We start from the raw sequence: 115,343 nt of genomic DNA, 5'->3' as shown, positions 1-115,343 counted from the left end.
CTGATCGGCATAAGCAGGAATCACATTTTCTCCTAAATCTTTATTCAAGGCCTGCCATGGATGCTCTGAATCCACATTCGCAGCAAGTGCCGCGAATGAAAAAGCATCCTTTTTATCAAAAAGCATAGGATCAAATCCCAATATTCTGGGTTTCTGCACCTGATTTAAATTCAAACAACTGGCATCATCACCTTCCAAGGCTCTGAACTGTACAAATTGTGCGGTGGAATCGATATCACCTTTCCAAAATCCGGCTTTCTCAAGTCCTTCTGCAGTATTCAGATCAAATAAAACAGGCATCGTGCTTTCTATCCAATATTCATAACCACCTGTACCCGATTTGTCCGCATTTTCGGTATTGAAGAATGTTTTGCGGTTGGCTCCTGTAATCAGAACAGAGAATGTACCCAGAGCCAATAATGCTACACTTGCCAAACTTCTCCTGCGGTTGCGTGCACTGTTCTTTATTGCCAGCTGCAATAAGGAAGGGGTTTTACTACTTCTGGTTGAACTCAATTTTTGCAGATACATGTGAACAAAAGCACAGGCTCCAATCATAAAGAGACCTCCTGCAGACAGCAATAATTCGGCATTTTGATCCAAAGAGGATGCAAATGCATACGTAATTATAGCTGCAGCACCAAGAATAGAGATCAATGCGATCAATTTTGAAATACGACTGCCTTTAGCAAAGATATTTTCATCGGTTGTATTCTGAATTAAATTGCTTGCTGTTTTCTTTAGCTTTTTACGTGTAAGCCACCAAATACAAAGCATAGCCACCACCAAGCCAATTGCAAAACCTGTAAACAATGTCGTTCCGCGCAGATGAACATTCAGCATGTTGGTACGAACCACATCAGTCCACACCGAATTTAAAGCTTTTAATAGCAGCTGATTGTATAAAACACCGCCTAAAACACCAACCAATCCTCCAACAACTACGGTCACTAATGATTCGTAGACTCTAATTGGCAGTATTTGAGATTTAGGGAAGCCCAAACTCAGGAGAATCCCATTTTCCTGACTTCTGCTATCGAGATTTAAAGAATAAATTAGGATGGTTAAAAGGACTCCTGCAAATATGATGAAAAAGCTAAGACTTAGGAATAACTCTCCAAAATCGACCATATTATTTGCTGCCAAAACACCAGCATCACGAACAGATACAAAACTCAAATTAAGCAAGTTAGGATTCATTACCGAAAGCATGAGTTTCTCTAAGTCATTCTGACTCAATTCCTTTTCATTAAATCGGAAAGCAGTATATTTTCCATATTTATTGCTCCACAATTCAACTGCTTTTGTCGGTGAAATAAGTGCTTTGGGAGTTCCCTTGTACTGCTTCCAGTAGTCTTCATCTTTCGGACGGATTTTTGAAAAATCAACAGGAACCCCAGCTTCCCATTCGTTGCAGCTACCTGCATCTGATAGTCCCGGAAAGGATGGCATCATGTCTTGATCCAGCAAATCACTATCCAAAGGCAAAATTTCCTTAACAACAAATGTCTGCGTTTGCTTTTCAAGGGCTCTCAAGGCTCCTATCACGAAATAATCCAGAGATATTGAATCTCCTACTTTGACACCCAAGTCTTCAGCCAACCACTGATTGATAATCATTTCCCCATCAGACAGATCAGACAGACGTGAATCACCATTGATGGCTGACACAAACGAGTAAGGTGTTTCTTTATCCTTACAGCTGATTCGGTTCACAAAATAAGTGAGAAGAGTTTGCTGATTAACAGCGATTTTCTCTATTTCATCTGAAATTGGAGTATCGATAAACACACGATCAGAAATCAATTCCAACTGATCTTTTCCTTTAACAGAGCGGATTTCAAGACCAGCATCTTTCACATTCCAGTTCTTCTTTAAACTGCCTTCTACATCAGGTAAGGAAAGAACAGATTCGCCCGCAGAACTTGCCAGTAATAGATTTGCCCGTCCTTCCAATTCCATTTCTTTGGCCAGATAATCTCTGGAAAGAAAAACATTGTAGGGCGCAAGCTGATTGTTTTTTAAGCTAAAGCGACCCAGTTCGTGATCTCCGGCAATGGCTTTTACCTTTACACGCAAAGCGATTGTCTGATCTTCATCAGAAACAAAAGGAGCATTGGCGGGAATCAAACTCCCCTTTTCAATCCGTAACAGAAATTCATCACCAATTTTCAGGCTCATTTTATCTGCCAGATTCGAACTAACAGCTGCTTCCCCATCTTTCAGGTCAATTTGCTGAGCAAAAGAGAATTTCCAAAATTCCTGATCAACCCCATAAGCCTGAATATTGTTTGTGCGAGTCTGATTTTCGGGTTGAATTGCAATTGCTTTCACCTGCAAAAGAGCAGCTGCATTCCCATTTAAATCTGCCTGAATCTCTTTTGCCAATTCGGCACGAACATACCGATCGCCTGCAGGCATGGCATATTCCACCTGGCCCAAACGAAGGTTGACCAGATCGTGCAAGCTGTATTTTACCGAATCACCAATAATTAATGCTCCTGTAAGTACTGCTGTACTCACAATTGTGCCCAGAAAGACTGCGAAATGCTGCTTTCTGAAGTACCAGAGGCTTTTGGTGATGTATTTAAAGATATTCATGTAATATCAATTAGTAATTAAGAATGAATAATTGTTGTCTTTAATGAACTTCATCTTGTATTATTCATTGCCAATTTTTAATTGTTTTAATTTTCCATCTTCCAACTGGTAAATCTTCTTCATCTTTTTGGCCAAATCCATTGAGTGAGTGACAATAACTACAGAAACCCCTTGCTTTTCGTTAATGCTAACCAATAAATCGCCCAATTGTTCTGCCGCTTTTTTATCCAGCGAACCGGTTGGTTCATCGGCAAGAAGCAGATTTGGCTGATGAATTAAGGCACGAACCACTGCTGTGCGCTGACACTCTCCGCCCGACATTTGTCCCGGACGCTGGTAAATCAATTCTGATAATCCAACAAAATTCAAGAGCTCCAAGGCCCTTTTTTCAGCTTCCTGCTTCTGCTTTTTATCCTTTACAGGGATAAATGGAAGCAATACATTTTCAATCAGATTCAACTGAGGCAGCAAGTGATGCGACTGAAAAACAAAACCCAGATTCTGATTGCGAAAGTTGGCCAATTCCTTCTCATTTTTCTTCGATAAATCTTCCCCGTCGAAAATCACATTGCCAGAATTGGCTGTATCCAAAGAACTAATCACATTCAGCAATGTACTTTTACCCGAGCCGGATGGACCAACAATGGCGATGGATTCTCCCTTTTCGATAGCCAGAGAAAGATCATCCAATATGATTCTTTTCTCAGTACTGCCAACGTTTTGGTAATATTTGGTGATGTTCTTTAGTTCTACAATCATAATCTATTTCTTTCTATTGTAATCAGATCTTAAAATATCAATCTTTGCTCTACTATTCAGCATTTTTTCGTTCTATGCAGTTCCTGCTTCGTTGAAATCAACTTGTCCTTCGATGTATTTTACTTCCCATCAGTATAAAATCGTTTTCCTTCAAATAAAGTAAGGCTCCCTTCGCATAAAATGGTCGCCCTTCGCATAAGTGCCCTCTCTTCTCAGGGCTTTCAGCGCTTTTTTATTTTTCACCAAAAGCATAAATGCTTCCATCCATGCAGGCAACAACAATCATCCCTTCCACCACAGCAGGCGTTCCAACAATGGCTCTGCCGATTTCGTAGGACCAGATTTGCTGACCGGTTCTCCGATTCAATACATATATTCTTCCATCTCCCGAACCAATAACTACCGAATTACCAGCAATTACAGGCGATGCTTCAATTTTATTTTTGGTTTTGAACTGCCACTGAATGTTCCCGTTTTCTTTATCGAAACAGTAAACCTGTCTGTTTTCAGCGCCAATAATTACCTGATTGGCAGATACCGATGGAGAAGCCAAATAGGAAACCGCTCCTTCTTTCTTCCATTTCACCTGATTTTTAGCGTAATCCACACAGAAAAATTCTCCATCGGTATCTCCGAAATACGCCTGATTTCCATCCAAAGCTACAGATGAAGCAATATAAGTGGCAATATCCAATTTATTTTTTGCCTTCCCTGTTTTCACATCCACTTGATGAAGAAAACCATCGCAACCGCCAAACACGGCAATTTCACCATTGCAGGAAGCGGCTCCGTTGATGTAATTATCAGATTCATACTTCCATTGCAGTTTGCCTGATTTTGCATCAACACAATGCAGGTTAAAGTCGTAGCTTCCGAATAAAATCTTCTTCTGTTTTCTCGATTTATCGTAGAACCAAGCAGCAGATCCTGATATTTGACCATCGGTCGCATATTTCCATTTCAACTCACCGGTTGTTGCATTCAAACAATAGAAAATTCCTTCCAGAGAGCCAAAATACACGTTTCCATCCAGATACAATGGCGATGCTTCCACGGATGTTTTGGCATCGAACTTCCATTTCAGTTGGCCGGTTTTTGAAATTGCGTACAATTTCCCATCATTAGAACCTACAAATATATTTCCATTACTGATAATGGGTGATGATTTAACAGCATCTCCTGTTTTGAAGCTCCATAATAATTTGGGAGCTTTGGGCACATTGGCTTCTGTTATCCCGCAAAGGCTTGAATTGCCACGAAATGACAGCCAATTGTGTTTGTTTTGACTATAAGATGAAATTGATACACAAATAATCAAAACCAGCAGGAATAATATCCTTTTGGCTTGTCGATTGACAAGATGTGAGATATAAGATATGAGATGTGAAAATTTCTTCATTTTTAATTTCTTCTCCTATTTGTAATACTCTGACAGGTTCGCTGTCAGGTCTTTCCTTTAATTAAAACAAGATCTCCGGACTTCATGTCGAAATACCCTGCTTACTTTTTAATTCCTAATTCATTATTGTTTCTGACCTCATCCCCCGGCCCCTTCTCCTCGAGGATAGGGATTAAGGGTGAGGTTTTAACTATTAATTCCTAATTAGAGCGAAGCGATATAGCTCCCGTAGGACAAGCCTCTGCACACTCTTTTGCTGCAACAGTCAATGCTTTATTAATATCTTGATTAAAAGGTACCGATACTTTAACGGTAAAACCCCGTCCGATATTGGTCAACCCTGTTTCTTCCTTATGTTTGCCCGCAATTTCGATGCAAAGTCCGCACTTAATGCACTTTTCGGGCTCGTAAATAATACTCTCATGATTGCAATATTTCACCACATTGTTTCGCTCGCCGAATGAAAATCTTCTGCGATCGGCATCGTGTATGTCTGCACAAACACGAAGCTTACAATTGTCCAATTTGCGGCAATCGCAATGCAAACATCTGGCAGCTTCCTGCATGGCTTCCTCTTTTGTAAATCCCTTTTCGGATTTTGCCTCTACACGATCACCCGAAACGGACTCTTTCAAATACTCACTCAACTCTTCTTTTCGCAACGTTCCAAGTCGTGAATTGAATGCCCGCTTTGTTGCTTTTCCTTCTCCATTTCGCAAAAACTCATCCACCGACCATGCTGTTTCTTTTCCCATTGCCACCGCTTTCACTGCCATTTTTTGAGTACGGATTGCACTGCCTGTGGCAAAAATTCCCGGCTGATCGGTAGCGAACGCGTTGCTGTCTGCCCACAAGCCAGCCTTCGCTAATTTTAAGCCTAATTCCTCCCCATTTTCAAGACCACTTCCTGTTGCCAGAATTACAGCGTCAAAACCGGATTTGATCTGTTCCCAGTTCTCTTTTTCAATTTTTTTGCCGATGTGAAAAACCACGCCAAATTGTTTCAGTATTTCTATTTCCCTTGTCAGGATATCTTCAGACAAGTCCCCTTTTTCGATCGCTTCAAGCAAACTTCCTCCCAAGCGGTTTTCTTTCTCGAATAGCTCGCAGGTATGTCCATCTTTTACCAAATGATAGGCTGCCGATAATCCGGCCGGACCGGAACCAATAACTGCTGCCTTTTTACCACTTGCTTCTTTATTATCCGGAAAATAGAAAGACTCCTCTTCATCTGCCGAAATTCGCTTCAACAGGCAAATGGAAACTGCCTGATCGACATCCTTACGCCGGCAGACTTTCTCGCAAGGCGCAGAACAAATGTGTCCTAAAATCCCCGGAAGGGCAATTTCCTCTTTTACAATCTTTAAAGCCTCATCAAATTTACCCGCAGCAATGAATCTGTTCATTTTCGGAATGTCCATATAGGCCGGACAAGCCACACGGCAAGGTGCCTCGCAATCGCCAACATGATCGCTCAACAACAATTCAATTGCCTCCTTGCGTGCTTCAAATACTTCAGCATCATCGCTGGCCAAATCCATTCCTTCGGTTGCAATGGCAGCACAGGAAGGCAGCATTTGCTGATTCTTGTTGTTTCGCACCATACAAACCATGCAGGTAGGATGATTGCTGCATCCCTCCAAATAGCACATACTGGGAATCTCAATTCCTACTGATTGCGCTGCTTGCAGAACAGTTGTTCCTTCGGGAACATTGATGGCTATATTGTCTATCGTTAGTTTTGGCATTATATTTAGATTTGAGATAAGAGATGAGAGAATTCATTTGTCATGCACTCAATCCTTATTCACTCATTAACTATATTTAATTTTCTCATTCATCAATAAGACGCTGACAGGATCTTCGAACGCTGTCAGGTCTTTATTTTGAGATTAGAGATGTGAGATATAAGATTCTAAAAAAAACTGTAGTTCTTAACTGTACACCTCATTTACTCATTATTTAATTTCAACGGCATCTACCGGACAAATTTGTTTACAGATATCGCATTTAATGCACAATTCATTGTCCACCTCGTGCAATTCGTAAGGTTTTGCTTTGATTGCATCTACGGGACAACGCTGCGCACATTTTGTGCAACCTGTGCAATTGTCGTTTATTTCGTAGCGAATTAGCTCTTCGCATTTGCCAGACGGGCATTTGCCGTTAATGTGTGCTTCATATTCATGCCGGAAATACTTTAAGGTCGATAATACCGGATTTGGAGCTGTTCTTCCCAATCCACAAATACTTCCTTTTTGAGTATTTATTGCCAGCTGTTCGAGCAAATCCAAATCGCTCATTTTTCCTTTTCCTGTCTTTATCTTTTGCAGGATTTCCAACATCCGCTGTGTGCCAATTCTACAGAATGTGCATCGCCCGCAAGATTCCTCCTGAGTAAAGGATAGGAAATAGTGAGCAATATCAACCATGCAATCCGATTCATCCAAAACGATTAATCCTCCGGAACCCATCATGGCACCCACTTCTTTCAAAGAATCAAAGTCGATTGCCGTATCAGACATGGAAGCAGGAATACAGCCACCCGATGGACCTCCAATCTGAACCGCCTTAAATTGCTTTCCGTTGGCAATGCCTCCGCCAATTTCTTCTACAATCTGCCTGATCGTAATACCCATAGGAACTTCAATCAATCCTCCTCGATTTATTTTACCAGCTAAGGCAAACACTTTAGTCCCCTTACTTTTTTCTGTTCCAATTTTACTGAATGCTTCCGCACCATTTCGAATGATGTATGGAATCAAAGAGAAAGTCTCCGTATTGTTGATCAAAGTAGGTTGATCCCATAATCCTTTTTCTGCCGGATAAGGTGGCCGTAACTGCGGAATTCCCCTTTTGCCTTCAATCGATGCAATTAAAGCAGTTTCTTCACCACAAACAAAAGCTCCTGCTCCCTCAAACACTTTCAATTCAAAAGAAAAATCAGAACCTAAAATATTTTCCCCCAACAATCCTCTGCTTTTGCAGATTTTCAAGCCTTCCTTAATCCGCTTTACTGCAAGCGGATATTCTGCCCGTATGTAAAGTCTGCCTTCGGTTGCTCCAACAGCGTAAGCACCAATTAATATTCCTTCAATAATTCGGAACGGATAAGATTCCAGCAGCATTCGATCCATAAATGCACCCGGATCTCCCTCATCACCATTACAGATGATGTATTTTTGATCAGACTTTGCGTTCTGAACCATTTTCCATTTGATAGCAGAAGGAAAACCAGCTCCTCCGCGACCTTTTAGTCCGCTTTTTTCAATTTCCGAAATAATCTCATCAGCAGAAAGCTCATTCAGGCATTTCTTAAAGGCTTCGAAACCATGTTTGGTCAAGTATTCTTCGAAATCTGAAGGTTTTATTTCTCCCCGGAATTCGGTTGCAATGTTTACCTGTCCTTTCAGGAACTCTGCAATTGGCGTATGCTCTTCATTCGAATTGTATCGGTTCGAACTTTTAGGGATATCTGAAAAAGTAAAGTTCTCAGCGTAATTGTAAAAGCGGTTTTTGAAACGACTCATCCAATTCTCCGAGCGAAAGTGCTTCTCTATGATTTCGCCGACTTCATTTGCATTGATTTTTGTATAGTAGGTTGCTGCTTCCCCATTTTTATGAATTTCCATCATGGGAACCTGATTGCAAACACCAACACAACCAACTTGTTTCACATCTACTTTAATCTTATTCTCAGCCAATGTCTTTTCCAGTTCCTCTTTCACTCCGGAACTACCACTTGCAATACAGCATGATCCCAGTCCAATTCGAATTTCACCCTGAGAGATCCCGTCTTCAGTCACTTCTCTCACAATTTTTTCTTCGCTTGGTCCCAGATTTTTAAAATCCTCTATAATTTCAGCTACTTTACCCGTTTCAACATGACCGTAAGTAACCGCATCAATCTGAACCACCGGTGCGAGTGTACAACAACCCAAGCAGGCAACTTCCTCTACCGTAAAAAGTTTCTGAGCATCGGTATCTATGCCTTTTTCCAATCCCAATTCACGGCGAAAACCATCGTATACCTGCTTTGCCCCTTTTACATGGCAGGCTGTACCAACACAAACCCGAATAATGTGTTTCCCCACCGGCTGATGACGAAACTGCGAGTAGAAAGTTGAAATCCCGGTGATTTGAGCTTCTGTAATGGTTGTAATTTCACAAACTCTTTTCAAAGCAGATTCGGGTAAATAGTTAAATTTCCCCTGAATTGCCTGCAAAATGGGAATTACCTTATCCGGCTCTTTCCCAATATCAGCAACAACTCCATCTACAAAATCGATCATCTTCTCCATATCTATTTCCCTATGCAATAAAGATTTTTCTCTCCACGAATGTACACTCTGCCATCTGCGAAAGCTGGCGATGCATCAGATTTTTCTCCCAAGGATGATGTTGCAAGCTCCACATATTCCTTCTCTGCCTTAAAAATGTGCATTACTCCTTTTCGATCCATCAGATATATTTTGCCATCGGCCAAAATTGGTGATGCATAAAATCCTGCGTCAAACTCCTTTTCCCAAAGTATTTCTCCCGCTTTTGCATTGTAACATGCAACCGCACCGTAACTAGTCACCACAAACAATAAATCGTTGTAAGCAACCGGACTCGGAACATCGGAAAGATAATCATATGCCTCCCAAAGTATTTCAGGCTTTTCTCCCGGTTTTATTGCCACCAAACTTGCGTATTCGTTTAAGGCAAAAACAATTCCGTTTGCATAAGCAACCGAAGGGCCAACCTCACCGGTAATACAGTCTATTTTCCACAATTCCTTTCCTGTATACGCATCGTAAGAAGCAATGCAAGGATCAGCCGCAAGTATTACCTCAACTTGTCCTCCGTTATTTACAATCACAGGAGATGACCACGAAACTCTTACCTTACGCACTGTTTTCCAGACTTCTTCTCCATTTGAGGTTGACAAAGCCATTACTTTCGAGTTTTTTTTCTGATCGTACTGAACAATCAGCTTGTCCTCAAAAACAATCAAAGAAGATGAATGTCCGTAATGATTATCAGGGACACCTAAATTCTTAGCCCACTGCCTTTTCCCACTCATATCTACTGCAATCAGATCACCATTTGAGAATACGGCAAAAACCGAATTTCCATCTGTAGTTACCGTCGATGCCGCATGACCCGTATCCGGAGTAACTTCCGGTGGATTTGCCGGGGATCCTGGAATTTGATCCGCTTTAGCTGTCCAAAGTAATTTACCGTTGTTTCTATCGTAGCAATAAACTTCACGACTTGTTGCATTTGCTCCGGAAAGGAACAATTTGTTTCCCCAAATTACAGGTGAATTATAAGCATGAATAGGAACAGGCTGTTTCCACAAGATATTTTTCCCACTAGCTCCATCCCACTCATTTGGGATATTCTTTTGATAAGCAATTGCATTTCCTCCGGGTCCGCGAAAAGATGGAAAGTTTGCCATCATCTCTTTCGTTGGATATGTTCCTTTGTATGAATTGGTTTTCGCTTTTTCAACGGCGACTTCTTCCTTCTTAGCAACCGAAACCAGAGTTTCCTCTTTTGGAGTCTCTTCCTTAAACTCTTCTGCAACTTTTTCTTCAACCACAGGCTCAGCGATCTCTTCTTTTCCAACAACCTCAACAACCGGAACATCTGATTGTGTATTTTCCGTTTTTTCAGCTTTGGCAATTTTAGCGGCTTCAGTAAATTGATTTCCTAACTCTTTATGTGTTAAAAACGCAAATATCATAGTGATTCCGACCATTCCAAAACCACCAACCACAATCCATTTCCTTGCTTTTTCTCGAAATAGAATGATATTCTCTTCTTCCTCTTCAGATATCTGAGGTAACTGTCGCTTGCCTGCATAAAATAACTGCAAAGCAATGGCTGTAACAATAATGCCAAACAGAAATAAATATCCTCCGGCTTTTACCTGCCACTGATTTGTGAAATAGGCTTTACGAACCAACAAATCCATTTCACGGATTTGCTCCCGCAGTTGATCATCATTAGGATTATCATTCAGGCGATCAACCAAGCTGTTAATCACTTCGGTATTTACCGGATCAATTCTATTAATCTGAATGTAATTTACCAAAACCAACATGCAAATTATGAAGGAGAATGTTCCTGCCACCATTGCAATACCTTTCCACAGGGATAGGTTAGTACGATTTATTTTAAATTTGTTAGTCATATCTTTTACCACAAAAAAAGTTTTACCACAAAGAACTCCAAGTACTTCATAAAGGGACGCAAAGTATTTTTGAACTTCTTATTCGCATTTTATTATTCAATCTTTAAATTCTTCTTTTTCCTTTGTGCTACTTAGTGCTATCCTTTGTTTTACTTTGGGTTAATCCTTTTCCACAGGACAATATTTCAAACAGCGTGCACAACTCACACAGTCACCTTTGTCAGGCGTATAATCTTCTCTATATCGGTAAGTTGACAATCCGGATAAGGCCAAACCAATAACCAAACCGATAAAAGCACCGAGAATCCAACCGCCGTAATAAAACTGTTTTACAATATTCGAAGCTTCCAAATACAATTGCTCAACTGGTTTTCCTGAAGTTCTGAATCCTTCAATTTCCAGACTTTCTTTCATGGTTTTAGAATCGAAATGAAGCATTTCGTCTGCCAAACGAACTTTCGAGTTCACTTTTGCCAGATTTTCATGAAAATTTGCACCTGTCCATCCGCCAACAATCATTAATGCAGGAATAATTAAACTTAATAGAATAAATCTTCGCGTAGCAGATCTCTTGTCTTCCATTTGTTTCACCTCAACAGGTTTGTTGATGGCATCCAAAGGACATGAACTCTCACAAAGTCTGCACTGAATGCAATTGGAAGGTGTTATGGTCAAATGATTTTTGGAAACTCTGCTTACTAAATTCAAAATAACACCATATGGACAGAAAAACCGACAATAAGGTCTTGCTATAAAAATGCTGATTAGTAGAAAAGCTGCTCCGATGGCAAACATGAAAAATGTTGCATTGAATCTGAAGATTCCTACAAAAGGATCGTACCTGCAAATGATAAAATCGGTTGCTGTAGCTGCATATAAAACAGATAATCCCAAATAGATGAATGGAATCAAACCCAATACTTTCTGCAACCACTTTTTTAAAGTCACAGGACGCATCAAAAAGACATCTTGCACTGCTCCGAGCGGACAAACACCGGCACAAAATGTTCTGCCGAAAAACAATGTATAAATTAAAGGAATCACAAAAAATGCCAAAGCAGATAAAGGAATGTGATAACCAGGATTGAATAAGGCCAGAACAACATTCTGAACGGAACCCACAGAACAGACACATCCTTCCCTGAAAAAACCAAAATATAAAATGGAAAAAATGGATATTGCAACGACTCCGGTTCTTGATCTTTTCTTTAAGATAAACCAGGTAATCAGGCTAAGAGCTGCAATTAACACCAATACATCCAATAAAGCGAACATTCCATCACGTGGTACCGGCATTGATGTAACCGGCTGTGTGTAACCTGATTCAAATTCGGGTTTGGGGAAACGCTGCTGTTGTGAAAAGGCTGCAAATTCCATTCCTACAAAAAATATCAGTAAAGAGATAAAGGCTAAGCTTTTCTTCATTGTGATCGATTATATTTTTTTATTTGTTTTAAAACCGGCAAACTTATAGGCTTGCTCAATTGGCACTCTTGAAAATGCATCAGAAGGACAATCTCTGGCAATGGCGCACTGATTGCAATTCACACAAAGATCGTGACTAACCTGAAGCTGCAATGAACCGTTTCCAAATGCACCACAGCCCTTCACACATTTTCCACAACCAATACACAGCTCATCAATAATTTCATATTTGAAAAACGGATCTTCCACATAAGATCGTTTGATTGCTCCGGTAGGACAAAGCTGATTTTCGGCGCCGGTTGATAAATTCTTTACATTTGGACGAAAATATCCTCCACACAAATCACAATAGCCACACATATCGTAAACATGAATGCATTTCACTGCCGAAGGTGTCACCACACAACTAGTAGCACAACGTCCGCATTGCGTGCATTTTGCAGGATCTAACTGCCAAAGAAAATCTCCTTTTTGGCTTTTTGCCGCCAAAACTCCTGCAACACCCACAATACTAGCTCCCGCTGCAAAACGAAAACAGGTATTGAGAAAGTCTCTTCGATTCTTCTTATTTTCCATCATTGTTCAATCAAATTATTTTGAAAGCTTCGTTCTAAACTTTACCCCCTCCGGAAGTCGGCAAGCACTTAGTTTATTGCAGCCTTTGCATAGAAAATCAAAATCGCATGAAGCTTCTTCACCTCCGTAATTTCGAAGAATCAGAGTTCCGCTCATCACAGCCAAACCTCCTAAAAGCAAACCTCTAAATCCATTTCTTAAAAATTCTCTTCTGTTGATCATCGTTTATTTTGCTTCAAATATTCGTATCATTTTCTGTACAGGATCCAAAACCAGAATCCTATCCTTAGAATCAACTGCAAGGTCAATACCGACTGTTCCTTCTTCAAATAATTCAGGAGCCGCAACAACCGATTTAAAATCACCGGAAGGCAAATGAATTTTAACTCTTTCCAGCCCTTTCTCTGCCGTTACAAATGAACCGTCAGAAAGCATTGCAGCATTAGAAGGATTGCAACAACCGCTAAAACCTTCCAAACTCATAGAAGTTCGTTCCCATGAGGAAATTTGCTCTCCGCTGGAATTGTAGGCTTCGAAAGCATGTCTGCCCGGATTTACAACCCAAAGTTCGCCTTGTCTGCCCATCAATAAATCAAAATACGGACTTGGAATCACAAAGCCTTTGATTCCTGCCTCTGGATTTTTTCCACCAATTTCGTTTATTTTCTCTCCTTCAATATTGTAATGATGTACAATTTTTTGTCCTGCATCAGCTACGTAAACATTGTCTCCATCAATAGCAATTGAAGTAATAAATGCCTTTCCACCCCCAACTACAAAGCTGTTTCGCAAACTTCCATCCGGTTTTCTGATATCGACACGATTGCCCAGACCAACCAAAATATTTCCATTTTCCGCTACCGTTAGGCATCGGGCATTACCTTTCACTTTTAATGAATTGATTTGTTTTCCATCTGAATCTAAAACCAATATATTTTCATCGGTACTCACATAAATCTGATCTTTGCCATCAACTGCAATCCCATGAAGCCCGTTGGCCTGAATCTTAATTTGTTTTACTTCTTTATGACTAATTTTTGATGAATCAACCTTTCGTAATTCTTTTAAATCATATTCATAAACATTTTCCTGTGGCTTATTTTCACTTATAAAAAGATCTTTTGCCATTAAAGCAACAACAACAAGTAGTAAAACTACCAAAAGCCATAATATCAATTTATTTTTCATTGTCGATCTATTTAATTTGCTCTAACATCAATACACAAAAGATGCTTGGAATCCCGCATCAACAATCTTCCATCCGTTACAACCAAAGGTCCCCAGGCATCGTGTCCATCCAAAACTTTTGTTTTATCCAATAGTTCAAACTTTTCAGTGCTTGCTTTGGTTATAGTCAAAGTACCATCATCTTTCAGAATAAAGAACTTACCATCAGCAATAATATAAGGCCCCAAGCCAAAACGATCATTCGTTCCACTTGTCCATAAAATTTTAGTGCAATCATTTGGATCACAACAAACAAACCGATTTCTCATTCCTCCGGCATCCTTAGGTAAGATCGCGAACATACGATCTTTGTAAACAATAGGTGTTTGCTGCTCAGATGCAACACCGTCTTTCGGCTTGAATTTTTGAAGCGTAGCCACTTCATATGAATTTCCACTCTTTTTAACCTGAAATAGAATGGATCCTGCACCATAACCAGCAGTCATGAATATTTTGCCGTTTTTCAGTACAACAGGCGATGGAGCAACTACGGACGGAGAAAAATCTTTTGTTTTCCACAGAATTTGTCCAATATTATCCCCTTCACCAGATACACCAACAATTCCTCCAACAGCCGCATAAACCCACATTTTTTTTCCATCTAAAGTCATCGGCATAACCGATGAATGAGACATTTGCCAGTTATCTGGATTTGGAGTTTCCCAAAGCACCTTTCCTGTGGCACAATCAACTGCAATTAGCAATGATTTTCCACCAGGAGCGAGAATAACAACATTGTTATCAAGAATAGGACACTGTCCTGTATACCAAAATGGTATCTCTGCCATATATTCTTTTACCAGATCGAGTCCCCAAAGAAATTCGCCCGAATTAGGATCGGTGCACATAACATGACAACGCGGCCCCATTGTAACAATATATTTATCGTTAATTGCCGGAACCGTTCTCGACATTCCGTGATTTCGTTTGATATGAACCCTGTACCATCTGCGCCAAAGCTCCGCTCCCGTTTCCAGAGAAAAACAACGCAAGGCATCCGCTTTTTTCACTTCGTCGTAATCGAGAACATAAACCTTTCCATTATACACAACGGGCGCAGCATGTCCTTCCCCCAACTCAACCTGCCAGTCTATTTTGGGCCCGGTTCCCCAATTACTAATTAGCTTCGTATTATCAGTTGAAATATTATCAGAATTTGCTCCTCGAAATTGAGTCCATTTCCCAGTTAAATCTGAAGAATATTCAGAATAAAGATCAAATCCTTCTCCTATCAAAATTCTTTCAGAAGATTCACTTTGTTCCGGACGATTATCCATTCCCGGGATACTTGCATGAATATCCTTTACAGGATTGTAAGCCAACCAATACACAAACAATATGCCTGCTATAACAACAGACAAGAGAATTAATCCTTTTTCGCTCCTTTTCGACAGCATATTCAATTATAATATCAATTTGTTTTTTTTGCAGATTCCATCAACATCTGTCAAAGTAAATTACGCCTTTAGGTATCAGGTATTCGCTATTGAATACACATACATTCCATTGGCATATCTAATATACATCTTCCCATCTTTAATAACAGGATGAGCAATATGATCCCTCTTCATCCCCGGAACATGGAAACGACTCACTACCTCAAAACCATTCGCCATAGGTTGAATTAAAGCCAATTCACCAGAATAAGCGTAACAATAAATCATACCATCGGCAGCAATCACGGTACCAGGAGCCAGATCTTTCACCGTTTTCTTCACCTCACCGGTTTTCATATCAACACAAGAAAAACTCTTCGTCGTATAATCTGTTCCAAATAAATTCTCATCAATCAAAACAGCACCGCCATGCTCTAAATCGAATAAGCCACTTGTCCAAACCTCTTCTACCGCTTGTCCGTCATCTTTTATCTTTAGCATTACGCTTCCAAATCCCCAACCATTCATAGTAAATACATAGCCATCCTTATAAATCGGCGTATTACCATGAATACCATGAGGATACTTTAATTCATAACTCCACATTAATTTGCCATTATCCGGATCGATGGATATCAATGACTTCGCAGTATTGGTAATCAAGTATTTTTTTTCTTTATACGTGATTATCAAAGGAGAACAATAAGCACTTTTCTCACCCACTCCTGCACTCTTCCAGATAAGATCACCGGTATCTTTGTGCAATGCAATTACATTTGCGTCAACACCACCTGGCGTACAAATTAACTTGTCGCCATCAATTAACAAATTCTCAGTAATTCCATAAAAAACGTTTTGCCCGTCGAAATCACGAAATAAGTTCTTGCACCAAATAAAATCACCCTTTTCTGCATCAAAGCAGATGAGTTTTCCTAATCCGGTCAGTAAATATCCTTTTCCATCATAAATCTGAGGTGTTGAACGTCCACCGGGGAAATTCTCTGACCATTCTTTACCATATTCCTTTTTCCAGATTAAATTACCACTTAAATCGAAAGAGAAAATATAGCTCATACTATCGATGGTTCCTGTAGTATATACTTTTTCATCTGTAACAGCCGCGGAAGAATAACCTAATCCTAAATCCTCAAACTTCCACAAAATATCAGGTCCATTTTCCGGCCAAACTTTAAGCAGATTGGTTTCTGAATAAATTCCATTTCTATGCGGACCGCGCCATTCGCTTTGCTGAGCTGCATTCTTACACTGAACTAGCAATAAAGAACTAAACGCGACAAAAAAAATATTTATTAGTTTCATGGGATTTGGGTTAGGTTTCACAACATCTTAGTTTGCTTTAATCGAATAGGCCATTATCGCTGTGGCGTGACGAACATATAATACGCCATTATTAATTACCATATGAGCCCAATAAGGACCTTTTCCATATGGTACTTTAAACGAACTTATTACTTTAAATTCTTTCGGGTCTGCCTTTACCAAGGCTACATTACCATCTTTCTCATCATAGCAATAAAGCATTCCTTCTGCCGAAATGATTGAACCTTTATTTTCCCACTCAGTCTCATACATTTTCTTACCTGTTTCCCATTCCATGCAAACCCAATATCCGTTTCTATTATTGATCCAATTTGCACCGTATATATAACCATCCAGCAGAACAGCTCCTCCATGATGAACATCCAATAATGAATCTACATACGAAAGTTCAACCTCAGAGGCTTCTTCATTTAAATCCAGCATTACTGAATGATGATCGTAACCATTGGTTATAAATATTTTTCCGTTTTTGTACAATGGAGTATTGGTATTGATATTGGCTTTCCATTCTCCGGCGGCATAACTGCCGTAATCGAATTGCCAATCAATATTTCCATTTTCGGGATTAACGCCTATTGCATTGTTTTCGGTTACAGTTACGATTTGTTTCTTGCCATTTCTATCAATTAAAAGAGGAGAAACATAGGCGGATTTATCATCTAAACTTTTCGATTCCCAAACGGTTTCTCCGGTCATTTTATTCAACGCAATCATCATTGTTTTCTTTCCGCAGGGAGTATAAAAAACCAAATCCTTGTATAGGAGCAATGATTCAGAAATTCCCCATTCCCCGCACTCTCCTTCAAATATTTCATTGGCCTTTTTCTGCCAAATCAGCTCTCCGGAAAGAGCATTTACACAGGCTAAATCCCCTCTTCCGCTCGACAGATAAATTCTTTCATCCTCAATAGTTGGAGTACAACGGGAATCAACAAATGATGCATCCCATCCACGGCCATAAGGAATTTGCCATTTTAATTTTCCTTCCATATTAATGGCCACCAAGTAATCCATAGAGTCCTTTAATCCGGTAAGGTAAACAGTATTGTGAGCGATTGCAGCTGAAGAATAACCTGTAGGAATACTATCCAGATGCCAAAGCATTTTAGGACCTTCCTCCGGCCATTCCTTTAGCAATCCAGTTTCTGCATAAACACCAGATCTATTTGGGCCGCGCCATTCGCTTTTTTGTATTTCTGTTTTGCACTGAGTCAGAACACTTAATAATGCAATACTGACAAGTAGTAGTCGATTCATAAGTTTGATAGGTTTTGTATTGTTCTTAGTTTGCTTTAATTGAATAGACCATCAAGGAACTTCCATGACGAACATATAGTCTTTTATTATTAATCACTAAATGAGCCCAATGTTGTTTTTCACCAAAAGGAACCCGAAACGAACTCACTTTTTCAAAATTTCCATTGCTAACATCAACAAGAGCAACTTCTCCGCTATCGCCGTAACAATACAATTTGCCATCAGCATAAACTACGTTCCCGTTACTTAACATTTTAGCTGAATGCAATACTTCACCAGTTTTCCAATCCAAACAAAACCATTCACGATTAGTATGACCAGAACCATATATCTTACCATCAATCAGAACAGCTCCTCCCATCTGATTATCCATCAACGCATTTCGCCAAACCTCTTTTACACTCCCTCCATCTTCACCGAGTTCAAGCATTACTCCTCCTTTACCATATCCACTATAACAAAACAGATAGCCATCTTTATACAAAGGAGTATTTGGATGAATTGAATATTTATTAGGATGATCGAACGACCAAAGTAAAGTACCGGTTTCAGCATCAACTCCAATTATTGAATTGCTTGTATGAGTCACCAATAAATTTCGGTTTGCCAGCTTTATTAGCGCAGGAGAACAATAAGCTGATTTCTCACCATTTCCTTTCGCTTTCCAAATCAGCTGGCCCGATTTTCGATCTAAAGCAACCATACTAACTTCTGAACCTCCCGGAGTACAATATAATTTATCTCCATCTGCAACAAGATTCTCTGTTATTCCCCAACGGGTATTTTCAGAACCAAAATCCGTTAGTATATTTTTCGACCATAGAATGTTTCCATCAGCAACACTCATGGCTGTAATTTTTCCCAAACCACTCATCACATAAACGATACCATCATAAACCATTGGACTTGTGCGCACACCGTTATAAGAATCCATCCATTCTTTACCATAAACCTGCTTCCAAAGCTCTTTGCCAGAATGATCCAATGCAATTACAAAACCATTTTCAAGTTCAGTACCCCCTATATAAACAGCATCTTTAGTTACTGCTGCTGAAGAGTGTCCTTCACCTAAACCTTCAATATGCCATATTAATTCGGGTCCATCAACCGGCCATTCCTGCATCAATCCGGCTTCCTGATAGATTCCATCACGGTTCGCGCCTCTCCATTGAGCATTTTCCTGAGCAAAAGAAGTACTGACAACAATTAACAATACGAGTAGTACAAAATAGTTTTTCATTATAAACGTTTATTCAATATTAAATTACATTCTAACTTTCTAAAGATACAGGCTATTCTATTGTTTTAGAAATTAACATAGCACTTCAACTTAAATCTATTTCAGGTCTAAATAAAAACAAGACATAATATGCAACACTTTTCATGCCAGAAGAACCAAATCGCTTAACATCAAAAAAGTGTTAAATCCATAGTTATTTAGATTTATAAAAAAACGTACGCTTACGAACAATCACTGTTCAAATGCGAACTTTAAAGACTCACAGGTCTCTTTTAATTTACAGTACGTTTACTGTAAAATAAACTAAATCAAATAAATAAATTCGGATGGAATAACGCAATTAAATTATTCAAACAACCAAAAACAAGGGACGTTTAACAACTTTTTAACGCCTCTTTAAAATCAAAATAAATAGACAACTGTATAATTCCTTATTTTTCTATTTGATTTCTATTATCTTTAAAACATACACTAATACAAAAGCTACATGAAAAGATCAATATTACTGATGATTTTAGGACTTGCAATTTTTTCATTTGCATGTCAATCTAAAAAAACTGAAAATCAAGAAGCTACTCTCCCTCTTGGAGTTAGTAAAGTTTTGGTAAAAGAAACATTTAATGCTGGTGGTTATACCTATATAAACGGGAATAATGATTTATGGCTGGCCGTTGGTCAACGACCAATAGAAGTTGGCAAAGCATATTATTATAAAGGCGCATTGGAAATGAAAAATTTTCACAGCAAAGAATTAAACCGCGACTTTCCTGTTATTTATTTCTTAAACACCATTTCTGACACACCTATTGAAAACAATATGCCGATGCAAGCCTCTTCGATGAAGAAACAAAAGGCTAAAAGAATTGAAGTTTCAATAGAAAAGACGAAAGGAATAACAAGTATTTCTGAGCTCTTCTCAAAAAAGGATGAATTTTCGGGTAAGCAGATATCTGTGAAAGGAAAGGTTACCAAATTCAATCAAAACATTATGGGTAAGAACTGGATACACATTCAGGACGGTTCCGATTTTGAGGGCAATTTTGATCTTACCATTACCTGTAAGGATGTTGTTTCTATAGGGCAAATTATTGAAATGTCAGGAACAATTGCATTGGACAAAGATTTTGGAGCTGGCTATACTTATGATGTAATTATGGAAGAAGCTAAAATTCAGAACACAGAAAGAAAATAAATAACAATACGAATGAAATAAATATGTTTATATATTGTTTTACATTTATTTTCTACATAAATTTATGTTGAACACTTTTTTTTAACTACATACAACTATTTACCACAACAAAAAAGCGACTTTGGTCGCTTTTTTAATGACACAATTATTTGACTTAATTGTTGCTTTCAAGACTCATTCAGATCCCAATATTCATACATTGCAATTTTTGAACGATTTACATTCTTATCAACAACTTGTACAATATTATTTCTTAATATCTGTTATTAGTTTTCCATAATTTGTTACTTTTAAAAGCATATCAAAAACACCACAAATGAAAAAATGGTTTTTCATTCCGTCCCTGATTTTTATTACAATTCTACTCTCGATTGTAATTTTAAATCGATGTAATCCTGAAGATTACATTTTGTATCAATCTTCAGACTTTACAGTATTCCCTAATCGGATAGAGCAAGGAGAATATACTGCTATAGCACACAACAATTCGCACATCAGCTCTAATTACCCGGGATTGAATAGTAAAGAATGGCAACTTAATACCAACTTAAGCAAATACCCCAAATACGAATCGAATCATGTTTTACTCAATGCAATTTATCAGCTTTCGCTTGAGGAGATAGAAAAGAATATTGCTCCCGACACAACTTTTAATACAGGTGAAAAATGGAATGGTGTTTGGACCCGCGACATCAGCTACAGCGTGATTTTAGCCCTTGCCATTACGAATCCTGAAATTTCTAAAAAAAGTTTGCTAAAAAAAGTTAAGCATGGAAAAATTGTACAGGACACAGGCACAGGAGGTTCCTGGCCGGTAAGTTCTGATCGAATGATCTGGTCAACGGCAGCCTGGGAATTGTACAAGTCTACCGGAGACATGGATTGGTTGAGGAAGGTTTATTTCATCATTAAGAATTCTACTGAAGATGATCTTAATGTGGTTTGGGATTATCAGAAATATCTATTTAAAGGAGAATCCTCTTTTTTAGACTGGCGGGAACAATCTTATCCAAAATGGATGGAACCAATTGATATTTACAACTCCTATAATTTGGGAACTCAGGCCGTACACTTCCAAAGTCTGCAGGTATTGATAAAAATGGGAAAAATACTTGGAAAAGATGTGCAAAAATATCAGGATATTTCGGAGGCCTTAAAAAACAGCCTGAATGAAAAACTATGGCTGCCCGAAAAAAAATATTTTGGACAATATCTTTACGGAAGAAAGAATCAATTGCTTTCGGATAAATCGGAAACTTTGGGTGAGGCACTAATGGTTCTATGGGATATCACCAATGAAGAAAGACAAAAAGAGATTATATCAAATACTCCGGTTACCAAGTTTGGAACCCCATGTTTCTATCCTCAGATTCCAAACATACCAGCCTATCACAATCAGGCAATTTGGCCTTTTGTGCAGGCTTATTGGAATTGGGCTTCAAGCAGGACAAATAATGTTGAAAGCGTTCAATGGGGAATTGCCAACATGCTGCGGTCAAGTGCGCTCTTTCTCACCAATAAAGAAAATCTTTTAATTAAAAATGGTGATTTTAACGGAACAGAAATCAATTCTGACCGCCAGCTTTGGAGTGTCGCCGGTTCCTTATCTACCTTTTACCGAATTCTAATGGGAATGAATTACACAGCCGATTATTTAGAATTCAAACCATTTATTCCCAGAGAATACAAGGGTAAACAAAGCATCAAAGGGCTTCGCTATCAGAATGCAATTTTAGACATCGAAATTTACGGCTTTGGCAATAAAATTAACTACTACTCCTTAGATGGAAAATATTACCAACGCCCCATCGTGCCAAAAGAAATGGAAGGGAAACACAAAATTGAGATCAGAATGAACAATCAGCTGCCTACCAAATCAGAACTAAATATGGTCGATAATATGGTGTCGCCCGAAACTACTTCTCTCCGCTTTGCTAAAAATCAATTGTTATGGGATAAAAAAGAAAATGCTGATCATTACCGTGTATACCGTAACGGAGAACTTCTTCTGCAAACCGAAGACAATTATATGTCAGAAGTACACATTAGCAAACCTAGCGAATTTCAAATTCAGATAGACGATGGTTTGGGAAATTTATCGTTCTATAGTAAGCCTCTGTATGTATACGATTCCAACTATGAAAGACATATTGAAGCTGAACAATTTGACTCCAATGCCAAAACCTCCTATGTTGAATTGAGCAAGAAAAAAAATCGGGAATTCTATTTTAACATTCGAATTCCTAATGAAGGAAAGTACTATATCGATTTTTTATACGCAAACGGAAATGGCCCTGTAAATACCAACAACAAATGTGCAAATCGGAGTTTATGGGTGAATAACAGCTATACAGGAAGTCTCGTATTTCCACAACGTGGCGAAGCTGATTGGAATAATTACGGCTACTCCAACTCCTTTCTCATTGATCTGACAAACAGAAATAATTTCTTTAAAATTAGTTTTGAAGAATTCAATAAAAATATGAATCAGGAGGTTAACACGGTTCGAATAGATAAGATTCGAATAATTAGAATAAGATAAATATTTAAGGTTTATTACTACTTAAGTCTTTACAATTTAGTGCTCTCAATCAATAATGACTTTTCATAATGAACAATAAAAATATATGACTACATAAAGGAGAATTCGACAAACAGTTAGTTGGAAAAAACTAAATGATGAAAATGTTGCTGAAATACTTAATCTGGAAAAATGCCTTTTGAACTATTACTTTTTAAGAGATTTCAGTATGTATTCAAATTCCGCTTTTAAATCTTCATAATTTTCACTTGAACAATCAAGAATTAACTCCATTCCAACTTCATCTTGAAGAGAGTGTAGAACAATTGTTGTTCGTTCATTATCTTCTGAATCAGTATGGTTTCCTAAATAAGCTATACTTTGAGGAAGAAAAAACAGTTGTTTCTCTTTAGGGATAACTCTCTTTACATCAACAGAAAGACGTCTTCTTCTGTGCGAAGAGTAATCAATCAAACCAATATCTGATGGTACAGCCTCTAAGGAAATCAGACAGGATGCTAAATCTTCCGTATTCTCATCTTCATTCATTCCTAATCTGTAAAAAAGAAAACTTAATCTGTCGTCAACCTTGTACTTCTCCGATAAATACCACACTCCTTCCGGGAAACTAATATTTACCTTAGCTCCATCAATAAAATAAGTGTTTTGATATAACTCCTCGGCAACAGGCTTGCCATCTTCCGAAAGGTATGTCCAAACTCCAAACTTAATTCCCTTTTTAAACTTTCCCATATGGGATATCCCTCCATTCGGATAATAATAAATAGCCGGTCCGTTTAAAGTATCATTCAAAAATTTCACACTTAAACTAGGCTCTCCATTCTCGTAAAACTCTGAGTAAGTGCCATTCGCGATATTATTGACAGCAAAAAATTCCTTTTCTTTTTTCCCATTTTCCCGCCAAAAAGTCACCATCCCTTTTTGGTGACCATCCACAAATTCGAACTCCTTTTTTTTACTTCCGGAAGGATAATAATCGCAGCTTGGTCCATTTTCAATTGCATATTCATTAAAACCCACTTCGTAGAGTCTGGTCCAATCAATAGCAGACTGCAAACCTTTATAATAATATTCCGACAAAAGCACGTTATCAATTGTAAAGTCTTTTACCAAAAATTGATTCTCTTTAATTTTATTTATTATTGAAAAAAACTGAGCGTTCTCTTTCTCAGCTACCAGCCAATCCTGATTAAAATATACAGTATCCTGAGCTATACTTTTAAGCGGAAGCAATAGGATAAAAACAAAAAAGCAACGGGTTAATTTCATAAGAATTCAATTTTGAAATAATTATGTACAAAATAGATAACTTTTTGATATTATGCGAAGTATTTACCTACAATTTCTGCTTCGTTCGTGAAACTTTAAATGCGACAAACCATTTAACATTCCTTCGTCGCTGTAATAATTCCAATAGGTATCAAAACCATGTTCAACACCATGCAATATATCAAAAGAGTGATCTATCTCATTTTCTTTCAAGAACTGATGCATTTCAAAACTAGCTCTGCGATTCTTAGTCCGGACAAAACTATCTTCAGTACCAATTTCAAGTCTAAGCGGTGTTGATTCACCTTTTAAAATCTCTAAATTGTTTTGTCCAAGCAAGAAGTTGTTCTCCAAGGTATAATCACTTACATAACCCATCCCGACAATTGACGAAAACAAACCCGGATATTTCAAATAGTAATGAATCGCTCCGGCAGCTCCGCGTGAATGCCCTTCAATTGAAATCTGTTTCCCATGACCTCCTGCATTAAAAGAATTCTGACAAAACTGAATGAATTCACCACCCTGCTCTTTTACTAATAGACATTCATTTTGCTCTGAAAACCACTGAACGTTGTCGCGATCATTATCTCCACGAATTCCTGCAATTACAACCGGCTCAAGATCCCCATTGCTAATCCAGTCATTCAATTGTTCTGCCCTAACGTATTTCTTAAATGTACCTTCGTCGCCACCTTGCCCATGCAAAAACAAAACCAATGGATAAGTTTCCTCCACACTCCAATTTGGAGGTAAATAAACAAAATACGGTACACAGGATCTTTCTTCAGTCTCAAATATCGATATATTTATTTCTCCTGCACAATCCTTAAAATCAGTAAGTTCTATTATATTATCAAATACCCGCATTTCTTTCTTATTTATTAATCGGAGCTTTTCCCGAAACAGTTTAAATTTAAAAATATCCTCTTCAATACTGACAAGACAGTAAGATACTTTTATCCAAACTAAACCTGATAACTTCTACAAAACTAAAAATTATCATTCAAATAAAAACTTTATGAGCCTTTATCCTATACCTTACATTGGATTTGTCTGAAAGACTGAATGGTTAAAGAATCTATTAGTAATGATATTAATTCTCTCGATGCAGGTATAAAGATTATTGATTAATATAATTTGTGCCTTAGTCAAATCAATTCTACATTTGTAATCATTACAAAAAGCAAGATTAATAATCATTAAAACACAAAATAAAATGCAAACTTTAATTGGTAAAAAAGCACCATCATTCTCTGCCGGTGCTGTTGTTAACGGAAATCAGATTGTTGAAAATTTTTCATTGGATCAATTTGTTGGTAAGCAGGAAGTAGTATTCTTCTTCTATCCTTTAGATTTCACCTTTGTTTGTCCAACCGAATTGATTGCCTTTCAGGAAAAACTTGCAGAATTCGAAGCTAGGAACGTAGCTGTTGTTGGTTGTTCTGTAGATTCAGAATACTCTCACTTTGCATGGTTGAATACTGATAAAAATAAAGGTGGTATTAAAGGTGTTACTTATCCTTTAGTGGCCGATTTATCGAAAACTATTTCTGAAAACTATGGCGTATTAGCTTCAGAATACGATTACAATGAAGAAGGAAATGCAGTATCTACAGGGGCACCTGTTGCTTACCGCGGATTATTCCTTATCGATAAAAAAGGCACTGTTCGTCACTCGGTAATTAACGATTTGCCATTGGGAAGAAGTGTTGATGAAGCAATTCGTATGGTTGATGCATTGCAGCATTTCGAAGAAAATGGCGAAGTTTGTCCTGCAAACTGGAACAAAGGAAAAGAAGCTATGCAAGCTACTGCCGATGGTGTTGCAGAATACCTAAGCAAAAACTAATAAAAAAAAACAATCCTCTCATCCCTAATTTTACAGGGAATAAAATCAAAAAAACAAAACATGAAAATTAACAGGTACCAAGACATTAACACCATTGATGGTGAAGCTAAGAAAGATTATATCGACAGACATTCTGCATTTATTCACTGCGATGACTCAGCTAAAAAAGGTGAGAAATTTAAAGTGAAAGTGAAAATTGGTGATGCCTATTCTCATCCGGATGATTTCGATCACTATGTTGCTTGGATTCAACTTTGGGATGGAGAAAAAATGTTAACACAAGCTACTTTTACAACAGGAATTTTAGGTGGTGAAGCCAATCAGGCTGAAGTTGATTTTTACATCGTACCATCCCGTAAAATGAAACTAACCGCTGCAGCTTTCTGTACAAAACATGGCTTATGGCACTCAGATGAAAAATTGGTGGAAGTTGCAGAATAACTACTAATTCAAAATAATAAAACAGGGAAATCAATTGTGATTTCCCTGTTTTTTTTATACCACCCTACCTTAATTAAACCATTTAATTCCGGGGTCTCTTGCTCTTATTTTTTTAAACAAATTTAATTTTAGTTCCATCAAACTACGTTAAAATTCGCTTACGATCTAATATTCAGCCCTTCTACGCAAACGTTTGTTGCGTTTTTTCATCAATTACATCATTAAATAGAACCTGCAAACTTTTATTTAATCATAAATTATAACATTCTTCTTTTATAAACATAGAAGAGACATATCATGACTATAAACAACTATTTAAAATCAAACATTTAATTAATTACTAACTACTAAATTTTTATTACTTATGAAAAGGAGAGACCTGTTTTACCTAAGTTTAACTCTCATACTTAGTTTGGGATTAATGTTTTCCTCTTGTTCCAAAGATGAAATGACTGAACTTCAGCCAGAGGTTCAAATCACTAAAACGACAAGTTTAACCACCAAAACCACTAATAATGCCAGTGTTCTAATGCAAGCCTTTTATTGGGATGTTCCTGCAGGCGGTAATTGGTGGAACACACTTGATACTAAGGTTTCCGATTGGAGCAATGCCGGCTTTAATGCCATTTGGTTACCACCTGCTTCCAAAGCACAAAATGGAACTTATTCTATGGGCTACGATCCTTTCGACTATTATGATTTTGGACAATACAATCAAATGGGATCAATCGAAACTCGTTTTGGATCAACAGCAGAGTTACAAAATCTGATCAGTTCTGCTCATAACGAAGGATTGCTTGTGTATGCTGATATTGTTATCAATCACAATAGCGGAGGAGCATCAGAACAAAATCCATACACAGGAACAGATACCTGGACAGACTTTAATCCATTATCGGGTTTGTTCTATCGAAATTACAATGATTTTCATCCTAATGATATTGAAACAAATGATTTAGGTGCTTTTGGCGGATATCCTGACTTATGCCACAGCAAGACTTATGTGCAGGATTGGTTGTGGAACAACTCCAACTCTGTGGCCAAATACTACAAAAATGTAATGGGCTTTGATGGTTGGCGTTTTGATTATGTGAAAGGATTTGAACCATGGGTTGTAAGAGAATGGAATGCTTCTGTAGGAGGATTCTCGGTTGGGGAATTATGGGACAGCAATGTAGATTATCTTAATTGGTGGGCCAATGAAGCTAATTCTTCCGTATTCGATTTTGCCTGTTACTATGCAATGAACGATGCTTTTGATGGAAATGACCTGACCAAATTAAACAATAACATGATGTGGAAGCAGAATGCAACCAGAGCAGTTACATTCGTAACCAATCACGATACTGATGAAATTTGGAATAAAATGCTAGCATATTCATATATTTTAACTCACGAAGGATACCCATGTGTTTTCTATCGTGATTATGAAGAATGGCTGGACAAGGATAAAATGAATAATTTAATATGGATTCACAATAATCTGGCTAGTGGCACCACATCAATATTATATGATGATAATGATGAATATGTAGCACGTAGAAATGGATGGAATGGTCCGGGACTAGTTGTTTATATCAACAATTCAGATAGTTGGCAGGAAAGATGGGTTGAAACCAACTGGTCAAGCACAACAATTAAAGATTACACAGGAAATTCAAGTTGGGAACCTGTAACTCAGAGTGGCAAGTGGGTTAAAATTCAGGCTCCTCCTCACGGATATACCGTTTGGTCTTCAAAATAAACTACTATTTAAGCCATGGCTTTTTAACAGAAGTCATGGCTTCCACTTGATCTCTAAAAACTGCACAGCTATGCTAATTCGACTGTTATCAATTCTTTTTTTTATCCATCTTACAGCATCATGTTCCAATCAAGATAAATTAGCATTACCTGACAAACTGGAAAAACAATATCCTCTTAAATTTGAAACCCCAAGTATAATAAACTCAAACGGAATTTTTGTTAATTCCGGGCTATGTGCTAATGCAAGCGGAGATACTTTATTATTCTACGGACAAATCCGAAATAATAGAAAATCGTCAATTGTAATTTCCCCCTACTTACTTCAAATTCAAACACTGGAAAATCACCGAAGCAATCCTATTTCGGTTAGACCCAAAACTGTACTACTTCCCGATAGCTCACAATCATTCATCTATAGATTTACACCCATAAATAATAAATATTTATACTCACGAACAGAAAAAAGAGGCGATTTAGATAGTTGTTATTTTATTGATTTCAATTTCATTAGAGGTACAAATGGTCATTCAATAACAGATCAGGTTATTCGATTCAATGCAAACAAAAAATTATTTTCGAATTATCTCAATCGTTTTGCCAATGAACATTCAATTACACTATACGAACTAACAAAAGAAAATTCGCACATCGAAGCAATCCAACTCAATTATCTTAAAAAACTACACAAAAATTCATTAACAAACCATGCTGTTGTTAAAGAGAATTTACAATCAAGTCTTCAATTTTCTGAAACAGAAATTGTGATGAATGGAATTGTACTAACAACCAAATTTTACCATAATAACGACAGCCTTTTCTTGAATCTAAAATTAATTAATCACAGCAGCGAATATTTAAATTTTTCACCCGATTCAATACAAATAATCAGCATTGATCCTGAGATCGGAAAAGAAGTAAGGCATCAGGTGGTAAGTGCTGTTACAAAATCCGAAGGACATAAATCTATCCTTAAAAAAGGTGACAGACTGCAAACACAACTTAACTTTGGATACTTTAAACATCCTCCTTTGGAAATAAAAGTAGATTTTTCCACACTAAAAATTCATCCGCAAAAAATAAAAGTGTTTTCATTTAACCCAACATTTAAAATGATCAAAAAGGTATCTTAATACAAATTAAAAAGGGTGCCCAATTTTTTTGAACACCCTCATTTATTTCTATTCACGGTTCCGCTTATTCAGCCACCGGAACTTCTTCTTTCTTTAAATATTTATCCAGGAAAACAACAACCTGTCCATACCCTTTAATTTCATTTTCCTTTTTACGGAAACCATGTCCTTCATCATCAAACACGATGTATTCTACCGGAACGCCATTCTTTTTAACAGCCTCAACAATCTCATCCGATTCTGCTTTCAGAACACGAACATCATTTGCTCCCTGCAGCACCATTAACGGTTTCGTTACTTTATCAGCAAAAAACAAGGGAGATTTATTGTATAAAGCAACCGAATCAATAGTTGTAGGGTCGCCAATTTCAGCATACAAAGCATTACGGAATGATTCCCAGTACGGAGGTATTGATTTTAAGGTACGCAACCAATTGGTCACTCCAAAAATATTAACTCCAACCTCAAATTCTTCAGGAGCAAAAGTCAAAGCAGCCATGGTCATGTAACCACCATACGAACCACCAATAATTCCAATTTTTGATTCATCAACAACACCTGTCGAAGCCAAAAATTTCTTTCCCCAGATACAATCCTTTAAATCCTCATCACCATGTTTCTTATCATCCATTGCGTAAAACTTCTTACCATAACCGCTGCTGCCACGATTATTCACTGCCAAAACAGCATAACCATGATTCACCATAAACTGAATTAAAGAAAAGTAACTCACTCTTGATTGTCCTCCCGGACCACCATGCACCCAAACCACAGCAGGTACTTTGCGATCTGTTGCTGCAATTTTAGGTTGGTAGTAAATGGCCGGAATCTGAACACCGTCAAACGATTCGTAACGAATCACTTTCGCTTCCACTAAATTTGCAGGATCGATCTCCGGATTTAAAGTTTCAGTCAATTTTTTCGCTTCAGTATCTCCCAGTTCAAAAACATAAATGTTATTTGGAGAAACCGACGTACCTACAACCAAACGAACACGGTTTTCGTCTTTTGTTAAACCAACCGATTTTATATCACCACCTTTAATCTCAGGCAACTTAACTTCCTCATTCGTTGCCAAATCAATCATCTTAACATTGGTTTTTCCATCTTCATTAATCCCAATAATCCGATATTTTTCATTGTACGAATCGTAGGCATACCAAACATCCCAATTGGCCTTAAAAACCATTTCCTTTTCTCCCGATTCAATGTCGTATTTATTCAGATAAACAAAATCAGAATCTTCATTACTTAAATAGTACAAATACTTACCATCCAAACTAAAAAACTGTGGATTGTAAGTTGCATCACCGGAATGCTCCGAAATGTGCATTTTCTTGCCCGATTTTCTATCGTACAAATACATTTCGTTGTTGTTTGTAGTAATACTTTGGGTTAAGGCAAGATATCGATTGTCCTTACTTTTGGCAGCAACATCCAATCCGTCGTTATTTTCATACAATAACTTCGCAGTAAAATCACCTTTTTCAATGGATTCCAGACTAAGCTGATACAAATCCATAAACTTTGGATTGCGCTTGTTACTTTGGTAGTAAAACGATTTTTCATCACGGTCCCAGCCCCAGAATCCAGCTCTTGCACCTTCAAAAGGGGTTAAATCGGTTATCGTACCATCCACATCTCTCATATAAATATGATTGTTCTCGTTTCCCCCCTGATCATACGACAAAAGCACCTTATCGCTGTTCGGGAAATAAGCCAACCCAAAAAATGATTCCTTTTCCGAATTGGTTAATTGTTTGGCAGGAGAACCATCAACAGGAATCTCAAACAGATTGTAGATACCTGTTTCGTTACTACTCACCAACAATTTACTGCCATCGCTTGAGAACGATCCGCCACTCACATTGGTGTTTTTATAAAACTGTTCGATACTATAAGAAGGAATCTCAACAACTTTTTTTTCGGGCTGACAAGCTGCCAACACGAGTAAAAGGGCAAATAAAATCAAATAATTACGTTTCATAATTGTGATTTAATAAGGTTAGAAAATCTATTTAAGTACTTAAAAGAGTGGTGTCTATGTAAAAATAAGACAAAGTGACCGGCTTACAAAATATTATTTCACAGCAACTTACCATTCTACAATAAATTTTTGGGCGTTCCCCTATCCTGCGCACAAAGCATCGCGCTGGGCAGGCTTTTCGCTGCAACTCCTCACCTTCCTTTCTCACCGCTGCAGGAAGGTTCCGGGGTTTCCACTGCAATCCTTAACGCAGCAATTCAAATCACATTAGCACCTTACTCAACACAAAAAAAGTAAGTATAGTTCTCCAAATTCCTCTATCTTTGCCGGATCTTTAAAATAAAACATCCATTTATCCAATGAAAGAATCTGTTGTAATTCTGTGTGGTGGTGGTCCGGCTCCGGGCATAAACACCGTGATTAGTAGTGTAGGAAAAGTATTTTTAAAAAACGGTTATCGGGTAATTGGTTTGCACGAAGGCTACAAAGGTCTTTTCTCTAAGGATCGTAAAATGGTCGATCTCGACTTCGAAACTCTTGATGGAATCTTTACAAGAGGTGGTTCACATCTAAAAATGAGTCGCTTCAAACCAAAAAAATCAGATTTCTCAACCGATTTTTTCGTTGAAAACAATGTAAAACTATTGGTTACCATTGGTGGCGACGATACAGCATCTACTGCAAACCGAATTTCAAAATATCTGGAAGAAAATAAGATAAACATCTCTAACATTCACGTACCAAAAACCATCGACAACGATCTTCCTTTGCCGGAAGGGTCTCCAACATTTGGCTTTCACTCAGCAAAAGACGAAGGAGTTAAGATTGCAACCACAGTTTACGAAGATGCCCGGACTTCACAAAATTGGTTCGTATTGGCCGCCATGGGACGAGAAGCCGGTCATCTGGCTTTCGGAATTGGTACTGCCTGTCATTTTCCGATGATTATTATTCCTGAAATGTTCAACAAAACCAGCATTTCAGCTGAAAAAATTGCTCAGTTGGTCATCTCCTCTATCATAAAGAGAAGAATAATGGGCTTAAACTACGGAGCAGCTATAATCAGTGAAGGAGTTTTCCATTTTATGAGTGATGAAGAAATCAAAAGCACAGGTGTAAACTTTACCTACGATGCTCACGGACATCCGGAATTGTTCAACGTAAGCAAAGCGCATGTTTTCAATATGGTGATTCAGCGCAAAATGAAAACCTACAATCTGAACATTGGAACCCGTCCGGTTGAACTGGGGTTTGAGATCCGTTGCTGCCGGCCAATCGGTTTTGATCTTAGCTTGTGTACCTTGTTAGGAAATGGTGTTTACACCTTGTTCAAGCAAGGTCATTCGAAATGCATGGTAACTGTCGATCCTATAGGCGATGCTTCTCCTCTATTCCTAAAAGATGTAGAAGACGAAAACGGAAAGGTGAAACCTCGTTTGGTTGATGTAAACAGTCAGCGTGTACAATCTGTATTGAACTACAACCTGCATTATCTTACTGCCGAAGATGTTGAAGCGGCAAAAGCATATCTTTCTGATGCGGAAAACTATGTTTTCACCAGAATTTTGAATTGGGAGTAGAAAAGAAGTTCCAAGTAGAAAGATCCAAGTGTAAAGGATAAAAATCCTAGAGACTCTAACAATATATAACCCGGGGAATGCTCTAAAGCAACTGCAGCCCCGGGTTCATTGTATCATATTATGAAATAATACAGATCTAAAATGGTTTATTTTGTTTTATACAATTATTAATTCAGAAATCTTAATTAATAATTCTCCAAATTTTCTACTTTTACATCACACACTACTTACCTAACGGACAAATCGTTCAATATTGAAGCAAATTAGCAACTTGAACTTTAATTCACGGAATTTATTATTCCGATATCAATGAAATAACTATGTCTGAAAATAATGTAAACGCATTTTTACTCTTCACTTGTCCCGATAAAAACGGAATTGTAGCCAAAATCACTCAATTTATCTACGAAATAGGTGGAAACATCATCGATTTGGATGAGCATGTAAACCAAAACCAGCAGTTTTTCTCTTTGCGAATCGCCTGGAACATGTCCAACTCAACAATTCCTGCTTCCAAACTTCACGAAACGTTCGAACCATTAGCCAAAGAGTTTGATGCACATTGGAGAATCGAATTTTCGAATCAGAAGCAACGCGTAGCCATTTTCGTTTCGAAATACGACCATTGTCTGCAGGAAATTCTGTGGCGCTACAACATGAGCGAATACCACATCGAAATTCCTTTAATCGTATCGAATCATCCGGATTTGAAACCTATTGCCGATGCTGCCGGAATTCCATACCATGTTTTTCCGATAACAAAAGAAACCAAACCGGAGCAGGAAGCCAAAGAGATTGCCTTACTGAGAGAACACAATATCGACTTGGTTGTTTTGGCTCGTTACATGCAGGTACTATCACCTACTTTTATCAATGCATTTAAAAATAAAATAATTAACATACACCACTCCTTTTTACCCGGCTTTGTAGGTGGAAATCCATACAAACAAGCATACGAGCGCGGTGTAAAAATGATTGGAGCAACAAGTCACTTCGTAACCGAAGATCTAGACGAAGGACCAATTATCGAGCAGGATATTATGCGAATTACGCACAAAGACACGATTAAAGATTTAATCCGAAAAGGAAGAGATTTGGAACGTATTGTATTGGCTCGTGCCCTTGCCTACAAAGCAGAACACCGAATTATTGTAGATGGTACGCGTACGATTGTTTTTTAATATACCATAGCTTGGTGTTCTCACTTCAAGTGAGGATACCAATAAGGTCTTTTTATTGGGAATCCCACTTAAGTGGGAGCCCCAAAACAATTTCTACATAAATTGTAGATGGTACCCGTGCGGATTGTTTTTGATTAGATCATTGAAAGTTCTTATTATTGCATAAGAATTCACCCTTTTGAGGATCTCACTTCAAGTCAGGCTCTCAGTTCGATTAGAAAAGTTGAAAAACATTAGATTGATACATTCACCTATTTTATAGAGTCTCAATAGTATTATTTAAAATCTCAATTAATATTTTAGGCCATTTTCGAACATAGTATTCGTAGTAAAATTTGTTATTCTTTTCAATATGAATACAGTAATACCCCCATTTCCTACCTCCATCTATTATTCGTCCATCTTCAATTATATCAAATATTCCTCCAGCAGGTGTTGCATATGGCTCACCGGTATGGGTAAATGAATTTCTAACTTGATATAAAAAATCAATTTTTTTACTATCTGGAGGTGTATATTTTAATTGAATTCCAGATACGTTGTCAAATTTACGTATCATAATGTTATCTAGTAATAATTTTCTATTTTCATCTGAAAGAATTTCTGCAATAAACCGTTTAAATCCTTTAGTAACTCCATAAATCTTATTATAGCCTAGATATATATCATTAACACTTTCTGAAGTAATCTCATTCTTATTCATTTGAGCAAAAATTTCTGCCCTTTCATTTTTAGTATTGGAAGAAGTTAACCAATTTGAAAAGGGTAAATACTCCTTATTGGATCCTAAAATATCAAAACATGTTAAAATCAAATAGAATCTCAGGCCGTCAAAATGAATATATGGATGGTTAAAATCCCCATTTTCGCTCTTCTTTACTAATTCCGTTCCTCTAAAAGCTTCTTTGACAGAAGTGAGTTTATTAACAAATTCTATACGAGCTCTTACATTTTCAATTTTTCTATGCATTTGAAATAATAAATCTTAATTATTACTTTTTAACCGTTAGATTTTAAGTTCGCTACTGCTAACATATTAAATCTAAAACTCGTCACAATCTCCCCTCTTTTTTTTCAACAACACTCTCATTTAAAACTAAAATGCCAACCTAAAGATCTTTCAAAATAAATGTCTGACTGCACATGATCTTGTCATCATAGATAATCTCAAAAATCCATTCCCCCAGCTGCATTTCCCAGTCCAATTCAAACGTGTAGAAGTCATAGCCTAACTCATCAGTATAGCTGTCTTTTTCCTCTGTTGTTTCCATAAATTGTTCCTTACTAATTGGATTCACCAACTTAGGATGTCTTATCCTGCACACAAAATCAACAAGTTCCGCTTCCTCTGAATCAATTTCGAATTGATAACTTATTCCAAAACTCAAACCTACCGTAGGATGAATAACATCGGTTTTTTCCACAAACTCCATATCGTCAGAATGCAAAAAGTATCCTGTTGTACTACCCGGAACAATGTCTTTCTTCGTCTCTCCTACCGCTTTACAAATTCCGTAATCAACTATTTTTATATTCATTATTGTTGTTTTAAACTGATTGATGGCCTCACTTTGAATGAAAACAGCAAAACTACAGTTTTTTTTGTCACAACTCCTAATCAGAGTGGGCTTCAAGAAAAAGTATTCAGAGTTGTTATTCGTCTATTTTAAAACAATAGGATACAAAACAAGCAACTTTAAAATTTGAAGTTGCTTGTTTATAGTTAGCGCGAATACACGTCCCTACTAGTGAGTTGAACTATACAATCTAAAATAGCTGCAATGATTGATAATCATTTCATGAAATTTTGTATCTGAATAATCCTCCTTCAGAGTTTTAAAACTTTTGTAGTTCGGTAATTCCAATTCATTATACTTACTAAAATTAACTTTAAAAGTATCATCGCTTCCCTCATTGTAATAAGTATTCAATTCACATTTTGCCATTAAATAAAGACATCGGGCATTTAATTCCTTATCTGTTGATAATTCAATTACACGCTGATAAAACTCGAGGGACATTTCACTTAGCCCAAAATAAGTTTTGTTGTAGGATGTAATATCCGAAAGGTTGAACCCTTTTCTGTTTGCAATAATATCAGCGCCGTTTTCACTGGACTGATAATGATCACTCGAATAATGAATGTAATTATAATCACAACAGTTGGAATCACCAATTAAAGCCCCTCTGTAATATCCTGTATTTGAGATATTATAGTAATAATTAGCTAATAAATAGTTCGCCAATTTGGCTTTCCACTGTTTTTCGTTAGCGGTTAGCTTTTCTAATTCAATCAAATAAACCGCCAGATCAGAAATAGAAAAGTCTGGTTTAATAAAAGAGAACAAATCTGCTTTATAAACTTCATCATCCATCACTTCCTTTTCATCGCAGGAAAAACATTCTATAATATTATTACTAAATATTTTATTTGATAAAGATATTGTGCCACTCAAATTGGTACTCTTACCAAAATACTCCAATGCCGATTCTGCATTTTTCTGATACAAATAATAAATACCTTTCTGATAATTCAGATAATCAATAAACTTGTAGTTACTCCTCCTATTCTCCAAAAGTTCCTTTTCGTAAGCGCTTTTATCAGGCTTATTATAAAAGGCCTCCAAAGCATCTAACAGCTCCAAAGAACTAATACCTCCACCCGATTCCAATTGGTTATGAACAAGAAATGCTTTTGCTATTTGATTGTTTGCATAGTAAAGATTGGCGATTTTAGCTTTAATAAAACTCTTTAGATCTGAATTAAAATCAACTGGCCAAGTTCCCTTGTCAGGATATTTTGAAAGCACCTGAGAAATAAAGTTCTCATTTTCAATGGAAATATTCTCCCAGGAAAAAACTTCATAAACTATTGACAGAATCTTTTTCTGATCTGCAAATGATTTTACTGCCTCCAGTTTTCTTTTTGCTTCACCTATGTCATTCCTGATAAAAGACAAATACGAACCGGCCATTCTCCAGAAATCAGTATTTTTCACCTTCTGATTAGAAAGCTGTAGTTCGGCAATATTTAATAATTCGTTGTAATCCTCTCCTTCTTCCAAATTAGGTAATCTGCTCTCTCCTACACCAATATTTTTAGGCCATACATCGCGTTCAACATTATTTAATGCACGCATAAATAAAAGCTCAACTCTTCGATCATTAGCATCGAACCCAATAAACTTATTAATATTATCAGTCTCATTTGAGAAATTACGCAAACTTGTTATCAGGAGTAAATCTTTTTCATCTTCAATTCCATTTACAAAAGACCGCCCTTCAGCCTCAAAAGAGGTGCAAAAATTGAAACTTACAAATGCAGATTTTTTTCTATCGATACTATTACTCACTATTTTTGTGAACAGGTAAGCTGCCTTCTCATAATTTTCGGTGGAATAATAACAACCGGCAACTTGATCTAAAATATAATAGTAAATCTCATTTTTTTGTATTTTATTTTCAACTTTTGCTTCATAAAAGCCTATGGCTTCACCCCATGCTTTCGAATAATGCATAATGCGAATGATCTGATAGTAGTAACGCGCTTGTAATTGCGGGTCAGTCTCACTACTCAACAATAAATTTGCCTTTTCAAGTAAAGCTTCCGTGTCCACATCCTTCTCCTCTAAAATCTCATCGTAATCCCACGAGTTCCTTCTTGTTCTATAACTAAATGCTTCACTGCACTCTTGGGCAAAATCTACATAGAGTTTCGCTCTCTTTTCTGTTTCAGAATCCTTATTGATCCAATTAAAATCTTCAGGCTTGTAAATTGCCATTTCAATTTCTTCGGTACTCCACCCCGTAAGAATCTCTTTCCACAATTTTACATTCCCTTCAGGATATTCAGGTTCCTTGGATTCTGAATAAGAATTTTCTCCATAAAAAGCATTGTAATCATCCCTTAAAAAAGGATAGAACTCTTTGGCTGAAATATTTGTTTGTGCAAACAAGTTATAAAACCACATTCCTTCCCAATCACCTCCACCACATGCAAATACTGCAGATGATATAAATACTAATAACCCAGTTAAAATATTCTTCATAATTTTCCGACTAATTCGCTAAGATTGATATTCGAAAGAGATTTTTCATCCATATGATAAAATATAATCCCGTTCGTAATTAGTTTGCTTTCTTTTATTGTTTGGTACGAGTTCACAATTTCAGCAACAGATAATTCTTCCAATTTGATTTCATAACCTTCACTCAAATAAAACCCCTTGCAGAGCGTATCCTTTACCACTTGGAAATTTTTCACATCAACTTGTTTAAAATGCGGATCGTTTTTAAATATTGTTCTCTCGGCATTTTTAATAATTTTAATTTCATTATCCTTATTCTTAACCACTGTTTGCGAGAAAAGAGGCAAAGCAATATTCAAAGGCAAAGGATATTTGGTTTCAGAATCGATGTACTGTTTCACAATGCTGTTTTGCAGAATGGAATTCTGATTCATGTTTTTTAAGTCTCCAACATTATACAACATCAATGTACCTTTCTTCACGGGAGGAATTCCAGTTCTTTCTTTAAATTTAATTTGATGCAAACGAATGGTCACATCCAAATCAAATTCTTTACCTAAGTTTTCCAACAATTCAAAATAAGCGTATTTGGTACTTTCTGTCCAATCACAATCAATTTGAATTTGGGAAATTTGCTTGTTAAAATGTTTCAAACTGATCTGATTCACCAAATCTCTTATCCTATTGGATAATTTCTGTATTTCCAGATCTGATACCTGAAAAACTCTATTGGTAATGTATACAACCGGAACAATTTCAAACTCCTTGTACTCCTTTGCAACACTTTTCAATACATAAGTTGGAACAATACCATCATCATACCAATTGGGTTCGTGCTCCGATATTATATCAAAATAATGCAGATAGATTTTATTAGCATTTGCACTCTTTAAAGATTCCTGATATTGACTATTAAATTCAGCTTTCGATTTCCAATGATAAAAAGAGATTTCCTTCTTTGCGGTATCTTTTTGAGAACAGGAGGTTGTTATAAGAAGCAATAACATGCCTGACAACAAATGAGTTTTCACTTTCAAAATTTTCAGATTTATATTTTTATAGAAATTGAACAAAAATAGTAATTTTACTTAATTATGAATCATCATAATACCAAACTTTATCCCTTTATTGCTCAAACAATAGCTAAACTATTTAACTTCAAAGCCTATTTCGATCCAGTTCTTCTGCTAATGCCATCGCCTCCTTAATTACCAGCTCCGGAAAATCATTTATTTCAAGTATCCTGATTGCATTTCTGTTTTTCAGTTTTCCTTCCTTCAATTTGTAGTCAAAGTCCACCGATTTATCGCTCACAAGTTCACTGAAGTGATACAATTCATACTCCTTCTCCAACAAATCGGTTAATTCGATATCGTGAGTAGATACGAATACCCTATTGTTATTTTTTGCAAGCGCAGACAATACTGCTTTCCCCGCAGAAATCCGTTCGACGGTATTGGTTCCTTTAAAAATCTCATCGAGCAAAAACAAACTGACTTTTGCATTACACGACTTGTCAATCATGTTTTTAATGGTAAGAACCTCTTCAAAATAGTAGCTCTTGTCATTCATTAAATCGTCACTAATACGGATTGCAGAATAGATACAAATTCGAGGAATCATCATTGATTTAGCAAAGCAGGTATTCATCGTTAATCCAGTAAGAACATTGATGCCAATGGCTCGAATAAGAGAAGTTTTACCCGACATATTCGATCCGGTAAGCAATATGGATTTATCGTTTACCTCAATATCATTTCGAACACAATTCACAATTAATGGATGATAAATCTCACGAGCTTCCATCCGACTGTTCTCCTCATCAATTTTGGGAATACAGCAGTCGCCGCCTTTTCGCAAGGAAGCAATAGACAATAGCGCATCGATTCGTCCCACAAATGAGAAAACCTTCTCAATTTCCTTTCTTCTGGAATCCAAACGTTTCAATACGCCAAACAAAAGTAATGGCTCTAATAGAAATAAAATTTTCAACAACTCTAAAATGGACCAAAAGATTACTTGAAAATCACCTTCAATTTTCGACTCCAATTTAAAGATGAGCATTCTGTTTCTAATCTGATTGGTTGCTTGAATCGATTCATTCAAAAGGGGATTAATCCTTTTTAAATTTTTAGTTTGAAACAGTTTATTTGCAACTCGCTTAAGGATCAGGAGCTGAGGAATGGAGTCAGAATAGCTCGATAAGTTTCTTTTGTTCCATAAATGAAAGCAGATGTTAATAATAAAAACACCTCCTAAAACAAAAAACATTTTCAAATTAAAAGGCAAAAGAAGAACAGATAAAATGCTGGTAAAGGATAGCAATTGAATCACAAAAAACCATCTTGGCGGCTCTAAATACCCTTCCTGAAACAAAGTAGAAATGTAATAAGCCTCCCGATGATTTAGTTTCGTTAGTTCAGTTTGAATCTGAAGTCGAAAATTAGAATCAGTTGCAAATTGATTGATCAGCTCTTCGTCCAATTCAACATTTTTAGAATCAGAAGGAATCTCTCTCAATTTGTTGTACAGGTACTGTTGTCCAACTTTTGAATTTGTCCGATCCAGGAACATAAACAACTCATCAAAATCAAGATCGTTACAAGTTTTATCAGAAAGTTCCTGAAGAGTTGTTGAATGGTCTTTATTCCGAAAATACCTCTCTATTAATTCAAAATTGTAAGATTCATCTTTCAGCTTCCCAAAGGAGGCTTTTAATTGTTCTGCTTGTTTTTTCTTGAAGTTAGAGATCATATTGTGAAAATTATATCCTCGCTGTTTTAAATCTGAGCATTGTTGTTTTTTCTGATCATTAATTTAACAGTCCCAAAGCTAACAAATCTTTATAATTATCATAAACAATTCCAATCATAATAAAACATTAATTTAAGATCTTACATTTAGGCTTCCTCATCTGTAATCAGAAAACTAAGGGTGAATTTTAGGCAAACACAACTGCAAAGCCAATTTTATAAGTGAAAAAGGTCTTCGACAAGGCTGTTAATGCCAAATTAAAGGTCTAAAGTGTGTTCGAAGCACTTGTTGTTGCAAAATCGAAGGGAAATTGCAAGGCTGAGAAACTGAATTAAACAACAAAAAAGACGATACCGTACTTAATTATTGATTAAGGCTTAACACAGTTCCATGAATATATCCATCTCTCCTTGTTGATATCGGCATTCGAATCATTATTTAACAGATCGTTATTGAAAGTTTTTATATGATACAGGACTTACAGAGTACACGAGGGTGGCATTTTCGAAACTCCGAGGCATGTGTGTGTGACTAAAATGGGCATCCACAAAAAAACACAGGTCTTTTGTGTGACTAAAACCGGCATTTTTGAAACTCCGAAGGGCTTGTGTGGCTCAAAAATGGGCATCTACGAAAAAATAGGAGCATTGTGTGTCACTAAAATCGGCATTTTTGAAACTCCGAAAGGCTTGTGTTCCCCAATAACGGGCATTCCCAAAAAAATATGGGCATTGTGTGTAGCTAAAACACGCATTTTCAAAACTCCGAAGGGCTTGTGCATCGCAATAATGAACATCCACGAAAGTGAGAGGGCTTTGTATTTTGCTAAAATGGACATCCACGCAAGCAGATGCCCATTTTTATAAAATAAAACGGCCATATTTAAAACTGATCCTGCAAAGGGAATAATGCTCATCTAAATAATCAGAAGCCAGACGATACGAATTCAGAATTGATTCATTTTCTCCAAAAAACAGGAGCCGGCTTTAAACAAAGTACAGCCGGTTCCATATTGATATTCAAAATTCTTCCTCCTCTTTTTCAAAATGATAAACTTCGTTTTTACCAATTAAGGCTTCCCTGATTTTATCGTCCTTAAAATGACCTCCTTTAGTAAAATTGAGATCCATACTTACATGCTTTTATCATTTTTAACTGCGCACAGATTCCCGCACATGGTACAATGATCCTCTTCACTGCTTTCCGACTCCATTTTCCTCTTTCTGGCTAATTCCGGATCGATACTATTCGTAAACATTGTCTCCCAATCCAGATCGTAACGTGCTTTCGAAATCGTTACATCCCGCTGACGGGCACCTTCCACATTATTCACTAAATCAGCAGAATGTGCAGCAATCCGGCTTGCAATTACCCCCTCCTTTACGTCTTTAACATCGGGCAAGCACAAATGTTCGGCAGGCGTTACGTAACACAGAAAATCGGCACCGTGAATGGCTGCGATCGTACCCCCAATTGCTCCCACAATGTGATCGTATCCGGGAGCCGAATCGGTAACCAAAGGCCCCAGCACGTAAAACGGCGCTTCGCTGCAAAGTCTTTTCATCAATTTCATATTGGCTTCAATCTGATCCAAAGGCATGTGACCGGGGCCTTCTACCATTACCTGCACACCTTTGTCTCTGGCACGATCCACCAATTCCCCTAAAACCAGCAATTCTGCAACTTGTGCCCGATCGGTAGCATCAGCACCGGCTCCCGGACGCAAACCATCTCCTAAACTAATGGTTACATCGTATTGTTTGCAAATATCCAAAACCCGGTCGTATTGCTCATACAATGGATTCTCCTTCCCGTTTTCTTTCATCCAGCGCTTGAGCAAAGCTCCTCCCCGGCTTACAATGCCACACACTCGTTTATCATTCTCAAGAAAGGAAAGAGAAACCTTGGTTATACCACAATGTAAGGTCATAAAATCAACCCCCATTTTTGCCTGAATTTCAATTTCACGAAACAGATCTTCCGGATCGAGCTCTTTAATCGCTTTTCCTTCGGCCAGCAAACGTGTAGCTACACCATAAATGGGTACAGTACCAACCATTACAGAAGACTCCTTAATTATTCGTTGAAGAATAATATGCAGATCGCCGCCCGTTGACAAATCCATGATTGCATCGGCACCATATTGAACAGCCACTTTCATTTTTTCCAGTTCCTCTTGAAAATGGCAATGCTTTTCGGATGTGCCCATGTTGGCATTTACCTTAGTTCGCAAACCATTCCCTATTGCTGCAGCCGGAAAGTCATGATTTTTGTTTTTGGGGATTACAATCCGCCCCAATGCAATCTCATTTCGCAGCCATTCAACATCAACATTTTCGTTTTTTGCAACGATATTCATTTCTGCTGTGATAATGCCTTCTTTGGCTTTTTCTATTTGTGTAATCATTATTTCTTGTTTATTAAATTAGTAAACTCCAGAACTCTTTCATCAAACTGATCGGTTTGCATAAAATGCCGCACCATGGCAATATTTTTTGCTCCTGCACTTAGAATGGTCTGTATGTTTTCGGGAAAAATTCCTCCGATTGCCACCACAGGAATAGTCGCCATATTCAATACTTGCTTTAGTTGTTCAATGCCTACAGGTTGATCAGGCCTGGCTTTTGCATTGGTTGGATATACCGGGCCAAAACCTATGTAATCAGGCTTCTTAGCCAAAGCTTCCTTCACTTGCCAAATGGAATGCGTTGACAAACCAATTTTCATTTCTCCAACAATATTCCGGGCTTCTTCCATACTCATATCATCTTGTCCGAGGTGCAGAAAATCAGCATCACAAATTGCTGCAATATCCGCACGGTCATTCATCACAAAACTGGTTTCACTTCCTCTTGTAATGGCTCTGATTTCTTTTCCTATTCGTATTAATTCCTTATCGGATAAAAATTTTTCGCGCAGCTGCAGCATCTTAATACCCCGCTCAACACACGATTCGGCAATAGAACGGTAAGAGGTCTGCGGGTTTGTGATGATAATGTATAAACCAAAGTCGTCCATCTTATTTACTTAAATTTTCAGCAATTAAACCAGCTAATTTTTCACCGGAAAGAAGCATTCCTCCAAAGATAGGTCCCATTCGAAAACCACCGCTAACACCATTCGATGCCATACCCGACACATACAATCCAGGGTATACTTCTTTGGTGTTTTCTACAGTAGTTCGCTCAGCTTCATCTATCGACAAAGAGTATTCCCCCATCACTTTACCTGTTTTTGTGTTTAGCTTCACGTCGTTTTTACGTTCCAAGGTGCGGACAATGTCACAATCGTGCCCCGTGCCATCAACCACTGCTTTTGCCATGATCACCAAAGGATCAACATGCAATCCTTCTCTGCGAACAGGTGACCAATTTAAAACAACACCACATACCCTGTCATTTTGAAAAACAACATCTTCAATAGAAGAACAATTGAAGATTTTGACTCCTGCCTGCGTAGCATGGTAAATTAAAGCGGAAGTTGCATGCACAGAATCAAGCGTGTAATAATCTCCCTGATAGTTTGTGTAGGAAATATTTAATTCGTCGAGAATGTGCAGTGCATCTTTCTGAACTATTATCTCGTTAAACATCATGGCACCGCCCCACATGCCTCCGCCTGGAGCCAGTTTACTTTCATACAAAGCAACTTTAAAGCCTTTCTTTGCGAGATAATAGGATGCGATTAGTCCAGAAGGTCCACCTCCGACAATTGCCACATCAACCGATAAATTTTCTTTGAGTTTTTTAAAATAGGAATCGACGATTCCTGCAGATACAATTTGCTCCATTTTATTGTTTATTAAGTGAATAACATTAATAAACAGGGGCAGTCCTACTCCAAAAAAGCAGACTTTTCTTTACTTTCCTACGCAGGCATTATCCTGATCAGGTAAAGGGTATGATCTCAGCCTTAAAGTTAGGCACCCCTAGTTTATATAAATACAAATGTAAAATAAAAAACCGGAACAGGCTCTTCGCATGGGAATATTTTATGGATTAATTCCCGGGATAAATTATCTTTGCCTGCCAATAATAAGTTTGCAAACAATGTTAGATTTTAAGATAGAGGAAGATAAATGTATTGAGTGCGGTCTTTGTGCACAGGATTGCCCGGTTGGTATTATAGAATTGAATCCAAAGCCTGTCATCCGAAAAGAAAAGGAGACGAATTGTTTAAAATGCCAACATTGTTTAGCCATTTGTCCTACGGCAGCACTTTCGATATTAGGAAAAAATCCGGAAGACAGTGTTTCGGCAAAAGATGAAATGCCAAAGCCTGAAGCAATCAGCAGATTGATAAAAACAAGACGCTCGATCCGAAAATACAAAAAGGAAACCATTGATAAGGAATTAATTCAGGAACTGATTGAAACGGCTGCGCATGCACCAACAGGACATAACGACAATGCTGTTTTACTGTCGTTAATTGACAACAAAGAGGATTTGGACTTATTTCGGTTAAAAGTGTACGATTCACTGAAAAATGCCAGAGAATCAGGCACACTGGAGAAACGCTTTCAATTCCTGCTGTCCTATCAGAAATTATGGGAAACCAAAGGTATAGATGTTATTTTTAGAGATGCTCCACACCTAATTATTGCTTCTGCCCCATCTGCTGATGCTTCACCAATGGCAGATTGTTTAATTACATTGAGTTATTTTGAATTAATAGCCAACTCACACGGAATAGGAACACTTTGGAACGGAATGATAAAATGGGCAATAGATGATATTGATCCTGAATTACGCACTCTGATTGGCATACCAAAAGATCATACGATTGGATATGTAATGCTGTTTGGTAAATCTGCCGTAAAATATGCCCGGGGAATTCAATCGGAAGGCTTAAAAGTGAACCGGATAAAGCTTGAAAAATAAGAAGCCTGTATTCCTCAGAGATACTTACAATAGATTTATTCTATTAACATTTCATTAAAACAATTGTATTCAGTTCCTGCTTAATTTTACACTTTCAATTGGTGTAAACCAATCAATTTTCCACGAATCTGAAATCACAAAAACAATAAAACTTGCAAAATGAAGGTAGTCGCATTTAACGGAAGTCCGAAAAAAGAAGGAAACACTTACCATGCCCTTAAATTAGTAACAGAACAGTTGGAGATGCAAGGTATTGAAACTGAAATTGTTCACATTGGCAATAAAGGAGTAAAAGGTTGTACTGCCTGCGGTCTGTGCGCTAAAAATAAAGATGAGAAGTGTATAATTAAAGGAGATGATGTAAATATTTGGATTCAGAAAATGAATGAAGCCGATGGCATTCTGCTTGGCTCACCAGTTCATTATGCCTCTTTGGGAGCAAATATGAAATCGTTTTTAGACCGGGCATTCTATGTGAGTGGTGCAAACGGTAACTTGTTTCGCCACAAAGTTGGTGCTTCTGTTGTTGCGGTTCGTCGTTCGGGAGGATTGCCAACCTTTAACGAACTGAACAATTATCTCAACTATTCAGAAATGATGGTTCCGACATCAAATTATTGGAATGTAATTCACGGAACGACTCCAGGTGAAGTTTTACAGGATGAAGAAGGCATGCAGATTATGAGAGTTTTGGGTAGGAACATGGCTTATCTGCTGCAATTAATTGATCAGGGAAAAAATAAGGTAGAAGCTCCGGTACAGGAGAAGAAAATATACACCAGTTTTATTCGATAGAATAAGTACTGTCAATAAAAAAAAAACATTATTCCTGAACAAGAGTAATGGCTTTATTTTTTTAGCGATATTTCAAACACTTATTCTTTTTTCTCATGCTCCAGCATCCATGTAAAAATATCAGAGCTAAATGTATCATAGTCTGCATTTTCTTTCCCCATTCCGGTTCCCTCATATGTGTACGTCCATGAGTCATGTGCAACATCAGGATACAATGTAATTTTAGCTTTTTCTGTCGGATTGATGCTGTTTATTGCCTCAATCATGTTTTTTGATTTGGAAGGTGCAACCGTTGCATCACTCTCTCCGTGAAATGCCCAAACAGGAATGTTTTTAAATTTTACTGCCTGTGCTGTATTTCCACCACCACAAATGGGCACAAGAGCAGTTACATGAGATTCATCGCCACAAGTCCCCACATAACTAAAGCATCCAAAACCGCCCATACTTATTCCGGTCATGTATATTCTGCGTTCATTCACCTTGTATTTCTCTATAATGAATTCAACAAAGCGCTTTATTTTGTCGGCTTGCCAGCCATCGTCATGACATTGAGGAGAAATAACCAACATAGGATATTTTGGTGACCAACTTCCGTTTTCAATCATTTTAGGAGGCCCGTTTACCAAAATCCGATCTAAATATTCAGGATGTTTGGCGCTGTTGCCTTTTTCACCGGATCCATGCAGGAAAATCAGTAAAGGATACATCGAATCCTTATCATCATCGTATCCTGCGGGTTGATAAGCGTAGTAACCATAGGGAGCATTAGCTTCTGCCAATATGTGGCTGGAATGAGTTCCGCCGGTATCTAAAGGCAAATTGGAAAGGTTGTAGTAATCTGCCTTGGATAAACTATCATCACTGGAACAAGAAGCAGAACAAAACGAAATAAGAATACAAAAGGATACAAGAACACAGTTCTTCATGACACGAAATTATTTTATAATTATCAATAAATTTTAATTATGCAATAATACGAGATGAAATCACATTTAGACGAAAAGAATACTATAATAATGACTCTGTGTTAAATAATTCACACTTTTTAGCAGACCTTGTATTTCAGGTTTACTGATTTAACCATTTCTTGAACTCAGTACACCGGTCCTGACTAACAATAGCATCAATACATTCCGGGTGATTGGGTTTGAGATTTAATTTTATTCTGTTTTTTGAATAATAGTGCATATCTTCAATGGCCTGATAACTAACGATAAATTTGCGGTTAACCCGGAAAAAACGCTTCGGATTCAATTTGCTTTCCAAAGATGTCAGAGTGCCATCAAAAAGATAACGGTTCCCATCCAATCCAAATAGATAAAGCGCCTTACCGTCAGCCATAAAGTAGGCCACTTTTTCAACTTCCAATGAACTGAGTCTGTCGCCCCGACTCACCATGAATCGTTCCTGGTATTGATCACCAGTCATTAAGCTGTTTAAAGATTTCTGAAGAGCACTAAAATCAAGAGATTCTTTCTCCTGAAACATTGTCTCGAACTTTGTGATGGCTGCTTCCACATCTTCAGAATCCATCGGCTTTAGTAAATAATCAACACTGCATTGTTTAAAGGCCTGTACTGCATATTGATCGTAGGCTGTGGTGAAAATAACCGGTGTGGTAATTTCCAACCGATCGAAGATCTCAAAACTGTTGCCATCACCAAGGTGTATGTCCATAAAAATCAAATCAAGCTTATTCCCGGACAGATACTGTACGGCCTGCTCAACATTTTCCAGATGTGCTTTAATTTCAACTTTATCAGGACGTATATCCAGCAGCATTTTTTCCAGTTCCCGCGCCGCCAAACGTTCATCTTCAACAATAGCTACTTTGATCATTTTTATCTAATTTTTATCCGACCAAATTACAAAAGAAAAGGGGCAATCCGTAATGGAAAACCCCTAATTTCATTTTATTGATATGCTAATTAACCTAATTACTCAAATTTGGATTGTTGTTTATGGCTTCATCCGGATAACGGAGCGTATAACGGGGATCGCCCTGATTTAGAGTCGCTGACTCTGTTTTATAGGCATGATTAATTTGCTCTTGAGTTGTTCTTCGTAAATCGAACCAACGATGTCCTTCAAAAGCAAACTCTCTATATCTCTCATTTGCAATTTCTGCAATTAATTCTGCTTTGTTTAATCCAGCAATACGAGTTACTTCTGTATTGTAAAAATCAGTAAGTAAACGTTTTGCTTTCAACTGATTTAAATAGTTTCGAGCTTGATCCAAATCGTCTAGTTTTGCAGCACACTCAGCAATTGTCAAATACATTTCAGATGTTCTGAATGTACATTTGGTAGTACTTTGATGCTCTTTAGTGATTATAAATTCGCCCGCTACATCATCTGAATCTTTAAAATACATTCCAAAACGATTATCGTTATCGTGATTGAAAGCTGCTTTCATATTGTCAGAAATAAACGACGCATTTTCAACCATTGATGAAATTACATCTTCTAATGCCAAAATGCTTTCAACAGAAGTATACGCATAAGGTAATACCGAAGTATCAACACTAATATCCTGTAAATCGGCTTTCACTTTTAGAACTTCCAGAGCAAATTTTCTTGCATTTTCAAAATCACCCATATACAAATAAACTCTTGATTGAAAGGCCAAAGCGGCCAACTTACTGAAACGATAATTCAATCCTGTTTCGTAAGTTTCAACGTTCAACTTCGCTATTCCATCTGTAATATCTGATACTATTTGTGTATAAACCTCACCCACACTACTGGCAAAATATTCAGCTTCCGTATCAATTTTTAATGAAAGAGGCACGCCTTTATCGGTATTAGCAGTGGCTGAATTGTAAGGCAAACCATAAAGATTTACCAGATTAAAATGCATTAAAGCTCTCAATAAGTAAGCTTCTCCAACAATTTGATCAATTTCTTCAGAACTTCCTTCTGTTGCATCAGCACCAGCATCTATAATGTGATTGGCATACATGATCATTTTGTAATATTGCTGCCATGAAAAACCCAATGTGTTTGATGATTGGTTGACATCATTCCACAAATAGATATCCTGAACTTCTGTAAGATCATATTTTGTTTCATTCAACTTTACTTCATCGGTTCTAAAAGCAATTCTTCCTTTATCGGCAGGAATTCCATTGTATGCACTTGTCAGTAAAGCCCGAAAATCATCTGTTGTTGTTGGAATCAACCGGTCTTTTGGCTTTACATCCAAATAATTATCGCAGGCAGAAAAGCTCACAACCGCCAACAACAGGGCAATGTATATATTTAATTTTTTCATTGTGTAAGTCATTAGAAAGTTAAATTAACACCTAAAGTATATGATTTTTGCTGTGGCTGAGCGTAAATATTACCATATGATTCCGGATCAAAATAGCCATCATATCCATTGGAAATAACAAATGGATTTCGAGCTTCTAAACTGAATCGTACGTTTGATAATTTGATGCGCTTTAACATTGCATTTGGCAAGGTGTAACCCAAACGAATACTACTGATTCTCATGTAATTTACCTTTTTCAACCAAGTATCCAAATGACGGTATGTTCCTGCATTATCAATGTTATCGTACCACTGTTTTTCCATCCAATAGGCACCGTCAGCCGACGTAGAGCCTAATAAATTTGGCAGGTTTTTATTGGTTCCATTAATTACATCCAATAATTTACGTGATGTGTTTCTTCCTCGGTCATACTCGGTCATGCTGTAATCCGGCTGAGCCAAAATATTCATCCCCAGGTTAAAATTCGCTGAGACAGCCAAATCAATATTTTTATACTTAAAAGTATTGATAATACCACCGGAATATTTAGGATCTGAATCACCAGCATATGTGAAAAGCCCACGCACTTGCTCAGTTGTTAAATTTGAACCTGCATAATTGCCCGGCCAAAAATCAGCATATTGATCGTATAGATCAAAAAACTCTTTTCCTGTTACAGCCGTTCCATTCTTATCGAACAAAGGATATCCGTTCTCATCAAAGCCCTTTGTATTAATTACCCAAACTGAATTAGCCGAATATCCTTCGCGGGATGGTAAAAACTGATTTGCCGGAATTTTTTCTTTTAGTACTTTGTTCTCGTTGTGAGCAATATTAAAACTGGTATTCCATTCGAAAGTTTCAGTCTTAACATTACGGGTGGCAATGCTCAATTCCCAACCCTTATTTGTCATTTCAGCCCAGTTTACAGACATGGCACTAAAACCAGTCTCATGTGGAAGATTCTGAGTTCCTATCAAATCTGTTCCTTTTCTTTCGTAATAGTCAAAACTCATACGAATAGCATGATGAAATAAAGAGAGATCAGTACCAATATTGTAGGTAGATGTTTTTTCCCAACGTAATTTATCGTTTGGCAAACCACTTACATCAATACCATCTTCGCTGGTTCCCGGAAGATTGGAAACGGTAGTAGGTGTACCAATAATGTATGGGGAACTTTCTTTATCAATATTTCCCTGCAATCCGTAAGATGCACGAAACTTCAAACGACTCAACCAATCAATATCACTTAAAAAACTCTCCTCGCTGGCATTCCAAGCTCCACTTAAAGCGTATAAAGGCAAATATCTGTATTTCGGATCAACACCAAACAAATCTGAACCATCGAAACGAATGCTCCCAAAAAAAGTGTAACGCCTGTCGTAAGTGTAGGAAGCCGTCGCAAAAAAGGAAGCATAGCGGTTCTTTCTATACACTTTTCTGAACAATGGAAATGATTTTGCATCAGTTTCATCTCTAAAAATAACTGGTTTAGAAGTCATTCTTTCGGCATTCCATCCGTAAGCTGCAGAATAAATCTGAGTAAATTCATTTTGACGTAATTCATTACCAACCATCAATTCAACTTCATGTTTTTCATTAAAAAGTTGATTGTACTCTATAATATTTTTCCAATTATAAGAACTGTTATCCGCTTCCCAATTTTGAAGAACTCCTCCTTCTGGAATAAAATAGAATGGTTTTCCTCCTGAAAAATAGCGGCTTTTGTGACGTTCTTTTCTAGCAAAGAAAGTCTCCTCTTCCGCTTCCTTTTTAGTATTTGTTTTGTCTATTTGAATGCCGTATTGAGTACGAAATTTAAGATGAGAATTCAGATCCCATTCTAAATCTAAAATAGCGTTAATACTTTGTCCTTTTAATTTATTCTGTGTTCCTGCTCTTTCCTCTAAAATATTGAAAGGAATGTAGGCAATGTTATACAAGCCATCCTCATCAACATTATACACGTAATTATTATCTTCATCGCGCAATTTTAAATAAGGATTCGCTAAACGTACGTAGTTTGCAGGATTTGTTAATTTACTTGATCCGGTAAGGTAAGATTTACTTTTGCGTTCGTTGGCAAATAAACTAATTCCCAATCTTAAATTATCACGTAAGTTAAAATCGGTTTTTAAAGTTACATTGTAACGATTAAGCGATGTACCAATAGTTGTTCCTTTTTCGGTATGAGCACCTAAGGAAAAATAGTAGGTTGCCAAATCGCTTCCACCGGAAACACTCAAACTATGATCTTGATTCACCGCATTCTGATACAATTCATCTTCCAGATTAGCATCTACACTTCTTAATGCATTTATAGCCGCTAATGATTCCGGTGCAATTGCTGAAACACCACCTGTTTGGTAATTGTCCCAATCATTATTTGCATTCAAAATTTGTGATATACTGCCATACTGACTGTTATAGGTAAGATCGGTACGACCGGCCAAAGCCATCTCCAGATCCACCTTTTCATTCGAATTCATCAAATTCAACTTGCTAAAATCAGGTCGTGAAATAAAAGAAGTATTACTCGTCAAATTCACTTTCATTTGTCCGGCTTTACCCTTTTTAGTTGTAATCACAATCACCCCATTTGCCGCACGGGCACCATAAATTGCAGTAGCCGCAGCATCTTTTAGTATTGTAATATCAGCAATATCCTGAGGATTTAAACCACCAACAGAAGAATTGTACAACTGATCGATATTGTCTTTGTCGTTGTAATCAGGAACTTCGTTCCCTTCCAAAGGAATTCCATCCAAAACCCACAACGGATCTTGTGTTCCGTTTAATGACGCTGTTCCACGAATACGGATTTTTGCCGGAGCCCCAGGTGCCCCACCTTGAACAATACTGGTCACACCAGCGATTTGCCCACTCAACATCTGATCCACGTTTGGAACACCAGCTTGTCTGATATTGTCAGCATTCACTTTAACAACCGCCGAAGTCAGCTTGCGTTTTTCGATTTTCTGATAGCCGGTAACAACAACCTCACCCAATTCACTTGTTGAATCGCTAAGTTTAATTGTGATAAATGATTTTCCTGTAATATCAACCATTTGAGTTTCGAAACCCAAAAAGCTGCAGGCAATCGTATTCAATTCTTTAGGAACTTCCAATGTGAAGTTTCCATCAAAATCGGTAATTGTTCCCAATGTAATGTTCTCAATAATCCCTTTTATATTGGTTTCGGCACCAATGGTTGACTTATCAATGTAAACCGAAGCACCAATTAGAACATCTCCATCACTTTCCGAGAGAACCGTTCCTTTAATCTGCTTCATTTCCTGTGCCCAGCCAAAAGCGGGAAGCAAGATCAAAAGCAGGCTTAGCAGTCTTTTCATAAATTTGTATTTTTAATGGTTATTAAAATAGTGGTTAATTCATTCAAAAAAACAGACAGAGAGATTTTTTTTAATCTCCCCATCTGCTGGGTTTATTTTTAATGTGTATGTAATGCTTCTTCAATCCGAAGAATCAGATCCTGATAATGAAAGCGTGTTGCTTCATCGGCGATCTTCACCTTCTTCAATAATAATTCTTTAATCCGCAGCAGCTCACCGCGTTTCACCGACACATCATCCGACACCCGGTTCATTGTGGCGTAAAATAAGTTTCGGTTGGCGTATCGGCTCGACCGATCATCGCTTTCATGATCATGAAAAAGCTCACGGCTTTTTACTCCATATTCACACAACAAGGGCATGTGCTGATGCAACGGACAACATGCTGCATCCTGATTTTGGAGAGACTTTTTACTTGTCTTCTCTAAAGTCTTGTTTTGAGAAATAATTAAAACATCAACAAAGTTTTTTTGTGACTGACGGGTAAAAACATCCAACTTCTGATTTTTAATTGTTTTGCTAAATATTCCTTGATGCAGATCGCTCATCATTTCTGTTAAAGTATAAGCTTTATCCCCATTTTCAGCTTCGTTTTGCTGCATGCGCAACAGTCGTTCCTTTTCCAGCAAGGAGTAAAAAATACGTGCATGCAAATCTCTAAACAAGGTTGTTGGAGCGTATTCAATATCACCAACTACTGATTCCCTAATCGGATATGATTTTTTATAAATCTCAGCATTGGCAATCCATTGAGGAATATTAATCACTTCCTCAATCAAATATTTAATCGCGTCTTTCTGTTTTGCTTTTTCAACATGAACGTAGGCTGATTTCGTTTCACCAAATACCGGTTGATCTAAATAGATACCCCCCACATTTGCCACAACATGATTAGCATAAGTAAACCATTGTCCGATTACTCCCATCATCATTTTACCTGCTTTCTCGTAGCTTTCACCTTCTTCACAAGTCCATTTTTCTACTTCAGGAACAATTCGTTTCAAATTCGCCAGTCCGTAACGACTTGCTTTCATCGAATTGTCACCCAAATCTTCGCTTTGCGCTGATGGATCGATGGTATTCTTTCCGTCTTGCTGAGGGCCGTAATGATACAATGGATCGTTCTCATGCTTTCTTATCATTTGACTCAAAACCTTCACTTCGTCCCAAGGAGTATCTTCCTGAATCCATCGATAAGCCCAGGCAATTGCATATTTATCGTACACGCCAATTTGCGGGGTAATGTTTACCACTTCGTCGTTTGGCTGCGCTACATAGTTGAAACGGGCGTAATCCATAATGGATGGAGCCGTTCCGCCCATTTTATTTGTAAATGATCTGGAACGCAAAGAATCTACCGGGAAAGCCGCTGAAGCTCCCATATTGTGCATTAAACCAAGTGTATGTCCTATTTCGTGGGATGAAACAAAGCGGATGGCATGAGCCATGTGTTCATCGCTAAATTTATTGTCTCTTGCTTTTGGATCAATAACTCCGGTCTGAATACGTATCCATGAATGCAGAGCAGTCATTACATTGTGCCACCAAATAACATCAGCCTCAATAATTTCACCCGACCGGGGATCTACAACCGAAGGTCCCATTGCATTTGCCTGACTGGATGCCGCATAAGTAATCATGGAGTAACGAACATCATCACCGTCAAAATCAGGATCGTCTGTTGGTGCATCTTTTGCAATAATGGCATTTTTAAATCCAGCTTTTTCAAAAGCAGACTGCCAATCGGTAATTCCGTCTTTTATAGCCTGCCGCCACTGTGGCGGTGTTGATGGATCGATATAGTAAACAATTGGCTTTTTCGGCTCCACCAATTCTCCCGCTAAATATTTTTCTACATCTTCTGATTTTGGCTCCAATCTCCAGCGATTCACAAACTCTCTGTTTTCAACAGCTTGCTGATCATCACTATAATAAAAATGTTTGGTTGTAAAGTATCCGATTCTCCGGTCTGCAAATCTTGGTTTCATCGCTTTCTTAGCCAACAAAACCATATTCGATGTAACTTCAACCGTTACGGTAATCCCTTCTGCTTTGGTGGTCAGCAACGACTTCATTACTAAATTTTCCGGGAAACTTTTCGCTGCACTTATTTTCGACAGATCTTTTACTGCAGATCCAGGCATTCCAAGTACTCCAAACAAATCATTTAAACTTTTTTCCGATCCGTCGAATACCTTATTTACTTTAAATACATAGGTGGTTGAGTCTTTTCCAAAACAAGCCAAATCGAAGCATTCTCTTATGGAAGGCATGTAATTATCCTCTACCGACTGAGTAATCGCATCCCCTGCTTTCCCTTCGTAATATGGATGATAAGTTTTCACCCAAATTTTTTCAGTTAAAGTATCCACTTCAAAACGAATCAATAAATTTTGATAATTGATTCCTTTGTTAAAACCCAACTCATTAATCTCGGAAGGCACTTTAGAGATTTTATTGACCAAAAGAAAATCGCGGTTCAGCAACGAATCCGAAATTTCGAAATAGTAATCCTTTTTTACTCTGTGAATATCAATTACTCCTTTTTTCGTAATCGCATCCGAAGTAATTATTTCATCGTATTTTTTCAGTTTTGAATCTTTATCTTTTCCTTTCGTAGTGTCCGATTCGGTTTCTGTCTTTTTCTTTTTCCAGAAAGTAAAAATTCCATCTTCTGCAGAAACAGAAGTTCGTTCCGATGCTTGTGACGGCAAACTCATTCCCCCCAGAATACATGCCATCAAAAACAGTCGCGTAATTTTGTGATTTGGTGTGATTGTGCTTAAGTTCATTTAGTATATTTTGTTTGTAGTTGTGAGCATCGCCCCTACACGGATACTCACGTCACTACAAAATTCAGTTTTGTTCGTTTCAATACTGCCAAATGAATTTCATCGGGCAATAATTCGAAACAAAAATGAATTAATTTTGATCTGCAAGAAAAAAGAAGGGAGTGAACCGGAAAGATTAAGGAGTGAATGACAAAAAAACCGGTATGAAACCTTCGCACAGAATGGAAAAGAAATCTTTTGGGATTAAAACAAAGGCAGTTTTACCCTGAAAAACCCATTTTCAATACCATAAACAGGTTGTTTATCACCCAAAAAAGCATACAAAGCCTCGAGCGTTTTTAATCCGGTACCCGGACTGTGACTCATATCGGTGCGGGGCTGGTACGGATTTTCGACAATTAAATAATATTCGTCTGAAACAGATATACGAATAGTGAGTGGTTTTTCGCTTGTTATTATATTGTGTTTGATGGCATTTTCAACCAATGATTGTATGCTGACAGACGGCAGCTTTCGGTTTAATGCTTCATCTTTAATATCATATTCTAAAAGAAGATTGTCGCCAAAACGAATTTTCTGCAGGAAAAGATACTGCTTAATAAAATCGAGTTCCTGTTTTAAACTGATCAGATTACTGTTGTTGCTATCCAACAAATAACGGTAAACCTTCGATAAGCTCAGAATAAACTTTCTGGCCAGTTTCGGCTCTCCCTCTACCAAGGCATAAAGAGAATTTAGAGAGTTAAATAAGAAGTGAGGATTGATCTGATTTTTAATATTCTTTAGCTGTGCTTTTACTTTTTCTTCTTCCTCTTCGAGAGCCTTTCGCCGCAATTCAAGGGTTTCACTAATATCAAAGCAAAAACTGGAAACACCAACAACTTTGCCTTCTGCGTCGGATATGGCGTTAAATATCTGCTGATAATCGATGCCGTGCCTTTGAAATTCCACTAAAAAATGATCTCCTGCCAATGCCCGGTCCAAATGCTTTTTCATTTGAATGCGGAAATCACCATAATAAGTATCCAGTGAATTACTTCCCAGCCGAATGTTACCGCCCTCATTTTTCTCAAGATTCAATTTATGAACACTGTTAAAACTTGTGTACCTGTAATTTTTATCCACCGAAAAAATCATGATCTGATCGGTACTCTCCATGATCGAAGACAGTTTGCTTACCTCATTACGATGCTTCCTTTCGGCCCTTTGTCTTTTGCTAAATTCAAGAAACCATCTGCGCTGGGAAAAGTAAAGAAATATCATTAGTAAAAGAGCCAAAACCAAACCAATCAGAAAGGTTGAATTGCGGATTTCCTGAACAGATTCTTTCACATTAAAAAGAGGAACACTAACAGTTACCAGCCATTTTTTATCCAAATTACCAATTTTAACGGGCTGATATACTCTCATAACAGGCACTTGTAAATAATCAGACTGAACTTCTTCCTGATATTTTTTCCCCGAAGTCAGAACTTCATGAATCCGGGCTCCCTCTGCCAAAGTATCAATTCGCTTGCCAATCAAATTCTCATCAGGATGAGAAATACAGAATCCTTGTTCCGAAATAATAGTTACATAAGCTCTTCCCAATGATTCGTTGTCATAAAAATGCTGCTGAAAGTGATACAAATCCAAATCTGTTCCTAAAACCCCAACAATCTTATCATTTTTAATCACAGGCTCCAACACCGTTGCAAGCAAACGATTATCAGAACTCCAATAAGGTGCCGAAATCATCTCTCTTCCCTGAATCATCAGCTTTTCGATTAAATCCAGCTGCTTATCTAAAAGTGGACTCTTAACAATTTCATTCCCCTTCTTCCTAAAATACACATTCAATTTTCCCGGACCGGAAGCATCATTTTCATCAATTGATGAATACCAGCAAGCATTTAATTCATTTCTGATTTTTAATTCAGACTGCAGCGTTTTTACAATTACCTTTTCGTCCTGTCCGGGAAAATCAATAGACTCCACCAATGCGTTGGCCATTAAACCAGTGCGAAGAACACTGCCGTCCAACTCGTTTTTAACGATTAAAAAACTATTTTGCGCTTTAGAGACAGCCAGATCCAGACTCATTTTCCCGGCAGTAACGGCCATCTTCTCGCCTATTAAATAAGCGACACCTCCAAAACTCAGAATAATAATTATCCCGACCAGTATAATTGATTTGTTACGAAACTTCATTCTGCAGTATAAGTAAAGCACAAATGTAGCAGATCAAAAGAGTAGTATCCAAATCACAGCAAAAAAAAGATTACAAATCAATTGCGTCCTAAACGTTTTTTGAGAATAAGTATTAATTACTTCTTTTATAAAAACTTACAGCTCGTGATAATCTTAAGGGGTACAATTTAAGTTAGGTATTTGATTGGCATCTTTTTTAAAGAGCTTTCGTTTTAGTTCAAACCTTTAGTAAGACCGGGAAGCTGAGAACTTGTTCGAAGATCGCCCGTACGCACTTAGGTTTGAATTAAATAAGGAAGTTTTTTAAAAAGCAGCCTTGAATTTCTTTGCTTCGTTTCTTGTTTCAAGACAAGAATTGGAGCGAAGCGGAAATCATGAATACAAATAAAAATAGGCTTTAATGAATAAATGATGTCGGGTTTGGGCGGAAAGCCCAATTGTTAAAATCAATTAGGACAATATTGATTACAAATCTTAAAACCCATCTTAATTCCTATGAAATTTTATTTCTTTCTGTATAATCCATCTAAATAACATATTTCTCAACATATTTTCATCCGTCAGCTAAGTCATCTATAACCGGAACTTTTGTTTTTACAATATCGTTTGCGGTAAAAAATCACTATTAACAGGTATTGCGTGAGAAAACAGAAAAGAGTTTCTTTGCACCCTTACAGCAAAAAAGAGTTTTAACTCTTCTTCTTTTGCTGATCAAAAAAAACAAAGTAAGAGAAAACGTAATACCAAAATTTTAAGCGGACAAACACCAGGAGTCCTGCATTAATTCTGATTTTAAAAATCAATACAGGACTGATGATTGTTCCATTCAACCATTGAAATAAATCATTATTCGAATGAAAAGAATTCAATTTAAAGCCGGTGAATGGCAAAAAACGATTAACGTTAGAGATTTCGTTAGTAACAATTTAACTTCTTACACAGGAGATGCTTCCTTTTTAACAGGAGCAACCGAACGCACAAAAAAACTTTGGAATATCTGCAAAGAGGCTGTTAAAGAAGAGCGTGCCAACAATGGAGTTCGCTCAATTGATACAGAAACAGTGTCGGCTATTGCTTCTCACAGAGCTGGATATATCGATAAATCATTAGAGCTGATTGTTGGCCTGCAGGCCGATGAATTGCTTCGCAGAGCCATGAAACCTTACGGCGGCATTGCTGTTGTTGAAAAAGCATGCTCGGAACAAGGTCTTGAAGTATCAGATCGTGTAAAGGACATCTTCCGCAATTATGCAAAAACACACAACGATGGAGTTTTTGATGCTTATACCAGCGAAATCCGTAAATTTCGTTCCTTAGGTTTCCTTACCGGATTGCCTGACAACTATGCCCGTGGCCGTATTATCGGTGATTACCGTCGTGTAGCCTTATATGGTATTGATCGTTTGATTGAAGCAAAAAAGGAAGATTTGAATGGTTTAACCGGAACGATGACAGATCAATTGATTCGTCTTCGCGAAGAAGTTGCCGAACAAATAAAAGCTCTTGGCGAAATTAAAAAACTGGGTGAAAAATACGGCTTGGAATTGAATCGTCCGGCTGAGACAGCTCAGGAGGCTATTCAGTGGGTTTACATGGGCTATCTTGCTGCGGTAAAAGAACAGGATGGTGCTGCAATGTCGTTGGGTAATGTTTCAACTTTTCTGGATGCCTATATCAACCGAGATTTGGAAGCAGGTTTTATTACCGAAGAATTTGCTCAGGAAATGCTTGACCAATTCGTAATGAAACTGCGCATGGTTCGTCACCTTCGTATGAATGCTTACGATGAGATTTTTGCAGGTGATCCAACCTGGGTTACTGAATCGATCGGTGGTAACACCATTGACGGCAGAACCAAAGTAACCAGGACATCCTTCCGTTTCTTAAATACACTATATACTCTTGGAGCTTCACCGGAACCAAACATGACGGTTCTTTGGTCTGAAACATTACCTGAAGGATTCAAGAAATTCTGTGCTCAGGTTTCTATCGATACCTCTTCTATTCAGTATGAGAATGACCAGTTGATGTGTGATACCCGTAAATCGGATGATTACGGAATTGCCTGCTGTGTCTCCTATCAGGAAATCGGAAAACAGATTCAGTTTTTTGGTGCACGCTGTAATCTGGCTAAAACGCTTCTTTTGGCATTGAACGGCGGTCGCTGCGAAAAAACAGGAACTCAGTTGATCAATGGCATTCCTGCCATGAGCAGTGATGAATTGAATTTCGACGAAGTAATGAGCAACTATATGATTGCGATGAAGGAAATGGCTCGTGTTTACAACGATTCAATGAACATCATTCATTACATGCACGATAAATATTACTACGAAAAAGCTCAGATGGCTTTGGTTGATACCAATCCGGCTATCAATCTTGCTTATGGGATTGCCGGTCTTTCGATTGTTGCGGATTCCTTATCAGCAATTAAGAATGCAAAAGTAACTGCTGTTCGTAACGAAGAAGGTTTGACCTGCGATTTCAAAATTGAAGGCGATTTTCCATACTATGGAAATGACGATGATGCAGTAGATTGTTTTGCTGTTGAAATTCCAAATCTATTCAATAGCCTGTTGAAAGAACTGCACACCTACAAGAATGCAGAACCAACCATGTCGATTCTTACCATTACCTCGAACGTAGTGTATGGATTAAAAACCGGTGCTACTCCTGATGGCAGAGCAGCTGGTGTTCCTTTTGCTCCGGGCGCAAATCCTATGCACGGACGTGATTCTCACGGTGCAATTGCTTCTTTAAACTCTGTGGCTAAAATCAACTACGAAGATTCATTGGACGGCATTTCGAATACTTTCTCTATTGTTCCTAAATCGTTGGGAGCAACAGCAGCAACCCGTCAGGATAATCTGGTGACCATGATGGATGCTTACTTTATGAAAGGTGCTCATCACCTAAACGTAAATGTGTTGGACCGCGCGATGCTGGAGGATGCAATGGAACATCCTGAAGAATATCCTCAGCTGACAATCCGTGTTTCGGGTTATGCTGTAAACTTTGTACGTTTAACCCGTGAGCAGCAATTGGAAGTGATCTCCCGCAGCTTTTTCGAGAGAATGTAAAATATTAATAATGACATAATGAGCCCCGGAGCTTTCAACTGAAAGTTTCCGGCCTCTTTTTTGATCCTCATTCACGAAACAAGCAAATCATGTTAAACGTTCATTCTTTTGAATCATTAGGTACATATGATGGCCCGGGAATCCGACTGGTCGTATTTCTGCAGGGATGCGCCTTTAAATGTTTGTATTGTGCCAATCCCGATACCATTACTTTCGAAGGAGGAACACCAACTCCACTTGAAGAAATCATGAGAAAAGCACGCAACCAGCGTCCTTTTTTTGGGAAAATTGGCGGAGTAACCATTTCGGGCGGAGAACCGCTTTGGCAGGCAAAAAAACTCAAAATACTTTTCAGGCAGCTGAAAGAGGAAGGTTTTAACACTTGTATCGACAGCAATGGAAATGTTCTTACCGATGACGTTAAGGAATTACTGAAGTATACGGATTTGGTTCTGCTCGACATCAAACACATCAACCCTGACTGGCATCAAAAGATAACTGGTAAACGCAACGATACCACCCTTAAATTTGCAGCATACCTCCGCGAAAAAGAAGTGAAAGTGTGGATGCGCTACGTACTGGTTCCCGGATACTCCGATCAGCCTGAATATCTGCACGAAATGGGAAAATATTTTCAGAAATACGAAAACATTGAAAAGCTGGAGATTCAGCCCTATCACAAACTGGGAGTTCACAAATATGAACACTTAAACATGGAATACAAACTAAACGATGTACCTGAAAACACCCTGGAACAACTGCAGGTGGCAAAGGATATCTTTCTTCAGTATTTTAAAGAAGTAATTATTAATTAGCAGTTAGCAGTTAGCAGTTAGCAGTTAGCAGTTAGCAGTTAGCAGTTAGCAGTTAGCAGTTAGCAGTTAGCAGTTAGCAGTTAGCAGTTAGCAGTTAGCACAAAATTAAATTGCTGGGTGCAGAGCACCGCAGTATTTGTAGAAAATTAAATGGATTTTTTCTTGGTAAGTACAGAATTTCGCAGCCTTTATCAATAAGCTGCAGGTTTTATGTCATCCCGAGGAACCGAGGGATCTGATTACTGAAAAGATCCTTCACCTTGTTCAGGATGACAAACGATTCGAAATCGAATACCATATTGATAAAAAGAGGATATTCAAATTAATGAACATCCTCTTCTATTTTTTTTAACTCTCGACCTTTCAAGATTTTTGGACTTTCGACCATTTGACTCTTCAAGACTCTTTATTTGCAAGTGCTATGTCATCCCGAGGAACCGAGGGATCTGATTACTGAAAAGATCCTTTACCTTGTTCAGGATGACAAACGATTCGAAATCGAATACCATATTGATAAAAAGAGGATATTCAAATCAATGAACATCCTCTTCTATTTTTTTTAACTCTCGACCTTTCAAGACTTTTAGACTTTCGACCATTTGACTCTTCAAGACTCTTTATTTGCAAGTGCTATGTCATCCCGAGGAATCGAGGGATCTGTTTACTGAAAAGATCCTTCACTTTGTTCAGGATGACAGCTGGTTAGTAATTAAATACCATATTGATAAAAAGAGAATGTTCAAACCAATGAACATCCCTTTTTATTTTAAAGATTTTTGACCCTTCAAGACCCTTACTCTACTTATTCTTCACCCGAATTAAAGCCGCCATTTCTTTGGCCTGATCTACGCAGGTAAAAACATCTGTGCCGATAGAATTGTAAGCTAAAGTCACCCCCATGCGGCGGTATTCGCGGCTGGTTGGCTTGCCAAACAAACGCAAATCAGATTTGGGATAAATTGCCACTTGCTCCAATCCTTCGAAATATGGATGAGATCCCTCACTCTGTGCCAGAATAACAGCACTCGCTCCTACTCTTTCCAATGTAATTTCAGGTATTGGTAATCCTAAAACAGCACGGCAATGCAGTTCGAATTCACTAAAATTTTGAGTACCTGCAAGAGTAACCATGCCGGTATCGTGCGGACGGGGCGATAATTCTGAAAATACAACTCCATCTTCGCAAATAAAGAATTCTACTCCCCAAAGACCAGCTCCTCCCAGTTCGTTGGTAACCATTTCAGCCATTTCCTGTGCTGCTTTTACATCTGCATCAGAAATTGCAGCCGGCTGCCAGCTTTGCTGATAATCGCCACGTTCCTGAACATGACCAATCGGCGGGCAAAATAAGGTTGGACCGTTTTTCTGAGTAACCGTAAGCAAAGTAATCTCCGAAGTAAATTTCACAAATGCTTCTACAATCACATCTCCTGAATCGCCACGTCCTTTAGAGCCGGCAATGTTCCAGGCCTTTTCAATATCAGCTTCGCATTTAATTACCGACTGTCCCTTTCCTGATGATGACATCAGGGGTTTCACCACGCAAGGCATTCCAACCTCTATCACCACAGCATACATCTCTTCCAACGAGCCGGCATACAAATATTTTGCAGTTCTGATTCCCAGATCCTTTGCGGCCAAATCGCGGATTGCTCTTCTGTCCATCGTAAAATTGGCCGCTTTTGCACTCGGAACTACCTGAATACCCTGTTTCTCGTACTCATAAAAGCGTTCGGTACGAATGGCTTCAATTTCCGGCACAATTAAATCCGGTTGATGTCTGGCTACAACTGAATCGAGCGCATCACCATCGAGCATATTAATCACTTCAAAAGCATCGGCAACCTGCATGGCAGGAGCTCCCGCGTAACTATCAACGGCCACTGTATTTTGTCCCAAACGCTGCGCCGCAATCACAAATTCTTTTCCCAGCTCTCCTGAGCCCAACAGTAAAATCTTCTTTACCATAAAATTACTTTCGGTTTATAAATGGATTTTTAATGGTTACTAATGTAGTAAGAAGTGCAAAATTACATTCTATTTTTCGAAAACCAGGCAGAACAAATCGCTTTTTCAACCTTTAGAGGCATTTTAATGCAGACCAACATCACTCAAATTGCAGAAAAATGACGAAATTTGATTGATCAAACGAAACAGTATCTCAAATTAATGTTTAAATTTAGCGTGACAATTTATCTTCTTAAGTCATCCCAATATAAATAAAGCACTATGAGTAAAGAACACAATACCCTTACAGAGTTTTTCAACTTCCTTAAGACTAAAGAAAATTACCTGCAGCAAGACAGCGAAGAAGTTATACAAGACTATTACAATTTTAGAGCCGAACGGATTGCAAAGGAAAAAGAAGAAAAAAGAATCAAACAATTGAAAAGATTGGAATTAATTGTCCAAAAAAGAGAGGAACAACAAGCACGTGCCCGCATATATAAGCCTGTAAAGGCACAAAGAATGAAATCGCCCGGAAATACCATTGGGAAGAAAATAACAAATGACGGGACTACTGCAAAAACGATGGCCGATATACGGAAATTGATTGACCGCATTAGAGATTAAGACATCAACAAGTCCTTTTCGTATTTGTTTTTTTCCATAAAAAAAGGACGTTTAAAAAGTATAATTGCAAGCTATTCAACGACTTTCACCCTTAAATTTCCAAAGGGAAGCCGTTGAAATTCAGCCTCCCTTTAGATACTACCCTTTATACACATCTTGTTGGTCTGAAAAATAAAGAGCAACAAGATGTATAAAAAAAGAATTTCAAGAATCCGCACCCTTTTCCCAACGTGTCGGGACCGGCACTTTGTTCACAATATTATTTCAGATTGCGTTCACAATCTTCACTGCGTTACCGTACTCTTAAAAAGGAAGGACTCATTTATTTAAGGTGTTTCTCCATTTTTAAGGGAAGATGTTCGAAGAACAGAGGGGTGCTTCTATTTACAAACAAACTCTTTCGCGGTGAAACGGATTAAAGTCTGTTTTGAAATTAAATTGGTATAAAGTGCTGCTTTACATACAAGGGTAAAACTGAATTTCATTTTAGTACAAAACAATTCCTTCTTGATCCCCCTCTTTCTTTACTTCCGAAACAATCTATACCGCAACAATTTCCTCTCTCATGCTAAAAAGAACAAAAAGTACTTCTTCCTTTTCCCGCTGACCAACATTACTCATATCCATAGCTTTCATCACGTCAGCCATAACCTCAATAAACTCCTTTTCGCTGATATTCATTCCCTTGTGTGTAGTCATCATATCGGCACCTTTGTACAAATCCAAACCACCCGTGCCTGCCATCAGAAAAGTTGCAGCCCCGTTTTTCATCGCTTTCTCATCTGCCTTCGCATTTTTAAACCTGACAGCAATTGCCGGATTAAGCAAATGCAAATCAACAACATCATTGGCAATTTTGGTAATTCCCTCTGTTCCGCCCAATCGTTCGTAAAGTGTTCCGCTCATCTTCTCTCCTCCTTTTATAGTAAATAAACAAGAAGTTAAGCTTTCCGCCTGCCAAAGTCAATACAAGAATCTTATTTATAATACCAGATCCGCTCACTAATTGCAGCCTGCAAACAAAAGAGGAAGCATACTGAATCAATTTGGCTTTTTAAAATAGTTCCGGAAACAATTGCGTCCTAAATGTTTTTTGAGAATAAGTATTAATTACTTCTTTTATAAAAACTTACAGCTCGTGATAATCTTAAGGGGTACAATTTAAGTTAGGTATTTGATTGGCATCTTTTTTAAAGAGCTTTCGTTTTAGTTCAAACCTTTAGTAAGACCGGGAAGCTGATCCCGAAATAGAATTTGTAAGTATTTGTTTCACAAATACAACAAAATTCATAATCGGGAGAAGATCGCCCGTACACACTTAGGTTTGAATTAAATAAGGAAGTTTTTTAAAAAGCAGCCTTGAATTTCTTTGCTTCGTTTCTTGTTTCAAGACAAGAATTGGAGCGAAGCGGAAATCATGAATACAAATAAAAATAGGCTTTAATGAATAAATGATGTCGGGTTTGGGCGGAAAGCCCAATTGTTAAAATCAATTAGGACAATATTGTTCCGGAAACTATTTGTCCTGATTATTCGATGGGATTAAGAACCACCCGAATGATCTCCGATTGTTTGCCCACCTTTTTACCAGCATACATGTAATAGGCATAATATTCTCTAACCTCGGTAAGTTTTGGATTCACCCGCGGACGGGTATCTTCAAAATCCGATCCTTTTACACTGGTCTGAAAATCGTAATTTCCATCGTTTATTTTGCCGTACAGCATAATGCCATCCATGGGAAATTTAGTAAAACTGAGGTGAGGAATACCCCCCACTTCTCTTCCTTTCAGATCTGGTTTTTTGCTGGTGGTCGACTCTACTTTGTTTTCATTCACCAAACCTAATTCCAGTTTTAATTCAGGAGTAATGCCCGGCGTAAGATCAATAATTTTTTTGTACTCCCGCAATGATTTTTCAACAGAACTATGACCTGCAGCATAAATAGTGCGGGAATCACGGGCTATTTTCTGATCTGCATTTTTCTGGTCGCAGCGGGTTTTATCCACCTGCAGCTCTTGTATAATCGAATCAGTTGATTCTTTGGGCAAAAGTCCATCAGTAACCAATTGAGGCGCCTTGGCCAAAAAATTGTCTCTCTTACGGGCAAAACCAGCCTCATTGTGCTCTATAAAATCTTTTTTTATGACTATCTGTGCCATCTTATTAATATTTTTTGATTAAACATATTCTTAAGGATCCTGAACTAAAGCTAGAAAACATTTTTTATAAATATATATATTTTTATGATATTATTTTTATTCAGACTACTTAACATCGCAAAACACAGGGCTTTCAGGCTGAAAATTTATTGTTTTAGAAACGGCTCAATTGGCATATTTTTAGTGCTTTTTTTATAAATCAAAAAGTAAAATAATATATGGTTAAGTTTTGAAAATGCCTAAACAGGGCGATGCGCAATAAATCGCCACTTTTACTATTCACTACTACTGTTTAACACACAGACTTTTATCTGAGTTGTAAGTGAAAAGTCCAAAAAATGACGTTTTGTTATATTTAATTTGTTTTGTTAATCAATTTACGTATGCTGTTTGGTCTGTAATGCCTGTATTTATTGCTTGTTCACAATAAATTTCGTTTCTGTAAAAAAATATACCCTGTAAGTGTTTTTTCGAACAAATGGTACCATTTTGCAAATTGCAAAAGACGTTTTACAATTTGCAAAAGACCCGTTTGAATTTGCAGGAGACGTTTTAGAGGCTAATTTTGGCATTTTTGGTGTTTCAAATGAGCTAAATTGTGCCCATTTTTGTCAAGGACAAATCGCAAAATGCATTTTGAAAGTTGTAAAATGCCATTTGAAAGTTTTCTGAGAGCCAGATTAAAACGCAAAAGATGGTTTCTCCCCCTTAAAAGTCCCTATTGGCAGCAAGTATTTCAAAAGTATGCTCTACCCACATTGTACACATTTGCAAAAGAGTACAATTTACCCAACGCCACTAGTAAGATAATTGTACGTTTTTTATATTGAAAAACGAGATATTAGTTCTAATTTCGTGATTTCAATTCTGAAATATGATGAACAGAATAAAAGAAGTATTAGAAGAAAAGGGTATTAAGCAGACTTGGTTAGCTGAAAAGCTTGGAAAAAGTTATAACATGGTAAATGGCTATGTTCAAAACAGACAACAACCAAGATTAGAAGTGTTAAATGAGATTGCCAACATCCTTGATATGGATGTTAAGGACTTAATCGTTTCAAACAAGAAGTAAACTATGAATAAACAACAATTAGCAGCGAAAATTTGGGAATCAGCTAACCAAATGCGTTCAAAAATTGAAGCAAATGAGTACAAGGATTATATCTTAGGATTCATTTTTTATAAATACCTTTCAGATAAACAACTACAATTTGCAAGAAAAGAAGACTTTTCTGATGATGATATAAAAGCACTTTCGGAAGAAGATGCTGAAACGGTAGAGCATATCAAAAGTAACATTGGCTATTTTATTAGTTACAATGATTTGTTCTCCACATGGATTAAAATGGGTAAAGACTTTGATGTGTCTAATGTCACCGATGCTTTGTCTGCATTCAGTCGATTAATTAGTCCTGCACACAAGAAATTATTCGATGGTATTTTTAAAACCTTAGAGACAGGATTAAGCAAACTTGGTGATACTGCTGCCTCTCGAACGAAAGCAATAAGTCAGCTTCTTTACTTAATAAAGGATATACCCATGAATGGAAAGCAAGACTATGATGTGCTTGGTTTCATTTATGAATATTTGATAAGTATGTTTGCTGCTAATGCCGGGAAAAAAGCAGGTGAATTCTATACGCCACACGAAGTTTCCTTGCTAATGTCTGAAATTGTTGCCGACCACTTAAAGGACAAAAAAGAGATTCAAATTTATGACCCAACAAGTGGTTCCGGTTCTTTGTTGATTAATATAGGTCAATGTGTAGCTAAACATATTGATGATGAAAATAACATTAAATATTTCGCTCAAGAATTAAAACAAAACACGTATAACCTTACTCGAATGAATTTGGTTATGCGTGGCATTCTACCTAACAACATTGTCACCCGTAATGGCGATACCTTAGAGGATGACTGGCCATACTTTGATGAAAATGATCCTGTAAATTCATACAACCCTCTTTATGTTGATGCGGTAGTTTCTAATCCGCCTTACTCACAAAAATGGGATTCTGACAATAAAGAAACTGACCCACGATATGCACGTTTTGGTCTTGCGCCAAAAACAAAAGCCGATTATGCCTTTTTGCTTCACGATTTATATCATATTAAACCAGATGGTATTATGACCATTGTTTTACCTCATGGGGTTCTATTTCGTGGTGGTGAAGAAGGTAAAATTCGTAACAAACTAATTGAAGGCAACCATATTGATGCTATTATTGGCTTACCACCAAATATCTTTTTTGGCACAGGCATTCCTACAATTGTGTTTGTACTTAAACAGAAGAGAACAAATACCGATATTTTAATTGTTGATGCATCTAAAAACTTTATAAAGGTTGGTAAGAATAATAAACTTAGAGCTTCTGATATTAAACGAATAGCAGATACGGTTATTAATAGAGAAAACAATCCTAAATTTTCCAAAGTAGTTAGCAGAGACGATATTCGTGCCAACGAGTATAACCTGAATATACCGCGCTATGTTGATTCTTCTGAAAATGCAGAAAGTTGGGATATTTATTCATCTATGTTTGGCGGAATTCCCGAAAACGAATTGAACGAATTAAATAACTATTGGGAAGCATTCCCTGGTTTGAAAAACACCTTATTCACTGAAAAAACTGAAAGCGATTATGCTGCTTTAAAAGTGGAAGATGTAAAGAGCATTATTACAGAGCATAGCGATGTTAAAGCATTTACAAATAAATTCAATACCGCTTTTGCAAATTTCGATAGTTTTCTTAAAAAAGAACTACTCACCCAGATGGAAGTGGTGAATATCTCTAAAGAAGAAACCGTTCTTGGTGAAGATATATTTACACGCTTAAAAACTATCCCCCTGATAGATAAATATGAAGCTTATCAATTATTGGATGACGATTGGGTTAATGTTGCTATAGATTTAGAAATTATCAAGACCGAAGGTAAAGAGGCAACTAAAAAAGTTGACCCAAATATGGTAGTGAAGAAGGTAAAAGGGAAAGAACAAGAAGTACAAGAGGGTTGGATGGGTCGCATTATGCCATTTGATTTGGTACAAGAAACTTACCTTAAAAAAGAGTTAAAAAGCTTAAAACAAAAGGAGAATCGCCTTTTGGAAATAACAGCAGAATATGAAGAAACACTAGAGTCGTTTAGTGAAGAAGAAAAGGAAGAAGATTTGGTAAACGATGCTAAAGACAGCTTTGTAAATGCAGTAGTTATTAAAGAATCCAAACAGTTAAAAGCTGAAGCTAAGAAAAACGGAAAATTTACGGAAGATTCTTACGAAGCTAAAATACTTAAAGTTGAATCGCTGATAGCCGAAGAGAAAGAGCTAAAAAAACAAGTAAAAGCTGAAGCTGAAAAATTACATCTACTTACAAAAGAATGCATTGAAAAGCTAAGCGATGAGCAGGTTCTTGAATTGCTAGAACTTAAATGGATTAGCCCATTGGTTTCATCATTAAATAAGCTGCCACAAGTCTTTATTAATGAACTGACAGCAAAAGTACAAGCATTGGCAGACAAATATGCCATTACCTACGCCCATGTAGCCCAAGAGATGCAAAAAACCGAAAACTCTTTAGCATTGCTTATTGATGACCTTACAGGCAATGAGTTTGACATGAAAGGTCTCAGCGAGTTTAAATCATTTTTAAAAAGTGAATAATATGGCTAACAAAAAAAACATACCAGAGATTCGTTTTAAGGGGTTTGATGATGATTGGGAAGAACGGAAGATAAAAGATATTTGTTTGATATCTACCGGAAAGAGTAATACTCAAGACCGAATTGAGAATGGATTATATCCTTTTTATGTTCGTTCAGCTACTATAGAGCGGAGTAATAGATATCTGTATGATGAAGAAGCGGTTTTGACTGTTGGTGATGGTGTTGGCACAGGAAAAGTCTATCACTATGTAAAAGGAAAGTTTGATTTACATCAACGTGTTTATAGAATGTTTGATTTTAATAATGGTGTTTCAGGGAAATACTTTTATTATTATTTTTCAAACAACTTTTATAAACGTGTCATGTCAATGACAGCAAAAACATCTGTGGATTCTGTTCGATTGGACATGATTGCAGATATGTTGATAAATTATCCAATATTAACAGAACAGGAAAAGATTTCTTGTTATTTGGATAACCTCGACAAGCTCATCACCCTTCATCAAAATAAGTACAACAAGGTGGTTACCCTAAAAAAAGCCATGCTCGAAAAAATGTTCCCTAAAAATGGTGAGGCTGTTCCTGAAATTCGTTTTAAGGGGTTTGAGGGGGAGTGGGAAAAAGATGAGCTTGGAGAACTAACTGATGTTTATGACGGGACACATCAAACACCTGTTTATACAGATAGTGGTGTAATGTTTCTTTCTGTGGAAAACATTAAGACATTAAAGTCTAAAAAATTTATATCGAAAAAAGCTTTTGAAGAAGAATTTAAGATTTTCCCTAAAAAAGGTGATGTCTTAATGACAAGGATTGGAGATATTGGAACAGCAAATGTTGTAGAATCAGATGAGCCAAAAGCATACTATGTAAGTCTTGCATTGTTGAAACAAAAAGACCTAGACCCATATTTTCTTAAGGAAAGCATCTTTTCAGAGACAGTTAAAAAAGACTTGTGGCATAGGACTTTACATATTGCCTTTCCTAAGAAAATTAATAAAAATGAAATAGCCAAAGTGAGCATACCATATCCTAAATCAAATGAAGAACAAATACAAATTGGAAAGTATTTCAACAACCTAGATAAGCTTATATCCCTCCATCAAAAAGAGTTAGATAAGTTGAAACTCATGAAGAAAGCGTGTCTTGAAAAAATGTTTGTGTAAGATTGAACTTAAAGCATTTAAAATAAAATGACCTATACAGCAGAAGCCAAATTTGAAGAAGCCTTAATCCACGAACTTTCTAAAAAAGGATGGGAGAAAGAAGTGTTAAAATACACTACCGAAGAAGATTTGTTGAAGAACTGGGCAAATATTCTCTTTGAAAACAACAGAGACATCGACCGCCTTAATGACACGCCTTTAACCAATGGCGAAATGCAACAGATACTTGAGCAAATTATAGAGTTACGCACTCCCCTTAAATTAAATGGGTTTATTAATGGTAAAACGGTTTCTATTACACGAGATAATCCTAATGACTCCTTACATTTTGGCAAAGAAATTAGCTTAAAAATATACGACCGACACGAAATAGCAGCAGGTCAAAGTCGTTATCAAATTGTACAGCAACCTCAGTTTAAAAGCAAATCTAAAATATTAAACGACCGCCGTGGCGACATTATGCTTTTAATTAACGGAATGCCTGTAATACATATCGAACTGAAGAAAAGTGGTGTAGCTGTAAGTCAGGCATACCACCAAATTGAGAAATATTCCAACGAAGGTATTTTTAGCGGAATATTTTCATTGGTTCAAGTATTCGTGGCTATGGAACCAGAGGAAACCAAATATTTTGCTAATCCTGGTCCCGATGGAAAGTTTAACAAAGACTTTTACTTTCATTGGGCTGACTTCAACAACGAACCTATTAATAATTGGAAGGCTGTAGCTTCTACTTTGTTGTCTATTCCTATGGCTCATCAGTTAATCGGTTTCTATACTGTAGCCGATAATTCCGATGGCGTATTAAAAGTAATGCGGAGCTATCAGTATTTTGCTGCCAATGCCATATCCGACAAGGTTTCAAAAACAGATTGGAAAAGTAAAAATATATTGGGTGGCTACATTTGGCATACTACAGGTTCGGGTAAAACAATGACCAGTTTTAAATCCGCTCAATTAATTGCCAGTTCGAAAGATGCCGACAAAGTAATTTTTCTAATGGATAGAATTGAGCTTGGCACGCAGTCTTTAAGAGAATATAAAGGCTTTGCCGATGAAAGTGAAGATGTGCAAGCCACCGAAAATACAGGTATTTTAGTTACAAAACTTAAAAGTGAAGACCCTGCCAACACATTAATTGTTACCTCTATTCAGAAAATGAGCAACATTAATGAAGAAGAAGATGGGCTTAAAACGCATGATATTGCATTAATAAATGCAAAGCGGATTGTTTTTATTGTTGATGAATGCCACCGGTCAACATTTGGCGAAAACATGCTGCCAACAATAAAAAACACATTTCCTGATGCTATATTTTTCGGTTTTACAGGTACACCTATTCAGGACGAAAACCAAAAGAAAAAGAATACTACAACAGACGTGTTTGGCAATGAATTACACAGGTACAGTATTGCCGATGGTATACGAGACAAAAATGTACTTGGCTTCGATCCATACAAGGTAATGACCTATAAGGATAAGGATTTACGTAGGGCGGTTGCACTAGAAAAAGCAAGAGCTATTGATGAAAAAGATGCAATGGCAAACCCTGATAAAAAGGTAATCTTTAATAGGTTCATGAAAGAGGTGACGATGGCAGGTCTTATAAACAATGCTGGAAGATATGTTAAAGGAATTGAAGATTACTTACCAAGAAGCCAATATGAACGTGAAGAACATACATTAGGAGTTGTAAAAGATATAATTGATAATTGGATTACACTCAGTCAAGATAGTAAATTTCATGCCATTTTTGCAACAAACAGCATTCCTGAAGCTATCTCTTATTACCGATTGATAAAACATACAAATCCGGAATTAAAAATAACAGCACTATTCGACCCTAATATCGACAATGATGGCGGTGTAACATTTAAACAAGATGGATTGGTTGAAATCTTAGAAGATTACAACAGAACTTACGGTCAGGATTTTACATTGGCTACCCACGCAAAGTTTAAGAAAGATATTTCAGCAAGACTATCCCATAAAGCACCATATATAAGAATTGAAAGAACACCAGAGCTGCAAATTGATTTATTAATTGTAGTAAACCAAATGCTTACCGGTTTTGATTCTAAATGGATAAATACCTTGTACCTAGATAAGGAACTTCATTACGAAAATATCATTCAGGCATTTTCACGTACCAACCGTTTATTTGGTGCTGACAAACCTTTTGGAACGATACGGTATTACAGGTTGCCACACACTATGGAACAGAATATTAAAAAAGCCATTGAGCTTTATTCCGGCAACAAGGTTATGGGCTTATTCGCTGAAAAACTCGAAAGTAACCTAAAGAGGATGAATTCCATTTATGACGAAATATTTGAGCTATTTGATAATGCAGGTGTTGCAAATTTTGAAAAGCTACCTGCTGACCTTTCGGAACGTGGTAGGTTTGCACAGCTCTTTAAAGAATTTAATGCCTATTTAGAAGCTGCAAAAATACAGGGGTTTATATGGGGTAAAACAGAATATTCGTTTGGTAAAATTGAACTTAAATGTGATGAGAAAACCTATCTAATTTTAGCACTTCGTTACAAAGAGTTATCAAGTGGCGGTGGCGGTGTTGGTGGCTCAGATATTCCTTTTGAAATTGATGGTCATATTACTGAAATTGATACAGGTAAGATAGATGCAGATTATATGAACTCTCGTTTTGAGAAATTCCTAAAGACCCTAAAACAGGAAGATGCAGATAGCGACCAAATTCAAAAAACCTTAGATGAATTGCATAAATCTTTTGCTTCTCTAACTCAGGAAGAACAAAAGTATGCCAACATTTTTCTCCATGATGTGCAAAGTGGCAATATTAACATTGATTTAAAGAAAACCTTTAGGGAATATATAACTGAGTATCAATTCAAAGCTAAGAATGCCGAAATCTACAATATTGTTCAAGTATTAGGGCTAGATGAAGACAAACTTAGAAATATGATGAACACTTCTATAACGGAGTTAAACATCAACGAATATGGTCGCTTTGATGAATTAAAAAGTACAGTAGATAAAGGTAAAGCAAAGGTGTATTTTGAAACACAAGAAGGAACAAAAATACCACCATTCAAAGTAAATATTAAGGTGCATAATCTGCTACAAGAATTTATTATTAGTGGAGGGTTTGAAATATAGCCATCTCTATTTGCAAGCCCCCGCTAGTGCGTGATTTTTGATACAATTCTTGCAATTGTATGCATCCTTATTTTTGCTGCAATTGTTATCGCCTCATTTATTCTAGGAATATTAATTATAAGAAAGACTTCTAAATACAACAAACAGATTAAAGCTTTTGCCTACTAAAAAAACAAATAATAAACATATGCAGGCCAGAATTGAAAACATACAGGAGAAAAAATTTGACGTGAATTGCAAGCCTAAATATTTATTTGAATGGTACAATTAGAAAAGATTACAGGGCTAACGCCCCTATTGGGTTGGTGCGACTATCGGCTACGAAGATATTAGGGCTGCGCCCCTGTTTTTATCTCTGGCATAAAAATCTTACGTAGATGTTGGAGCTAACGCTCCTAAAAAAAATGATGCGGAAACTATCTGCGGCAAAGACATCAGGGCTGCGCCCCTGTTTTTATCTCTGGCATAGAAATCTTACGTAGATGTTGGAGCTAAGGCTCCTAAAAAAAAGGGGCGTAGCCCATGTATCTTCGTAGAAAAAGAATAAATTAAAAGAAAAAAAGGGCGTAGCCCTGACATCTTAAAAAACAAATATGGCAAAATACAGTTTCAGGGGCGTAGCCCATGCATCTTCGTAGAAAATGAATAATGACAAGAAAAAAAAGGGCGTAGCCCTGACATCTTAAAAAAACAAATATGGCAAATACATACACCCAATTATATACCCAATTCGTTTTTTCGGTTAAAGGGCGTGAAAACCTAATCAAAGAACGGTTCAGGGATGAATTAGAAAAAGTAATCTGTGGCATTGTTACCAACCAAAAATGTAAAACCTATGCCATCTATTGCAATCCCGATCATACACACATTTTTATTGGAATGCATCCGACTATTTCCCCATCAAAATTAATGGAGCAGGTAAAATCGGGTTCTTCCAAATGGTTGAACGAAAAAAAATACATCCCTGGAAAATTTTCCTGGCAAGATGGTTTTGGGGCTTTTACCTATTCTAAATCGCATATCGATAATGTGGTAAAATATGTATTGAACCAACCGGAACACCATAAAAAACAATCATTTAAAGAAGAATATTTATTGTTGTTGGAAAAATTCGACGTGAATTACAAGCCTAAATATTTATTTGAATGGTACAATTAGAGAAGATTACAGGGCTAACGCCCCTATTGGATCGGTGCGGATACTACCCGCTACGAAGACATCAGGGCTGTGCCCCTGTTTTTATCTCTGGCATGAAAATCCTGCGTAGATGTTGGAGCTAAGGCTCCTAAAAAAAATGGTGCGGAAACTATCTGCTGCAAAGACATCAGGGCTGTGCCCCTGTTGTTATCTCTGGCATGAAAATCTTGCGTAGATGTTGGAGCTAAGGCTCCTAAAAAAAATGATGCGGAAACTATCTGCTGCGAAGACATCAGGGCTGCGCCCTTGCTTTATCTCTGACATACTGCACCGCCTCAATGATATCTCTATCCAAGCTCTGTTGCAATCAACATTAAATTCCTCCCTCCAAACAATAAGGTTTTGCTCTTCAATATTCCACTTACATCCCGATATTACAGTCTTACATCGAAAAAATTATGCTTATCTGCGCCCATCATTTTATATTTATTGCTTTAACATCAAATATCTATTCAACTAACATTAATAAAGGACAATGAAAATGAATTTTAAACAAGTAGGAAAAGGATTGCTTGTAGCAGCCTTTACTACTACAATGTGTTTGCAGACAACGGCACAGGTGAATTACAAAAGCAGAGAAGAAATTCCGGAAAAGTACAAATGGAATTTCTCTGATATTTATGAAAACTGGGATGCCTGGGAAGCTGATTTTAAGGCAATTTCGGTTGACATGGAGGAAATTCTATCCTGTAAAGGAACGCTTGGCGAAAGTTCTGACAACTTGCTAAAGTTAATGACTGCGCAAGAGAACCTGATGAAAAAAGCTTACAAAGTTTATCAGTTTGTTTCGTTCCAAAGCACTGTTGATACACGTAATATGGATTTACAGGCAAAACTGCAGAAAGTTGGACTTTTGTTTGCCGGTTTTGGACCTGTAACAGCCTGGATTTCGCCTGAAATGATTGCAATTCCGGAAGCTACCATGAAACAATGGCTTGCTGAAAACAAAGAATTGGACGTTTACAAATTCGAATTGATGGATATGTATCGTTTACAAAAACATGTTTTGAGTGAAGAATTGGGAAAACTGGTATCCTATTACTCTCAGGTATCAGAAACTGCAGGATCGGTATTTGAAGCTTTATCAACCGCTGATATCGAATTTCAGGAAGTGGAACTGTCGGATGGTTCGAAAGTGACTGTAACACCGGGAATGTACTCTCAAATTACTACCAACAACAAAAATCAGGCTGACCGTAGAAAGGCTTACGAAGCAATTTACGATGTATACTACAAGAATAAAAACACCTACGCCGCTGTTTACAACGGAATTATTCAATCGGAATGGGCAAATGCACGGGCCAGAAATTACGAATCGTGTCTGGATGCTTCACTGGAAGGCAACAACATTCCGAAAGATGTGTATTTGAACCTGATTAAAACGGTAAAAGAAAATACGGCACCTGTTCAGAAATATTACAAACTTCGTAAAAAAGTATTGGGTCTGGAAAAATACTATGGTTTCGACGGTTCAATCAGTTTGGTTGATTTCGACAAGAAATACCCATACGATGAAGCTGTTAAAATCGTTACTGAATCAGTTTTGCCTTTGGGGAAAGAATATCAGAAAAAATTAAAAACAGCAACTGCCAGCGGTTGGCTGGATGTTTATGAGAATCCCGGCAAACGTTCCGGAGCATTTTCGGCCGGAGTTTACGGCGTGCATCCTTACATGCTGTTAAATTACGATGAAACGCTTGAGTATGTTTTCACCTTGGCTCATGAGTTGGGACATACCATGCACACGACTTTATCGAACGAAACACAGCCGTTCACCACTTCGAATTATACAATATTTGTGGCTGAGGTTGCCTCTACTTTTAACGAACGCCTGTTACTGGATCATATGATGGAAACAACAAAAGATCCTAAGGAACGCATTGCTTTACTGACTCAGTCTATTGAAGGAATTATAGGTACCTTTTTTGCACAAACCATGTTTGCTGATTACGAATATCAGGTTCATACTATGGTAGAACAGGGACAGCCTGTTAACGCAGAAATACTAACAAATACCTGGGGCGAAATTGCTGATCAGTATTACGGCGATGTTACTGAGAAAACACAGTATTCAAACTATCCATGGACAAGAATTCCTCACTTTTACAACTCTCCTTACTATGTGTACCAGTATGCAACCTGTTTTGCATCGTCGGCTAAATTGTACAAAGATGTAACCGAGGGAAGCAAAACTGAGAAACAGGAAGCCTTGAAAAGATACATCACTCTTTTACAATCGGGTGGTAACGATTTTCCAATGGAACAATTGAAAAAAGCCGGTGTTGATTTATCGAAACCGGAAGCGATGCTGGCCGTAATTAATCAATTGGACAAACTGGTTGATCAATTGGCAATCGAAATTGAAAAGATTAAGAATTAAATCTGTTTCGAAATAAATTTACAAAGGCAGTTCCGCTTGGAACTGCCTTTTTTTTTGAGGCGAATACTTCTCTATGCCAAGCTGTTTTCTTCCAATATTTTATACAATTTCCCATTCCTCAACACCGCCTTCAATTGCTCTGAAAAGCGGATGTGTCTCGATACTGGTTTCTTCTGCTAATTTTAAATATCTCTCGGCATCGCGCTGTTCCAGTTTCTTTAGCAGATGATTCCTTTCAAATTCTATTTGTCCGTTTGTTACAGGCAAAGCTGCAGGTTCATTATACAAATCGAACTTGTCTTTATTAAACTGATAGCCACGCCTGCACGATTCTTCGTAAACAGCTTCCAGATATTGATTGATACAATGAAGCGGCTTGCCGGAATTTTTAAACCGCAGTAACTGCGGATGATTTTTATAGCCTTTCGTTTTGCCTTCCAATACATTTTTAGCCAGCAGTGTTTCTCTCCAGAGCGCAAGCAATCCTTTTGTATCGAGATATTTAGGGTGTACCGACCAGATTCTCATAATAGGGATGTTATTTGTTGGTAATTAAGAAACTGCTTGTTTTATTGTGTTTTCTATAGTCCAAACAGTTTCATTTTCAAAAGAATGAGAGCGAAATTCACAATTAGAGATGGAACAATTCCTGCACAATTCGCTGTTGCAGGCATCCGTATGAATGGTGAAATCAATTGGATAAGGATAATGTTCTGAAATCTTTTGTGTTACAGAATCCCCTTCCTTATGGGCATCAGCAATATTCATATACCAAGGCAGTGTCAAATCACAATCAATATGATATCTGTCTCCGTATTTCAGTAATTTCAGATTGCTTACATCAATCCAATTTTCATTCCTGTTTTCCCACAGAATTTTACTGATATCTTTCAACAAATTAAAATCGGCTTCATCCATTAAATTCGATGTGGTCTCTTTTAGAATTTTGTAACCGGTATAGATAATGATCGAGCCAAACAGCATGGCAATAACACTATCGAGCCAAGCTTCTTTTGTCAGCCATAAAAAACCCAAACCAACAACCAATCCTATGGTAGAATAAGTATCCGATTGTAAATGTTTTCCCCCGGCAACCAAAGCAATTGAATTGTGTTTTTCTCCGGTTTTAATGCTGAAGTAACCCAATATGTAATTTAGTAATCCGGCCAGGGCAACAATCAGTATCCCAACATCCAATTGCTCCAGTTCACGCGGATTGAACAAACGTTTCACTGCCTCAAAAATAATAACCAGACCTGCCAATACAATCAATATTCCTTCAATTGAAGCCGATATTGATTCAATTTTACCATGTCCAAAAGGATGATCAATATCACGTGGTTTTAAGGCAAAACTTATGCTGTAAAGACTGATAAAACCAGTCATTACATTTACGGTACTTTCCAGGGCATCCGTTAAAATTCCAACAGAATTGGTTAAGAAGTAGGCTCCCGTTTTTGCAGCAAAAATCAGAACAGAAAAAAGTACAATTCTCCGTTGAACAACCAATTTTATTCTTTTATCATTTTCGCGCATATTTAAATTTATGGAATATATCGCATTTGTCCCATAAATAAAGTAGCTTTTATAAGGTATATACACAGTTATTTACAAATAACTGCCCGGTAAAAAGTATTTCTGATTGCCGCAAAAAAATAAAACCTTCGCCCAATCAGACGAAGGTTTTTGTTGAATTAGTAAATTTTATAAGACGGTAAAAAAATCAAACCAAATCGAAACGGTCAAGATTCATTACTTTGTTCCATGCCGCCACAAAATCTGCAACGAATTTTTCCTGAGCATCCGAACTTCCATAAACCTCGGCAAGTGCCCTAAGCTCAGAGTTCGAACCAAAAACAAGATCTGCACGGGTTGCTGTCCATTTTATTTTGCCGGTTTTTCGGTCGCGGCCATCAAATTTCTCTTTGTCCTCTGATGCCGGCATCCATGCTGTGCTCATATCCAAAAGATTTACAAAAAAATCGTTGGTGAGCACTTCCGGACGTTTTGTGAAAACACCATGTCCGGAATTGTCAAAATTTGTATTCAATACACGCATACCGCCAATCAGCACAGTCATTTCAGGAGCTGTTAATGTTAACAATTGTGCTTTGTCAATCAACAGTTCTTCTGTGGAAACTTTGTATTTTGTTTTTAAATAGTTACGGAAACCATCAGCTGCAGGCTCCAGTACTTTGAAAGATTCCAAATCGGTTTGTTCCAAAGAAGCATCCATACGTCCAGGAGTAAAAGGAACACTTACACTACTGCCGGCGTCTTTTGCCGCTTTCTCAACTCCAGCACATCCAGCCAACACAATCAGGTCGGCAAGAGATACCTTTTTTTCACTCTTTTGAGCCTTATTGAATTCCTTTTGAATCTCTTCCAGTTTTCCTAAAACCTTTGTCAGTTGAACCGGATTGTTGGCAGTCCAATCCTTCTGCGGAGCAAAGCGGATACGGCCGCCATTGGCACCTCCGCGCTTGTCGGAACCGCGAAATGTTGAAGCCGAAGCCCACGCCGTTGAAACCAATTGCGAAACAGTAAGTCCCGATTGTAAAACTTTCGTTTTTAATCCGGCAATGTCTTTCCCGTCAATCAAAGGATGATTGGCGGCCGGAATCGGATCCTGCCAAATAAGTTCTTCTGCCGGCACTTCATTCCCTAAATAGCGCAAACGCGGCCCCATATCCCGATGTGTGAGCTTGAACCAAGCCCTGGCAAATGCATCGGCAAACTCAAGAGGATGCTCATAGAAACGTCTTGAAATTTTTTCGTAGACAGGATCGAAACGCAAAGAAAGGTCGGTAGTAAGCATGGTGGGAGCATGTTTTTTAGACGCATCGTGAGCATCAGGCATTAGATCTCCTGCATTTTTAGCGACCCACTGCTTTGCTCCTGCCGGACTTGTTGTTAGTTCCCATTCGAAATTAAACAGATTTTCGAAAAAGTAATAACTCCACTTCACAGGCGTTTGTGTCCAGATCACTTCCAAACCACTTGAGATTGTGTCGCCGGCTTTTCCTGCGCCAAAATTACTTTTCCAACCCAGACCCTGTTCTTCAATGGCAGCAGCTTCGGGTTCAGCCCCTACAAGAGCAGCATCTCCTGCTCCATGGCATTTTCCAAATGTATGCCCGCCTGCAATCAGGGCAACGGTTTCTTCATCATTCATTGCCATACGGGCAAAAGTATCACGAATGTCTTTGGCCGCAGCAAGCGGATCGGCGTTTCCATCCGGTCCTTCCGGATTTACATAGATTAATCCCATTTGAATGGCTGCAAGTGGATTATCTGTTTCCTCTGTGTCCAGTTTACGTTCATCATTATCCAGCCACTCGGTTTCCGAACCCCAGTACACATCTTCTTCAGGTTCCCATACATCTTCACGTCCGCCTGCAAATCCGAAGGTTTTGAACCCCATCGATTCCAAAGCTGCATTCCCTGCGAGTATCATAAGATCGGCCCATGAGATTTTTTTGCCGTATTTCTGTTTAACCGACCAAAGTAATCTGCGTGCTTTATCCAGATTCACATTATCGGGCCAGCTGTTTAGGGGTGCAAAACGCTGCTGTCCGCTTCCTGCTCCTCCACGACCATCACCTGTACGGTAGGTGCCTGCACTGTGCCACGCCATGCGTACAAAGAATGGTCCGTAATGTCCAAAATCTGCCGGCCACCAATCCTGCGAGTCAGTCATTAACTCATACAGGTCATTTTTTATTGCTTTTAAATCAAGGCTTTTAAATTCTTTGGCGTAGTTAAACTCTTCGCCCATTGGGTTTGATTTTGCAGCGTGCTGCCTAAGAATATTGAGCTTTAGCTGATTTGGCCACCAATCACGGTTTTTTGTGCCGCCAACACCAAAACTGTGTTTTCCGCTTGCACCGGTTACCGGACATTTACTTATATTTCCTGAATCATTTTCCATACTAATTTATTTTAAGTGAAATTTTACTACTTATTAAATGTTCCTTTTACCTGAAGGACTATATCTTCTATTTTAAAACCCGGAAGATTCTTTTTTTCAAAATAATTCTGAAGCAGCTCATCCAGTTCTTCATCAACATAGTCTTTTATCACATCCGATTCCATGCAATATAAATGATGATGGCTTTTCATGACTCCATCGTAACGCATGATGTCATTTTCTGTTTTCACTTTCTTCACCAATCGATTGTCAACCAAAGCACCTAAAACTTTATATACTGTGCCTGTGGCAATGTTGGGGTGCATTTTTTTTATATAGTCAATTATATTCTCCGCAGTCGGATGATTTTTTAGATTATATATTGCTTCCAGAATTGCCATTCTTTGTGGGGTTACTTTTAAACCTTTTTCTGTCAACTTATTTTTAATATCTTCTGAACTCATTTTACATTTTTAATATCTAAATGAGAATTATTCTCTTTTAGGAATTACTAACTTACAACTTTTTTTTCTTTTCACGAATTTTATTTTCAGGTAATAATCGATGGATTGCTCATCAGAATGAACACTAAGAAGGAAATGGCCGGTACGCAGTAATCAATAAACGTTTCGCATAGGCTTTGTTGAATTTATTGAAAGTTAATTTAAGGACTGATCATCTGTCATCTAAACAAAAAAAAGGGAGGCAAAACATATAATAATGTTCTCCTCCCTACTACTAAACTTATGAAAAATATTTTTCTGCTAATTGTCAATTGCGCTTTATGCAAACAGTATCATTTATTTTATCTGAGAACTGTCAATTTCGGTTCCCGATAATTTAATCTGGTAGGGCCATTGCTCCTCCTGACTATCATCATCCGATGCTCCCCATTTAAAAACAACCGGCCAATGTTCAGTAGGTGCACCACTTACAACCAACCACAAGTATTCGGTATTTTCGGGCACTGTAAAAGATACTGTATCAGCTGCAGATTTAAATACATCTCCGTAAACACGACTGCCATCTTTCAGCGAAGCCAGAAATCCGTACCGCCACCCGGCTTTATCAGTTTTGACTGTACTATAACCTTTGGCACCTGCAATTCCTTTGAAATTCAGAACCACTTTTGTTCCCATTTTAGGAACGTTCAACTTGATTCCATTGTATCCGTAATTCTGAGGACAATTCGATGCTGCAATTTGATACCATCCATTTCCTATATCATTCAAAACGGTATAATGTTGATTGGCATATTGTTTTGCCACTTTCTCGATTCGCTTCATATCCCAAGTGATGAATTTCCGTGAAGCATCAAACATCTCATCATTAAACTGATCCTGAGTCAATGAATTCATCCTCTTATAGGTTGCAACAGGATCTTCACCGTTTTTGGTTGCACGGCACAAATCTCCAAAAAACTCTTTTCCATGCTTATCCGACCAATATTCCAACACATATGGTGAATGATACATGTTTGCCGGATGGAGAAATGCATAATGTGTTCCCTTCATAAAATCTACCAAATGATAATTCTCAAAAGTCATCCATTCCGGATACACCTGACATAACATGTACTGCGCAGACATCTCAATAATCGGTCCTGTAGGCCCCGTTCCGCTGTCGGCACAGGAAATGTATTGAAAACTATGACCCATTTCGTGAGCTAATGCTCCATACGGTGCACGGTTAATTCTTGTTGCAGGAGTCCATAAAACACCCACTTTATCCTCTTCTCCACCGCCAAATGCAGTTCCCTCTTTGCCTCCGAATACAAACATGAGTAACTTGTATTTATCTGACAATGATTTGCCTTTCTGCACGATCTTGAGATCATTTGCATAATAGTTGTAAAACCGTTCACATTCCTTAAGAGCTTCATTCGCATCAAAACGCTTTGTTTCATCAGCATTGGTCATCGGATCATCTCCAAATTCCTTATCCCAGAAAAGGGCTATATTCTCTGATTGTATCATTCGTTTGTAACAATACTTACTGGTATCGCTGTTGTAGTCATTACTATCGGGCACAAAATAAATTTTTGCAGGCAGATATAATTCCTTTTCGGCAGCAGTCTGTTTCGATCCCATATTGCTCTTGTTGGCACAAGATGCTGCGAATACAGTCAACAAAACTATTCCTGAAATTTTTACGAAATTTGGATGTATCATTCTTATCAATTAAATCGTTATCAATACTTTCACTTAAAAAATTCCACGCATCCAAGCGAAACATTACTTAATTCGAGCCACAAAACCGCCTCCCTTGACCATTTTTACAGTCAGTTTCGACTGATTGCTTACTGATTTTTCGATTCTTTGATAATCTTCCGCAAATCGATTTGCATTCAGACCATCCTGCATGATAATTGCTTTTTTTGATCCTGAAGAAAGAAATGATAAATCAATGGTAAATTCTCTTTCGGTCTCATTATCATTCATTGCTCCAATAAACCATTGATCTCCTTTTCGACGGGCAATCATAAGATATTCTCCGACTTTTGCTTCCAAAACTTTTAGTTCATCCCATGTATTGGGTACACTGGCTAAAAAATCTGTTGATTCCTGTTCTCTTTCGTAATTGGAAGGACTGTCGGCAAGCATCTGAATTCCGCTTTCGTAGGCAATAAAAAGTGCCAGTTGATGACAACGTGTACCCTGACTGCCCGGACGGTAAAAGTTGAATTTAAATTCTTTGGAGTTAAAATTACGCATCGCCCCCGGAGTAAAGTCCATCGGGCCGCATACCATTCTGGTAAACGGAAGTGTTAGCATGTGTTCGGGAGTTACGTTGGCTGACCATTTACAATGTTCATTTCCCTGAACCCCTTCGTAAGAAACTACATTTGGATAGGCCCGGTGCAATCCATTGGGTTTAAAGGCTCCGTGAAAATCAACCAACAACTCATTTTGCGCAGCTTCTTTGGCCACTTTTTCATAGTAATTCACCATCCATTGATCGGCTCTGTTCATGAAATCAACCTTAATTCCTGCAATCCCCCACTCTTTGTATTTCCTGAGTACGAAAAATTGGTCCTCAATGGCTCTCCAGCTAGCCCACAATATCAACTTTACATTCTTTTCTTTCCCGTAACGAATTAACTCAAACAGATCCAATTTTGGATTTGGTTTCGTGATATCTGTAGTTGACACCGACCAACCTTCATCTAAAATAACGTATTCCAAACCGTTGCGACCTGCAAAATCGATAAAATACTTGTAAGTATCTGTGTTTAAGCCAGCCTTAAAATCAATGCCGTACAAATTAGAAGCATTCCACCAGTCCCAGGCAACTCTGCCCGGTTTGATCCAATCGGTATTTTCAAGCTTATTCTCCGGAGCCAGTAAATAGACCAAATTTGATTCCATTAGCTGTGCATCTTTTTCTGAGATGACCATTAAACGCCAGGGAAAGCTTCTCTTGCCTGTTGTTTTTGCAATGTAATCGGCTCCCTTTACAATCTCACTTCCGCGATCGCCAATCAATTTCGTTTCTAACGGATAGGAAGGGAAAGTTGCGCTTAGCGTATTTACGCCTGTTTTCTTTAGAAACATGTGTGGATAATCTGAAACATCCGCCTCAGTCATCAACATTTTATATCCTTTTGAATGTTCAATCAGCAACGGTAAGAAAGTATTTTTGGAAGTCGAAAAATCATTTATTTTCACTTTTTGATAATCCGGTTCATAACTGCCTGCATATCCATCCAATGGAGAAGCCCACATTTTATAGTTATCTGCAAATTCAATTTTTGCTGTCTCATTTACTTCAACATTTCCTTTGCGGTTTGTAACAAATCGGTAAGCCACTCCATCATCAAAAGCACGAAATTCAAGGGTTAAATTGTTTTTAAAATCCAGGCTTAATTGATTGTAATTATTTCTGATACTACTTTCTTTTAAAGCAACCACAGGAGTTTCCAGCTTATCCTGATTTGTGTATGATGTTTTCTTCAGTTTTGCATTTTTGCATAAATCTATATCATTAAAAGATAAACCGATATCTGATCGTTCAACAAATATCTGATCGTTCAACGAAACAGAATAATGAATGCCATTGGAAACATCAACACTTACAATTATTTTTGCATTGGGGGACTTCAGTTTGTGTTGTGCACTAAGAAAGGTGTAGCTTCCAAGAAATAAACACAATACAATAATTAGTTTTTTCATCTGTTAATCATTTTAAGTTTTTGTCAGATGGAACTCTCAAATTACACTCATGCACCTGTGTGTAATAATTTTTATAGGGTCGTTTCATCTGTTTGGATTAGTATACTCAAAGTTGCATATTTAACACATAATAACACCAATACATATGTAAAAAAAAGATGCACATATGTGCATCTTCTGTTTAATTGAATGTTTTAGTAAATTACGATTAGCCACCAACAGTGGCACTTATGCCTTTTTCGGCGAAAATGGATTGAGCTAATTGTACCATTTCATCTGAGGGAGTTGCCAGTTCCTCTGCTTTGTAAGCCGAACCCAGTTTTTGATGTTTTCCCTTTGCTATATCATGATAAAGCAACAGGTTCACTTCTTTTCGTTCCCAAGGGATAGACGATAAAAACGTTGCTTCATTTCTTAGCGTTTGTTCGTCAGCATTCACCCCATCGATAAAGGGGATGCGAATGATAAAATCCTTACCTATTTCTGCCAACCGCTTTATATTTTTAAGAATTTGCTCATTGGGAACTCCCGTATATTTTTGGTGCACTTCAGAATCCCAGGCTTTCAAATCAACCAAAAATAATTCAGTTCGTTTGGCCACATCAAGAACAATATCCGTATTCGCAAATAATGTAGTATCCACTACCCGATGAATGTCCTTTTTACCACATTGATCGAGAAGTTCAATCAGTTTTTGAAAATGCATCAAAGGTTCTCCTCCTGAAAAAGTCACTCCACCTTGGGAATGATCAAAGAAAACGGTCTCCCTTTCAATAATTTTCATCAAATCAGCCGTACTGTATTCACGCCCCGACATTTCGATGGCCTTTGTTGGACAAACCTCAGCACATTTCCCACAAAGATTACACAATTCAACATCTGTTTCAATCCCATTTTTGGTTAAAGTCAGCGCATTATTCGGACAAACCTCTGTACATTTTACAGCTCCGATACATTTCGAAGCTGTGTACATCTTCTGCGCGTAATCCAAAATACTTTCCGGATTATGACACCAAACGCAGGACAAAGGGCAGCCTTTAAAGAAAATAGTTACCCGAATGCCGGGTCCATCGTTAATAGCGTATCTTTTAATATCGAAAATCAGTCCTTTTCCCATTTAAAAAGATTTAAAACGATTCATTTTCAGTACGATCGATCACTTCCTGCTGTAAATCGGCATTCATATCGTTGAAGTAATCGCTGTAACCGGCCATACGTACCAACAAGTCTTTGTAATCTTCCGGACATGCCTGAGCGGCCAGCAAAGTTGCTGAATCAACAATATTAAATTGAATGTGATGACCACCCAATGAAAAGTAGCTTCGAATTAGCTTGCTCAGCTTATTAATGTCTTCATCCCTTTTCAGTAAACTTGGAAGAAAACGCTGATTCAATAAAGTTCCACCCGATTTGGTCTGATCAATTTTTGTCAGGGAACGAATCACTGCTGAAGGACCGTTAATATCGCTGCCATGCGAAGGTGAAGTTCCATCCGAAATAGACTTTCCGGCTAACCGCCCGTTAGGAGTTGCTCCCATTACTTTACCAAAATATACATGACAGGTAGTCGACAGCATATTCAGATGATAAGTTTCTCCTTTAGTATTTGGCTTACCATCAATAGCTTCCAGTAAATCGTTGTAAACACGCACTGCAATGCTATCGGCGTATTCATCGTCATTTCCAAAAAAAGGTGTTTTATTGAGTATTGTCTGACGAAGAATCTCCTCCCCTTCGAAGTTTTTACCAACAGCCTCCAGTATTGAATCCATAGTAAAATCTTTCGACTCAAACACATGTTTTTTCAGTGTTGCCAAACTATCGGTAATAGTTCCCAAACCAGTACATTGAATATAGTTTGTGTTGTATCGTGGTCCGGCATTGTAATAATCGCGGCCTCTGGCAATGCAATCGTCTGTTAATACCGATAAAAGTGGTGCCGGTGCATATTTAGCAAACATACGGTCGATATAATTACTTACCCTGACTTTCTGATCAACCACAAAATTCAGCTGTTTCAAAAATGCTTCGTACAATTCTTCAAAGCTTTTAAAATTACGCGGATCACCGGTTTGAATCCCTGCTATTTTACCGGTTACGGGATTAATTCCGTTGTTTAAGGTCACCTCTAAAACTTTCGGAACATTCAGATACCCAGTTAAAACATAGGCTTCTTTCCCAAAAGCTCCTACTTCGATACAACCGCTGCAACCACCTTCGCGCGCATCTTCCAATGACTTACCTTGACGAAGCAATTCCATGACATACACATCGGGATTGAAAACGGAAGGATAACCGTGTCCCTGACGAATCACCTTACAACCCTCTTTTAAAAAACGATCGGGAGTACGTGTACTAACATGAATGGAACTTCCCGGCTGCAGAATATGCAAATCTTCAATGATCTCCAGCAACAAATAAGAAACCTCACTAACACCATCGGAACCGTCTCTGCGGACTCCTCCAATATTGATGTTCGTAAAATCGTTATAGGTTCCGCTTTCGCGTGCCGTAATTCCCACTTTGGGCGGTGCAGGATGATTATTTACTTTAATCCAGAAACAACTCAATAATTCCTTTGCCTCCTCACGGGATAAGTCTCCGCTTTCTATTCCTTTATTGTAGAAAGGTTCCAAATGCTGATCAAAATGACCTGGATTCATAGCATCCCAACCATTCAACTCGGTAATGGTTCCAAGATGCATGAACCAATACATTTGGATAGCTTCGTGAAAATTCCGGGGAGCATGAGCCGGTATCCAACGACACACTTCAGCAATCTTTTTCAGTTCAGTAAGTCTTTGAGGATCTTTTTCTGTTTTAGCCTGTTCTTCGGCTAAATCGGCATGACGTTCTGCAAATACAATCGCAGCATCGCAGGAAACTGCCATGGCTTTCAGTTCTTCCAGCTTATCAGTGGCCTCATCATCATTCATAAAATCCAAACGGTCGATGTGAGCCTGAATGTCTTTTTTAAAATCAAGCAATCCTTTTTTGTAGATCTTGCCATCTAAAGTCGTGTGACCGGGAGCCCGTTGCTCCATAAATTCGGTAAACAAACCAGCCTCGTAAGCCGCACTCCATTCTTGAGGAACGTAATTGAAAATGCGTTCGCGCATGGTACGGCCTTCCCAATATGGAATTACCTCACGTGCATAAGTATCAATATCTTCCTGCGATATGGTATAGCGTTGCAAATCGCGGGTATTTAATACATTTAAATCGTCAACACTATGGCAGGTCAACTCAGGAAAAGTAGGTACACATTTTGGTGATGGGCCACGTTCTCCCACGATCAACTCACCTTCACCCAAATAAATTGTTTTCTTTTTACAAATTTCCATGAAGGTTAATGCCCGCATCATTGGAATGGAATACTTACCATTGTTTTCTTTGTAAAAAGCGGTTTCGATCAAAGCTCTTTCGATATCGAGCGAAGGCTCTGTACCGACACTAATTTTGCGTAAATTCTGAATACGTTCGGTCATTCTTTCATGGGAATCCGAAGAATGGACATTACTAAAATTGCTTTCTGAACGAGGCGCACGCTCAGGAGTTTTATGTAGATTATTTGAATTCATTTTGTTATTAATTTTTGGGTTCAAAAACTAAAGTTGGGTATCTAATACACCTTTATCTACGGACCAATCCGTAAATAAATAAAAAGTGTGAATGTAGTGTGTGAGGAATTTACCTGTCAATGTATGAAACAGGTAATATCGATTAAATTGTCCGATTGTAGTACATCAGGCAATTGAATAGACGACGATATGAATGCGTTAACGTTTGAAGAATAATCATTTGGTCCATTTTCTAAAATCAAAAGTAGAAATTTTTTAGCCAACTGATTCATTTCCTCCGTATATTTTTTTTTAAATAAGATCCTTTATCAACCAAAACACAAATAGAAAAAAAGTCGTAACACATTCTATGCCACGGCAATTACTCTTACATCACAATAATCAATCACAAATCATTATGTGCAGTACAAATTTTTTCTTACATTTCCAGACTTATGGAATACTATTGCAATAAATAAAAATGGGGAATTTAATTTTACTTTCTCCTGCTCCTTTCCAGCCCACAATTCTTTTCCATAAAAGCTATTTTAATTCGTTTCCTATAACCAAGATCTAAGTATTTCCTGTTGTAATCATGGTATTATTTAAATGTTCAATCCCTCCTTGTCAGGAACCAATACCAATGAAAGTATAGCAATCGTAAGGAATATCACCAATGATATCAGAAACTATTTCATAAAAAAGACCTGCCGGGTTTTAAAAATCCTGTCAGGTCTGTTACTATAATAGGGTAAGCTCGAACGAAGTCTTTTATCACAAACGCTATTCCTGAGCGCCGTGATTCTTTGCAATTCCGATCCAATGTTCAACCAAACTTTTAGGATCAGCCCCTATACCACGAGCAAAATGCAAAGCTACTCCCATAATTAAAACAGAAGCTTCATGTAATTCTTGATTTGTTTGCAAGGCTCCAAATTCTTTCTGCGCTTTTAATTGAAGCAAATTATTGTGTTTTTGAGTAAATGCAATAGGATCGTCATCAGAAATTTCAGGAATCATCAAACAATCAATCCACTCCTGCCCTATCCTTTCTGCTAATTCTTCCGGAGGCTCATTGCCCATCTTTCTCCACAATGGCAATGTTTCCTTATCTCCGGATTCGGACAAACCAGTATCAAGCAATAGTTCAAACGCAATATCAGCTATATTTTGCATCATTTCTAAATATTGATCCTGAGCCTTTTCGAATTGATCCGTTTCCTGACCATTAAGATATTCTCCAACACTCATTTGAGGTAAATCTATAACTTCGGGACATTTTTCCAAACAAGGAAGTTTATCTCCCTGATACATATAGCGAACTTCGTTACTTTGCATTTGACGACCCAGTGGAAATAAGCGACAAGCCAATGGACGCCCCAAGTGGACACTGCACCCAAAATTATCGATATATTGAGAGCAAGCTTGTTTCCCTCCCCAACCTACCTTTCCATTAAATTGCAAACGAATCCCGCCGAACTCACAGTAAAGGTCACGAAACTCCCTTGTAGTCATTTCTTTCTCCCTGGCCAAACACACCAGCTCCCATGGATTAAGCAACACTTGATTACCATGGCAGCAAGCTCCGATTCGTGCACAGGTGAGAGGCAATATATTTTGAATACTCAGTATAGTTGTTTGCATTATTAATTACTTCATTTTTGATATTACACTTATATTACAACCCCATAATTAATCGGCTGCCAAATTGTTAAAACATTATTTAAAATCACAGATATATAAAATTTCCTGAGGATATATCTCCGATTGCTATCATTAATAGAATTATTTATTGGCCTGTCAGCATGCTTTTCGAGGATGCTTTTTTGATGTTTCGATCCATAAAACTACCAGAGAAAATTAAACCACCAATAATCCCCATAAAAATATAAAGTACCTGCGCTCCCATGTTGTTTTGCGCTCCCGGTGCATCTAGAAATACACTGCTTAAACCAATAAATGCTTTACTTCCCGGAACAAGCATCACAATTCCAGGCACTAAAAACACCAACTGAGGCGATCGTGTTATTTTACTAAACAGTTTGCTGATGCTTACGGCCACAATAGTTCCGATAAAAATACTGACTAAAATTCCTGTGAAGTCGAAAAGTGTAGTGGTATAAAAGCTAATAAATCCAGCAATTACACAATACAGCAAATCTCTTGTCCGCACTTTAAACACCACCGAAAGACTCAAGGCCAAAATTACGATGGCAAAGTAGTCGAGCCATTCGGGCACATCATTTATTACATTATTAGGTTGCAGGTCAACAAACAAAGGAAGAATTGCCAGACCCAAAACAACACCAAAAAACTGCTTAAAAAGCGATACCAAGGCATCGAACAATTTGGCCGTCCCCGACACCAAACTTCGGGAAGTGATCTCTTCCAATGCAGTAGTAATCGATAATCCGGGAATAAACACAATAATAGATGCCAGAATGGTCATGGAAATATTGATCTGTTCAAATTTCATGGACAATAAACCGGTTATTAGAGTGGCCACAAAGGCTATTAGTGACTCCAAGGCACTTCGAATGTATCCCGATTTATGAGCCAAAAGAGTAATACCATAAATTACTGCTCCAATAATAGATGCGGTTACTGCAGAAGCCCAGCTGGTATCCAATATCATGCTAAATGCCCCAGCCGAAAGAATAAAGGCTGCCAATTCGGTTAGTTTGCCATAAGCAAAAGGTGCTGTTTTTAATTGCTCCATGGCAATTTTGGCTTCTTCAAAACTGCTTTTATTTGAAAGAACATCGTTAGTGATTTCAACAATTCGCGACAAAGCACCCAAATTCAATTCCCCTGGCGGCACGCACTCTACGTAATTGTAGGTTTGCTCTTCCTCTTCGTAAAACACATAGTTGATCCAGGTTGGTGTATCCATAAAACTTCCCTTAATCCCTTTCTTTTCCGAAATCTCTGTCAGATAAATCTGCGATTTATAGGAGGGTACGCCATAAGTATGTAAGGCCTTACCCAACTGAACTATGAATTTATATTTTCCGGGAACCTGCATGTTCTTTTATTTCTGTTCTAAATGATTATTTGAATTTGCGGCGGTGCTCTTCGTCCAAATGTTTTATTTTTCTCTGTTCACCAACCACAATTCACTATTCACTGCTATCCGATGATTGCTATTTTAAAATCCGGACAAAAATACAATTTATTTATGCATCGAGACGTCCCGGAATCTTGTTATTCCCTGCATTTATATTCGGTAAAGAAAGAATACTTCTTGTTTTGTTTCATTTTCCTTAAAATATTCTCTTTTGGGAGAATAACGAGAACCTTTATGCATTACTTTTGCAACTCAAAACAATCAATAACGAAAAAAAAAGATCTGTCATAAATATTAGGGCTTCCTTTACGGATAAACCTAAACATGACGGCTTCTTCCTGAACTTGATCGGGACAACTATTATCATTTAAATTATTAACAAATGAACTCTATTTTTAGACCTAAATTATTCTCTGTACTAAAAGGTTACAATATCCAGGCTTTTCAAAAAGATTTATTTGCAGGAATTATTGTAGGTATTGTTGCTCTTCCTTTGGCCATTGCATTTGCTGTTGCATCAGGTGTTTCGCCCGAAAAAGGTTTAATTACAGCAATTGTGGCTGGTTTTATCATTTCTTTATTGGGTGGCAGCCGGGTTCAAATTGGAGGACCTACAGGTGCATTTATCGTAATTGTTTACGGTATTGTTAGCCAGTACGGAATTGATGGTTTAATGATCTCAACATTTTTGGCTGGTATAATTCTAATTCTATTTGGGGTACTGCGCATGGGAGCGGTTTTAAAATTCATTCCCCATCCTTTAATTGTTGGATTTACCTCGGGTATTGCTCTGGTTATTTTCTCTACTCAAATTAAAGCAGCCTTTGGTCTTCAGATAGCAGAAGTTCCATCTGAATTTATTGGAAAATGGGCTTGTTATTTCTCTAATATTTCCAGTCTCAATATATATGCAATCGCGATTAGCGGAGGTACAGTCCTATTGACCTTGTTCGCCGGTAAATTGATTCCTAAAATACCAGGATCCTTTATCGCAATTATTACAATGACCGCGCTTGTGCAGATTTTCGACATGCCTGTTAACACCATCGAATCGGTATATGGAGAAATTCCCAACTCATTTAGTTTCTCGGTTCCAACTGTTGACTGGACCAATCTTCCGAATTACTTTCAACCGGCAATAACTATTGCGATTTTGGGCGCGATCGAATCTTTACTATCCGCAGTAGTTTCCGACGGTATGATCGGTGGAAATCATCGATCCAATACAGAATTAATTGCACAGGGAATTGCCAACATCTTCTCTCCTATTTTTGGAGGAATTCCGGCAACAGGAGCTATTGCGAGAACTGCAACTAATGTTAAAAACGGTGGACGCACACCTGTTGCGGGAATGATTCATGCACTTACTCTATTGTTAATCATGCTGGTATTTGGACGATGGGCAAAATTAATTCCAATGTCGTGTCTGGCAGGTATTTTGATTGTGGTTTCCTACAATATGAGTGAATGGAGATCTTTCAAATCTATTCTTAAGGGTTCAAGATTTGACATTATCGTTTTACTCACCACCTTCTTCTTAACCGTATTGGTTGATTTAACCATCGCTATCGAAATGGGAATTGTACTGGCATCTTTAATCTTCATGTATCGAATGTCAAAAATCAATGGCGTAATTCAACATGAATCGGATTCGGATGAGATACAGAATTACAATCAAATCCCTAAGAAAATTGAGATATATGAAATTAGCGGACCGTTCTTTTTTGCCGCTGCCAAAAGATATCAGGAAACCCTTCGCAACCTGAAAAGTTCTACATCAGTTCTTATCATTCGAATGCGACATGTTCCTTTTATGGATACCACCGGAGTAAGAAACTTCACCGAAATCATTAAAAACTTGGAAAATAGAAAAACAAAGGTGATTTTATCCGGAGTAAATTCGGAAGTAATGGGCGATTTACTAAAAAGCGAAATTCATCACTTAATAAACGAAGAAAATATCTTCAACAATTTTGATGATGCTGTTGAAGCTGCTAAAAAATTACTATAGTTGGTAAGAAACTGTTTAAAAATAAAACCGGACAATAGGTATTCCTCCTAAAGTCCGGTTTTTTCATGTTTAATCCCCTAAAAAAAACATAAAAACTAAACTACTAATTGAAATTCGTTTTGCAGGGCACTCACAATCATGTCAGGAACTTGATGTGGTTTTCGGGTTTTACTATCCACAAAAACCACCGTAGATGTTGCAGTACATGTCTTTTCTCCTTTTCCGTTTTCAAATTCGAACTCAAATTTGAAACGAACCTTGGGCAATTCCTTTATTTTGGTTCGAACCGTTAATTCTTCATCATAGCCTGTCGGTTTTAAATATCTTAAATTCATTTCAATTACAGGAAGCATGACATTATTATCCTCTAACACCTTGTCGTTTATGCCGAATTGGCGCAACAGTTCCGTTCTGGCCTGATGACAATAATTAACGTAGTTGGCATGATAGACGTAACCCATTTGATCCACCTCGTTGTATCTTGGCCGTATTTTATATTCACCAATAATCATTGTTCAATTTTTAGTTCGGAAACATCAACTTTCTTCCAAAGTTCTAATAGTGCGTTGCCAATTTCCGAATCTTTATTGTACTCCAAAATTGTTTTTTTCTCTACCATCGAGTAAACTACCTCTTCGGAAAAAGGCAGTTTGCCCATCAGCGTAATTCCCTGTGTGGTAAAAAAGCTTTCCATTTGCATGGAAATTTCTAAATTGATATCATATTTATTGATTAGAGCATACATCGGTATTTGGAACGACTGCACCAACTCTACCAAACGCACCAAATCATGAAATCCTGATTTGCTGGGCTCTGTAACCAAAATTACTGCATCGGTTCCGGTAATAGACGCAATTGCCGCACAGCCAATTCCAGGAGGTCCATCGTTTAAAATAAAGTCAGCATTCTTTTCTATGGCAATTTCTTTAGCTCTTTTGCGGATTTGAGTCACCAATTTGCCGGAATTTTCCTCACCCGGTCCCATTTTAGCATGAACCAATGATCCAAAACGCGTATCGGACACAAACCAATGATTGTTGCGGCTTCGCTCTGAACTGATTGCTCCTGCAGGACAAATACGTTCACAAAGACGACAACCTTCACATGCAAAAGCATCGATACGTAAGCCTCCACCCGGTTTAAAATGGATAGCTTCAAATTTGCAATGCTGTCTGCAAAGACCACAATTGGTGCATAAATTAGTATCAATAGAAGCAACCCAAGCTCCCTCGAACACATGTGTCTCTTTATTTTCCGGTTGAAAAATAATGTGAAGATCAGCTGCGTCAACGTCAGCATCTACAAAAACAGTATTTTTAATCACCGAAGCCAAAGCTGCTGTAATACTGGTTTTTCCTGTTCCTCCTTTACCACTAAGAATAGTTATGTCCTTCATATTAATTCAATTTCTTCAAATACTCAACCACCTTGCGATACTCCTTCGCGAATTGAAGGGGAACACAGCTCACAATTTTCCCTTTTGCATACAAACCTGCATACTCTTTACTAAAAGGAATTTCACCCAACAAGTCAATATTTTCGGCCTTCAGAAACTCATACACTTCAGAATCTCCTAATCCGGCTTTGTTTACAAAAACACCAAAAGGTTTATTCACCTCACGCAATAAATCAACAGTAAGCTTTAAATCATATACTCCGAATGGAGTTGGCTCTGTCACTAAAATCACAAAATCGGCATCCGAAATGGTCTCAACAACCGGACAACTTGTACCAGGTGGTGCATCGTAAATCAGAATATCATGTTCACCAACTAAGTTCTTCTTTAAATCCTTAATCAACATAGTCTGCAATGGAGAACCAACCCGCAAATTGCCTTCCATCAGACTCAAATCATTACCAATATTGTAATTGGTCACAGTTCCAATGGCATTTTTGGTTTCGTGAATAGCATCAAACTGACAGGCCACAAAACAAGCACCACAAGAATGACACAAATCCTTATTCACAACAGCATACTGCATTGAGGGAATCATTACAATTGCGTTGAATTCACAATATTCCTCACATTTTTTACAAAATGTACATTTCGAAGTGTCTATTTTGGGAATCACCTGCTCTGATAATTTCTCGCTCTTAACCGAGAAATTCCGAAAAAACAAAAGGTCATTCGGCTCTTCCACATCGCAGTCAACCAACTGTACACTTCTTGTCCAATGCTCATTGATGGAAGAAAATAAATTAACAGCAAAAGTTGTTTTGCCTGTTCCTCCTTTGCCACTTGCAACGGCTATTTTAAACGCCATAAACTCCCCTCCTGCTTTTTTGTAATGATCAAATCTCCCTTATTCACACCCAACATCTCAGCCATTATATCACATTTTGCCATCAGCATAAAATAAAGTGATTTTCTTTTTTCATTTAGCAAACCTTCAAAATTTCCCTGTCCTTTAGAAATTACAACAGTTGCTTTTGTATACAGTTCCTGAAATTCTTCTGAACAATTATCCACTAAGGTTGAAGGTGCATCATGACCATTCGATATCACCCTGCAAACATCCTGCATTCCTACTTGCTCAGCATCCTCGAAAGTCACATCATTAATTATCGGATTTCCCCGAACAACATAAGTTAAGTTGGGATGATTCAAATGTTGAATAAAAAGCTTATCGAAAACTATTTCGCCTGCATTATCGCCTAAATACAAAACCGATTCTGCTTTTTTTACCTCAGCAAACATCTCATCTCTATCGTCCAAAGCAAAATCAAGAGCCAGTAATTCTTCTATTTTAGCTGGAATATCGGCTGGTACACTATGTGCTCCATAATCAACAATATTGCCAACAACAGCTAATTTTGCGGCAATATGCAGTGATTCATCATTTTCATTCACAAATGCAACCCATTTTTTATATTGCGAATACAAAATTGAATTGGCATGTTTCTTCTCCTCACGGTACAAATCATCATTTTGTATTTTCTTTTTCGCCAAACGATGAATTAGCAACGCCAGATAAGGATTTGAGAGGTGCTTACAATTTGTTAGTAAATGATTTACTTCAGAGGAAAAATCACCTGCGACTTCCCCCTGAAGATTAAATTTGTCAATTAGTAAATCCACCGTTTTGGAGTGGCAAGTCAAACACCTGTTATCCATATTTAGTGGTCGCAATAGTTAGCTGTAAAGCTTAAACTTTCATCCAAAAATCCTTTTACCAATTCTTTAGCATCTAATTGAGGTGCTCCAACAAATACATTTACATTGTGTTGATTAAAAATTTGTATGGCTCTGCTTCCCATTCCTCCGGCAATTACATCAGTAACCCCTAAGTCAGCTAAGAATGGAGGCAACAAACCTGGTTCGTGTGGTGGTGCAGCCACTAATTCTTCTGTAACAATAGCTTTATCCATTACATCAAGCAATGCAAAATGCGAACAATGGCCAAAATGTCCATCCAAAATTCCATCTTTAACTGGAATTGCAATTTTCTTTTTCATTCGTAATTATTTAATTTAACATTTTAAATATCAATATCTTATAAACCAGTTAGGATGTTTCATATAATATTTCAATTAATCAATCCCAAACAAGAGGGAACACTATTTTATTCTTTGTATCAGATACAGCACAAGAGCTATTGATATTATTCAAGAAGAATAAAATCAACAAGACCCTTATGCCTCTTACTAATCAGGATGCATTTTTTATGAAACCAAGGAATAAATATCTAATCATTTATTTTCCTTCGGCGAAGTCTTAGTCTTCCGGCACGTCCTCGTCCAAAACCAAATCCTTGTCCTTTGCCTCTTTCAATGGTTTCATCCTTAAATTCTGTCTCACTGTACATTTTCTTGCTGCTGTTACAACGCCCCATTCCTCTTCCGGTTCGGGCACCTTTTCCCTCCGGACCACTTCGATCTAAACCTGGCATTTCAACCTCCTTTTTTAAATTGATTTACTACTTTTCAATCTTTTTCCCTGCCCTTTACCGCAACCACTTTTTCGTTTCAAACCTAAACCTTTCCCTAACTTCTCCAATAGAATGTTTTGGTCAGATTCAGAACATTGTCCTAGTCCCCTTCCCGATTTTGAACCTTCTCCTTCGGGTCCTTTTCCATCCAAATGTGGCATAACATTTTATTTTAAGATTTCAATTTGTCTATAATGTGCTGCACTGTGCTATTATCATCTTGCAGCAACACCATTTGAATATTGAACTTTTCAAGCAATTCTTTTGCTTTAGGCCCAAAATCACCTGAAATTACTTTTTGAGCACCCAGTTCGACCACCTTTTCAACAGTTTTGGTTCCTGCTCCACTTTGCGAGTTGATATTTTCATTCTCAATGAAACTAATTTCTCCTGATTGATCATCATACAAACAAAACCAGCCTGCTCTTCCAAACCGCAAATCAAAAATTGAATTCAATTGATTTCCCGTTGATGTAATAATTGTCTTCATATTCTTATTTATTAATTAATTCGATGTGTTTGGAATTACAAGCCGGACAAGTTTCTTTGTCCATAGTTTCCGGAATATTAAATCTTGCATTGCATTTTGAACACAAATACCAATTCTTATCCATAACTGCATTCCCAAAAACAGTTCTTATTTCCTTTGCTTCTACCAATGCTGCAGCAATTTTTCTTCGGGCACTTTCGTAGATTCTCGCAAAAGTCGGCCTCGATATGCCCATTAAACCAGCAGCTTCATCATGTTTTAACAAATCGTAATCTGCTAACTTCAATGCTTCATATTCTTCATAAAGCAAATCAATTGATTTCCGACTCTTAGAATTTACACCAAAGGGTCTGTACCCCTTAAATCTTGGTGGTTCCACAACTTTTCGCAATCTGATTTTTCTTGGCATAGGGATTTATTTTTAACAAATATAATGAGAATATTCTCATTACGCAAATATTACCGGCCTTTACTAACAAAGCTATATAGCAAAAAAAGAGGCTCTGCAGCCTCTGTTAAATCTTTATCTCTTACAAACCTTATACTTCTTCTTCCTGAGAAATAAAATGGGCAAATTGTCTTTCAACAGTTATTGGTTCAGTCAAATACAATTCTCCAACCTGTTTCGACATGACATCCGGAAATACATATTCTTTACCCTTAATTAATCCTTCTACTATTTCTCTGGCAACATTTACAGGAGAATCTTTTTCCATTTCCAGATCTCTTGTCATATCAGTATTGACAGGTCCAGGATATACTCCCATAACAAGAATATTAGTCAAAAACAATTCTCCGCGCAAGCCTTGTGTAATACTATGAACGGCAGCCTTCGAGGCAGAATATACTCCTGCAATTGGCATACTAGCCAAGCCCAACAGCGAAGAAGTATTTACAATGGCAGCTATTTCCCTCTGTTTTAAATAGTCTATTAAAGAAACAGTCAACTTTACCAAACCCCAAACATTTACTTCAAAATTTACAGCCATACTGTCTAATGTTTCATCCGAACAGAATCCTCCGGATTCATAAACACCAGCATTATTAATTAAGATTTCAACATCCTTCGCTAATTTTGCAGCCCTAATAATTGATCGATCATCCCTTAAGTCTAAAAGTATCGGAACCAAACGATTCCCATACTCTGGTTTAAGATCATCCATAGATTTTAAATTCCGTACTCCCGCATACACTTTTTTTGCCCCCTTTTCGAGTAGCTCAATGGTTATTGCTCTCCCAATTCCTCTGTTAGCTCCACTTACAAAAGCTACCCTATCTTTAGGGGACACTTTGATTTCATTCATCACAACCTCCATTTTTGATTTAACTTATTTTGAATTGATTCTACTCAATTTACAAATATCCCACCCCAATAGCAATGCAAATTATCTATCCAAACACTATTTAGATACAATAGGATCATTTTGAACATATCCCGTACGAATCAAATGGACTAATTTTTCTATCTTTGTTTTTGTCTTTTAATTTTGGCAATTTCTTATCGGGGTGCGAGTAATCTATAATCTTTTCCAATAGTATTCCCGGCTGGAGATGAAAAGAAATTGAACGACACAAATAATAACCGGACTCTGGAGATACATCTTTATGGATCCGGTTATTTTATTTTAAACTGAAAACCACACGCAATTAAAAATAAATAGAACTATCATTAACCAAAATATTTACCAATATGTCAACGAATTATTTCAAAGCCTATCCTGACGAAAAAGGAAATTTCGGCCAATACGGAGGAAGCTATATTCCTGAAGTTTTAGAAGAAGAGATGAAGAAAATTAACGAGGCTTACTATTCAATTAGTAAATCTCACGAATTTATCTCAGAACTAAGAAGCATACGTAAGCACTTCCAGGGTCGTCCCACTCCTGTTTATTTCTGTAACCGCCTATCCAATAAATATGGTGGACGAATTTATCTGAAACGCGAAGATCTAAATCATACAGGAGCGCATAAATTAAACCATTGCATGGGTGAAGCTCTTTTAGCCAAATACATGGGCAAAAAAAAGCTGATTGCTGAAACCGGTGCCGGCCAACATGGAGTTGCATTAGCCACTGCTGCCGCCTATTTTGGATTGGAATGTGAAATTCACATGGGGGAAGTCGATATTGCCAAGGAACATCCAAATGTAGTGAGAATGAAAATTCTTGGAGCAACAGTTGTACCGGTAACTCATGGACTAAAGACATTAAAAGAAGCAGTTGATTCTGCTTTTATGGCTTACCTTAAAGATCCGGTTAATACAATTTATTGCATTGGATCTGTCGTAGGACCGCATCCATTTCCTATGATGGTTCGCGAATTTCAACGCGTAGTTGGAATTGAAGCAAGAGATCAATTTCAAGAAATGACCGGAGAACTGCCGGATAATATTGTTGCTTGTGTTGGTGGAGGAAGTAATGCAATGGGAATTTTCTCGGCCTTTTTAGAAGATGATGAGTGTAAATTGCATGGCGTAGAGCCTGCCGGACGTTCTTTTGATAAAGGAGAACATGCAGCAACTCTAACTTTTGGCAAGCCAGGAGTAATACACGGATTCAAATGTTATCTTCTTCAGGATGAAAATGGCGAGCCTGATCCTGTATATTCTGTTGCCAGCGGATTGGATTATCCTGGTGTCGGACCTGAACATTCTATGCTTAAAGATCTGAACAAAGCTGAATATCATTCTATTACAGACAAAGAATGTATTGATGCTTTTTATGAATTGAGTAGAGAGGAAGGAATAATTCCTGCACTGGAAAGTGCACATGCTGTGGCGTATGCATTGAAACTGGCAAAAGCAAATCCGAAACAATCTATTTTGGTAAACCTAAGTGGCAGAGGTGATAAGGATATCGACTTTATTGTTGATACTTACGGATTGCCCGAATAAATTACCATAAATAAATTTGTACCATAAAATCAAATGTCACTTTTCGAAGTGGCATTTTTTTATCCCTCATAATTGCTTTTAGTAAATTAATTAACTGAGAACATTAGAATTTAGTTTGTTCAGATTTATTTTTTTGACTTATATTTGCCATACTATGGAAACTAAATTTAAATTCACGAAAGATTTAACGAAAGAAATGGAATTCATTACTTCGAGGAGTAGTGGTCCGGGCGGGCAAAATGTGAACAAAGTTAATTCTAAAGTTGAACTTCGGTTTTCTGTTTTCGAGTCAGAAATACTGACGAAAAAAGAAAAGGAAATCATCTTTCTAAAATTATATCATCATATCAATAATCTGGGTATACTATCGGTAACTGCTCAAACAGAACGTTCTCAGGTTCAAAATAAAGAAATAGCAATCCAAAAGTTTTATCAATGGATTGAAATTGCTTTAACTCCTGTAAAACCTAGAAAAAAAACCAGACCAACAAGAGCTTCGAAAGAGAAAAGATTAGAAGAGAAACAGGCTCTTGCACAAAAAAAAGAAAGCAGAAAAAAGCCTGAATTATAGAGATATTAAAAAAGGGTGATCCAATGGATCACCCTATATTTTTGTTTGAGAACTTCAATTTACATGTTTGCAAAGAAGTCGTTTCCTTTATCATCAACAATAATAAATGCTGGGAAATTTTCCACACGGATTTTACGAACTGCTTCCATTCCTAATTCTGGAAAATCGATCACCTCGATAGATTTAATACTGTTCTTCGCCAATACTGCTGCAGGGCCACCAATTGATCCTAAGTAGAATCCTCCGTTTGCTTTGCAGGCATCAGTTACAGATTTGTAACGGTTCCCTTTGGCCACCATTACCATAGAACCACCAACCTTCTGAAAAAGATCAACATAAGAATCCATACGTCCTGCAGTTGTCGGACCAAAACTTCCTGAAGGCATTCCTTTTGGAGTTTTTGCGGGTCCGGCGTAATATACAGGATGATTCTTGAAATACTCCGGCATTTCTTTTCCTTCCTCCAACATTTGTTTGATTTGCGCATGAGCTATGTCACGGGCAACAATCAAAGTTCCTGTTAAACTTAATCTTGTTTTAATTGGATATTTGGTCAATTCTTTCAATATATCTGCCATTGGCTGATCCAAATTGATTTCAACAGCCTCTTTCAAATGCGGAGCTTCTTTTGGCAAATACTGAAATGGATTTCTTTCCAATTCTTCCAAATAGATTCCTTCCTCGGTAATTTTAGCTTTCACATTACGATCGGCACTGCAACTTACACCCAAACCAACCGGACAAGAAGCTGCGTGACGAGGCAAACGAATTACTTTTACATCGTGAACAAAATATTTACCCCCGAACTGAGCTCCAATTTCACTCTTTTGGCAAATCTCTTCTATTTTTTTCTCCCATTCCAAATCGCGGAATGCCTGACCACCTTCGTTACCTTCGGTTGGCAAATGATCGTAATATCCGGCAGAAGCCTTCTTCACCGTAGCCAAAGTTGCTTCGGCCGAAGTGCCGCCAATTACCAATGCCAGATGATACGGAGGACAAGCTGAAGTTCCTAAATCACGAAGTTTATTTGTTATAAAAGTGGTTAAGTTCTTTTCGTTTAAAAGAGCTTTGGTTTCCTGATAAAGAAAAGTTTTGTTTCCTGATCCGCCGCCTTTGGTTACAAATAAAAATTCGTAAGTATTCCCTTTGTTTGCGTAAATATCAATTTGAGCAGGAAGGTTGTTTCCAGAATTTTTTTCTTCAAACATCGAGAAAGGAACAACCTGAGAGTATCTCAGATTTCTTTCCTGATAAGTATCGTAAACTCCTTTAGAAAGGTGCTCAGCATCATCTGCTCCGGTATAAACATCTTCCCCTTTTTTTGCTACAACAATTGCAGTACCTGTATCCTGACAAGTAGGCAATTCTCCTTCAGCAGCAACCACCTGATTCAACAACATCGTGTGAGCAACAAAACGATCATTATCTGATGCTTCATTATCCTGAAGAATTGTCTTCAATTTATTTAAATGAGCAGGACGCAGGTAAAAAGATACATCTGAAAATGCTTCTTTCGAAAGAATTTCAAGTCCTTTCGGATCTACTTTTAAAATTTTTCTTCCATCAACTTCAACAGTTGAAACGTAATCTGTTGTTAGCAAACGATACTTGGTAGTATCCTTTGTTATCGGAAATGGTTTCTGATAATGAAAATCGGACATGATATAATATTTTAAATTTTGTATTTACAAGTCAAACGACAATAATCAAAAATGAATATTTTCGCCTTAATTAAAGTCATAGACAAATATAAGATAAATTGCAGTTTGAGGCTCTGGAAATTAGCTATTCTATAACATTGTCCTGCAACATAAACTCAATAATTTCAATTCTTTCAGATGGCATCAAAATCCCAATGAATCCAAAATTTTCTCATTCAGCTGTCTGTTTTTACCTATGTAAGGATAACAGTGAATGTGGATTGCCGGATTAAAATTCATTTCAATTATGGCATAATTGTCTTTTGCTGCCGGCTGATTCACATCCTCAATCATCATATCCAAACCTGTAATCTGAACACCAAGAGCTTTTGACGACTCTATTGCTATATCTTTGTATGACTGATGAATATCGTCCGTATAATCAATACTATCGCCACCGGTACTTATGTTTGAATTCTCCCGCAGGTAAACTACCTGATCTTTTTTAGGAACACTCTTGAAACATAAACCCTGTTCTTTTAAGAACATTTCTTCAGCCTCTTCCAACCGAATTTTTTCAAGCGGTGTCCGATATCCTTTTCCTCGCAAAGGATCCTGATTTTTGATTTCGACCAACTCGCGAATGTTTTTTTCACCATCTCCTTTTACGTTGGCCGGAACTCTGTGCAAAATACCACACACCTTACCGTTTATTACAAAGAATCGGAATTCCCTACCCGAAATAAACTCTTCAATAAGGATACTTCCATCGTGTTCAAAAGCAATATCAACAGCTCTTTTGTAAACCTCCTCGTCTTTATTTTCTTTTAAAATGGTAATTCCTAAGCCAAAATTTGTCGATTTAGGTTTTACTACAATCCCTTTTCCTTCAAACAAATCAAAATCAGAACGTGCTTGTCTGGCATCCTGATAATCTAATCCGGCAGGAACCCTAATTCCACCTTTTTCAAGAATTTTCTTCGTTACCAGCTTATTCTCCATCATTAAAACGCTTGAATAGTTATCTAATGATGTTCGGGTAGCCTGCATTACATATTCCGTTTTATCTCCCTGGCTTAAACTGATGAAATTTTCGCATCGGTCCAATATAGTAAACTCCACTCCTCTTCGTAAAGCGGCCTTCATAAGTAATTGAGAAGACAATTCCAGATCTTCGAATCCATGAAAGCGAAAACTACTCATCTCACTTTCTTCCTTGTACTGCTTAGCTTTGTTCAAATGGAAATTAATAAAGCCCTCCTCTACAATTCGTTGTTTTACTTTAAATGAAGTTCGCTGATCAGGATTTTCAATAAAATTTGAAATCTCGGCAAGAGATCCCTGATAATCAGAATCATTAATTAAATCGGCTGTTCTTGCAAAATCAGTAATGTCAGAAAATAATTCGTTCAACATCTTTTTTGCACAAGTTTCCTGTCCATCAAAATTCATAAGCATTAGCTCGGAATTCAAACCATGACATGCAACCAAATCCTGATTATTGGCAGCCACCTTTTGGACGGCTTCATTGTACTTATCATTTTCGGCGGTGAATAAGCAATACAACAGAAATAAATGTGTGAAATACAATCTATTTTTAGATACTCCCGATTTTTCAAAGGGATCTAAATCCAGAATACGTACTTCCAGATGTGATATTTTTTTGCTCTTTTCATCGAATTTTAACCGAATAGGAAGATAAAGCTCCTCTCCTGCCAATATTTTACCAGTTTGAATCAAGTTAGACACAGACTTTTTATAATCCTCCAGGCTGTTAAAATCGACATAAAACTCTTCTATATTTCTATATCCCATGGAACTGTTTCGAATCGAAATCGCATTTCCACAGCTCATGAAACTCTTTTTTCCTGTTTTTAACGATTTCATTTTAAAAGAAGGATCAGAAATCGGGCTTTCGCCAAATAACCAGATCAGCATCCATCGGTACCGCATAAAATTCCGAACCATTTTTAAGTAAACAGACTCACGAAAGCTTTCCAAATCGCTGTTGCAATGATTCGCCTTTTTCAACTTTCGCTCTAACCTGTCTGATAAAGAAAAATTAAAGTGAATCCCGGAAAGCATCTGTCTTTCCTTCCCATATCGGTTGGCCAATTCCTCTCTGTATTTCTCTTTATGAATTCCTTTCTCTCCGAATTTAGCAATTGGTATCTCTTCTTCCTGAGGCAATAAAGGAGGTAAGCTTTGCGGCCAAAGTAATTCATCGGTTAAATTTTCAGAAATTACATCCTGCAAAGTCTCTAAAAAACCATGAACTTCAGCAATACTATGCAAAGGAGGTGTTATCATCTCCACCTGACTTTCCGAAAAATCAGTTGTAATAAAAGGATTCTGAAATTTATCACCCAAAATTCCCGGATGTGGTGTCGTAGCCATCTTACCCGTGTAATCGACTCTCACATTTTCCTTTTCAATGCCAAATTTACCGTTCTTCAAGCTCTCACGAATCCCTTCTAACCGAAGCGCTTCGTTGATATTATTAATAAGATGATCCATATATCAGAATTTACCAAATGTATTATTTTTAAAATATGTTCGTAATAAAAAGTAAAGAACAATGCCTTTTAATATGCTGCTTCCAGTGATGCTCCACCAAACTCCATTTAAACTTAAGACCGTATAAAAACCAAGAAAATAAGCCCCAGGCAGTCGTAATGAAGTAAATATTACACTTACAGCAGCTGATATTTTAGTTTTTCCAAGACCATTAAAAACACCGGCACTAATCATTTCCAAACACATAAATAACTGCGATGCTGCCAATATCATTAAATAGTCCTTACCCATTGCTATACTTTCTGCCTCAGGCACAAAAATGGAAAATAATGTTTTAGGGAAAATCAAGAAAATCATTGTAGTTACAGCTCCTACGGCCAGGGATAATCGCAAACCCGCTTTATGAATATTAGGAACCTCGGTAATATTTTTTGCCCCGTAACTATGCCCAACCATAATAGTTACAGCTTGCATAATTCCTCCAACAATCATAAATGTAATCGACTCAATTTGAACACCAATTTTCTGAACAGCTATCGCATTTGGTCCCCAATCTGCAATAATTCTGGCAAGAAAAATGTATATCACCGAAAAAGAAATTCGCTGCACCGCAGCAGGCATTCCAACCTCAAATAAACTTTTTAATTTAGTTGCATAAGGCAACAAGCCTTTGAAATAAATGGTGTCAAATTTTTGATAGACAAAATTGAAATACATCAGGCTGCATGTTCTACCAATTATTGTCGCTATTGCTGCTCCTTCAACTCCCAGATTAAATACAAAAATCAATAATGGATCAAGTACAATATTCACCAAAGTTCCAATAACACTGGCCTTAAAGGAGATTTTTGTTTTACCATGAGCATTAAAAATACTGATAAACAAAAGGTTCACAAAACTGATAATAATTCCAAAGGAACTTATCACCAAATATGAAACGGCCATTTCATTAACATGAACATCTTTCATTTGAAAAAAAACAATGAATTGTTCCGGAATGGCTAAAAATACAGAAGTAAATAGAATGGCAATACCACCAATTCCCCATAATCCAGCGGTTGAATATCTTCCTGCCACATTCATATTTTCGGCACCCACCGAATGTGCGATTTTTATATTTGCACCTACTGTTACAATCGAAGCCATTGCCCAACCCAGCTGTAGAAAGAAACCTGCAGAACCAACTGCTGCCACAGCTCCACTTCCCAAATATCCCACCCAAATCATATCGGTAAGATTATAGGTCATGTGCAAAAGAAACGAGCCGATAATCGGAAAAGCAAGCTTTAGCAGCTTTTTCCCAACTTCGGAATATTTTTGTTCTCTTCTAAGTAAACTGGTGATGAATTTTAACATCTACTAAACTTCATGTGTGAGTGCAAACGGATATGAATCAAAAACGGATGTGATTTTAGCAAGATAACACATGCTCTATTTAAGCATTTGATTAATTAATATTTCCAATTCATTTTTCAAACACATTGCTTTCTCAACACTGCAGTTAAGTGATTTTGCCATTTCCAAGGGAATATTTTTAGCTTCTTCTTTTAGGTTTTTTCCTTTTTCTGAAAGATAAATGCGAACCTTTCTTTCATCTTGGCAACACTTTGTTCTTTTAATAAAAGAAAGCTGTTCCATTCGTTTCAAAAGCGGCGTTAATGTATTGGTATTCAAATACAATTTGCATCCAATTTCGTTAACACCAATCCCGTCTTTCTCCCATAAAACCAAAAAAACCAAATACTGAGGATAGGTAATCCCAAGCTGATCAAGATAAGGCTGATATTGTCTTGTCATGAGCCGCGAGGCCGCATATATAGTAAAGCATAATTGATTCTCAAGTTTGAGAGGATTGAACTCTTTGTTAGCTAAATTGTCCATATTTCTTATTTATGTCGCTTGCGATGCAAATTAACGAAATTGTCTGTTAAGATCAAAAAATATAAGCTTGTATGTCTGAATATACAAGCTTATATTTTTTGATTCACCAATTTAGTTTATTCTTTCCAAAATCCATTTTGCTTAATTAGTTTATATTTGCCTGATCCTAAAAACATTACAGCAAGCCCTCCAAATAAATACATTGCATTTAATTCAATTGCCAAGCCTCCGTATTCATTCAAATGAAAAATACCATCGGGGTAAGCTGCTGGTATAGATACCAACATCGTCAGGGCAATTATCAAACCTGAAACTCTTGTGTATGTGCCTAATAATAAAAGAAGTGGTGCAATTAACTCTCCCAGATAAACTCCGTATGAAAGCATTTCGGGCAAACCTGTTTTAACAATCAAGAATTTCACTCCGCCAATACCATCCAATAATTTCTGCACTCCATGAAACAACATCAAACCACCAACTGATAGTCGTAAAATTAGTTTTCCTAAATTTTCCATAAATGTATTTTTATTTGATTAATTTCGATATTCATTACAAATCTATGAGCTTTTATCCATGATATAAATGCACAATTTGTGTGTATTCATGTACTTTTTTTTCAATATACAATTGCAGAATATGTTACACAATCTTTTACAAGACAATTTTGGATTTTCTGATTTTAAACCAGGACAAAAAGAGGTTATTTCTACCATACTGGAAGGAAAATCAGCAATAGCTATTTTCCCAACCGGATCGGGGAAATCTCTTTGTTACCAACTTCCCGCTCTCCAACTTCCGGAACTTACAGTGGTGGTTTCCCCTTTATTGGCTTTAATAAAAGATCAAATAGATTTTCTGCAATCGAAAAATATATCTGCAGTCCGAATCGATTCATCTCTCTTGAAAGAGGAAGAACAGGATATCATGAATGGCATCCGTGCCAAACAACACAAAATTTTAATGATATCAGTCGAGCGTTTTAAAAATGAACGCTTTCGCAGATTTCTGAAAGACATTTCAATCTCCTTACTGGTAATTGATGAAGCTCATTGTATCTCAGAATGGGGTCACAATTTCAGACCGGATTATTTAAAACTGCCAGATTATCGTGATGCTTTTCGTGCCAAACAAGTGCTTTTGCTTACCGCAACTGCAACTCCCAAGGTTATTGAAGACATGACTAAAAAGTTTGCCATTGCCAAAGAGAACGTAACAGTTACAGGATTTTACCGATCAAACTTAGATGTAAACGTTGTTCCGGTTATTCAATCTGAAAAAAACAATAAATTACTTTCATTACTGCTTCCCCGAAAAAATGAATGTGGAATTGTGTATGTAACACAGCAAAAAACAGCAGAGGTGGTTGCAGGTATATTATCCTCTAAAGGAATAACGGTCAAAGCATATCATGCAGGATTGAAAAGTGAAGACCGTGAAGAAATCCAAAATCAATTTATGGCAGATCAAGTAAATTGTGTGGTTGCAACAATTGCTTTTGGAATGGGAATCGATAAATCGAACATTCGTTATGTAATTCATTACGATCTTCCAAAATCGACAGAAAATTATTCTCAGGAAATTGGACGGGCAGGCCGCGATGGTAAAAAATCAGATTGTATTGTTTTGGCAAATCATGACAATGTGAATGTGCTTGAGAATTTCATATTTGGAGATACTCCTGCCCTATCAGGCATAAAAGAAATTCTCAGCCGTATAAAAAAGGCTAAAACAAGCTGGGAAGTCAAGTTAAATACACTTCCTGCACATAGTAACATACGTATTCTTCCAATCAAAACCCTACTGGTTTACATGGAGATACGAGGAATTATAAAACCTCAGTACAGTTACTTTGCAGACTATCGGTTTAGCCTAAACAATGATGAAAAAAGTATCGTGGAAAAGTTCCAAGGAGAACGAAAGAAATTTATTCAGGCAATTTTCGATCATTCTGAAAAAGCCAGAAAATGGATCACAGTAAACTTCGACACCATCTGCCAAAATTATTCGACAGATAGAAATAGAATTGTTTCTGCTTTGGAATATTTTGATTCGAAGGAATTAATCAATTTGGAAGCAAAACTAATGGTAGATGTTTTTGCCGTAACAAATCCGGATTTTGATATCGATACTGTGGCGCAAGAACTTTACGACAGTTTTAAAAAGAAAGAAGCAGTTGAAGTCAACAGAATTCGGGAAATGCTAAGTCTGTTCGAATCGGAAACCTGCATCAGTAAAAATATGGCCAACTATTTTGGAGAATATCCCGAATGGGAAAAATGCGGGCACTGCTCGGTATGCAATTCCGGTTCTGTGAAAATTGCAAAATCACACCAGCTAAAAAGTCTGCCTGAGTATAATTATATGGAATTGTGCGAAACTGCCATCAATAAGTTTGGTGATCTGTTAACTGATGAATTGCTCGCAAAATTTTTATGCGGCATAAACACGCCCATTTTCACCCGTTTAAAATTGAAACAGGAAAAACACTTTGCTTATTTGGAAAATTATCGATTTGGTGATGTTCTGGAATGGGTAACATCAAACAACAAATAAAAGATTAAAAGGTATTTACATATATCACTGAAACATTTAATATTATTTTAAATTAGATCACATAAGATATAAATTCAAAATGCTTATTTTTACAGCCTCATAAAAGTATTCTCTACTATCAGAAAGAATACATACTATATCTATTTAAATTTATTGGTTTGAAAAGAAATCCGAACTTCCCGTTTGCTCCGGCAAAAATCCCGTTTTTTTACGGATGGATTTGTATGATTGCAGGTACCATTGGTATAATCAGTAGTATTCCCGGGCAAACAATGGGCGTTTCGGTATTTACCAATTACTTAATCGATTCGTTGAAATTAAGTCGTGATGCATTGAGTTCAGCCTATTTGATAGGTACTGTGGCAAGTTCTCTTTTCTTAACATATGCAGGTAAAATTTACGATAAATTTGGTGCCCGCTTCACAGCAATGATCGCTGCCTTAGGATTAGCCGTAACATTAATACTATTTTCCTATTCTGATCTTTTATCAGGGTCGTTATCAAACTTTGTCAGCATCGAGTTCTCAACAGCTTCATTTATTCTGATCTCTCTATTGTTTTTCTTCTTACGCTTCTCGGGACAAGGAGTACTAACCTTGGCCTCACGAAACCTGATCATGAAATGGTTCGACCAGCGAAGAGGATTGGCAAATAGTCTTTCCAGTGCGATTCAATCTTTTGGATTTGCCGTATCTCCACTTTTTATAGCACTGCTTATTACCCGCTTTAACTGGAGTATTACCTACCAGATTTTGGCAGTACTTACTTTTCTGTTTGTTATTTTCGCATTTATCTTTTACCGGGATAATCCTGAAGAATGTGGTTTAATTCCTGATGGAAAAATTATTGAGCCAAAACACAAAAGCAATCCTACATTTCAAACTAAAAAACAATATACTCTAAAAGAAGCACGAAACACATGGGTATTTTGGCTGTTTACTTTTGGCTTAAGTTTTAATGCATTTTTCATTACCGGTTTTACCTTTAATGTCATATCTATCTTCGAATCATGTGGATATTCGGAACAAAAAGCTTTAAGTGTATTTGTTCCTGCTTCCATCATTTCTATTGTTTCTGCAATTTTAGGTAATCTTCTAAGTGATTACATAAAAATGCAAAAGCTTCTGATTATTTTTCTACTTGGATGTTTGTTATCAAGTTTAGGGATTGCAATTTTAGGATCTGAAATTGGCTACTATGTATTAATACTGGGAAATGGTATTATGGGCGGCCTGTATTCAGTTTTAGTAGCAATTACCTGGCCTCGCTTTTACGGGCGAAAACATTTGGGTGCGATTAGCGGATTATCAATGTCCTTAGTTGTATTTTCAAGTGCAATGGCACCCCTTTTCTTCAGTAGAATATTCACATTAACCGGAAGCTATAGCATAGCAGGATACGCTGGAGTCACCTATGCTATTATTTTACTGATTTTCTCAATTAAAGCGAGAAATCCTCAATTGCAGTAAAAGCAGATACAAAACTAAATACAAATGGTATTTAATAATCAGTCTCTGGTGTTTTAGCGTCTTTATTATTTTGTTTATCCTGACGTTTTTAATAAATTCGGAACGGCTTACTTTTGCGTACTTACCAGCCACCACAGGTAAGTATTGGAAGCTATCATATTCCTATTTAGTTGATCATCTAAAAAACCAAAAGAAATGAAACATTTCATTGCCATCATTTGGCTTGTACTCTTATGCCAAAGCTCATTTAGTCAGAACGATTGGGAAAACCCACATGTATTTCAGAAGAACAGAGAAAAGGCACATGCTACTTTTTCCCCATACTCTTCCATAGAGAAGGCTTTAGCCGCTGATCCTTCAAAAGAGGAAACTATTCAGTGTTTAAATGGAAAATGGAAATTTCAATACAGCAAAAGTGCAGGCAAAAGAAATTTAGAATTTTATCAGGAAGATTTTAACGACAGCGATTGGGATGAAATTTCGGTTCCTGGAAACTGGGAAATGTACAATTATGGATTTGCCAACTATACCAATGCAGCTTATCCGTTTGAACAGAATCCACCATTCATTACTGATTCAATCAATGCTACGGGTTCATACATCTGTTATTTCACACCATCTTCGAATTGGAAAAACAGAGAAACATATATTCAATTTGGATCGGTAAAATCAGGCTTTTATATTTGGATAAATGGTAAAAAAGTTGGTTACAGCCAAGGCTCTAAACTGCCTGCTGAATTCAACATCACTCCTTATTTAAAAGATGGCAAAAATAAACTTGCTGTTCAGGTCTTTAAATTTACTGACGGCAGTTATCTGGAAGATCAGGATTTTTGGAGATTAACCGGCATTCAACGGGATGTAAATTTATATTATCGCCCCAAAACACATATTAATGATTTTTATGCCAAAGCACTCTTGGATGAAAACTATCAGAATGGTGTATTTAGTTTAGATGCTGAAATAGAAAACCATTCAAGAAAAAATACTGGTGTATATCATTTTAAATATACAATTCTGGATCGTGAAGGAAATGAAATTCTGACTGACCAATCTGAATTCAGTATGAAAAATCAGACTAAGAAAATTTCATTTACAGGTGAAATTCCCAATGTGAAAAAATGGTCGGCCGAAGAGCCAAATTTATATACCCTGCTGCTAACTTTAATGAACAAAGAAAATGCAGTAGTAGAAGCCACGTCGATTAAAATTGGTTTTAGAACCAGCGAAATTAAAGGAGGACAATTATTGGTAAATGGAACTCCAATCCTGTTAAAAGGAGTTAACAGACACGAACACAATCCTTATTTTGGACATGTTGTCAACAGAAAAAATATGCTGGACGATATCCGTACCATGAAAAAATTTAATATCAATGCGGTTCGTACCTGTCATTATCCTAATGATCCTCTTTGGTATGAGCTATGCGATGAATATGGAATTTATTTGTATGATGAAGCCAATATTGAATCGCACGGAATGGGTTACGAGCCAAAGAATACTTTAGCAAATAATCCGGAATGGAAATCGGCTCATGTAGAACGAACTTCAAATATGGTGGAAAGAGATAAAAACCACCCTTCGGTAATTGTTTGGAGCATGGGAAACGAAGCCGGAACAGGACCTAATTTTTTGGCTTGTTATAAAAAGATTAATGAAATTGATGGTAACCGGCCCGTACATTACGAACGTGCTGAAAAAATGACCGACGTAAAAGAAAGACATACCGATATTATTGGTGACATGTACCGTCCTATTGAAAGTGTAGAAAAAAGATGGATTGGTACAGATCCGGAACGCCCTTTTATTTGGTGCGAATATTCTCATGCCATGGGAAACAGCAACGGTAACTTTAAGGAGTATTGGGATTTGGTTCGTAAGAACCGACAAATGCAAGGTGGTTTTATTTGGGATTGGATGGATCAGGGAATTGCAAAGTACACTGAAAACGGAGAACGGTTTTGGGCATATGGCGGTCATTTTGAGCCAAAATGGGTGTATAATGACGGTAATTTTTGCTTAAATGGTGTTGTTGATCCTGATTTAACTCCGCATCCCGCTTTGTACGAAGTAAAAAAAGTATATCAAAACATTAATTTTAAAGCAGTTAATCTTTCTGAAGGACTTATTAAAGTTTCAAACG

85 protein-coding genes and 1 riboswitch (2 of these 86 running past the window's edge) are annotated in these 115,343 nt (G+C 37.4%); of the genes, 25 read left to right on the top strand and 60 right to left on the bottom strand.

Features of this window, described 5'->3' with window-relative positions:
* The 14 genes from GQR60_RS03160 to GQR60_RS03095 all read right to left on the bottom strand — a co-directional run.
* A protein-coding gene (locus GQR60_RS03160; protein ID WP_124991538.1) for an ABC transporter permease crosses the window boundary here: on the bottom strand, window positions 1-2,601 show its 5' portion. The gene continues 693 nt to the left of window position 1, outside the view; only the first 2,601 of its 3,294 coding nucleotides appear in the window; the start codon lies at window positions 2,599-2,601; its stop codon lies off the left edge, out of view.
* Between the two features lie 60 nt (window positions 2,602-2,661).
* Window positions 2,662-3,360 (bottom strand): ABC transporter ATP-binding protein, encoded by a 699-nt coding sequence (locus tag GQR60_RS03155; RefSeq protein WP_124991537.1) that lies wholly within the window; start codon window positions 3,358-3,360, stop codon window positions 2,662-2,664.
* Between the two features lie 232 nt (window positions 3,361-3,592).
* Entirely contained in the window at window positions 3,593-4,759 is a 1,167-nt protein-coding gene (locus GQR60_RS03150; RefSeq protein ID WP_124991536.1) for an outer membrane protein assembly factor BamB family protein, read from the bottom strand.
* Window positions 4,760-4,959: 200 nt separating this feature from the next.
* Window positions 4,960-6,507 carry a 2Fe-2S iron-sulfur cluster-binding protein gene (locus GQR60_RS03145; RefSeq protein WP_124991535.1) on the bottom strand — a complete coding sequence of 516 codons (1,548 nt, stop codon included), beginning with the start codon at window positions 6,505-6,507 and terminating at the stop codon, window positions 4,960-4,962.
* A 210-nt stretch (window positions 6,508-6,717) separates the two neighbouring features.
* Window positions 6,718-9,051 carry an NAD(P)H-dependent oxidoreductase subunit E gene (locus GQR60_RS03140; RefSeq protein WP_124991534.1) on the bottom strand — a complete coding sequence of 778 codons (2,334 nt, stop codon included), beginning with the start codon at window positions 9,049-9,051 and terminating at the stop codon, window positions 6,718-6,720.
* 11 nt (window positions 9,052-9,062) lie between these two features.
* Window positions 9,063-10,943, bottom strand: a complete 1,881-nt coding sequence (locus GQR60_RS03135) for an outer membrane protein assembly factor BamB family protein (protein ID WP_124991533.1) — start codon at window positions 10,941-10,943, stop codon at window positions 9,063-9,065.
* Between the two features lie 159 nt (window positions 10,944-11,102).
* Window positions 11,103-12,368: a 4Fe-4S binding protein gene (locus GQR60_RS03130; protein WP_124991532.1), complete on the bottom strand. Its 1,266-nt coding sequence runs from the start codon at window positions 12,366-12,368 to the stop codon at window positions 11,103-11,105.
* A 9-nt stretch (window positions 12,369-12,377) separates the two neighbouring features.
* Window positions 12,378-12,947, bottom strand: a complete 570-nt coding sequence (locus GQR60_RS03125) for a ferredoxin (protein WP_124991531.1) — start codon at window positions 12,945-12,947, stop codon at window positions 12,378-12,380.
* A gap of 12 nt (window positions 12,948-12,959) precedes the next feature.
* A complete protein-coding gene (locus GQR60_RS03120; protein ID WP_124991530.1) occupies window positions 12,960-13,166 on the bottom strand; it encodes a hypothetical protein in 207 nt (68 codons plus the stop codon).
* 3 nt (window positions 13,167-13,169) lie between these two features.
* Entirely contained in the window at window positions 13,170-14,132 is a 963-nt protein-coding gene (locus GQR60_RS03115; protein WP_124991529.1) for an NHL repeat-containing protein, read from the bottom strand.
* A gap of 11 nt (window positions 14,133-14,143) precedes the next feature.
* Entirely contained in the window at window positions 14,144-15,568 is a 1,425-nt protein-coding gene (locus tag GQR60_RS03110) for an outer membrane protein assembly factor BamB family protein (protein ID WP_124991528.1), read from the bottom strand.
* 75 nt (window positions 15,569-15,643) lie between these two features.
* Window positions 15,644-16,867, bottom strand: a complete 1,224-nt coding sequence (locus GQR60_RS03105; protein WP_124991527.1) for an outer membrane protein assembly factor BamB family protein — start codon at window positions 16,865-16,867, stop codon at window positions 15,644-15,646.
* A 27-nt stretch (window positions 16,868-16,894) separates the two neighbouring features.
* The gene (locus tag GQR60_RS03100; protein ID WP_124991526.1) at window positions 16,895-18,145 is read right to left on the bottom strand and encodes an outer membrane protein assembly factor BamB family protein; all 1,251 of its coding nucleotides are present in this window, start codon (window positions 18,143-18,145) and stop codon (window positions 16,895-16,897) included.
* A 25-nt stretch (window positions 18,146-18,170) separates the two neighbouring features.
* The gene (locus tag GQR60_RS03095) at window positions 18,171-19,385 is read right to left on the bottom strand and encodes an outer membrane protein assembly factor BamB family protein (RefSeq protein WP_124991525.1); all 1,215 of its coding nucleotides are present in this window, start codon (window positions 19,383-19,385) and stop codon (window positions 18,171-18,173) included.
* 487 nt (window positions 19,386-19,872) lie between these two features.
* On the opposite strand from GQR60_RS03095, the gene GQR60_RS03090 reads away from it, so the two are divergent.
* Window positions 19,873-20,577, top strand: coding sequence for a hypothetical protein (locus GQR60_RS03090; protein WP_124991524.1), 705 nt, complete (start codon window positions 19,873-19,875; stop codon window positions 20,575-20,577).
* A 316-nt stretch (window positions 20,578-20,893) separates the two neighbouring features.
* Window positions 20,894-23,119: an alpha-L-rhamnosidase-related protein gene (locus GQR60_RS03085; RefSeq protein ID WP_124991523.1), complete on the top strand. Its 2,226-nt coding sequence runs from the start codon at window positions 20,894-20,896 to the stop codon at window positions 23,117-23,119.
* 186 nt (window positions 23,120-23,305) lie between these two features.
* Here GQR60_RS03085 and GQR60_RS03080 read toward each other — a convergent pair whose 3' ends face one another.
* Together GQR60_RS03080 and GQR60_RS03075 are read right to left on the bottom strand one after the other, a co-directional pair.
* Window positions 23,306-24,388 (bottom strand): toxin-antitoxin system YwqK family antitoxin, encoded by a 1,083-nt coding sequence (locus GQR60_RS03080; RefSeq protein WP_124991522.1) that lies wholly within the window; start codon window positions 24,386-24,388, stop codon window positions 23,306-23,308.
* Window positions 24,389-24,451: 63 nt separating this feature from the next.
* On the bottom strand, window positions 24,452-25,258 hold the full coding sequence (locus tag GQR60_RS03075; protein WP_124991521.1) for an alpha/beta hydrolase: 807 nt from the start codon (window positions 25,256-25,258) through the stop codon (window positions 24,452-24,454).
* Between the two features lie 349 nt (window positions 25,259-25,607).
* Between GQR60_RS03075 and GQR60_RS03070 the strand changes: the two genes are divergently transcribed.
* The 4 genes from GQR60_RS03070 (at window position 25,608) to GQR60_RS03055 (ending at window position 29,557) form a co-directional block, all read left to right on the top strand.
* Window positions 25,608-26,240, top strand: coding sequence for a peroxiredoxin (locus GQR60_RS03070; protein ID WP_124991520.1), 633 nt, complete (start codon window positions 25,608-25,610; stop codon window positions 26,238-26,240).
* A gap of 60 nt (window positions 26,241-26,300) precedes the next feature.
* Window positions 26,301-26,681: a desulfoferrodoxin family protein gene (locus GQR60_RS03065; protein ID WP_124991519.1), complete on the top strand. Its 381-nt coding sequence runs from the start codon at window positions 26,301-26,303 to the stop codon at window positions 26,679-26,681.
* A 364-nt stretch (window positions 26,682-27,045) separates the two neighbouring features.
* Complete coding sequence (locus GQR60_RS03060) at window positions 27,046-28,425, top strand: alpha-amylase (protein ID WP_124991518.1); 1,380 nt, start codon at window positions 27,046-27,048, stop codon at window positions 28,423-28,425.
* A gap of 70 nt (window positions 28,426-28,495) precedes the next feature.
* Window positions 28,496-29,557: a hypothetical protein gene (locus GQR60_RS03055; protein ID WP_124991517.1), complete on the top strand. Its 1,062-nt coding sequence runs from the start codon at window positions 28,496-28,498 to the stop codon at window positions 29,555-29,557.
* 64 nt (window positions 29,558-29,621) lie between these two features.
* Here GQR60_RS03055 and GQR60_RS03050 read toward each other — a convergent pair whose 3' ends face one another.
* On the bottom strand, window positions 29,622-31,544 hold the full coding sequence (locus tag GQR60_RS03050) for an alpha/beta hydrolase family protein (protein ID WP_124991516.1): 1,923 nt from the start codon (window positions 31,542-31,544) through the stop codon (window positions 29,622-29,624).
* Window positions 31,545-31,903: 359 nt separating this feature from the next.
* On the opposite strand from GQR60_RS03050, the gene GQR60_RS03045 reads away from it, so the two are divergent.
* Together GQR60_RS03045 and purU are read left to right on the top strand one after the other, a co-directional pair.
* The gene (locus GQR60_RS03045) at window positions 31,904-33,124 is read left to right on the top strand and encodes a 6-phosphofructokinase (protein WP_124991515.1); all 1,221 of its coding nucleotides are present in this window, start codon (window positions 31,904-31,906) and stop codon (window positions 33,122-33,124) included.
* A gap of 320 nt (window positions 33,125-33,444) precedes the next feature.
* Entirely contained in the window at window positions 33,445-34,305 is an 861-nt protein-coding gene (gene purU / locus GQR60_RS03040; protein ID WP_124991514.1) for a formyltetrahydrofolate deformylase, read from the top strand.
* Window positions 34,306-34,561: 256 nt separating this feature from the next.
* Here purU and GQR60_RS03035 read toward each other — a convergent pair whose 3' ends face one another.
* The 9 genes from GQR60_RS03035 to GQR60_RS02995 form a co-directional block, all read right to left on the bottom strand.
* Window positions 34,562-35,275, bottom strand: coding sequence for a hypothetical protein (locus tag GQR60_RS03035; protein ID WP_124991513.1), 714 nt, complete (start codon window positions 35,273-35,275; stop codon window positions 34,562-34,564).
* Window positions 35,276-35,414: 139 nt separating this feature from the next.
* A complete protein-coding gene (locus GQR60_RS03030; RefSeq protein ID WP_124991512.1) occupies window positions 35,415-35,843 on the bottom strand; it encodes a DUF3859 domain-containing protein in 429 nt (142 codons plus the stop codon).
* 207 nt (window positions 35,844-36,050) lie between these two features.
* On the bottom strand, window positions 36,051-38,354 hold the full coding sequence (locus GQR60_RS03025; RefSeq protein ID WP_124991511.1) for a hypothetical protein: 2,304 nt from the start codon (window positions 38,352-38,354) through the stop codon (window positions 36,051-36,053).
* Window positions 38,351-39,370, bottom strand: coding sequence for a hypothetical protein (locus GQR60_RS03020; protein WP_124991510.1), 1,020 nt, complete (start codon window positions 39,368-39,370; stop codon window positions 38,351-38,353). Before GQR60_RS03020 ends, GQR60_RS03025 begins: the two co-directional genes overlap by 4 nt.
* A gap of 121 nt (window positions 39,371-39,491) precedes the next feature.
* Window positions 39,492-41,087 carry a MutS-related protein gene (locus GQR60_RS03015; RefSeq protein ID WP_124991509.1) on the bottom strand — a complete coding sequence of 532 codons (1,596 nt, stop codon included), beginning with the start codon at window positions 41,085-41,087 and terminating at the stop codon, window positions 39,492-39,494.
* Between the two features lie 628 nt (window positions 41,088-41,715).
* The gene (locus GQR60_RS03010; protein WP_124991508.1) at window positions 41,716-41,967 is read right to left on the bottom strand and encodes a hypothetical protein; all 252 of its coding nucleotides are present in this window, start codon (window positions 41,965-41,967) and stop codon (window positions 41,716-41,718) included.
* 252 nt (window positions 41,968-42,219) lie between these two features.
* Window positions 42,220-43,494: a phosphomethylpyrimidine synthase ThiC gene (gene thiC / locus GQR60_RS03005; RefSeq protein ID WP_124991507.1), complete on the bottom strand. Its 1,275-nt coding sequence runs from the start codon at window positions 43,492-43,494 to the stop codon at window positions 42,220-42,222.
* Entirely contained in the window at window positions 43,494-44,105 is a 612-nt protein-coding gene (gene thiE, locus GQR60_RS03000; RefSeq protein ID WP_124991506.1) for a thiamine phosphate synthase, read from the bottom strand. The genes thiC and thiE overlap by 1 nt, the downstream gene beginning before the upstream one ends.
* A 1-nt stretch (window position 44,106) precedes the next feature.
* Window positions 44,107-44,877 carry a sulfide-dependent adenosine diphosphate thiazole synthase gene (locus tag GQR60_RS02995; RefSeq protein ID WP_124991505.1) on the bottom strand — a complete coding sequence of 257 codons (771 nt, stop codon included), beginning with the start codon at window positions 44,875-44,877 and terminating at the stop codon, window positions 44,107-44,109.
* A gap of 57 nt (window positions 44,878-44,934) precedes the next feature.
* Window positions 44,935-45,027: riboswitch (TPP riboswitch) on the bottom strand.
* 109 nt (window positions 45,028-45,136) lie between these two features.
* Here GQR60_RS02995 and GQR60_RS02990 point away from each other — a divergent pair.
* Window positions 45,137-45,967 (top strand): nitroreductase family protein, encoded by an 831-nt coding sequence (locus GQR60_RS02990; protein WP_124991504.1) that lies wholly within the window; start codon window positions 45,137-45,139, stop codon window positions 45,965-45,967.
* 159 nt (window positions 45,968-46,126) lie between these two features.
* Window positions 46,127-46,762: a flavodoxin family protein gene (locus GQR60_RS02985; protein ID WP_124991503.1), complete on the top strand. Its 636-nt coding sequence runs from the start codon at window positions 46,127-46,129 to the stop codon at window positions 46,760-46,762.
* A gap of 80 nt (window positions 46,763-46,842) precedes the next feature.
* On the opposite strand, the gene GQR60_RS02980 is transcribed toward GQR60_RS02985, so the two are convergent.
* The 6 genes from GQR60_RS02980 to GQR60_RS02955 all read right to left on the bottom strand — a co-directional run bounded on the left by GQR60_RS02980 (window position 46,843) and on the right by GQR60_RS02955 (window position 58,359).
* Window positions 46,843-47,691, bottom strand: a complete 849-nt coding sequence (locus GQR60_RS02980; protein WP_124991502.1) for a carboxylesterase family protein — start codon at window positions 47,689-47,691, stop codon at window positions 46,843-46,845.
* A gap of 142 nt (window positions 47,692-47,833) precedes the next feature.
* On the bottom strand, window positions 47,834-48,604 hold the full coding sequence (locus GQR60_RS02975) for a LytR/AlgR family response regulator transcription factor (RefSeq protein WP_191991584.1): 771 nt from the start codon (window positions 48,602-48,604) through the stop codon (window positions 47,834-47,836).
* A 94-nt stretch (window positions 48,605-48,698) separates the two neighbouring features.
* Entirely contained in the window at window positions 48,699-50,039 is a 1,341-nt protein-coding gene (locus GQR60_RS02970; RefSeq protein WP_160463398.1) for a RagB/SusD family nutrient uptake outer membrane protein, read from the bottom strand.
* 11 nt (window positions 50,040-50,050) lie between these two features.
* On the bottom strand, window positions 50,051-53,377 hold the full coding sequence (locus GQR60_RS02965; RefSeq protein ID WP_124991500.1) for a SusC/RagA family TonB-linked outer membrane protein: 3,327 nt from the start codon (window positions 53,375-53,377) through the stop codon (window positions 50,051-50,053).
* A gap of 98 nt (window positions 53,378-53,475) precedes the next feature.
* Window positions 53,476-56,169, bottom strand: coding sequence for a zinc-dependent metalloprotease (locus GQR60_RS02960; protein WP_191991583.1), 2,694 nt, complete (start codon window positions 56,167-56,169; stop codon window positions 53,476-53,478).
* Window positions 56,170-56,412: 243 nt separating this feature from the next.
* A complete protein-coding gene (locus GQR60_RS02955; RefSeq protein ID WP_124991499.1) occupies window positions 56,413-58,359 on the bottom strand; it encodes a histidine kinase in 1,947 nt (648 codons plus the stop codon).
* 854 nt (window positions 58,360-59,213) lie between these two features.
* On the opposite strand from GQR60_RS02955, the gene pflB reads away from it, so the two are divergent.
* The gene (pflB, locus tag GQR60_RS02950) at window positions 59,214-61,439 is read left to right on the top strand and encodes a formate C-acetyltransferase (RefSeq protein WP_124991498.1); all 2,226 of its coding nucleotides are present in this window, start codon (window positions 59,214-59,216) and stop codon (window positions 61,437-61,439) included.
* Between the two features lie 89 nt (window positions 61,440-61,528).
* The gene (gene pflA / locus GQR60_RS02945; protein WP_124991497.1) at window positions 61,529-62,254 is read left to right on the top strand and encodes a pyruvate formate-lyase-activating protein; all 726 of its coding nucleotides are present in this window, start codon (window positions 61,529-61,531) and stop codon (window positions 62,252-62,254) included.
* Between the two features lie 798 nt (window positions 62,255-63,052).
* Here the strand turns inward: pflA and purT are convergent.
* The gene (gene purT, locus GQR60_RS02940) at window positions 63,053-64,222 is read right to left on the bottom strand and encodes a formate-dependent phosphoribosylglycinamide formyltransferase (RefSeq protein ID WP_124991496.1); all 1,170 of its coding nucleotides are present in this window, start codon (window positions 64,220-64,222) and stop codon (window positions 63,053-63,055) included.
* A gap of 261 nt (window positions 64,223-64,483) precedes the next feature.
* On the opposite strand from purT, the gene GQR60_RS02935 reads away from it, so the two are divergent.
* Window positions 64,484-64,828 carry a hypothetical protein gene (locus tag GQR60_RS02935; RefSeq protein ID WP_124991495.1) on the top strand — a complete coding sequence of 115 codons (345 nt, stop codon included), beginning with the start codon at window positions 64,484-64,486 and terminating at the stop codon, window positions 64,826-64,828.
* Window positions 64,829-65,368: 540 nt separating this feature from the next.
* On the opposite strand, the gene GQR60_RS02930 is transcribed toward GQR60_RS02935, so the two are convergent.
* Together GQR60_RS02930 and GQR60_RS02925 are read right to left on the bottom strand one after the other, a co-directional pair.
* Complete coding sequence (locus GQR60_RS02930; protein WP_124991494.1) at window positions 65,369-65,734, bottom strand: group I truncated hemoglobin; 366 nt, start codon at window positions 65,732-65,734, stop codon at window positions 65,369-65,371.
* Window positions 65,735-66,357: 623 nt separating this feature from the next.
* The gene (locus GQR60_RS02925; protein ID WP_124991493.1) at window positions 66,358-66,990 is read right to left on the bottom strand and encodes a hypothetical protein; all 633 of its coding nucleotides are present in this window, start codon (window positions 66,988-66,990) and stop codon (window positions 66,358-66,360) included.
* Between the two features lie 877 nt (window positions 66,991-67,867).
* Here GQR60_RS02925 and GQR60_RS02920 point away from each other — a divergent pair.
* The 6 genes from GQR60_RS02920 to pepF all read left to right on the top strand — a co-directional run bounded on the left by GQR60_RS02920 (window position 67,868) and on the right by pepF (window position 78,534).
* On the top strand, window positions 67,868-68,062 hold the full coding sequence (locus GQR60_RS02920) for a helix-turn-helix domain-containing protein (RefSeq protein ID WP_124991726.1): 195 nt from the start codon (window positions 67,868-67,870) through the stop codon (window positions 68,060-68,062).
* 3 nt (window positions 68,063-68,065) lie between these two features.
* Complete coding sequence (locus GQR60_RS02915; RefSeq protein ID WP_124991492.1) at window positions 68,066-70,651, top strand: type I restriction-modification system subunit M; 2,586 nt, start codon at window positions 68,066-68,068, stop codon at window positions 70,649-70,651.
* A 1-nt stretch (window position 70,652) separates the two neighbouring features.
* Entirely contained in the window at window positions 70,653-71,819 is a 1,167-nt protein-coding gene (locus GQR60_RS02910; protein ID WP_124991491.1) for a restriction endonuclease subunit S, read from the top strand.
* A gap of 27 nt (window positions 71,820-71,846) precedes the next feature.
* Window positions 71,847-74,957: a type I restriction endonuclease subunit R gene (locus GQR60_RS02905; protein WP_124991490.1), complete on the top strand. Its 3,111-nt coding sequence runs from the start codon at window positions 71,847-71,849 to the stop codon at window positions 74,955-74,957.
* Between the two features lie 696 nt (window positions 74,958-75,653).
* A complete protein-coding gene (gene tnpA / locus GQR60_RS02900) occupies window positions 75,654-76,115 on the top strand; it encodes an IS200/IS605 family transposase (protein WP_124991489.1) in 462 nt (153 codons plus the stop codon).
* Window positions 76,116-76,635: 520 nt separating this feature from the next.
* Window positions 76,636-78,534 carry an oligoendopeptidase F gene (gene pepF, locus GQR60_RS02895; RefSeq protein WP_197092772.1) on the top strand — a complete coding sequence of 633 codons (1,899 nt, stop codon included), beginning with the start codon at window positions 76,636-76,638 and terminating at the stop codon, window positions 78,532-78,534.
* Window positions 78,535-78,633: 99 nt separating this feature from the next.
* On the opposite strand, the gene GQR60_RS02890 is transcribed toward pepF, so the two are convergent.
* The 10 genes from GQR60_RS02890 to GQR60_RS02845 form a co-directional block, all read right to left on the bottom strand.
* A complete protein-coding gene (locus GQR60_RS02890; RefSeq protein WP_124991488.1) occupies window positions 78,634-79,062 on the bottom strand; it encodes a pyrimidine dimer DNA glycosylase/endonuclease V in 429 nt (142 codons plus the stop codon).
* Window positions 79,063-79,086: 24 nt separating this feature from the next.
* Entirely contained in the window at window positions 79,087-80,070 is a 984-nt protein-coding gene (locus GQR60_RS02885; RefSeq protein WP_124991487.1) for a cation diffusion facilitator family transporter, read from the bottom strand.
* A gap of 187 nt (window positions 80,071-80,257) precedes the next feature.
* Window positions 80,258-82,465: a catalase/peroxidase HPI gene (gene katG, locus GQR60_RS02880; protein WP_124991486.1), complete on the bottom strand. Its 2,208-nt coding sequence runs from the start codon at window positions 82,463-82,465 to the stop codon at window positions 80,258-80,260.
* Window positions 82,466-82,491: 26 nt separating this feature from the next.
* Window positions 82,492-82,908, bottom strand: coding sequence for a Fur family transcriptional regulator (locus tag GQR60_RS02875; RefSeq protein ID WP_124991485.1), 417 nt, complete (start codon window positions 82,906-82,908; stop codon window positions 82,492-82,494).
* A 336-nt stretch (window positions 82,909-83,244) separates the two neighbouring features.
* Window positions 83,245-84,615 carry a DUF6055 domain-containing protein gene (locus GQR60_RS02870; protein ID WP_124991484.1) on the bottom strand — a complete coding sequence of 457 codons (1,371 nt, stop codon included), beginning with the start codon at window positions 84,613-84,615 and terminating at the stop codon, window positions 83,245-83,247.
* 63 nt (window positions 84,616-84,678) lie between these two features.
* Window positions 84,679-86,616, bottom strand: a complete 1,938-nt coding sequence (locus GQR60_RS02865; protein WP_124991483.1) for a glycoside hydrolase family 97 protein — start codon at window positions 86,614-86,616, stop codon at window positions 84,679-84,681.
* Window positions 86,617-86,824: 208 nt separating this feature from the next.
* A complete protein-coding gene (locus GQR60_RS02860; protein ID WP_124991482.1) occupies window positions 86,825-87,733 on the bottom strand; it encodes a glycyl-radical enzyme activating protein in 909 nt (302 codons plus the stop codon).
* Between the two features lie 10 nt (window positions 87,734-87,743).
* Window positions 87,744-90,197 carry a trans-4-hydroxy-L-proline dehydratase gene (gene hypD / locus GQR60_RS02855; protein ID WP_225441318.1) on the bottom strand — a complete coding sequence of 818 codons (2,454 nt, stop codon included), beginning with the start codon at window positions 90,195-90,197 and terminating at the stop codon, window positions 87,744-87,746.
* 762 nt (window positions 90,198-90,959) lie between these two features.
* Window positions 90,960-91,820, bottom strand: a complete 861-nt coding sequence (locus GQR60_RS02850; RefSeq protein ID WP_124991481.1) for a YkgJ family cysteine cluster protein — start codon at window positions 91,818-91,820, stop codon at window positions 90,960-90,962.
* Window positions 91,821-91,965: 145 nt separating this feature from the next.
* Entirely contained in the window at window positions 91,966-93,201 is a 1,236-nt protein-coding gene (locus tag GQR60_RS02845; protein ID WP_124991480.1) for a threonine/serine exporter family protein, read from the bottom strand.
* Between the two features lie 424 nt (window positions 93,202-93,625).
* On the opposite strand from GQR60_RS02845, the gene GQR60_RS02840 reads away from it, so the two are divergent.
* A complete protein-coding gene (locus GQR60_RS02840) occupies window positions 93,626-95,254 on the top strand; it encodes a SulP family inorganic anion transporter (protein WP_124991479.1) in 1,629 nt (542 codons plus the stop codon).
* 95 nt (window positions 95,255-95,349) lie between these two features.
* On the opposite strand, the gene GQR60_RS02835 is transcribed toward GQR60_RS02840, so the two are convergent.
* The 10 genes from GQR60_RS02835 to GQR60_RS02790 form a co-directional block, all read right to left on the bottom strand.
* Window positions 95,350-95,766 carry an acyl-CoA thioesterase gene (locus GQR60_RS02835; protein WP_124991478.1) on the bottom strand — a complete coding sequence of 139 codons (417 nt, stop codon included), beginning with the start codon at window positions 95,764-95,766 and terminating at the stop codon, window positions 95,350-95,352.
* Window positions 95,763-96,650: a P-loop NTPase gene (locus tag GQR60_RS02830; protein ID WP_124991477.1), complete on the bottom strand. Its 888-nt coding sequence runs from the start codon at window positions 96,648-96,650 to the stop codon at window positions 95,763-95,765. The genes GQR60_RS02835 and GQR60_RS02830 overlap by 4 nt, the downstream gene beginning before the upstream one ends.
* Before the next feature lies 1 nt (window position 96,651).
* Window positions 96,652-97,518: a P-loop NTPase gene (locus GQR60_RS02825; protein WP_124991476.1), complete on the bottom strand. Its 867-nt coding sequence runs from the start codon at window positions 97,516-97,518 to the stop codon at window positions 96,652-96,654.
* On the bottom strand, window positions 97,503-98,369 hold the full coding sequence (locus GQR60_RS02820) for a damage-control phosphatase ARMT1 family protein (protein ID WP_124991475.1): 867 nt from the start codon (window positions 98,367-98,369) through the stop codon (window positions 97,503-97,505). Before GQR60_RS02820 ends, GQR60_RS02825 begins: the two co-directional genes overlap by 16 nt.
* A gap of 2 nt (window positions 98,370-98,371) precedes the next feature.
* Window positions 98,372-98,710, bottom strand: coding sequence for a NifB/NifX family molybdenum-iron cluster-binding protein (locus GQR60_RS02815; protein ID WP_124991474.1), 339 nt, complete (start codon window positions 98,708-98,710; stop codon window positions 98,372-98,374).
* 230 nt (window positions 98,711-98,940) lie between these two features.
* Window positions 98,941-99,144 (bottom strand): DUF5320 domain-containing protein, encoded by a 204-nt coding sequence (locus GQR60_RS02810; RefSeq protein WP_124991473.1) that lies wholly within the window; start codon window positions 99,142-99,144, stop codon window positions 98,941-98,943.
* A 14-nt stretch (window positions 99,145-99,158) separates the two neighbouring features.
* Entirely contained in the window at window positions 99,159-99,344 is a 186-nt protein-coding gene (locus GQR60_RS02805; RefSeq protein WP_124991472.1) for a DUF5320 domain-containing protein, read from the bottom strand.
* An 11-nt stretch (window positions 99,345-99,355) separates the two neighbouring features.
* Window positions 99,356-99,673 (bottom strand): NifB/NifX family molybdenum-iron cluster-binding protein, encoded by a 318-nt coding sequence (locus GQR60_RS02800; RefSeq protein WP_124991471.1) that lies wholly within the window; start codon window positions 99,671-99,673, stop codon window positions 99,356-99,358.
* A gap of 4 nt (window positions 99,674-99,677) precedes the next feature.
* Window positions 99,678-100,082 carry a DUF134 domain-containing protein gene (locus tag GQR60_RS02795; protein WP_225441317.1) on the bottom strand — a complete coding sequence of 135 codons (405 nt, stop codon included), beginning with the start codon at window positions 100,080-100,082 and terminating at the stop codon, window positions 99,678-99,680.
* A 130-nt stretch (window positions 100,083-100,212) separates the two neighbouring features.
* Complete coding sequence (locus GQR60_RS02790) at window positions 100,213-100,977, bottom strand: SDR family NAD(P)-dependent oxidoreductase (RefSeq protein WP_160463397.1); 765 nt, start codon at window positions 100,975-100,977, stop codon at window positions 100,213-100,215.
* A 386-nt stretch (window positions 100,978-101,363) separates the two neighbouring features.
* On the opposite strand from GQR60_RS02790, the gene trpB reads away from it, so the two are divergent.
* Window positions 101,364-102,566 carry a tryptophan synthase subunit beta gene (gene trpB / locus GQR60_RS02785; protein ID WP_124991469.1) on the top strand — a complete coding sequence of 401 codons (1,203 nt, stop codon included), beginning with the start codon at window positions 101,364-101,366 and terminating at the stop codon, window positions 102,564-102,566.
* A gap of 154 nt (window positions 102,567-102,720) precedes the next feature.
* Window positions 102,721-103,137, top strand: a complete 417-nt coding sequence (gene arfB, locus GQR60_RS02780) for an alternative ribosome rescue aminoacyl-tRNA hydrolase ArfB (RefSeq protein WP_124991468.1) — start codon at window positions 102,721-102,723, stop codon at window positions 103,135-103,137.
* 59 nt (window positions 103,138-103,196) lie between these two features.
* Here the strand turns inward: arfB and GQR60_RS02775 are convergent, their stop codons facing one another.
* From GQR60_RS02775 to GQR60_RS02755, 5 genes are all read right to left on the bottom strand, one after another.
* Window positions 103,197-104,801, bottom strand: a complete 1,605-nt coding sequence (locus tag GQR60_RS02775) for a fumarate hydratase (protein WP_124991467.1) — start codon at window positions 104,799-104,801, stop codon at window positions 103,197-103,199.
* Between the two features lie 183 nt (window positions 104,802-104,984).
* The gene (gshAB, locus tag GQR60_RS02770; RefSeq protein WP_124991466.1) at window positions 104,985-107,297 is read right to left on the bottom strand and encodes a bifunctional glutamate--cysteine ligase GshA/glutathione synthetase GshB; all 2,313 of its coding nucleotides are present in this window, start codon (window positions 107,295-107,297) and stop codon (window positions 104,985-104,987) included.
* A 3-nt stretch (window positions 107,298-107,300) separates the two neighbouring features.
* The gene (locus GQR60_RS02765; protein ID WP_124991465.1) at window positions 107,301-108,653 is read right to left on the bottom strand and encodes an MATE family efflux transporter; all 1,353 of its coding nucleotides are present in this window, start codon (window positions 108,651-108,653) and stop codon (window positions 107,301-107,303) included.
* A gap of 75 nt (window positions 108,654-108,728) precedes the next feature.
* A complete protein-coding gene (locus tag GQR60_RS02760; protein WP_124991464.1) occupies window positions 108,729-109,178 on the bottom strand; it encodes a MarR family winged helix-turn-helix transcriptional regulator in 450 nt (149 codons plus the stop codon).
* Between the two features lie 116 nt (window positions 109,179-109,294).
* Window positions 109,295-109,693 (bottom strand): DoxX family protein, encoded by a 399-nt coding sequence (locus GQR60_RS02755; RefSeq protein ID WP_124991463.1) that lies wholly within the window; start codon window positions 109,691-109,693, stop codon window positions 109,295-109,297.
* Between the two features lie 121 nt (window positions 109,694-109,814).
* On the opposite strand from GQR60_RS02755, the gene GQR60_RS02750 reads away from it, so the two are divergent.
* The 3 genes from GQR60_RS02750 to GQR60_RS02740 form a co-directional block, all read left to right on the top strand.
* Window positions 109,815-111,731 carry a RecQ family ATP-dependent DNA helicase gene (locus GQR60_RS02750; RefSeq protein ID WP_124991462.1) on the top strand — a complete coding sequence of 639 codons (1,917 nt, stop codon included), beginning with the start codon at window positions 109,815-109,817 and terminating at the stop codon, window positions 111,729-111,731.
* A gap of 158 nt (window positions 111,732-111,889) precedes the next feature.
* The gene (locus GQR60_RS02745; RefSeq protein ID WP_124991461.1) at window positions 111,890-113,200 is read left to right on the top strand and encodes an MFS transporter; all 1,311 of its coding nucleotides are present in this window, start codon (window positions 111,890-111,892) and stop codon (window positions 113,198-113,200) included.
* Between the two features lie 195 nt (window positions 113,201-113,395).
* A protein-coding gene (locus GQR60_RS02740) for a glycoside hydrolase family 2 TIM barrel-domain containing protein (RefSeq protein ID WP_124991460.1) crosses the window boundary here: on the top strand, window positions 113,396-115,343 show its 5' portion. Its footprint extends 1,175 nt past the window's final position; 1,948 of the gene's 3,123 nt are visible here — the first part of the coding sequence; it begins with the start codon at window positions 113,396-113,398; the stop codon falls past the right edge of the window.

This window comes from Labilibaculum euxinicum (assembly GCF_009795715.1).
Classification (GTDB): Bacteria; Bacteroidota; Bacteroidia; order Bacteroidales; family Marinifilaceae; genus Labilibaculum; species Labilibaculum euxinus.
Note: the sequence above shows the minus strand (reverse complement) of the source record. Positions and strands in the feature narration are given on the sequence as shown.

Bases quoted from the DNA above. Each gene is read 5' to 3' on its own strand.
- GQR60_RS03155 (WP_124991537.1), bottom strand. From the start codon at position 3,360: ATGATTGTAGAACTAAAGAACATCACCAAATATTACCAAAACGTTGGC.
- GQR60_RS03150 (WP_124991536.1), bottom strand. From the start codon at position 4,759: ATGAAGAAATTTTCACATCTCATATCTTATATCTCACATCTTGTCAAT.
- GQR60_RS03145 (WP_124991535.1), bottom strand. From the start codon at position 6,507: ATGCCAAAACTAACGATAGACAATATAGCCATCAATGTTCCCGAAGGA.
- GQR60_RS03140 (WP_124991534.1), bottom strand. From the start codon at position 9,051: ATGATCGATTTTGTAGATGGAGTTGTTGCTGATATTGGGAAAGAGCCG.
- GQR60_RS03135 (WP_124991533.1), bottom strand. From the start codon at position 10,943: ATGACTAACAAATTTAAAATAAATCGTACTAACCTATCCCTGTGGAAA.
- GQR60_RS03130 (WP_124991532.1), bottom strand. From the start codon at position 12,368: ATGAAGAAAAGCTTAGCCTTTATCTCTTTACTGATATTTTTTGTAGGA.
- GQR60_RS03125 (WP_124991531.1), bottom strand. From the start codon at position 12,947: ATGATGGAAAATAAGAAGAATCGAAGAGACTTTCTCAATACCTGTTTT.
- GQR60_RS03120 (WP_124991530.1), bottom strand. From the start codon at position 13,166: ATGATCAACAGAAGAGAATTTTTAAGAAATGGATTTAGAGGTTTGCTT.
- GQR60_RS03115 (WP_124991529.1), bottom strand. From the start codon at position 14,132: ATGAAAAATAAATTGATATTATGGCTTTTGGTAGTTTTACTACTTGTT.
- GQR60_RS03110 (WP_124991528.1), bottom strand. From the start codon at position 15,568: ATGCTGTCGAAAAGGAGCGAAAAAGGATTAATTCTCTTGTCTGTTGTT.
- GQR60_RS03105 (WP_124991527.1), bottom strand. From the start codon at position 16,867: ATGAAACTAATAAATATTTTTTTTGTCGCGTTTAGTTCTTTATTGCTA.
- GQR60_RS03100 (WP_124991526.1), bottom strand. From the start codon at position 18,145: ATGAATCGACTACTACTTGTCAGTATTGCATTATTAAGTGTTCTGACT.
- GQR60_RS03095 (WP_124991525.1), bottom strand. From the start codon at position 19,385: ATGAAAAACTATTTTGTACTACTCGTATTGTTAATTGTTGTCAGTACT.
- GQR60_RS03090 (WP_124991524.1), top strand. From the start codon at position 19,873: ATGAAAAGATCAATATTACTGATGATTTTAGGACTTGCAATTTTTTCA.
- GQR60_RS03085 (WP_124991523.1), top strand. From the start codon at position 20,894: ATGAAAAAATGGTTTTTCATTCCGTCCCTGATTTTTATTACAATTCTA.
- GQR60_RS03080 (WP_124991522.1), bottom strand. From the start codon at position 24,388: ATGAAATTAACCCGTTGCTTTTTTGTTTTTATCCTATTGCTTCCGCTT.
- GQR60_RS03075 (WP_124991521.1), bottom strand. From the start codon at position 25,258: ATGCGGGTATTTGATAATATAATAGAACTTACTGATTTTAAGGATTGT.
- GQR60_RS03070 (WP_124991520.1), top strand. From the start codon at position 25,608: ATGCAAACTTTAATTGGTAAAAAAGCACCATCATTCTCTGCCGGTGCT.
- GQR60_RS03065 (WP_124991519.1), top strand. From the start codon at position 26,301: ATGAAAATTAACAGGTACCAAGACATTAACACCATTGATGGTGAAGCT.
- GQR60_RS03060 (WP_124991518.1), top strand. From the start codon at position 27,046: ATGAAAAGGAGAGACCTGTTTTACCTAAGTTTAACTCTCATACTTAGT.
- GQR60_RS03055 (WP_124991517.1), top strand. From the start codon at position 28,496: ATGCTAATTCGACTGTTATCAATTCTTTTTTTTATCCATCTTACAGCA.
- GQR60_RS03050 (WP_124991516.1), bottom strand. From the start codon at position 31,544: ATGAAACGTAATTATTTGATTTTATTTGCCCTTTTACTCGTGTTGGCA.
- GQR60_RS03045 (WP_124991515.1), top strand. From the start codon at position 31,904: ATGAAAGAATCTGTTGTAATTCTGTGTGGTGGTGGTCCGGCTCCGGGC.
- purU (WP_124991514.1), top strand. From the start codon at position 33,445: ATGTCTGAAAATAATGTAAACGCATTTTTACTCTTCACTTGTCCCGAT.
- GQR60_RS03035 (WP_124991513.1), bottom strand. From the start codon at position 35,275: ATGCATAGAAAAATTGAAAATGTAAGAGCTCGTATAGAATTTGTTAAT.
- GQR60_RS03030 (WP_124991512.1), bottom strand. From the start codon at position 35,843: ATGAATATAAAAATAGTTGATTACGGAATTTGTAAAGCGGTAGGAGAG.
- GQR60_RS03025 (WP_124991511.1), bottom strand. From the start codon at position 38,354: ATGAAGAATATTTTAACTGGGTTATTAGTATTTATATCATCTGCAGTA.
- GQR60_RS03015 (WP_124991509.1), bottom strand. From the start codon at position 41,087: ATGATCTCTAACTTCAAGAAAAAACAAGCAGAACAATTAAAAGCCTCC.
- GQR60_RS03010 (WP_124991508.1), bottom strand. From the start codon at position 41,967: ATGGCCGTTTTATTTTATAAAAATGGGCATCTGCTTGCGTGGATGTCC.
- thiC (WP_124991507.1), bottom strand. From the start codon at position 43,494: ATGATTACACAAATAGAAAAAGCCAAAGAAGGCATTATCACAGCAGAA.
- thiE (WP_124991506.1), bottom strand. From the start codon at position 44,105: ATGGACGACTTTGGTTTATACATTATCATCACAAACCCGCAGACCTCT.
- GQR60_RS02995 (WP_124991505.1), bottom strand. From the start codon at position 44,877: ATGGAGCAAATTGTATCTGCAGGAATCGTCGATTCCTATTTTAAAAAA.
- GQR60_RS02990 (WP_124991504.1), top strand. From the start codon at position 45,137: ATGTTAGATTTTAAGATAGAGGAAGATAAATGTATTGAGTGCGGTCTT.
- GQR60_RS02985 (WP_124991503.1), top strand. From the start codon at position 46,127: ATGAAGGTAGTCGCATTTAACGGAAGTCCGAAAAAAGAAGGAAACACT.
- GQR60_RS02980 (WP_124991502.1), bottom strand. From the start codon at position 47,691: ATGAAGAACTGTGTTCTTGTATCCTTTTGTATTCTTATTTCGTTTTGT.
- GQR60_RS02975 (WP_191991584.1), bottom strand. From the start codon at position 48,604: ATGATCAAAGTAGCTATTGTTGAAGATGAACGTTTGGCGGCGCGGGAA.
- GQR60_RS02970 (WP_160463398.1), bottom strand. From the start codon at position 50,039: ATGAAAAAATTAAATATATACATTGCCCTGTTGTTGGCGGTTGTGAGC.
- GQR60_RS02965 (WP_124991500.1), bottom strand. From the start codon at position 53,377: ATGAAAAGACTGCTAAGCCTGCTTTTGATCTTGCTTCCCGCTTTTGGC.
- GQR60_RS02960 (WP_191991583.1), bottom strand. From the start codon at position 56,169: ATGAACTTAAGCACAATCACACCAAATCACAAAATTACGCGACTGTTT.
- GQR60_RS02955 (WP_124991499.1), bottom strand. From the start codon at position 58,359: ATGAAGTTTCGTAACAAATCAATTATACTGGTCGGGATAATTATTATT.
- pflB (WP_124991498.1), top strand. From the start codon at position 59,214: ATGAAAAGAATTCAATTTAAAGCCGGTGAATGGCAAAAAACGATTAAC.
- pflA (WP_124991497.1), top strand. From the start codon at position 61,529: ATGTTAAACGTTCATTCTTTTGAATCATTAGGTACATATGATGGCCCG.
- purT (WP_124991496.1), bottom strand. From the start codon at position 64,222: ATGGTAAAGAAGATTTTACTGTTGGGCTCAGGAGAGCTGGGAAAAGAA.
- GQR60_RS02935 (WP_124991495.1), top strand. From the start codon at position 64,484: ATGAGTAAAGAACACAATACCCTTACAGAGTTTTTCAACTTCCTTAAG.
- GQR60_RS02930 (WP_124991494.1), bottom strand. From the start codon at position 65,734: ATGAGCGGAACACTTTACGAACGATTGGGCGGAACAGAGGGAATTACC.
- GQR60_RS02925 (WP_124991493.1), bottom strand. From the start codon at position 66,990: ATGGCACAGATAGTCATAAAAAAAGATTTTATAGAGCACAATGAGGCT.
- GQR60_RS02920 (WP_124991726.1), top strand. From the start codon at position 67,868: ATGAACAGAATAAAAGAAGTATTAGAAGAAAAGGGTATTAAGCAGACT.
- GQR60_RS02915 (WP_124991492.1), top strand. From the start codon at position 68,066: ATGAATAAACAACAATTAGCAGCGAAAATTTGGGAATCAGCTAACCAA.
- GQR60_RS02910 (WP_124991491.1), top strand. From the start codon at position 70,653: ATGGCTAACAAAAAAAACATACCAGAGATTCGTTTTAAGGGGTTTGAT.
- GQR60_RS02905 (WP_124991490.1), top strand. From the start codon at position 71,847: ATGACCTATACAGCAGAAGCCAAATTTGAAGAAGCCTTAATCCACGAA.
- tnpA (WP_124991489.1), top strand. From the start codon at position 75,654: ATGGCAAATACATACACCCAATTATATACCCAATTCGTTTTTTCGGTT.
- pepF (WP_197092772.1), top strand. From the start codon at position 76,636: ATGAATTTTAAACAAGTAGGAAAAGGATTGCTTGTAGCAGCCTTTACT.
- GQR60_RS02890 (WP_124991488.1), bottom strand. From the start codon at position 79,062: ATGAGAATCTGGTCGGTACACCCTAAATATCTCGATACAAAAGGATTG.
- GQR60_RS02885 (WP_124991487.1), bottom strand. From the start codon at position 80,070: ATGCGCGAAAATGATAAAAGAATAAAATTGGTTGTTCAACGGAGAATT.
- katG (WP_124991486.1), bottom strand. From the start codon at position 82,465: ATGGAAAATGATTCAGGAAATATAAGTAAATGTCCGGTAACCGGTGCA.
- GQR60_RS02875 (WP_124991485.1), bottom strand. From the start codon at position 82,908: ATGAGTTCAGAAGATATTAAAAATAAGTTGACAGAAAAAGGTTTAAAA.
- GQR60_RS02870 (WP_124991484.1), bottom strand. From the start codon at position 84,615: ATGATACATCCAAATTTCGTAAAAATTTCAGGAATAGTTTTGTTGACT.
- GQR60_RS02865 (WP_124991483.1), bottom strand. From the start codon at position 86,616: ATGAAAAAACTAATTATTGTATTGTGTTTATTTCTTGGAAGCTACACC.
- GQR60_RS02860 (WP_124991482.1), bottom strand. From the start codon at position 87,733: ATGGGAAAAGGACTGATTTTCGATATTAAAAGATACGCTATTAACGAT.
- hypD (WP_225441318.1), bottom strand. From the start codon at position 90,197: ATGAATTCAAATAATCTACATAAAACTCCTGAGCGTGCGCCTCGTTCA.
- GQR60_RS02850 (WP_124991481.1), bottom strand. From the start codon at position 91,820: ATGCAAACAACTATACTGAGTATTCAAAATATATTGCCTCTCACCTGT.
- GQR60_RS02845 (WP_124991480.1), bottom strand. From the start codon at position 93,201: ATGCAGGTTCCCGGAAAATATAAATTCATAGTTCAGTTGGGTAAGGCC.
- GQR60_RS02840 (WP_124991479.1), top strand. From the start codon at position 93,626: ATGAACTCTATTTTTAGACCTAAATTATTCTCTGTACTAAAAGGTTAC.
- GQR60_RS02835 (WP_124991478.1), bottom strand. From the start codon at position 95,766: ATGATTATTGGTGAATATAAAATACGGCCAAGATACAACGAGGTGGAT.
- GQR60_RS02830 (WP_124991477.1), bottom strand. From the start codon at position 96,650: ATGAAGGACATAACTATTCTTAGTGGTAAAGGAGGAACAGGAAAAACC.
- GQR60_RS02825 (WP_124991476.1), bottom strand. From the start codon at position 97,518: ATGGCGTTTAAAATAGCCGTTGCAAGTGGCAAAGGAGGAACAGGCAAA.
- GQR60_RS02820 (WP_124991475.1), bottom strand. From the start codon at position 98,369: ATGGATAACAGGTGTTTGACTTGCCACTCCAAAACGGTGGATTTACTA.
- GQR60_RS02815 (WP_124991474.1), bottom strand. From the start codon at position 98,710: ATGAAAAAGAAAATTGCAATTCCAGTTAAAGATGGAATTTTGGATGGA.
- GQR60_RS02810 (WP_124991473.1), bottom strand. From the start codon at position 99,144: ATGCCAGGTTTAGATCGAAGTGGTCCGGAGGGAAAAGGTGCCCGAACC.
- GQR60_RS02805 (WP_124991472.1), bottom strand. From the start codon at position 99,344: ATGCCACATTTGGATGGAAAAGGACCCGAAGGAGAAGGTTCAAAATCG.
- GQR60_RS02800 (WP_124991471.1), bottom strand. From the start codon at position 99,673: ATGAAGACAATTATTACATCAACGGGAAATCAATTGAATTCAATTTTT.
- GQR60_RS02795 (WP_225441317.1), bottom strand. From the start codon at position 100,082: ATGCCAAGAAAAATCAGATTGCGAAAAGTTGTGGAACCACCAAGATTT.
- GQR60_RS02790 (WP_160463397.1), bottom strand. From the start codon at position 100,977: ATGAATGAAATCAAAGTGTCCCCTAAAGATAGGGTAGCTTTTGTAAGT.
- trpB (WP_124991469.1), top strand. From the start codon at position 101,364: ATGTCAACGAATTATTTCAAAGCCTATCCTGACGAAAAAGGAAATTTC.
- arfB (WP_124991468.1), top strand. From the start codon at position 102,721: ATGGAAACTAAATTTAAATTCACGAAAGATTTAACGAAAGAAATGGAA.
- GQR60_RS02775 (WP_124991467.1), bottom strand. From the start codon at position 104,801: ATGTCCGATTTTCATTATCAGAAACCATTTCCGATAACAAAGGATACT.
- gshAB (WP_124991466.1), bottom strand. From the start codon at position 107,297: ATGGATCATCTTATTAATAATATCAACGAAGCGCTTCGGTTAGAAGGG.
- GQR60_RS02765 (WP_124991465.1), bottom strand. From the start codon at position 108,653: ATGTTAAAATTCATCACCAGTTTACTTAGAAGAGAACAAAAATATTCC.
- GQR60_RS02760 (WP_124991464.1), bottom strand. From the start codon at position 109,178: ATGGACAATTTAGCTAACAAAGAGTTCAATCCTCTCAAACTTGAGAAT.
- GQR60_RS02755 (WP_124991463.1), bottom strand. From the start codon at position 109,693: ATGGAAAATTTAGGAAAACTAATTTTACGACTATCAGTTGGTGGTTTG.
- GQR60_RS02750 (WP_124991462.1), top strand. From the start codon at position 109,815: ATGTTACACAATCTTTTACAAGACAATTTTGGATTTTCTGATTTTAAA.